The following is a 112,298-nucleotide window of genomic DNA, read 5'->3' on the forward strand; positions in this document are numbered from 1 at the left end:
TGGCCCGCGGCATCGAGGTGCAGAGTAAACGCCTGCCGCAGCGCGGCGCCGCCAACGGGTACGCCGTGAATTACCTGTTCGAACTGGAGGGCAACGTGCGCCTGGACGGCTCCACGCGCGGCCTGACGCGTTTCGTGTCGCCACGCGAGGACCACAGCGCCATCACGTACCCGAACAGCGACGCGCTGACCTGGGTTGCCGGACAGCTGCGCGGCGTCATCCAGACCTGGACCCCGCCCACATCACCCTGACGGCCCAGGCAGAGGTCGGGAGAACCTCCTGGCGCTGTTCCGACATGCGCTCTCGACGGACTGCCGCCGCGTCAGGTCAGGCCGGACCGCAGGCTGCTCAGCCAGTCCTGCGCGGCCTGCGCGTCCTGCACCGATGCGCCGCGTTCAGCAGGAAACCACGCGAGCAGGTCACCAAGCTGCTCGGGCGACACATCCGCCCCGCTGAAGATCACCTTGTGATCGCCGTCCAGCAGGTGCAGCAGACCCACCGGGCTGCCCGCAGTGCGGGTGCCGACGGGCAGCGGTGCCCCCAGCCACACGGCGTCCACCTCGGCCTGATCGGCCGGATTCAGGGTGCCCGGCAGGCAGCCGTAATTCACGGGGGCTGGCCGGTCCTCCACGCGCAGTGGGTCCAGGCCGCCGCCGCGCCACACGAACCGCTCCCGCTGCCCGGACGTCCACTCGACCACGCCCTCCCACACCCTCAAGGTTTCACCTCGTACAGTTCCACCTGCCGCAGCACGGTGCCGCCGAACGACAGGACCGCCCGGTACGAGCCGGGCGTCGCCGCCGCCAGGATGAACGTCGCGTTGCGCTGCGTGGCGTCCAGGTACACGCTGTCGGTTCCCAGGGACTCGCTGCTGTTGAACCACGCCACGCTCAGGTAACCGGGCGCGAACCGTCCCTCCACCTGGGCGCGCAGGACCAGCCGCTCGCCGTCACGGGTCAGGGTCGCGCCGGTCACGCGGGCCGGCAGGTCGGGTTCAATCTGACCTGGGATGAGCGGCACGAAATTGTACCGGCAGCCGCTCAGGGCGGGGCACAGCAGGACGAGCAGGAGTAGGGAACGCCTCACGCCCCCATGCTACCTGCCCGCAGCGCCCGGCGGATCAGCGCAGACGCATCAGCGCAGGCGCCGCGCCTCGATGAAGTCGATCACGGCCTGCCTCGTTCCCCCCAGGAACGTCAGGGGCCGCGCCATGGCCGCGATGATCGTGATGTGATTCAGTTTCGGCAGGACCGTCCGCGTGACGGGGATTCCCGCGCGCTTCAGGGCCGCTTCCATGTTCACGGCGTTCTGCGGGTACACCGTGTCGTCGTTCTCGGCGACCAGCAGCAGGTGGGGCGGCGCGTCCGGGCGGACGTGCCGGTCCGGCATGACGTCGTCCGGGGTCGAGCCGACCGGGAAGGCGTTCGCGCTGCCGAACTGCCGGAAGTCGTACGAGTACGGGCCGGCCACCCCGATCACCCCGCGGACCGCGCTGACCGGCACGCCCGCTTCCGACAGCCAGCGGACGTTGTCCACGGCCTCCACCGCATTGAACCCCCCGGCCGAGTGACCCATCACGAACAGGTTCTGCGGGTTGCCGCCCAGCGCCGTGGCCTGATCCCGCAGCACCTTCAATGCCTGCGCGGCGTCCTGCACGTACGTCGGGTAGCGGTTGACGGGCGCGAGCCGGTAACTCATGACGGCCGTGACGTACCCGGCGCGTGCCAGGGATTCCCCCACGAACTTGTGACCGTCCTTGTCACCGTTCACCCACGACCCACCGTGAATGAACAGCACGACCGGCGCGTCCTTGGCGTTCTGCGGGGCATACACGTCCATCACGTTCCGGACGTCCGGCCCGTAGCGGATGTCCGGCGTGACGGTCAGGCCAGCGGTGGAGACGACGCGGTTCAGGGTGCCCTGCGCGCCGTCACGCGAGCAGGCACTCAGGGCGCCCATCAGGGCCAGGGCCCCCACCCCCAGCAGCGCGAGACGGGACGGATGAGACCGGAGAGACAACGGAATGGGCATGCCACAGGCTAGGTCAGTAACCGGTTCACGGCAGGGGGCGCAGACACAGTCCAGGGGTGCCGCGCGCGGTCAGCGTGCCCTGCCACACATCCCGCCGCGTCCGGCGCGCTAGCCTGACGCGTGATGAGCCCCCGCCCCGACCGCCCGCTCGACGCTGTCGTGATCGGCGCCGGACCCGCCGGCCTGACCCTGGCCGCCGAACTGGCGCGAACCGGGCAGCGGGTCCAGGTGGTCGCCCCGCACGGCCCGCAGGCCTTCCCCGCCACGTACGGCGCGTGGCTGGACGACCTGCCCGACTGGGCGCAGGCCAGCGCCGCGCACGTCTGGACCGACGTCCGCGTCTACACCGGTCAGCAGCCCACTCCACTCCTGCGGCCCTACGCGCTGCTGGACAACGACCACCTGCGGCGCACGCTGATGGACCGCGCCGGACCGACCGGCTGGACGCGCGGCACCGTCATCCACGCGCAGCGCGACGGCACGCTGTGGGCCGTTCACACCCGGGAGGGCGACGTCCTGCGCGCCCCGTTCGTGGCCGACGCCGCCGGTCACTCGGGGAGCCTGACGCGCCCCCACCATCCCGGCGGCGCCGCCCTGCAGACCGCGTACGGCCTGACCGCCGAGTTCGACACGCCTCCCAGTGCGCCCGGCGCGATGGTCTGGATGGACTACCGCACGCCACACGGACCCGGAGACGACCCCACCTTCCTGTACGCCATGCACCTGGGCGGCCGCCGGTACTTCGTGGAAGAGACCAGCCTGATCGCCCGCCCCGCCCCCACCCGCGCGCAACTGAGTCAGCGCCTGCACGCCCGGCTCCGCGCCCAGGGCACCCCACCCACCCGCGTCCTGCACGAGGAATGGGTGGCCTTCCCCATGAACGCCGCCGCACCGGCCCCCGGCGGACCGCTGGCGTTCGGAGCGGCGGGCGGCCTCGTGCACCCCATCAGCGGATTTCAGGTGGCCGACGCCCTGCGCACCGCGCCGCTGGTGGCCCGGGCGGTCGCCCAGTCCCGGTCGACAGGCGCAGACCCGCATGACGCGGCGTGGGCGGCCCTCTGGACCCCGGAACGGCGCGCAGCGCGCGAGGTGCACCTGCTGGGCGTGCAGGCCCTGCTGAACCTGACCGGCGAGCAGCTCGCCCCGTTCTTCCAGGCGTTCTTCGCGCTGCCACCCGCCGCCTGGCACGCCTTCCTGGACCCCGACACGCCGTCCGGGCCACTGGCGCGCACGATGCTGCGCCTCTTCACGCGGCTGCCCACCCGGACGCGCCTGCCCCTGGCCCGCGCCGCGCTGGCCCACCCTGCCGTCAGCGCCCGCGCCCTGCGCAGCGCCCTAAACGCGTCTACAGGCTCCGCCCATCCGCCGCGGTCCTCGGCCCGTCAGGCTGACGGAATGACCGACAACCCACGCCCGGAATCCACCGACCATACCGCCGCCGACCAGACCGTGCTCGACCGCGAGGACCTGAATCAGACGCAACCCGTGACGGACGGCATGCAGGGCGCCACCGGCAGCGCCGACGCCAACGGCCTCGACCCCGACGCGGACCTCGCGGAGCGCGTGGCGGAACTGCGCGAGAACCTGCGGCCCCTGACCGAGTCCTGAACTCCGGCAGCAGCTGAACCTATACTCGCCGTATGTCCCTACTCGACATGATCGGGCCCGTGATGATCGGGCCCAGCAGCAGCCATACCGCCGGCGCCTGCCGCCTCGGTCTGGTCGCCCATCACCTGCTCGGCGAACCGGCCCGCACCGCCCAGATCGGCCTGCACGCCTCGTTCGCCAAGACGGGACGCGGACACGGCACGCACCTCGCCCTGATCGCGGGCCTGCTGGGCTTCCGGCCCGACGACCAGCGACTCCCGGAGGCATTCGAGGAAGCTCAGGCGCAGGGGCTGACCTTCGAGTTCCACGATGCCGACCTGGGCGACGTGCACCCCAACACCGCGCACATCGAGGTGAGCGGCGCCACTCAGCGGGTCACCGTGCAGGGCAGCAGCACCGGCGGCGGCGTCATCCTCGTGACGCACGTGCAGGGCCTGGGCGTGAACTTCAGCGGAGCCAGCCCCACCCTGATCGTGCGCTACACCGACGCGGTCGGCATGATCGCCCGTGTGGCGACCACCATCGCCGCGGACGGCGTGAACATCGCCACGCTGACGTGCACCCGGCAGACCCGCGGCGGTCAGGCGCTGCTCGCCGTGGAACTCGACCAGCCGCTCAGCGCCGAGGGACAGGCGTTCCTGGCCCGCTGGTCGGACGTGAACTGGCTGCGCATGCTGCCGAAACTCATGGACGGCTGACCCGCCGCGCCCGCCCCCACCCAGCGCCTGACCCCTCGACCGCCCGACGGCACAGGAGCCACCGTTGACCCACCCGGCCACGCCCCTCCCCACGCCCTCCGCCCTGGAGCTGGAACTCCTGGCGCTCGAGGGTGCCATGTACAACACGCCGGAACGCACCGACGCGCGCATCCGCGACCTGCTGCGCGCCGCCCTGGACGGCGGCGACACGCGCGCCGTGGCCACCGCGCACCTGATGCTCGGCGGCTGCGCCCTGTACACCGGACAGCTGCCCAGCGTGAAAGCCGAACTCAGCACCGCCCTGGCGCTGTCACAGGACCTGGGCGACCCCCGCCTGATCGCCCGCTGCCTGAACGGCCTGGGGTTGTACCACGACCGGGCCGGCGAGTACGACCACGCCCTGCAGTCGTTCCTGGACAGTCTGCGCTACACGCAGGCCGTCGGGGACGACGCGGGCAGCTTCCGCGCTCTGAACAACCTCGCCAGCCTGCACGCGGATACGGGGAACCTCGCGCAGGCCAGGGCGTTCCACGAGCGGTCCGTGCAGCTGGCCGAGGTGATGCAGTCCCCCATCATGCTCGCCGCCGCCATGACCCACCTGGTCGTCATCCACTCCCGGCAGGGCCACCCCCAGCGGGTCCTGGATCTGGCCGACGAACACCTGAACCTGATCGAACGGGTCGGGCCGCCCCGCTGGGTCAGCACCGTCCTGGAATGCGTGAGCCGCGCCCTGCTGCGCACCAACCGGCCCGACGAGGCCCTGCGGGTCGCGCTGACCGACCTGGACGCCGCCCGCACCCGCCACGACGACGAGGGCATCAGCCGCCTCGCTTGCGCGGCCGCGCAGGTGTACCTGACGCAGGGCCGACCGCAGGACGCCGCGCCCCTGCTCGCGCAGAGCCTGGAACTCAGCCGGCGGCTGGGCAGCCGACCCGTGCAGATCCTCGCGCTCGAGGGCCTCTCGGCCCTGCACGAGCAGACCGGCAACCACACCCAGGCGCTGCGGTACGCCCGCGAACACCACGCCCTGGAACGCGAGGTGCACGAACGGGAGGTCGACGCCCGGTCCCAGCTGCTGACCGCCGAAATCCGCCTGGAACTCCTGAACCGCGAAACCGAGATCGAGCGGCTGCGGAACGTGGAACTCGCGCAGGCGAACCAGCAGCTGCGCGTCACGCAACAGGACCTGCTGCACCGCGCCACGCACGACCCCCTGACCGGCGTCGCCAACCGCGCCCACTTCAACCACCTGACCGCCGACACCCTGAGCAGCCTGCAGCCCGGCGAACTGGCCGCCCTGATCTTCATCGACCTGGACCGGTTCAAGGCCGTCAACGACACGCTGGGCCACCCGGCCGGCGACACGCTCCTGCAACACCTCGCGCGGCGCCTGCAGCTGGCCGTGCGCACCACCGACGTCGTGGGCCGCATGGGAGGCGACGAATTCACCGTGCTGCTGCGCCGCGTCGCCGCGCGTACCGACGCCATGCTCGTCGCGGAGAAACTCGCCACCGTCGTCAACCAGCCCTTCGACCTCGGGGGCCACGAGGTCACCCTGACCGCCAGCATCGGCTGCGCCGTCGCCCCGCAGGACGGCATGGACGGCGACACCCTGCAGCAGCACGCCGACACCGCCATGTACCGCGCCAAACGCACCGGCGGCAACCGCGTCCTGCGGTTCGAGACCGACATGGGCGAGCCCGGCGAGGACCAGCTGCTGGAACGCGAACTGCGCGGCGCTCTGGACCGGGGCGAACTCTGCCTGCACTACCAGGGCTGCTACGCGCTGCGTCCCGAACGCCTCGTGGGGTTCGAGGCGCTCCTGCGCTGGGATCACCCCCGGCGCGGCCTGATTCCACCCGGCCGTTTCATTCCCATGGCGGAGGACACCCGGCTGATCCTGCCCATCGGCGAGTGGGTGCTGCGTGAGGCGTGCCGACAGGCGGCCGAGTGGTCCTTCCCGGAGCTGGACCTGTGCATCTCCGTGAACGTCTCGCCGCTGCAGTTCGACCTGCCGCACTTCGTCGACACGGTCCGCGCGGCGCTGGACGCCACCGGCCTTCCCGCCCGTCACCTGATCGTGGAACTCACCGAAAGCCTCGTGATGCGGGACCTGGAACGCGCCCAGACGCACATCCGCGAACTCAAAACCCTGGGCGTCCAGATCGCCATGGATGATTTTGGCACCGGTTACAGCAGCCTCAGCCTGCTGGAAGCCCTGCCGTTCGACCGGCTGAAGGTCGACCGGTCGTTCACGCGGCACCTGAGCACCGACCGCCAGCCGCGCGTCACGGCCCTGATGGGCGCCATCATCCAGCTGGCGCAGACCCTGGAGATGCAGGTGACCGTCGAGGGCGTCGAGGAGCAGTCGCAGAGCGATCGCCTGCGGGACCTGGGGTGCGACCACGTGCAGGGGTTCCTGTTCGCCCGCCCGGTCGGTCCCGACGAGGCTGCCAGGCTCATCCCGGGCGCCACCCCAGATCCCAGCTGACGGCGTCGGCCTCATCACGCAGCAGACGCAGCAGCGCGTCGCCCCGCAGGCGAGCTGTGGGAACACTCACCCCCAGCGCCGCCAGCACCGTTCCCTGGGCGTTCCTCACGGGCACCGCAAGGCCGGACGTGCCCACTGCCCACTCGTCGCGCGTCACCGCCGCGTCCTTCGCCCGGATGATCGCTCCTTCCGTCCCCCAGGTCTGGCCTCCCGTCAGCGTTTGGGCAGTGAAGGCCGATGCCTGCGCCGGGAGCGCGCGCCCTGCCAGGGCCAGCAGCAGCTTCCCGCTGGCGGACGCGTGCGCGGGCAGCTCGAAATCCAGCTCCCCGGCAACCGGCGGACCGTCCCGGCCCTGCACGCTCCGCGCGATGCACAGCACCCGCCCTGAACTGCCGTCCAGGACGCTCAGGAACGCCAGGGCGTGCCCGGCCCGCGCGACCCGCTCCATCGCCGCGTGCGCCGGTCCGTACCAGGGCAGGCTGCCATACAGCGCGCTGGAGAGTTTCAGCAGCCGCCAGCCCAGCCGGTACCGACCCCGACCCACCCGCACCAGCAGGCCGGTGTCGCACAGTGCGGTCAGCTGCTCGTGCAGGGTGCTCGTCGGCACGCCCAGCTGCCGCGACAGGTCCGACAGGCGCCACTCGGTGTGATCCGCGTCGAAGGCCGAGAGGACGTCCACCGCGCCCGCCAGCAGGGAAGAGGAAGCCACGGGCGCAGGATGACACGATTCCGGTCAGGCCGGAAAGGCAGCGCGGGGAATTACAACGTCAACCCCGAGATCACCTCCGCCGCCCGCGACACCCCGTCCTCCGCGCGGATGCGGGCACCCAGGGCCGCCGCCCGCTCCTTCATGGCGGGATCGGTCACGGCGCGCGTCAGGGCCTCCGCCAGCGTCCGCTCGTTCAGGGCCCGGCGCGGCACCGGGGCGGGCCCCACCCCCAACCTCTGCACGCGGTCGCCCCAGAACGGCTGATCCCCGAAGAACGGTACGACGACGTTCGGGACGCCCGCCGCGAGGCCCGCCGCCGTCGTGCCCGCTCCACCGTGATGCACCGTCGCCGCCACGCGCGGGAACAGCCAGTCGTGCGGGACGCTGTCGGTCACGAACACGGTGTCCGGCACGTCGGCGGCGCTCAGGCCACCCCAGCCGCTCAGCAGGACCGCCCGCTGCCCGCTGCGGTCCAGAGCCCGCACCACCGCGCGGGTCGTCGCCTGCGGGTTTGGGGTGGTCATGCTCCCGAACCCGATGGACACCGGGGGCGGCCCGGCGTCCAGGAACGCCTCCAGCGCGGGCGGCGGCGTCCAGGCCTCCTGCGGCAGGAACCAGTAACCGGTCAGGTGCTGCGCCGCGTCCCAGTCGGCGGGGCGGGGCAGCACCGCTGGGCTGATCCCGTGCAGGGTCGGCAGGGGCCGCAGCGGGCGCGGGCCGAGCAGCGGGGCGGGGGAGAGGCCCAGCACCTCGCGCCGCGCGCGCGAGTCCGCCGAGCGAAACATCTGCCACATCACCTGCCGCGTCAGGACGTGCGACAGGAGATTCGCCCAGCCGCCCAGCCGCGCGGTGGCCGGCGGAACGATCGCGCCCGGAAACGCCCGCGTGGGGTGGAACGGCACCACGTGCGCCTCCACGAGCGGCACACGCAACTTCTCCGACAGCGCCTGCGCGACGTTCAACCCGCCGATGCCCGCCACGAGCAGGTCGGCGCCCCGCGCGGCCACCAGGCCGTCCTCGGCCCACAGCAGCGCGCCCTTTTGCGTGGCGCGGGCGGACACCCGGTTGATCGCCAGCATGTTCCCACTGGCGAGCGCGGCGCGCATCTCGGGGCTGTTCACGACCTCCTGCACGTCCCCGCGCATCGGGGCGAACTCCAGCCCCGCGCCCGTCACGAACGCCCGGAACGTCTCGTGCGAGGCGAGCCGCACCGCGTGCCCCGCCCGGCGCAGCCCCAGTCCCAGCGCCACGTACGGCTGTACGTCCCCGCGTGACCCCAGCGCGATCAGCGTGACCCTCACGCGCGCCCCGCCGCGACCAGCGCCAGCAGCACGTCCGCCACGCGCTCCGCCGTCACCTGCGGGTCGGGGAGAGGCTCGCCCGACAGCGCGCCCTGCACGCTGTGGCCTAGCACCAGCGTCAGGCCGGTGCGCAACAGCTCGCCGGTGTCCACGCCGCGCAGTTCGGGGCGCGCCGCGAGCGCCTGCGCGCCCAGGTCCGCCGTCCCGGCCAGGCCGTCGGCGAACGCGCGGCCCAGGTCGCGGCGGATCAGGCCCTCGGACAGGATCACGCGCAGCAACCCCGCCTCGTCCTGCGCCAGCGCCGCCAGGGGCACAGCCAGAAACGCCCGCAGGAAGTCCCGCAGGTTCAGCGCCGCCAGCGCCGCCGGATCGAGCGAGTCGCGCGCCTGTTCCCCCAGGGCACCGAACAGGCCCAACAGCAGGTCGTCCTTGCCCCGGAAGTGGTGGTAGAGGGTGCCCTCGGCCAGTCCCGCCTGCCGCGCCACGGCGCGCATGGTCGTGCGGTGGAACCCGTCCTGCGCGAAGCAGGTCTGCGCTGCGCGGAGGATCGTCGCCCGCCGCTGAGGATCGTCCGCCGGGCGGGGCGAGGTCCGCTTCGCGCGTTCATCCTTATCCGAGTGAGTGTTCACTCATTCATGATGCTGGACTCCTGTACCGGTCGCAAGAGGCGCAGACTACTTTCCGGTCAGGCCGGAAAATGCGATTGCGGGAGGCGGATGGCGGATGGAAGATGGCGGCACAGAACTGGACTGTGAGTACCGAGGACATCTGCCCAAGCACACGCTTCGGCCACTGCTCGCCTCACAGCTCATAGCCGCCACTCCCCGGAGGACCCCCCATGACCCAGCCCACCACCGAACCCGCCCCCGTCATCCGCGCCCCGAGAGGCGCACAGAAAACCGCCAAGGGGTGGGTGCAGGAGGCCGCCAAGCGCATGCTAATGAACAACCTCGACCCGGACGTTGCCGAGCACCCCGACACCCTGGTCGTGTATGGCGGGCGCGGCAAGGCCGCCCGGAACTGGGAGGCCTTCCATAAGATCGTGGAGACCCTGGACCGACTGGAGGACGACGAGACGCTGCTGATCCAGTCCGGCAAACCCGTCGCCGTGCTGCGGACGCACGAGTGGGCGCCGCGCGTGCTGCTCGCCAACAGCAACCTCGTGCCGCACTGGGCGAACTGGGAGACCTTCGACAAGCTCGACCAGGCGGGCCTGATGATGTACGGCCAGATGACCGCCGGAAGCTGGATCTACATCGGCACGCAGGGCATCCTCCAGGGCACCTACGAGACCTTCGCCGGAGCGGCCCGCAAGCACTTCGGCGGCAGCCTGAAAGGCACCATCACCGTCACCGCCGGGCTGGGCGGCATGGGCGGCGCGCAACCGCTCGCCGTGAAACTCGCCGGGGGCGTCAGCATCAATATCGAGATTGACCCCACCCGCATCCAGAAACGCCTTGACACCCGCTACCTCGATGAGGTCGCCACGAGCCTGGAGGACGCCATCACCCGCGCGGAAAAATACAAGGCCGAGGGCGTCGCCCGGTCCATCGGCGTGCAGGGCAACGCCGCCGACCTCGTCCCGCAGCTTGTGGCGATGAACTGGACGCCGGACCTCATCACCGACCAGACCAGCGCACACGACCCCATGTGGGGCTACCTCCCACCGGTCAGCGCCGACGAGGACGCCAGCCGCCTCCGCACCGACCACCCCGACGAGTACAGACGGCGCGCGTACGAAGCGATGGCCGCGCACGTCCGCGCGATCCTCGAACTCCAGAAACGCGGCGCGGTCGCGTTCGACTACGGCAACAACCTCCGCCACCGCGCCCAGGAAGCGGGCGTGGAGTACGCCTTCGACTACCCCGGCTTCGTGCCCGCGTTCATCCGCGACTCCTTCTGCGAGGGACGCGGCCCCTTCCGCTGGGTGGCGCTGAGCGGCGACCCCGAGGACATCCGCGCCACCGACCGCGCGCTGCTCGACCTCTTCCCCAACGACGAACGCCTGCAATCCTGGCTGACGTACGCCGCCGACCAGATCGCCTTCCAGGGCCTCCCCGCCCGCATCTGCTGGCTCGGGTACAAAGAACGCGACCGGGCCGCGCGCCTCTTCAACGAGATGGTCGCCGACGGCCGCCTGAAAGCCCCCATCGTCATCGGCCGCGACCACCTCGACGCCGGAAGCGTCGCCAGCCCCTACCGCGAAACGGAAGCCATGCTGGACGGCAGCGACGCCGTCAGCGACTGGCCCCTCCTGAACTTCGGCCTCGGCATCGCATCTGGCGCCAGCTGGATGAGCTTCCACCACGGCGGCGGCGTCGGCCTGGGCTTTTCGCAGCACAGCGGCCTCGTCATCGTCGCCGACGGCACGGAAGCAGCCGCGCAGAAACTGTCCCGCGCTCTGACCAACGACCCCGGCATGGGCGTCATCCGCCACGCCGACGCCGGATACGACCACGCCCTGAACGTCGCGCGGGAACGCGGCCTCGACCTCCCCAGCCTCGGCATCGAAGACCATACCAAGGGCGGGCAGTGACCCAGCCCACCCACCTGCCCTACGGCGGGATTCCGACCTTCGCGCGCGCGCCGATGGTTCAACCCGAGAGTGACTGGACGGTGGACGTGGCGGTGCTCGGCATTCCCTTCGATATCGCGCTGGGCTTCCGCCCCGGCGCCCGCTTCGCGCCCCGTGCGCTGCGGGAGGCGAGCCTGCGGAGCGTGCCGCCCTTCACGGGCCTGGACGGCGTGACGAGGCTGACTGGTGTGACCTTCGCGGACGCGGGGGACGTGGTGCTGCCCAGCCTGGAGCCGGAACTGGCGCGGCAGCGGATCAGCGCGGCGGCGGGATACGTGCGGGACCGGTGCAGTCTGCCGGTCTTTCTGGGTGGCGACCACAGCGTCACGTACCCGATCCTGCGCGCGTTCGCGGCTGTGCCCGACCTGCACGTGGTGCAGCTGGACGCCCACCTGGACTTCACGGACACGCGGAACGACACCCGCTTCAGCAACAGCAGTCCGTTCCGCCGTGCATGCGAGGACCTGCCCAACCTCGTGCACATCACGACCATCGGCCTGCGTGGGCTGCGCTTCGACCCGGAAGCGGTCGCGGCGGCCCGCGCGCGTGGGCACGCCCTGATTCCCATGATGGACGTCGCGGGCGACCTGACGCGTGTGCTGGAGCGGTTGCCGCGCGGGAAGAACGTGTACCTCAGCGTGGACGTGGACGGCTTCGACCCCAGCATCATTCCCGGAACGAGCAGCCCCGAACCGGACGGCCTGACCTACGCCCAGGGGGTAGCAATCCTGGTGGAAACGGCGCGGCACAACACCATCGTCGGCCTGGACATTGTGGAACTCGCCCCGAACCTCGACCCCACCGGACGCAGCGAACTCCTGATGGCGCGGCTGATCATGGAGACGCTGTGCGCCGTGGACGAATTCAGTGCCGCGCAGCCGGGGTGGACACGATGACGGAAACTCTCTTCACGAACATCAGCCAGCTCGTGACGCCTGCGCCCGGTGTGCAGCGCGGCGCGGCCATGAGCGACCTGAAGGTCATTCCCGACGCGGCGATGCTCGTGTCGGGCGGTGTCATCCGCTGGATTGGCCCGCGCGCCGACGCTTCCGGCATGGTGCAGGAGCATGATCTGGGCGGCGTGGCAGTCGTGCCCGGATTGATCGACCCGCACACGCATGCCGTGTGGGCCGGGGATCGCCTCGCGGACTTCGAGGCGCGCGTGCAGGGTGTCCCGTACGAGGAGATCCTGGCGCGCGGCGGTGGCATCCGTAGCTCCATGCGGGCGACCGGGGCGGCTAGCGTGGACGATCTCGTGGCGCTCGCCCGTCCCCGCCTGGAGGCGCTGCGCGCCTCTGGCGCGACGACCATCGAGGTCAAGAGCGGATACGGAATGGATTTTGACGCCGAGCTGCGGATGCTCCATGCGGTCCGCGCCCTCCAGTCTGAATTCGGGCTCGTGCCGACCCTGTTGATTCACGTGCCGCCCACAGAGGGCCGCGCCGAGTACGTGCAGGCGGTCTGCCACGACCTCATCCCCGGCGTGGCGCGTGAGGGGCTGGCGACGGCGGTGGACGTGTTCACCGAGCGCGAGGCGTTCACGGTGGACGAGACCCGCGCCATCCTCCAGGCAGCCAAAGCACATGGCCTTCAGACGAAGCTGCACGCCGATCAGTTCCACGCCATCGGCGGCACGGAACTGGCCTGCGAACTCGGTGCCCTGAGCGTGGATCACCTGGAAGCGAGCGGTCCCGCGCAGATCGCCGCGCTGGCCGCATCGGACACCGTGGCGACCATCCTCCCCGGCGTGACCCTGCACCTGGGTCTGCCCGCCGCGCCGGGCCGCGCCCTCATTGACGCGGGCGCGGCGGTCGCCGTGGGGACCGACCTGAATCCCGGCTCGTCCCCCGTGTTCAGCACGCAACTCGCGCTGGCGCTGGCGGTGCGCCTGTGCCGTCTCACGCCCGCCGAGGCGCTGACCGCCAGCACCGTGAACGCCGCCGCGGCCCTGGGCCTGAGCGACCGGGGAGCTCTCGCACCCGGCCAGCGCGCCGACTTCCTCGCCCTGCACAGCCCCGACTGGCGCGACCTGCCCTACACCCTCGGCGCGAACCCCGTGCGGAACGTGTTCGTCGGCGGCTCTGCGCTATGAAATCCGGCCTCTGAGCCGTTCCCATCAACCATCCACCATCACCCATCAACCCTCCGAAGGAGCCCCCCGTGATTCTCGATCAACACCTGTCCCTGTCTGATTTTCTGTCTGTCGTGCGTGGCGGCGAGCCTGTCGAGCTGTCGGAGGCGGCGCGTGGGCGCATCCTGCGGGCGCGGGCGGTGATCGAGCGGATCGTGGATGGTGACGCGGCGGTGTACGGCGTGAACACGGGCTTCGGGAAGTTCGCGTCGGTGCAGGTGCCGCGTGAGGGGCTGGAGGAGTTGCAGCTCAACCTGATCCTGTCGCACGCGATCGGGGTGGGGGAGGCCCTACCGACGGAGGTGGTGCGCGGGATGCTGCTGCTGCGCGCGCAGTCGCTGGCGCTGGGGCATTCGGGGGTGCGGCCCGAGGTGGTGGAACTGCTGCTCTCGCTGCTGAACGTGGGGGCGCACCCGGTCATTCCGGCGCAGGGGAGCGTGGGCGCGTCGGGGGATCTGGCGCCGCTGGCGCACCTTGCTCTGGCGTTGATCGGGCACGGCGAGATCGAGTACCGGGGCGAGGTGCGTGCCAGTGCGGACGTGCTGGCCGAGCTGGACCTGACCCCGCTGGTGTTGCAGGCGAAGGAGGGACTGGCGCTCATCAACGGCACGCAGCTGATGGGCAGCCTGCTCGCGCTGGCGGTCGCGGACGCGCGGACGCTGCTGGGGACGGCGAATCTCGCGGCGGCCATGACGGTCGAGGCGATGTACGGCTCGCACCGGCCCTTCCAGCCGGACGTGGTGGGCCTGCGCCCCCACCCCGGCGCGGTCGCGGTGGCCGAGGAACTGCGGTTCTTCCTGCGGGACTCACAGATCGCCCCGTCACACTTGGTGGGAGACGGGAAGGTGCAGGACGCGTACTCGCTGCGCGCCGCCCCACAGGTGCACGGAGCGAGCCTGGACGCCCTCGCGCACGCCGAGCGGGTCCTGGCGGTCGAGTTCGCGTCCGTGACGGACAACCCCCTGATCTTTCCCGACACCGGCGACGTCGTCAGCGGTGGGAACTTCCACGGGCAGCCGCTTGCCGTGACCATCGACGCGCTGAAGGTCGCCGTGGCGGAACTGGGCAGCATCAGCGAGCGCCGCTGCGAGCAGCTTCTGAACCCGTCCCTGTCGGGCCTGCCGGGCTTCCTGGCGCCGCAGGGCGGCCTGAACAGCGGCTTCATGATCGCGCAGTACACCGCCGCCGCGCTCGTCAGCGAGAACAAGGTCCTCGCGCACCCCGCCAGCGTGGACACCATCCCCACCAGCGCCAACCAGGAGGACCACGTCAGCATGGGCGCGCACGGCGCCCGGCAGCTGCGGGCCATCCTGGAGAACGTGCAGAACGTCATCGGGATCGAACTGCTGTGCGCCGCGCAGGCCCTCGACTTCCAGACCCTCCACGCCGGACGGGGCGCGCAGGCCGCGTGGGAGCACATCCGCGCGCACATTCCCAACATGACCCGCGACCGCTACTACCGCCCGGACCTCCTGAAGATCGTGGAGATGGTCCGGGGCGGTGAACTGCTCCGCGTGGCGCGGGAGGCGTAGGGGACCCCTTACCGGTTCAGCCAGTCCAGTCCGCCCACACGGCTGTCTGCGGGCAGGTCGAGCTGGGCGGTGCCGAGGTGCGCGAGGTGGAAGGTCGGTGGCGTGTCCGTGACGGGCCAGCCGAGCGCGGCGCGGATCAGTGCTCCGGCGAAGTCGTGGTGCGTGATCAGCGCCACCCTGTCCTGACCGGGGTGCCGGGCGCGGAGGTCATTCAGGACGTGCGTGGCGCGGGCGTGGAAGTGGGGTTCCTCCCACGCTTCCGCGCCGCCGTCCCAGGGGTGCCCGGTCAGGTGCGCGGGCCAGATCAGCGCGGGGCAGTGCGTGCGGAGGCTGGCGTGGTCGCCGCCCGTGACGGGAGTGAAGCCTCCGGCGGGGCCGGTGGTCAGGCCGCCGTACTCGTACGTCCGTTCGATGCCGTGCGCAGGGAGGTTCAGGCGCGCAGCGATGGGCGCGGCGGTCTGCACGGCGCGGAGCATCAGGCTGGTGTACAGGTGCGTTATGCCGTTCAGGTAGGCGTCCTGTGCGAACTGCTGCGCAGTGGCATGCCCGTGCGCGGTCAGGGGTGGGTCGGGCTGCCGCGCCTGGGCGTAGTCCGGGCGGTCCTCGATGACGTTGTTCTCCGATTGCGCGTGGCGGATCAGCAGGAGCTTCACGGCGGCACCGTAGCGTGTCCGTGCGCTCCGGACGGCCTCACCGCGCGCTGATTCGGCTAGACAGGCCGGGGCGTACGATGGGAGCCACTTTTCCGCACCTGATTCCCCATTCACCATCCGTGCGCCGCGCACGTTTCAAGGACGCTATGACCACCCTCGACGACATCCTGAACGCCCCCCACCCCGCCTCCGAATGGATTCTCACGCAGGACTGCGCCGAGACCGGCCTGCACCCCGACGACATCCGCGCCGAGATGCTGCGCCGCATCCGCGAGATGCGCGCCAGTATCGAGCGCGGCCTGAGCAGCGACGCGAAAAGCATCACGGGAATGGTCGGCTGGAACGCCAAGGGCCTCTGGGACGCCCCGGACGTCCTCGGCGCGCCTGTCCTGAAGCGTGTGCAGGCGTACGCGATGGCCGTGAACGAGGAGAACGCCCGCATGGGCCGCATCGTCGCCGCTCCCACCGCGGGCAGCGCGGGCACCATCCCCGGCGCGCTGATCGGCGTGGCCGACCACCTCGGCATCCCGGACGAGCAACTCGTGAACCCCATGATCCTCGCCGCCGGGATCGGCAAGGCCATCTCGAAGCGCATGTTCATCAGCGGCGCGGCGGGCGGCTGTCAGGCCGAGATCGGCTCCAGCGCCGCCATGGCCGCCGCCGCCATCGTCGAACTGATGGGCGGCACCCCCCGTGCCGCCGTGCACGCCGCCAGCATGGCCCTGATGAACACCATCGGCCTCGTGTGCGACCCGGTCGGCGGGTACGTGGAGGTCCCCTGTGTGAGCCGCAACGCCTTCTACGCCGTGCACGCCGTCAGTGCCGCGCAACTGGCCCTGGCGCAACTGGAATCATTCATCCCGCCCGACGAGGTGCTGGGCGCGATGGCCAGCGTGGGGCGCATGATGCCCGCCGCGCTGCGTGAAACCGCCGACGGTGGCCTCGCCCAGACGCCCACCGGACTGGCCGTCACCGCCCGCATGGAAGGCAAGAAGGAGGGTGAGGGACCGGGAGGCATGATCGAACTGCCACTGGCGTAGGTGGACAGGAGCGGGCCGACCCCATCTGCATAGGGAGCGGCCCACTCATTTGGCTCGTCAGGCCCGGCGCAGCCTGCGTGTCATGACGGCACGACCAGCCACCGCACCCGCCAGGACCGACAGGACGACGGCTCCCCCGGCCAGCACGAAGTCGCTCGGTGGCGCGTCCCAGCCCACCGTCTTCCCGAGCGTTCCCTGCGCCCAAGCCCACGCGAGCGGGTAGGTCAGGAACGCCGCCGCGACCGTCCACACGCGGACGCGGGCGGCGCCCAGGCTCAGGCCCAGCAGCGCCAGCACCCCTGCCGTCGCGAAGTTCAGCAGGGTCAGCAATCCCCACCCCGGCTCCTGCTCCGCGACCAGCCGCAGCAGTGCCCCCGACAGTCCACTCAGCGCGAACGCCGCCACGCCCACCGTCGCCACGCTCAGCAGGACATCCACCAGCACGCTCCGGCGAGGGATGAGCCGTGCCGAAGCGAGGGTGTCCCGCGCCCAGCCCGCATCCTCCGGCCTGACCGCCTGCGCCTCGTGGTCCATGCCGTCACGCCACTCGTCGGGGGTCACGCGCGCACCAGGGTCAGGCGGTCGGTGGCGGCACGGACGCTCCCCGCTGCGCACGCCGCGATCACGGCCAGCACGGGCCCTGCCTCATCCGAAACACCGCTGATCGGCGTGAACGGAGCCGCGTTGCCCAGCACGGCCTGCAACGCCACCACCGCTAGCCACGCCCCGGGCAGGAACGCCAGCGCGCCCGCTCCGGCCTCCAGCGCCATCACGCGCCGGGCACCCAGCGCGGCGCCGACCACGCCCGACAGGATCATCACGCCCGGCCACAGGCCATCCTGCGCGTCGTGCCGCCAGAGGAACTGGGTGAGCACCACGCCCACGCCCAGAGCGGCGAACACTGCCGCCGCCACGCCCACACCACGCCACCAGAACCGTCCCGCCGCCAGTCTCGTCTGCGTGGCCCACTTCCGGTCGTTCACGCTGGAGGCTTCGTTGTGCATTCCGGTTGTCCATTCGTCGGGCGTCATGCGTGTCTCGTCCTGGGGAGTTTGATGCGAGCGAGTCCGATTCCGGCGCCGAGCGCAACCAAGTTGAGGGCCAGGGCGACCAGCACCGGGGCACTGAGGGCGTCCTGTGGGACGGGCAGGATGTCAACGGTAAAGGTTCCGACGTCCGGGAAGTTCGACTGGACGTTCAGCGTGACGAGGCGCGCCGCGACTGAGTACAGAAACATGGCGGTCAGGAGTGACATCGTTGCCTGAAGGGGCGTAAATCCCCTGCGGGTGAGCAGGTACCCCAGACCGGCGATCAGCAGCCACTGTGGATTGAACGGCCTGACGATCATGTTCATGGCCCCGGGTGGTACGGGAGCCAGGGCCCCTACCAGGGCGGCGTTGATCACGGCCATGAGTGACAGGGTGATGACCGTGAATCCCAGCGTGATGACTGCAGCGGTCAGCCATGCCCGGCGGCGCAGGTGGCGGCGGGTGTCCCGGCTCCAGCCCGTGTCCTGAACGCTGTCCGCTTCGTTGCGGATACCGTCGTTCCACTCGTCGGGGGTCACGCGAGGCTCCGGTGGTGGTGCTGTTGGCGGCGGAAGGGGAGGCCGAGGACGATGCCGAGGGCAGCGACGCCCAGCGCGACGCTCAGGGGGTAGGCGGGGAACCCGGCAAAGTCACGGAGGATCAGGTTGCCGAGGCTGGAAATGGTGATGGTGCCCAGCGCGGCGCACAGCAGCGTGATCCAGTGGGGGACGCGCAGGCGGGTGGCGACGGCGGCGAGCATGAAAACGGTCAGGATCAATCCGACGATGGGTAGTTGCGGGTCCTGGCTGCTGGTGATGGTCGTGACGGGTTGTGGGTTGCCCATCAGGTTCCATTTCAGGAACGTCAGGCTGTCCACGCCGTTGCGGGCGGCCTCGCGGGCCATGACGCTCCACTGCGTGCTCAGTGTCAGGGCGGCGGTGGCGGTCACGGTGCCGGTGGTGGCGAGCAGCGCGGTCAGGACGGTGCGGGCCAGCTGCCGGTGGCGCAGGTACGCTTGGATGTCGTGGGTCCACTGCGGGTCGGTGACGCTGTCCGCTTCGTTCTGGATGCCGGTGTTCCATTCTTCGTGGGTCATGTCAGGGCTCCTTTGGTCCGGCGGGTTGCGGGGGTGGGATCGTGTCGGTCGCGGGCCAGCTGGAGGCCGCTGTGGGTCAGGCGGTAGATGTGGCGGGGTGGTTTGCCGGTGTGGGGGGATTGTTCCCACTGAGCGTCCAGGTGGCCTTGTTCGTGCAGGCGCTGGAGGATGGGGTAGAGCGTTCCGCTTTTCAGACCGGTGCTCTTTGAGAGGTCGTAGCCGTAGGTGTGTGCGGGGTACGTTTGCTGGAGGGCGTGTAGGACGGCTTTCGTGTGCGGGCTGGAGTTGGGGGATCGCGGCATGCCCTATTAACAACATATGTAGAGTTTCAAGTCAAGCGAAAGCGAGGTGCTCCAGTGGCCTCCTCGCTTCCAGGTTCAGGTCAGAGGCGGCAATTCCAGTGCTGCCCGCAGGTCCTGGTGCGACCACAGCACCCGCGCCGCGCCGATCGCCTGCATCTGCGCCGCGCCGTCCGGGTGCACGTGCCCAGCGGCCAGCAGGGCAAAGAGTGTCGCACCCGCCCGCACGCCCGCTGTCCCCCCCGGCACGGAATCCTCGACGACCACGCAGCGCGTGACGTCCACGCCCAGCTGCGCGGCCGCGAACACGTACAGCTCGGGGTGCGGTTTGCCCCGCCCGCCCACCCACGACGGATCGTAGGCATGCTCCCCGACCAGGTCCGCCAGCCCCGATGCGCGGAGCTTCAGGTGGAGGCGATCCCGTTCACTGTTGCTCGCCACCGCGAACGGAATGCCTGCCGCGCGCAGGGCCAGCAGCGTCTCCCGCGCGCCCTCGATGGCCGCCAGCGTGTCGAACGCCGCGTTGAACCGCTCCTCCAGCACCGGCAGGAACGCGTCGGACGCCGTCCAGCCGTGCAGTTCCTCCAGGCGCAGCAGCACGTTCGGGAACGTCTGCCCGACCGCCAGATGCGAGAACTCGTTCGCCGGAAGGGGCAGCCCGAACTCCGCCAGCGTCCGCACCCACACGCCCTCCGCCAGGTGCTCGCTGTCCACCAGTACGCCATCCAGATCGAACAGCACCCCCTCGAACGGCATCAGGTGTCGCTGTCCGGGCCGTGCTCCCAGCCCGCCAGCACGTGAATGTGCGTGTGGAAGATGACCTGACCGCCCCCGGTCCCGCAGTTCACGACCAGCCGGTAATCCTCGGCGTGCATCCGCGCCACCTTCACCGCCGTCAGCCACAACTCGCCCATCTCGGCGGCGTCCGTGATCGCGTCCACGCGGGGCGTCATCCGCTTCGGGATCACCAGCAGGTGAACCGGCGCCTTCGGGGCGATATCCCGGATCGCGATGTACTTCTCATCCTCGAACACGACGTCACTGGGAATGTCCCGCGCAATGATCCGCTCGAACAGGGTGGGCTGGTCACTCATGCCGCCCACTGTAGAGCAGTTTCCAAGTTCATCCGGCAGGAGGACGCCCAAAACCAGCAGCCCGCTCGTGCTGTCTTCACGTGGCATTTACCTTCCGGTCTCCCGTGATCCAACCCCGCCCCCAGCCGCATATGGCTGGATGTCAAGAACGAACCCCGCCACCCGGCAGCGGTTCCCCCACCCCACCTCCCACCCCCCGAACCGGACGCCCCGCAAGAGGCGTTCACGGGCGACCACACCCAGGAGCACCACCATGAGCCAAGACACCGAACAGCAGATCATCACCGACGCCACCAACGAAACCGCCATGAACCGCCGCGCCGCCATGGGCTTCCTCGGCAAACTCGGCCTCGGCGCCGCCGCCATGGGCCTCGCCGCGGGCAGTACCGCCACCGCCGCCCCCGCCAAGAACATCGACGGCGACGTCCTGAACTTCGCCCTGAACCTCGAATACCTCGAAGCGGCCTTCTACCTCGCCGCCGTCGGCCGTGTCGACGAACTCCGTAAGATCGGCGGTGGCGCCGACATCCGCCTGCCCGCCGGACTCGACCAGGACCGCGGGATGCAGTTCAAGGACGGCAACGTCCAGGCCCTCGCCCGCGACATCGCCGAGGATGAACTCCAGCACGTCAAGTTCCTGTACGGAGCTCTCGGCAAGGCCGCCGCGCCCCGTCCCGTCATCGATCTGAACGGCGCCTTCCGCGCCGCCGGGCAGGCCGCCAGCGGCGGGAAGATCGACGGCTTCAACCCCTTCGCGAACGACCTGTTCTTCCTGCACGGCGCGTTCATCTTCGAGGACGTGGGCGTCACCGCGTACAACGGCGCCGCGACCCTCATCACCAATCCCGCGTACCTGCAGGCGGCCGCCGGGATCCTCGCCGTCGAGGCGTACCACGGCGGCGCCATCCGCAGCATGCTCTTCCAGCAGCGCCAGATCAGCGCCGCCGCCGGACTGTACGTCGGGCAGGTCGTGCAGGCCATCAGCAACCTGCGCGGCAAGGTCGGCGGCATGAAAGACCAGGGCCTCACCGACGCCAAGGGCATGGCCGTGTTCGCCCCCGCCGACGCGAACGGCATCGCCTTCCCCCGCAGCACCCGCGAGGTGCTGAACATCGTCTACCTCGCCCCCGGCGCGAAGAAGGGCGGCTTCTACCCCAACGGCCTGAACGGCAACATCAAGTAACCCCCATCGGTTCGCCTGAACCGTTCCCACCCGCCGGTCAGGGCCTCACCGCTCTGACCGGCGGGTGCTGTCCAGCGCCTCCCGGTACGACGCCACCGACTCGCCCGGGCAGGACAGCGGGTGCACCGGCACCAGCCGCCGCCATGACTCGACCCGCTGGTCGTCCAGCAGCACCTGCGGTTTGGGCAGGAACGCCGTGAACACGCCCTCCAGGCCCACCTCACGCGCACTGTCCCGCGCGTACGCGGCCCCGCCGGAACTCCAGCAGTACAGCTCCGCGCCCTGCGCCGCCAGTTCCCGCACATGCGCAATCGCCGCCGGAATAGGCACCCGCGACCGCCCCACGTTCCGCACCAGCGTCTCATCCACATCCACGTACACCACAAGCGGAGGAGGGGTCACGAGGTGTCCAGAGCGCTGAGGCGCTTCCTGGCCTGTTTGGCAATCCGGGCCACCCGGTCCCGTTCAAGGCGTTCCAGAATGGAGCGAGGCGTCCTGGCATTAAAGGAGAGGCGTTCCCTCACGCCTTCGTCCGGGTCCGTGCAGAGCTCCTCCATGACCGATGGTGGGCACGAGCGGCGATCAGCCACCCGCCATCTCACGCGAGGGTCAGGATCGCGGGCGAGGAGCACCAGCACCTCATCGGGAACCGTCCTGTTGTGAGCCACCCAGAAGCGCATGTCAGGATGCTCGGCAATCACCTCGAACCAGACTTCGACTGGCGCGCCACCATGCGTCGCCCTGAGCTGCACATCAGGAAAGTCACTCGTACGGAGCCGGACGAATTCCTCTGCACTTTGAATCGGGGGCACATGCCTTGTGGTACTCATGTCAGATCACTTCTCTGTAGGCGACGCTCTGGCTGCGGTTCTGGAGTTCGCTGCGCAGGTACTGCAGGCGGGGGTGTTCCAGTTTCGGGTCGTGCGCGAGGATGTGTTTGGCGAGTTCGCGGGCCTGTTCGATGATCTGCGTGTCGTTGGCGAGGTCCGCGAGGCGCAGGTCGGGGATGCCGCTCTGGCGGGTGCCGCGGATCTCGCCGGGGCCGCGGAGTTTCAGGTCGGCCTCGGCGATCACGAAGCCGTCGGTGCTGCCTTCGATGATCTTGAGTCGCTGGCGGGTTTTCTTGCTGTGTTCCCCGGCGATCAGGACGCAGTAGCTCTGGGCGCTGCCCCGGCCGACGCGGCCGCGCAGCTGGTGCAGCTGGGCGAGGCCGAAGCGTTCGGCGTTCTCGATGACCATGACGGTGGCGTTGGGGACGTCCACGCCGACCTCGATGACGGTGGTGGACACGAGGATGTCGAAGTCGTGCGCGCGGAAGCGGTCCATGACGTGGTCTTTCTCGGCGGCGCTCATCTTGCCGTGCAGCAGGTCGATGCGCGCCTCGGGGAGGATGGTCTTGAGGTCGTCGGCGAGTTGCGTGGCGGCGAGGAGTTCGAGGTTCTCGTTCTCCTCGATGAGGGCCGTGACGACGAACGCCTGCCGTCCCTCGCGGATCTGGCGCATGACGAACCCGTACGCCTGCTGCCGGGCGGTGTCCTGGATGAGTTTGGTTTCGATGGGTGTGCGGCCCGGTGGGAGTTCGTCGATGATGCTGAGTTCCAGATCGCCGTATGCGGTCAGCGCCAGCGAGCGGGGGATGGGCGTGGCGCTCATGACGAGCACGTCGGGGCGGCCCGCGAGGAGTTTGCGGCGCTGCTGCACGCCGAAGCGGTGTTCCTCGTCCACGACGGCCAGCCCGAGGTTGTCGAAGCGGACGTTCTCCTGAATGAGCGCCTGCGTGCCGACGACGACGTCCACGTCCCCTTCCGCGATGCGGGTCTGCATCTCCAGCTTCGTCTTGGGGGTCATCGCGCCGATCAGGAGGCCCACGCGGATGTCGAGTTGGCCCAGGTACCCGACGAGGTTCGCGTAGTGCTGCCGCGCGAGGATCTCGGTGGGGGCCATCAACGCGCCCTGGTACCCGTCGCGCACGGCGAGGTACAGGGCGCAGGCGGCCACGGCGGTCTTCCCGCTGCCGACGTCCCCCTGGACGAGGCGGGCCATCTGGCGGTCGCTGCGCATGTCGTCCGTGATCTCCAGCAGCACGCGCCGCTGCGCGTTCGTGAAGCGGAACGGCAGGGCACCCTCGAAGGTGTGGATGTCGTCGCCTTTCGCGTTGAAGCGTTTGCCCTGCAGCACGGCGTCCTCACCCTGGAGGAGCATGCGGAGTTCCAGGAACAGGTACTCGTCGAAGCGCAGGCGGTGGTTCGCGCGGCTCAGGTGCGCCTCGTCCGCGGGGAAGTGGATGCCCCACAGCGCGTCGCTGAGGTCCGTCACGCCGTACTGCCGCCGCCAGTGCGCGGGCAGGTAGTCGTCCAGCGGGACGGCCTGCAGGGTGCGGAACGCGGCGCGGCGCAGGAACTCCTGCGAGATGCCGTCCTTCGCGTCGTACACGCCCACGATCCGCCCGGTACTCAGGCTGTCTTGCGCGCCGTCCACCGTCTCCAGGTGCTCCACGCCCAGTTGCACGGTCCGTCCGAAGCGTTTCACGCGGCCCGTCAGGACCAGCCGCGCCCCCTCGCGCAGCTGCTTTTCCACCCACGGCTGGTTGAACCACGTCGCCTTCACGCGGCCACCGGACGGCGTTTCCAGCGTCACGTCGAGGATCTGCATGCCGGGCTTGGGACTGCGGCGGGACTTCGCGACCACGCGGCCCTCCACCGTGACCTTCTGTCCCTCCTCGACCTCGGACAGGTCCGGCAGGGCGCGGCGGTCCTCGTGCCGGTGCGGGTAGGCGTGAAGCACGTCGCGCAGCAGGTGCAGCCCCAGCGTGTGCAGCTTGCGCGCGCCGCCGGGACCACTGTCGAGCCGCTCGACCGGCGCGTCCGGCGGGAGGCGCTCACCGGGCTCGGCGGTGGGCACGGCGACCCGCTTGGCGACCGGGGCGGCGCGGGTCGCGGCCTTCTTGTTGTCCGGTTCGGTCAGCAGGTCCAGTGCCGCGCGCAGGGCCACCTCGCGCCCTGCCGCGTCCAGGGCCGCGTACCCGGCCAGGGCCTCACGCACCTTCGGGAAGGGATTCCCCAGCGGCGAGGCCAGCAGTTTCTCCACGCCGCCCGCCACCACGCGGTTCTGACAGCCGGACGCCAGCTCCGCCGCGAGGGGCCGCCGCAGTTTCTCCCGTAATTCCGCCACCGTCGCCATCGAGCACACAGCCTACCAGAGCGGAGTTGATTATGTGCGGGACAGAATGGATGTGAGTCTAAGAGTCGAGGGTCTAAGCGTCTGAGGTCGTTCCCCTTCGACTCCTGGACCCCGTCCGTCAGTTCAGCGTCTTCGCCGTCGTCGGCACCTGTCCGAGCAGGTGGTCCAGCCGGTCCAGCAGCGTCCGGGCGCGCAGGGCGTCCTCGCGCGCCTCGGGGCTCAGGGGCAGGACGCTTGCGGCGAAACTGGCGATCAGGAGGGGGTCCTCCGGGGCGGCGGCGCGCAGGGCCTCGGTGTTCTCTGGGTTCAGGCGTAGCAGTGCGGACAGGAGTTCACGCGCGGTGGCGTGGGCGGCTCCCTCGGCCTCGGCGGGGCTCAGATCGCTTTCCTCTTCCAGCGACCACAGGGCCACATCCGCGCTCAGGTACGCGTGGTCCGTGTGGAACTCCTGCACCTGGAAGCGGTCGCCACCCGCGATGATGATCGTGCTCGTGCCGTCCTCATGCGGGTCGGCGTGCCGCAGGTGCGCCAGAGTGCCCACGCGCGACACCCGGTCCTGGAACGGCAGGTCCGACTCCTTCGACGTCTGGAGGATGCGCACGATCCCGAACGGTTCCCCGCTGGCCTGCACGTCCGCCAGCAGCGTGCGGTACCGGGGTTCGAACACGTACAGCGGCAGGACCACGCCCGGAAACAGCACCAGATTCGGCAGGGGAAACAGCGGAACGTGCATACAGGAGTATGGTGGCGCGTTCCGCTGACCTGAACTTGAGCGCATCCCACAGAGAAACCGTGGGAACGCCTGTTTTCTCACGTCCCGGAGGGCGTCGCGTCCGGTTTTTTCTTCCGCTTCGGCTTCTTCGGCGGCGGCGGTGGGGGCGCGCCCCAGCCCTTCAGGTCGTCCGGGGTGGCGCCTAGGGTCAGCAGCGTGGCGCTGTCCTGCGGGGTCAGCGGGGCCGAGGTCAGCAGGTCCGGGCGGCGAGACAGCGTGCGTTTCAGAGCCTGCTCGCGCCGCCACTCCGCGATGGCCGCGTGGTTCCCGCCGCGCAGCACCTCCGGCACCTCCTGCGCCTGCCACTCCAGGGGCCGCGTGTACTCGGGGTAGTCCAGCAGGCCCGAACTGAACGAATCGGCCCGGTGCGAGTCCGCGTCGCCCAGCACGCCGGGCCGCAGGCGGGCCACGGCCTCCAGTACGCACGCGGCGGCCGCCTCGCCGCCCATCATCACGAAATCCCCGATGCTCAGCTCGCGCGTGACCAGCCCCTCCACGCGGGCGTCGAAGCCCTCGTACCGGCCACACAGGAACACGAGGTGCGCCTTCCCGGCCAGTTCCTCCGCGACCGCCTGCGTGAACGGCTGCCCGGCCGGACTGAACAGGATCACCTCGTCGGCCGGGGGGAGGCTCGCCAGGGCGCGCTCGGCGACGTCCACGCGGATCACCATGCCCGCCCCGCCCCCGTACGGTGTGTCGTCCACCTTCAGGTGTTTGTTCTGCGAGTAGTCCCGCATGTTCACGAGGTTCACGTCCACCAGCCCCCGTTCGCGCGCCTTCCCGAGGATCGCCTCGGACGCGAAGGGCGCCAGCAGCTCGGGGAACAGGGTGAGGAACGAGAAGGTCAGCGGGCCGTCCGGGGTGGGTTCAGGCGTCATCGCCGCCTGCCTCCGGCCCCTCCGGCTCCGCGGACTCCAGCAGACCAGCCGGGGCGTCCGCAGATAGCGCCAGCGACACCGGCCGCTTTCGGTCGTTCAGGTTCACCAGCACGTACGGCGCCTGCAGCGGCACGAACGACTCGCCACCCTCGTGACGCACGACCAGCAGGTCCTGATGCCCGCCGTCCTCCACGTCCACGACCTCGCCCAGCACCTCGCCGCCTGCGCCGTGCAGAGTCAGGCCGCGCAGCTCGTGGTAGTAGTACACGCCCTCCTCCGGCTCGGGCAGCTCGTCGTCCGCCGCGAACACGTTCAGGCCGCGCAGTTCCTCCGCCGCCTCGCGCGACGTCACGCCCGCCAGCTGTAACGCCACGCCCGGCGCGAGCATCTCCAGCCGCGCGACGCGCAGCCAGCCGCGCCCCTCCACGTACACGCGTTTCAGCGCGCGGAACTGCTCCTGGTCACCCAGCACGTACACCTTCACGCCACCCTTCACGCCATGCGGCCCGAGGAAATACCCGAGCCGCGTCCGGTCCTGCCCGCCCGTCACCCCGCCCGTCACGCTTTTCTGGGGGCGTCCAGGTCGACGTTCAGTCGTTCACGCGGGTCCGACGCGGCGCGCACCAGCGTGCGGATCGCCTGGATCACGCGGCCCTGACGGCCGATCAGGCGGCCCTCCTCGCCGGGACCGACGCGCACCATCACGGTCGGGCCGCGCTTCGAGACGCGCACCAGCGACGGCTGGTCCACCACGCTCTGCGCCAGGAACAGGGTCAGATCCACGGGATCACTCTTCATGCGCGGCATTCTACGCCATGCACCCCCCACGCATGAGACGCCTCTCATGCACCCGCCCCCGGCGGTGATCGGCTGGCCGCTCGTGACCCGCCCCTCACTTCCCTCTGCCTGCGTCCGCTAGAATCGCCGATTGTGACGCGCGCCGCCCCAGGGCGGACCCGGTGAGGAGCACGGGGGAGGCACCCCCAGCCGCGCGCCCCCTCCGGAGGACCCTTGAGCTACTGGCGCACGACCATCAAACCCCTGCTGGACGACGAGACCGGCACCATCCACAAACAGGCCCCCATCCGCGTGACCCTCACCTTCCCCAACCGCTACTCGGTCGGCATGGCCTCCCTCGGATTCCAGGTCATCTACCGCATGTTCAACCAGGAGGAAGGCGTCGCCTGCGAACGCGCGTTCCTGCCGGACGACGTGGATGCCTTCGAACGCACCGGTCAGGCCCTGCCCACCGTCGAGTCGGGCCGGGACGCCGGGGACTGCAACCTCTTCGCGCTGAGCGTGTCCTTCGAGCTGGACCTGACGAACATCATCCGCACGCTGGACGTCGCGGGCCTGCGCCCCCTGCGCGAGGAACGCGACGACAGCGACGCCATCGTCATGATCGGCGGGCCGTTCACGAGCAGCAACCCCTACCCCCTGACGCCATTCGCGGACATCATCGTCATCGGGGACGGCGAGCAGATCGTGCCCGTCATCAGCGAGGCCCTGCGCGAGGCGACGAGCCGCGAGGACTTCTACGACCTGATCGACGGGATGCCCGGCATCTTCCTGCCCGCGCGGCACGTCCACGAACCCAAGTGGGCCACCGCGCCCAAGGAACTGCTGCCCGCGTACAGCCAGATCGTCACGCCGCACAGCGAACTGAGCAACATGTTCCTCGTGGAAGCGCAGCGCGGCTGCCCCCGCCCCTGCACGTTCTGCCTCGCGCGGACCATGTACGGCCCGAACCGCAACAACCAGGCGCAGGAACTGCTGGACACCATCCCCGACTGGGTCGAGAAGGTCGGCCTGGTCGGCGCGGCCCTCAGCGACTTCCCGCACACCAAGTTCGTGGGCCGCACCCTGACCGACCGCGGCATCAAGCTGGGCGTCAGTTCCATCCGCGCCGACACCGTGGACGCCGAACTGGCCGAGATCCTCAAGGCGGGCGGCCTGCGCACCTTCACCGTCGCGAGCGACGCGCCCAGCGAACGCCTGCGCCGCTGGCTGAAGAAGGGCATCACCACCGAGGACCTCACCAAGACCGCGCACATCAGCCGCGACCTGGGTTTCAAGGGCGTCAAGGTGTACATGATGATCGGCCTCGGCCCCGAGAACGACGACGACATCACCGAACTGATCGAGTTCACGAAGGACCTCGCGAAGATCAACCGCATCGCGCTGGGCATCAGCCCCTTCGTGCCCAAACGCCACACGCCGCACTTCGCCGACCCCTTCGCGGGCGTGCAGACCATCGAGAAGCGCATGAAACGCATCCAGAAGGAACTGCGCACCACCGCCGAACTGCGCAACGTGTCCGCCAAGTGGGCCTGGGTGGAATCGGTCATCGCGCGCGGCGGCCCCGAGGTCGGCATGGCCGCCTACCAGATCTACCGCAACGAGAGCATCGGCGCGTGGAAGAAAGCCCTGGAGGAAGTCGGCTGGAGTGACGAATTCGAGGCCAACACCCCCGCCATCGACCTGCCGCCCGGCCAGTACGAGAGCAAGGACGTCAGCGCCCACGCCCAGGGCCTCGCCATCTGAGTTAACCCTCACGAAAAGCCCCCTCCAAGTCATTTGGAGGGGGCTTGTTCTACGCTTCGCGGTTGAGGATGTGCCGCACCTCGCCCGGCGGGACGCGCAGCAGGTCGCGGATGACCAGCGGGTAGACCGGGGTCGCCTCGATGCGGTCGAAGGGCACCCACTGGCACTGCACGTTCGGGTTGTCGTGCACGGTGAACGTGCCGTCCGGCAGGTCGGGTGGGGCGGGCAGGTGGTAGTAGAAGCCGATCTCGTGCTCGCGCCGCCCGGCCGGGCCGAAGAAGCTCTCGACGATCCCGACCAGTCGCAGCGCGCCTGCGGTGAGGCCGGTCTCCTCGTGCCATTCGCGCGCGGCGGCCTGCGCGGCATCCTCGTCCGCCCTGACCGCGCCGCCCGGCAGGAAGTGAAAGCCGCTCCCGTGTTCGCCGTGCCCGCAGTTCGTCAGGAGCGTGTCGCCGCGCGTGCAGAGGATCACGGCCCGCACGCTGAACTTCACGCCCTCCAACGGCAGGCGGATGTCCGTCACGCGCCGAGCCGCGCGGCTTCCTCGCGCACGCTCGCCTCCGGATCGGCCCGCAGCGCGTCCCGCACGCTGGGGGAGAGGTCCGCACGCCCGGCAACGGCCAGCCGCACGCCCTCGTCCGCGTCCCCGGCTAGCACCGTCAAATCCTCCGGGGCGAGGTGCGGGTGCAGGGCCGCCGCGCGGCGCACCCCGGCATTCGGGTCGCGGGCCAGTCCCGCCAGCGTCCCGCCCGATGTCGCGGGCGCGTACGCCACGGCGCGGCGCACCTCCGGGTTCGGGTCGCCCGCCAGCACCTCCAGGCGCGCCTCGCCCAGGTCCGGACGGACCGCCAGCACCGTCCGCACACTCGCGTCCGGGTCGGTCAGCAGGGCGTCCAGTACCGACGCCGGAAGCCCCTCCGCGCTCGCCACGTGCAGGCGGATGTCCGCCTCCGGCGCGCGGGCCAGGGCCAGCACCGCGTCCTCGGGCAGGTCGCTGCGGTCCAGCACGGCGCGGCGGACTGTCTCGGATTCGTCGCCCGCCAGTCGCGTCAGCACCTCCGCCGGGGTGTCCGGGCGGCGGGCCAGCGCGGCACGCACATCCGGATCGGCGTCCACCTCCGCCCGCGCCAGCCATTCCGCCGGGACCGTCCACGCCTGCAGCGCCGCCGCGCGCACGAGCGGCTGATCGTTCGTCGCCAGCCACTCCCGCACCGACCGGGGCAGATCCACCCGCCGCGCCAGCGTCGCCAGCACGTCCGGGTCGCCGTCCGCCGCGAGCTGGATCATGCAGTCCAGCGGCAGGTCCAGCCGTCGCGCCACCCCGGCCCGCACCATGCCGTGCGCGTCACCCACCAGCACCCGCAGCACGTCCCCCGGCAGGTCCGCGCGGGACGCCACGGCCTTGCGCACGTCGTAATCGTCATCCGCCGCCAGCTGCCGCACCAGCCCCTCCGGCAGCTCGTCGCGCCGCGCGACCGCCTCGCGGATCTGCCACCCGGCGTCCTGCGCCAGCGCCGCCACCCGCTCCGCACTCAGGTCCGCCCGGCCCGCCAGCGCCGTGCGCACCGCGTAATCCTCGTGCCGCAGCGCCGCGTCCACCACCCACCCCGGCACGCCCGGCGCGTTCAGCAGCGCGATCACCCCGTCCGCCGGGAACACCCCCAGCAGGTTTGGCCGCGCCAAGCGCATCAGCGGCAACCCCGGGTTCGCCAGCACGTCCGCCGGATACGCCGCCGCCAGCGACCCCAGCACCTCCACCGGCGTGTTCGGATGCCGCGCCACCCGCGCCCGCACCCGCGCGTCCGGATGCGCCGACAGACCCGACAACGTATCCGCCGTCGCCCGCGGAGCACCCGCCGCCTCCAGCGCCCCCTCCACACCCAAGATCGTCAGCGTCCGCGGGTCAAGCTCACCAGTCATCGCAGCGATGATGCCACGGGGGGAGGTGGTGGGGTGTGGGTTGTCGGTCGTGGGAAGGGCCGGCGGTCACGCGAACCCCGCGCAATACCTTCCTACAACCTACAACCCACGACCCGAATCCCTGACGGCCCCGTCGATCAGTGCCCGCGCGATGCTGAACGCGGCGGGCAGCGTGGGGAGGTCGGTGACGGGGAACCAGCGGGCGTCGTCGATCTCGCCGGGCTGCGGGGTGATGTCGCCCCCGGCGTACTCGGCGGTGAAGCCCAGCATCAGCGAGTGCGGGAACGGCCACGGCTGACTGAACTGGTACCGCAGGTCCGTGATCTGCACGCCGACTTCCTCCTGCACCTCGCGCCGGGCGGCGGCTTCCAGGGTCTCGGAGGGTTCCACGAAGCCTGCCAGCGCGGAGTACATGCCGGGCGGGAAGTGCGGACTGCGGGCGAGGAGCAGTTCGGTGTCCCGGCCCTGCCCGCGCCGGATGAGGACCATCGCGACGGGGGCGACGCGCGGGTACGCCGTCAGGCCGCAGTTCGGGCAGCGGCGCGAGCGTTCGTGCGTGGCGTCGCTCAGGGGCGTGGCGCAGCGGCCGCAGTAGCGGTGCGTGCGGGCGAACTCGATGAGCTGCGCGGCGTATCCGGCCAGTCCCATGTGGTGCTCCGGCAGGCGACCGAAGCCGGTGCGGACCGGGACCGACTGGAAGCCGCCGGGCAGGTCGCCGTCCAGACCCGCCGCCAGGTACGACGTGCCGTCCAGGGTGCCCAGCGGCGTCACGTCCACCACGGGCAGCGGGGCCTCGCCCGTCGGGAGGGTGCCGTCCGCGCGCAGGACCAGTTTCGACCCGTCGAACACGAACCACACCGACGCCGCCTCCGGTGTCAGGGTCAGGGCGACCTCGAAGCCGTCCGGGCGACTGGTCGCGATCACGTGTGTTCCTCCAGGCGCAGGACCTCACCGAACGGGAAGCCCTCGTCCTCCAGACCGCCGGGCGGCACGACCCACAGGGTGGAGACGCGCGGCGCCTGCTCGGGGAAGTCCCCGTACCCGTCGGTCAGGTAGATCAGGACGTCCGGTTCATGCTCGTCCAGCAGCCGGAAGATGGGGCGGAAGTCGGTGCCGCCGCCGCCCTGCGGTGGGGGGATCTCGCCGCCGGGCGTGAGGTCGTGCGGGCCGTACGCCTCGGTGTCCGCGTAGTACAGGGTCGCGCGGACGTGCGGGTACGCGCCCAGCACGCCCTGCACCTCGCCCACCAGGGCCCGCACCGCGTCGTCGTCCACGCTCCCGGACGTGTCCACGGCGATCAGCGCAGACAGGGACTCGTCGTCCAGCGCCTCCAGGTACAGACCGCGCCCCACGAACCGCCGGTCGAACCCCCCGAAATCCACCGGGGTGCGCGCCAGGAACCGCCACAGGTGTGCCCGCCAGTCCAGTCGCGCCGGGGCGAGGCGCTGCAACTCGCGGTGCTCGCCCAGCGGGTCGTCGCCCTTGCCGCTCATGGCCTCCACGCTGCGCGCCTGCGCCAGCGCCTGCTGCCACTGCCGCTGCGTCTGCCCGGCCTGCCCCGGCTTCTGCCCGCGCGGCGGCGCGTCACTGGGCGGCCCGTCCAGCAGGTCGTCCCCCTCGTCGTTGCCGTCCCCTTCGGCTTCGGCCTCGATGGACGTGTATACCTCCTCGACGCTCAGGCGTTCCAGGTGCTCGTCCCGGCGTGACTGCGGCGGCGTGGGCAGCCCGGCCGCCGACACCATGCCGTTCACGATCAGGTCCGCGGCCTTGTTCCAGCGTTTTTTCTCACGCGGACCGCGCCGCTCCACGTGCGACAGCGCCGCGTGCAGCACCTCGTGCAGCAGCAGCCCGTCGAGCACGTCCGGCGCCAGCGTCGCCGCGACCTCCGGGTTCACGTACACCCGCTCGCCGTCCGTACCCGCCGCCGCGACCTCCCGCGACGGCACGAACTCCGCGTGCAGCAGCAGCGTCGCGAAGAACGCCGACCGCCCCCGCAGACGCAACCGGGAGCCGGAAATCAGGCGCTGGAACTCAGGGGTGACCGGGAGGGGCGTGGTCATGGGGCTCCCGGTGTTGAACGTTGATGGTTGACAGTTGATGGTAACAGCTGTTCTCCATCAACCATCACCCATCGACCATCCCCCCCCCTCACGCGCTTTCCGTGAGGCTCAGCGTGGTCTGCACGAGCGTCGCGAGGCGTTCGTCCCGGCCCACGAGTTCGGCGAGGTCCGCGAGTTGCCCGATGGCCTGGAATTTGCTGACGAGCGTGGCGACGTACAGCTGCAGCCATTCGGGTCCGGCGCTGTCGGCGAGCCACGTGAAGGCGTGGTACGCCTCGTCGGCGGTGCTGGCGCGGGCGGCGAGGCCGACGACGGCGGCGTAGCGGACGCTGGGTTCGTCCGGCAGGCGCAGGCCCGCGCCCCGGCCCTCCAGGACGATGCCCAGGTCTGGCAGCTGCTCGTACAGGCGCACGAAGGCGCTGAATTCCGCTCCGGCGGCCTCGCCGATGGCGGGCGTGGCGTCCAGTCCGGCGCGGTGGAGGCGCGAGGCCATCTCCCAGGCGCGGGGGCTGGGCCACGCGGGCTGCTGCGGGTCGAGGCGGTGCAGGAGTTCCGGGCGGAACGTCAGGAACGCGATGACGTGCTCGTGCAGGTTGCGGCCCAGGGCGTAGCTGCGCCAGGAGTCGAAGTCCGGGCGGACCGTCAGGTGCAGGAAGCGGTTGGCGAGGGGTGCGGGCATGTCGAACACGCTGGCGCGGTCCTCCTTGCGGTTCCCGGCGGCCCACACGAACCACCCGTCCGGCAGTTCGTAGCTGCCCACCCGGCGGTCCAGGATCAGCTGCTGCGCCATGCCCTGCATGGTGGGCGGGGCCATGTTCACCTCGTCCAGGAACAGGATGCCGCGCCCGTCACGGGGCAGGAATTCCGGCGGATACCAGCGGCTCACGCCACTGCCCTGCCCGTCGCTCTCGGGGACCGGCAGGCCGCGCAGGTCCGTGGGGGCCAGCTGCGACAGGCGCACGTCCACGAAGTCCAGGCCGTGCGCGGCGGCCACCTGCGCCACGACGCTGCTCTTGCCCACGCCGGGGGGGCCCCAGATCATCGTGGCGAGTTTCAGGTCCCCGCGGACGAGGGCGTGCAGGTACGTCTGAAGTTCGGCAGCAGTCAGGCTCACGCGCTGAGGCTACCGCAACGGGGCTGCCCGGCGCGGTGAGCGCGCGTGCAGGCGGCCTTCAGGGTGCGGGGTGGGGTCGGTGGTGCTCCAGCAGGGTGGTGTTACAGGGGCACGGTGCAGGTGACCGAGGTGCTGCCGCCGCCCGCGAGGTGTTTCGTGCCCTGGATGTCCAGTTTCACGCTGGGCGCGCCCCGGCCCCAGGTGGCGTGGAAGTCCAGTTCTTTCGGTTCGGTCGCCGTCACGGAGTCGTCGATCAGCCAGATCACCTGATGCAGGTCCGGGAGGGTCTGATGCCCGAAGACGCGGATGGCCTGGGCGGTGGGCGTGAACGAGTACGTCAGGGTCGGGCTGGTGAAGGTGTACGCGCCGTCTGCCGCGACGGTCAGGGAGCATGCCGATCCGCTGAGGGTCGTTCCGGTATACGTCCCCGCGAGGCAGCTGCTCGCGGCGGGGTCCGACGAGGTGTTCACGACCGGGCACGCCGCGAGGCGCGTGGTGATCGCGTTTCCCGGTGTGGGGGTGGGCGCGGGGTTCGGTGAGGGACTGGGGGTGCCGCCACACGCGGCGAGCAGGATCGGGAGGGTCAGGACAAGCGGGAGTCGTCGGGACATCAGGTCCTCCGGTTGAAATGAAAGAGGCGTCCGCCGCGGCTGGGCAGACGCCGGCGGTGTGCGGTGATCAGGTGGCGGAACAGGTGCGCAGCATGCACGTCAGGCGGATGCCCGGGTCTGCATTCTGGGGGGCGGTGGTGCTGGCGTGGGCGGCGGTCAGTGGGCTGAACAGCAGCAGGGCTGCGAACGCGATTCGGCGCATGATTCCTCCTTGGGGTGCTTGCAGGCTAGCGTGGTGGCCGTGCGAAATCCCCCGTAGAATTCGTCACATGTCCCGCGTTATCATCGAAGATCCTGCTGTGGTCGAGGTGCTGCTGGACCACGCGAAGTTCCGGCTGTTGATGCCGTTCATGGCCGCCCCGCAGACGATCGCGGCGGCCGCCGAGGTCACGGGCACCCCTCCGACTTCATTGGGGTACTGGGTCAAACGGTTCGTGCGTCTGGGGTTGGTGCGAGAGGTCGGCTCTCAGCGCCCGGCGGTGTTCGAGGCGGTGGCCAGCGAGTTCATTGTGGATCCGTCGCGCGTGATGCCCCTGGAGGAGATGCTGGCCGAGGTGCAGCGGCCCGCCTGGAACCGGATGCTGCAGGGGTACGCCCGGGAGTACCAGCGGCTGTCGCCCGACTGGCTGCTGCACTTTCACGTGACGCCGGATGGCGTGATGACGCGGCGGGAAGTGACCCGTGAGGAACTCGAGCGGCCGGGGGCTCCGGTGGCGCCGCGCCCCTTGGGCGAGTGGGCGCTGCTGCGCCTGTCGCGGGAGGACGCGGCGGCGTTCCGGGAGCGGCTGTCGGGGGTGGTGCAGGAGTTTCTGGGCCGGTCTTCGGAGGACGAGGCGGACAGCGTGTATCTGGTGCACGTGGGGGTGACCCGGGATCCGGTGCACGGGTGATGCGCGGGTGCCGCGCTGTCCGATATACTTTGACTCAGTCTAATTTTTCGTCCGAGTACAGTTAAGCCATTCCGACCGAAGGAGTTGCCCCCTTGCTGCCCCTGATCCACAAACTGCTGTTCTTCGCATTCGCCCTGAGCGCCGGCGGCTTCGGCGCCTGGGGGTTCTACCGCCTCTACCGCCGCGTCGCGCGCGGCGCGCCCGCCAGCGAGAGCCGCACTGGCAATCCCGTCCAGCGCGTGCTGTACGCCATCCGGGTCAGCCTCACCCAGGAGCGCACCTTCCGCCGCCGCACGGTCATCAGCGTGCTGCACTCGTTCATCTTCTACGGCTTCGTGTACTACCTGCTGGTGAACGTCGTGGACGGCCTGGAAGGCTACCTGCCGTTCCACATCTACTCCAAGGACAGCCCGCTGCTCGCCGGGTACAACTTCCTGGCCGACCTGCTCAGCATGCTGGTGCTCGTGGGTGTCATCAGCCTGCTGATCCGCCGCCTGTTCCTGCCCAGCAAGCGCGACTTCCGCTTCACGGACAAGACGCTGCTGCACCCGCTGCTGAAGGCGAACTACATCCTGCGCGACAGCCTGATCGTGTCCTCGTTCATCACCTTCCACGTGGGCAGCCGCGTGCTCGGCAACGCCGCCAAGATGATCGAGGAAGCCCGCAAGCTCGGCGACTACGACGCCTTCCAGCCGTTCAGCAGCGCCCTGGGCCGCCTCCTCTTCAACGGCGCCAGCGAGCAGGCCATCGAGGGCTGGCGCATCTTCGGGTACTGGGGCGCCCTCGGCAGCGTCCTGGCGTTCCTGGCGTACTTCCCGTTCACCAAGCACATCCACATCTTCATGGCCCCGCTGAACTACGCCCTGAAGCGCCCGGTCGGCAGCGGCGTCCTCCCCCCCATGAAGGGCCTGGAGGAAGCCATGGAGGCCGAGGAACCCAAGCTGGGCGTCGAGAAACTCGAGGACCTGGAGTGGCCGCGCCTGCTCGACGCGTACTCCTGCATCCAGTGCAACCGCTGCCAGGACGTCTGCCCGGCCAACGCGACCGGCAAGGCGCTGAGCCCCGCCGCGCTGGAGATCAACAAACGCATGGAACTGAACGTGATCGCGGCGCACCCCAGCCCCTTCACGCTGAAGCCCGCGCCCTTCGAGGGCGGCGCGGCGACCGGGCACCCCCTGCTGGAATTCGCCATCAACGAGGAATCCGTCTGGGCCTGCACCACCTGCGGCGCCTGCATGCAGGTCTGCCCGGTGCAGGACGAGCAGATGCTCGACATCATCGACATCCGCCGCCATCAGGTCATGGTCGCCGGTGAGTTCCCCCCGCAGCTCCAGACCGCCTTCCGCGGCATGGAACGCGCCAGCAACCCCTGGGGCATCAGCCGCGACAAACGTCTCGAATGGGCTGAGGGCCTGAAGGTTCCCACCATCGACGAGAACCCCACCCCGGACGTCATCTACTGGGTGGGCTGCGCCGCCAGCTACGACCCCGGCGCGCAGAAGGTCGCCCGCAGCTTTGTGCAGCTGCTCGACAAGGCCGGCGTGAACTACGCCGTGCTGGGCAAGAAGGAAGCCTGCACGGGCGACAGTGCCCGCCGCGCCGGGAACGAATTCCTGTACCAGACGCTGGCCGCCGAGAACGTCGAGACGCTGAATCAGGTCGCCCCGAAACTGATCGTCGCGACCTGCCCGCACTGCATGAACGCCATCGGCAACGAGTACCGGCAGCTGGGCGGCGACTACCGCACCATTCACCACACCGAGTACCTCGAAACCCTCGTGGCTGCCGGGAAACTCCCACTGACCCAGCTCGCGGAGAACGTCACGTACCACGACCCCTGCTACCTGGGCCGCCACAACGGCGTGTACGACGCGCCCCGCAGCCTCATCACGAAGATGGCGGGCGAGGTGCTGGACCTGGAACGCAGCCGCGAGAACTCCTTCTGCTGCGGCGCCGGCGGCGCGCAGTTCTGGAAGGAAGAGGAAGAAGGCAGTGAGCGCATCAGCGACAACCGCTTCCGTGAACTCCAGGCCCGCCTGGACGACGCGAAAGTGGCCAGCGACGAGTTCGAGCAGACCGGCAAGGTCGTCGCCGTCGGATGCCCGTTCTGCAAGGCCATGATGAACTCCACGCCCGAGAAGCAGAAACGCGACGACATCATCGTCAAGGACGTCGCGGAACTCATGCTGGAAAGCGTGCAGCGCGCCGACGGCACGTGGCAGCAGGCCGCCCCCACCGGCCCCGTGGCGGACGCCACCCCGCTGGAGCAGCCCGAGGTCGTCAGCGCCCCCAACGCGCAGACGCCCATGGAGCGCACGGGCGACCGCCCCGGCGCCGGTGCCCCCGCCGCGGTGGTGGGCGAGACGAGCGCCGCCGTGATCAACGCTCAGCCCGGCAGCCCCGACGCCACCCAGGGCACCCAGCCCGAAGCGCAGGCCGCGCACCCCGAGGCGACCGCCCGCAAGAGCTGGAAACCCAAAACGGCGGGTACGGACGACGTGACGCCCGTTGCCCCGGCGGCCCCCGCTGCCGCCGCACCCACCGACGCCCCGGCCCGCAAGAGCTGGAAGCCCAAAGGCGGGGACGACGCGAGTGCCGCGCCCGTCACGCCCGCCCCTGCCGAGACCGCGGCTGCGGCGCCCACCGCCCCGGCAGCCGATGGTCCGGCCCGCAAGGCCTTGGCACCGAAGGCGAAGGCGGACGACGTGAACCCCGCCCCTGTCGCTCACATCCCAGCCGCCCAGTCGGACGTGATCGACGCGACTCCGGCTCCCAGTACGGAGGCGCCCGCCCGCAAGGCCTGGGCGCCCAAGGCGAAAGCGGAGGCGGCGCCTGCTCCGGCGACCACCGAGCCCATCGAGCCTGCCGGGCCGAGCGAGGTGGCCCCCGCTGCCGGTGAACGGAAGAAATGGGCGCCGAAGGGCCAGCCGGTCAGTGCCGCTCCCATGACCGAGGCAGCCGAGCCGACCACCCAGCCCGCGATGCCCCAGGCCGTGCCCGTTCCTGCCTTGACATCAGAAGCCGCCACGCCTTCTGCGCCCGCCTCGACCGGTGAGCGGAAGAAATGGGCACCGAAAGCCGCGACAGCTCCGACCCCTGCACCCGAAGTGCTGGTCGCCACGCCCGCATCGACCACCATGCCCGCACCCACTGCCACGCCCGCCACCGAACCGAGCACCGAACCCATCACCGAGCACGTCCACCTCGAACAGGTCGGGGAGAACCTGCTCGAGGAAGGACAGCAGGCGACCAGCGAGCCCGGCGCGGGCAGCCGCAAGAAGTGGCAGCCCAAGAAGAAGCCGGAGTAAGGACCGCCGACCGTCGGGCCGCGCTGGGAAACCAGTGCGGCCCGCGGCTGTCCGGGGCCGATGCCTGTCTACACCGAGTGCAAGGTCACGGTAGTATCAGGGAATGACCATTGCGATCGTCACGGATTCCACGTGTGACCTGACGCCTGAGCTGCTCGCGCAGATCGGCGTGACCGGCGTGCCCCTGTACGTGCTGTTCGACGGCAAGATGCACAAGGACGGCCTGGAGATCACCCCGCAGGACATCTTCACGGGCCTCAAGGCGGGCAAGAAGACGCCCAGCACCAGCCAGCCCAGCCCGGCCGAGTTCGCCACCGCGTACTACGCCGCGCTGCAGCATGCCGATCAGGTGCTCAGCATCCACATCAGCGGACAGATGTCCGGCACGGTCGGCAGCGCCCGACTGGCCGCGCAGGAGTTCGGCGACAAGGTCACGGTCGTGGACAGCCGTTCGGTCAGCATGGGCCTGGGGTTGCGGGTCCTGCGCGCGGCGGAACTGGCCCACCAGGGCCTGAGCATGACCGAGATGGTGCGGCAACTGGAAGCCGCGGCCAGCAAGGCGGACATCCGCTTCACGGTGGACACCCTGGATTTCCTGCGCATCAACGGCCGCATCGGCGGCGCGCAGGCGCTGCTGGGCAGCCTGCTGAACATCAAGCCCATCCTGGTGGTCAAGGGCGGCCGCGTTGAATCGGGCGGGCGCGTGCGGGGCCACAAGAAAGCCATGGCCGACCTCGTCGACTACGTGAAGAAGTACGTCGCGCAGCACGGCGGGGCGCGCGTGGCGGTCATGTGCACCCCAGGCGGGGAAGAGTACGTCAAGGAGGTGCGTGCGGGCCTGTCCGGCGTGGCGTTCGAGGATATGGGCGACCATCAGATCGGGGCGGTCGTGGCCACTCACGCCGGGCCGGGCACGGTGGGCGTGACGCTGGAGCCCGTCACGGTCTGAGGTGAGAACCGCGTGTTTCCGGGCCGCCTGGCTGCTCCCGGTGCTCCTGGCAGCCTGCTCGGAGCCTGCTGGGCAGCGCGAGGGCCACGTGATCCTCCGACGCGAGGATCAGTCGGCCCTCGTGCAGGTGGACCCCCTGCGGGACGCTGCGGGCTGCCTGCGGACCGCGCCGCGCGTCGGTCTGGCCCCACCGCCGCCTCATCACCTGAGCGGGCAGCTGGGCTTGTGGGTGGCTCAGGTCGACCCGGTCACCCTGCGGCCCGTCCGGGCGGTCGCCAGCCAGCCAGACCGGGTGTTCCCCCTGGCGAGCACCTACAAACAGGCCGTGCTGTGGGCGCTGCTGCGCGAACTGGACGCCGGGCGGGTCCGGGCGAACGAACGATTTGAGGTTACCCGCCAGAACCAGTCGCTGGGCAGCTACCCGTTCGACGGGTCCAGCCTGCGCACCCTGAGCGAACGCATGATCCGCAACAGTGACAACACCGCCACCGACATCCTGCACCGCCGCGCCGGGCTGGACGCCGTGCAGGACGTGGCTGACCGCCTGGGACTGTGCCGAACGCGACTGATCCTGCCGACGAAGGCCTGGTGGGTCGCGCAGTCGGGCCTGTCCGCCACGTTCAACGGCACCGCCCGCTGGAACGACGCCCGCGGCGAGGAGCAGCGGCGTCTGGCCGCCCTGATCGACCACGACGCCCAGCAGTACCGGGCGGATTACGTGCAGCGCAAGTTGGACGGGTATTTCGACACCCGCGCGGACGACTCGCTGGATTTCCAGGTGTACAACCTGAGTACCCCATACGAGTTCGGCACCCTCGTCGCGCAGGAGTTCCTGAGACCCGATCTGTCCGAGGCGTCCCGCCGCTGGCACCGCGACGTGATGGCCACCGGATTCGGGAAGTCCGCCCTGACCATCACGCATCAGAACCGCGTGGCGTACGTCGGGGCGAAGGGAGGCAACGGCTGGCAGCTGCTGACCTACAGCGGGTACGTGGAAACCACCGATGGGCGGCACCTTGTGTACGTCTTCATGCAGCACGGCGCGGACCAGCCGTACACCATGCCGAACACCCGCCGGGCCTTCGCGTGGATCAACGCGGCGCTGAAAGTGATCCTGGATGGATCGGACGGATCGTCGGCCGTGCAGTGGCTCACCCTGCCCTGACAGCCGGAGTCAGAGGTGGTGAGCGTGTGCCTCAATCCCCCTGAACCGAACGCCGCGAGGACCTGATGAAGTGGGTGGGGTCGAGGGGCGTGTGGTTAGCCCCTCTACAGACCTGAACATCCCGGGGAAATTGACAGGGATCATGTGCTTTGACACTCGATGAAGGGCGTGACCGGTCTCTGTCAAGTCACGCCCTTCAACGGGTGGGGCACCACTCACCGCGGTTTCCAGTTCCACCCCGGGGCCTACAGCACGCCTCAGGGCTCCACCTCCCACCGCTGTCCTTCTCAGGTGCTCGCTCCGCTTGATTCCAAGGCGGGGGAGAGCTGCCTCAACCCCTCTTCTGCGGTCAGGAGCTGAGCTGGTCGGCGCGCGCCAGTTCGGCGGCGATGGCGGCGTCCAGTTGCGGTTGTACCTGTGCCCATGGCTCGTTCAGGCTGGCGCCGGCCGCTGGTACGTGACCGCCGCCGCCCAGGGCCACGGCGATGTTCTGCGCGCTCAGTCCTGCGCGGGAGCGCATGGAGATCTTCACGCGGTCCCCGAAGTCCTTGACCATCACGGCCAGCTGCGAGCCTTCCACGTTCCGGAACATGCCCACGTAATTCTCGACGTCCTCCCAGACGGATCCGGTGCGGTCCAGCATGTCACCGTCCACGCGGACCAGGACCACGCGCCCTTCGTGCATGAACTGCAGGGTGCCCAGCACCTCGCGCAGCAGCGTGTAGTACGTGTGTGGGTTCTGCCCGAGGTGGTCGTTGATCCATCCCAGCCTCGCCCCGGCCGAGCGCAGTTTCGAGGCGGTCTGGAACGCGGCGGGCGTGACGGAATCGAACCGGAATGACCCGGTGTCGGTGATCAGGCCCAGCATCAGGGGCGTGGCGAGGTCCTCGCTCCACTTGGCGCCCAGCAGGTCGACCAGTTCGGCGATCATCGTGGCGGCTGCCGGCTGGGCGGGGTCGACCGCCAGGGCGTCGGCGCGGCGCTGGTTCGTGCCGTGATGATCTACGTTCACGACCGGGCCGGTGAACGTGGACAGGTCGGCGCCCGCCACTCGGGCGTGGTCGTTGTTGTCCACGTCCAGCACGGCGGCCATGGCGCCGGCGGGCCATTCGGTCAGGGCGGGGCTGAGTTCACCGTCGCGCGGCACGAACGTCAGGAAGCGGGGGACGTGCATCGGGGCGATGACCTCGCGGCCCAGCTGACGCAGCGCGCGGGTCAGGCCCAGCACGCTGCCGAGCGCGTCGCCGTCGGGGTTCTCATGGGACAGCACCACGATGGGGCCGGTGTGGTCAAGCAGGGCCCGGGCCACGGCCTGAAGGTCGCTGTGAACAGGTGCGGTGTCGGTCATTCCTGCCACTATAGGGGGTCGCTCGCCCGGTCGACCGGGCGTCACGGGACGCCCGTGTGCCGATCATGTAAGACAGGCACCTTATGCTGAGAGGCGTGTCCCGTCGTTTGAACCTGGCTGCACTCACGGACGACGAGCTTCAACGGCTGGTTGGCCAGGACCGTGCCGTGACGCTGCTGCCCGACCTCAGTCACGCCCGCCTGGAGGGTCGCGCCGTACCCGGGCCGGTGGTCATGGACGGACTCGACCCGCAGCCGCTGGATGAACGCGCCTGGGGCGCCACCCCAGAGCAGTCGCGCGCGCTCAGCGCGTTGCATCAGGACCTGCTGAATAGCGGCGCGCAGGCCCGCGGGACGTTCTACCTGCCGGGCGTGTCTGAGGTCCGCCACCTGCGCGCCTACCTGCTGGAACCCGAGGTCATGGCCGCGCTGCGCTGGAGCGAGACTCCCGAAACGGCCGGGAGTGGCTGGCCGTTCGTGCAGTTCCTGACGTGGCTGCGTGACCGGGCGAGCGGCTTTGCCTGCGTGCTGACCAGCAATGCCCGCCAGCCGTACGCTCCGGCTCTGAACGAGGAGATCGATCTGCACCTGCACCCGGACTGTCCGGTGCCGAATCTGCTGATCACGCACCGCGCGCACGTCCTGCGGCACGGGCGTGGGCAGAAGATCCCGGTGGACGGCGACTGGACTCGCCCGTGGCAGGCCATGCACGCCCTGAACCTGTCGGCGTGGGACCGGCGCGGCCTGCTGCTGCCTGAGTAGGCAGCGGTCTGACTGCACAGCGCCGCGTGAGTCGGCGGGCCGGTGCGGCACAATCGGTCGGATGACGAGCGAGCAGAAGCGGCACGTGGCCTTCGACTGGGGCGGCGTGTTCACGGTGGGAACCTTCGACGGGCGCAGCACACAGAACGTCGCGGACCGCAGCGGCGTTCCGGTGGAGCGCGTGCGGGAATCGTACTTCCGGCACGTCCGGCAGCTGGAGGTCGGCGCCTGGACCCTCCCGCAGTTCTGGACGGTGCTGCAGGAGGAGGCGGGAATTCCCATGCCGTATGGTGACTTCGAGGAGCTGTACCTGGGCAGCATTGCGGACAACGCGCCGATGTACGACACGCTGGCCGCGCTGCCCGCCTATGTGCGCGTGGGGCTGCTGAGCAACAACTACCCGGTAGTCAGTGACCACCTGCGCCGCGACCCGCGCTTCGCGCGGTTCCACCAGCCGGTATTCAGCAATGAACTGGGGCACAAGAAGCCCTCGCCGGAGTCGTTCGCGGCGCTGGAGGCGGCCATGGGCGTCCCGGCGGCGCAGGTGGCGTTCGTGGACGACGTGCAGGAGAACATCGACGCGGCGAACGCCGCTGGGTTCCACGGCATCCTTTACCACCACGATCACCACCCGGCGTTCGAGGCGACGCTGGCGGAGTGGCTGAACGGCTGAGTTTCGTCGTGTCATACGAACTCCGAGTGAATGGTTTGCAAAGCCGTTCAATCCGAGCGGAGCGAGTGGGAGAAAAACGGGTTCCGATCTGTGAGCGAAGCAGACGGAATCCGCATCAGGGGGCGTCCGGTGGTGGCCGGGCGCCTTTTTTCATTCCCCTATCACAGGGTGGTGTACCCGAACTGATGGTGTACTTCCACCTGTCATGGGTACACCACCACTTTCCGGCCAGGCCGCCCGGCACAATGCCCTTACCGAAAGGGACCGCCCACACCGGGCACGCAACACACCCGACTCCCCAGACCCACCACGCTCAGACCAGGCGCGGAGGATCGCCCCTCACACCCCACGGAGGCACCCCATGACCACCAACCCCCGCACGCCCGCCGAGATCCTCGAAAAAACCTGGCAGACCGAGGAGCGCTGGCAGGGCATCAAGCGCAACTACAGCGCCGACGAGGTCGTCAAGCTGCGCGGCAGCCTCCCCATCGAGCACACCCTCGCCAAGCACGGTTCGCAGAAACTGTGGCGCCAGATGAAGGAGATGCCCTTCGTGAACGCCCTGGGCGCCCTGACCGGCAACCAGGCCATGCAGCAGGTCAAGGCCGGCCTGAAAGCCATCTACCTGAGCGGCTGGCAGGTCGCCGGTGACGCCAACAACGCCGGGCAGATGTACCCCGACCAGAGCCTCTACCCCGCCTCCAGCGTGCCCGACGTCGTCAAGCGCATCAACAACACCCTCCGGCGCGCCGACCAGATCCAGCACAGCGAAGGCAAGACCGACATCGACTACTTCGTGCCCATCGTCGCCGACGCGGAAGCTGGCTTCGGCGGCCCCCTGAACGCCTTCGAACTGATGAAGGCCATGATCGAGGCGGGCGCCGCCGGGGTGCACTTCGAGGACCAGCTGGCCAGCGAGAAGAAATGCGGTCACCTGGGCGGCAAGGTGCTCGTGCCCACCAGCCAGTTCATCCGCACCCTGAACGCCGCGCGCCTCGCCGCCGACGTCAGCGGCGTCCCCACCGTCCTGATCGCCCGCACCGACGCCGACGCCGCGAACCTCCTGACGAGCGACATCGACGAGAACGACCGTCCCTTCTGCACCGGCGAACGCACCCCCGAAGGCTTCTACTACGTCAAGCCCGGCATCGACCAGGCCATCAGCCGCGCCCTGGCCTACGCCCCCTACGCCGACGTCATCTGGTGCGAGACCTCTGTGCCCAATCTGGAAGACGCCCGCAAGTTCGCCGAAGCCGTCCACGCGCAGTTCCCCGGCAAGCTCCTGGCGTACAACTGCAGCCCCAGCTTCAACTGGAAGAAGAACCTCGACGACGAGACCATCGCCAAGTACCAGGTCGAACTGGGCAAGATGGGCTACAAGTTCCAGTTCATCACCCTGGCCGGGTTCCACAGTCTGAACATGAGCATGTTCGACCTCGCCTACGGCTACGCCCGCAACCAGATGACCGCCTTCGTGGAACTTCAGGAACGCGAATTCGCCGCCCAGGAACGAGGCTTCACCGCCGTCAAGCACCAGCGCGAAGTCGGGACCGGGTACTTCGACCTGGTCGCCCAGGCCGCCGGGGGCGGGCAGAGCAGCACCACCGCCCTGGCCGGCAGCACGGAAGCCGAGCAGTTCGGCAGCCCCAGGGAACTCGCCGGAGCGCACGACTGAACGCCTGACCATCCACTCCAGTCCCGCAGAGGGACTGCGCCATGACCGCCGACACCGGGAGAGCCCAGACAGGGTTCTCCCGGTCGGCGTTCACCCAACAGTCACACGGGATTAAACTGAATTGATTGCAACGTGAACTCGTTCCGTTGTCCCCTCTCCCCTGTGGGACTCATAGAGCTGCGCAGCAGAGAGGGAGGGAGGAGCGAAGCGACGGACGGGTGAGGGGGCCACCGGGCAACCCTGAATGACTTGGAATCACTTTCATCCCGGATTACACGGCGCGGGTGCTGAAGACCATGACCTCGCTGTGGGCGTCAAGCGGGCCGCCCTGGAAGGACCCGGTCACGCGGGGGCTCTCGAAGCCCGCGAAGCGCAGCAGCCATTCGACCTCGTAGCGGGTGTAGTACCGCTGCGTCAGGGTGTAGTGGCGGCGTTTCAGGGTGCCGTCGGGCGCGGTGGTGTCCACGTGGTACTCGGTGGTGATGTGCTGGCGGGGTTTGTCGTGCCGCTGCACGAGGAACACGTCGGTGCGGCTGCCGTCGGGCGCGTGGAAGGTCTCGCCCTCGTGGCGCAGGGTGTGGGGTTTGCCGAAGCGGGGGACGTACAGGTCGAAGGTGAAGTGCCCGCCCTTTTTCAGGTGCGCGTGGATGTTATGCATGGCCTGCAGCTGCTCGTTGGGCGTGTAGAGGTGCATCAGGGCGTTGAACGGCGCGATGACCGTGTCGAAGCGCTGGTCGAGGCTGAAGGTGCGCGCGTCGCCCTGCACGTACTTCACGGTCAGCCCCTCGCGCTGGGCGCGGTCCTGGGCGCGTTCGATCATGCGCGCGCTGGGTTCCAGGCCCGTGATGTCCACGCCGCGCCGCGCGAGGAACGTCGTGACGCGGCCGGTGCCGGAGCCGATCTCCAGCACCGGGCCGCGCGCCTGTTCGCCCACGCGGGCGTAGTGGTGCAGGTCGTCGCGGTACACGTCGTACTGGTGGTCGTACAGGTCGGCAAACTCGTCGTAGTTCACGCGCCCCAGGGTACGGGATTCACCGCCCGCGCAGGGTGCGCCACACGTCCCGCAGCGTGCCGGGCCGCGCGCCGCGCAGGTCGCGCAGCGGGACGACCTCGAACCCGCGCGAGTGCAGGTCCTCCAGGATGCCGGGCAGGGCCGCCGGGGTGGTGCGGGCGCCGGGTCCGGCGTCGTGCAGGACGATGATCCCGCCGGGGGTCACCTGGCGTGCCACCTCGGCACGAACGGTGTCGGGGGTGGCGTCCGCGGCCCAGTCGCGGGCCTCGACCGTCCAGTGAACGCCGGTCACTCCGGTTGCGTGCTGCCCCAGGACCGTGGCGAGGCTGTACGCACCGTGCGGGGGGCGCTGGAAGCGGGGGCGGGTACCGGTGAGCTGCTCCACCTCGCGCGTGGCCTGTCCTGGATCGCGGAAGGCGACCCAGGGCAGCAGGGTCCAGGCGTGCTGGTGCCGGTGCGCGTGCGGGAGGACCTCGTGGCCCTCGTCGAGCAGACGGCGCAGCAGGTCCGGGTGCTGCCGCCCCAGCGCGGGTAGGATGAAGAACGTCGCCTGGACGCCCGCCGCGCGCAGCGTGTCCAGCACGAGGGAGGTGCTGCGCGGGTCCGGGCCGTCGTCGAAGGTCAGGGCGACCTGCCGCCGCGCCGGGTCCCCGCGCGTGACGATGCCCAGTCCGCCGCGCTGCACGAGCAGGTACGGCAGGCCGATGTACAGGGCCGCGCCCGCCGCGATGCCCGCCAGCCAGCGCCAGGGTCGGGTCACACGCGGCCCAGGCGGCGCAGCAGCACCCGCGCGACCTGCTCGGCGGCGTCCGGGCGGCTGACCTGGCGGGCGGCGCAGGACATCCGCGCCCGCTCGTCGGGGTCCAGGGCCCGCAGCACTGCCGGGCGCAGATCGGTCAACTGCCGCGCCCACAGGGCCGCGCCGTGGCGTTCCAGGTAGTCGGTGTTGTACTCCTCCTGACCGGGGATGGGCGCGTGCACGACGAGGGGCACGCCCAGGGTGGTGGCCTCCGCGACGGTCAGGCCGCCCGCCTTGCCGACCACGAGGTCGGACGCGGCAAGCAGTTCCGGGAAGCTGGTGGTGAAGCCCAGGCGGTGCAGGGTCGCGCCGCCCACCTGCACGACGCCGTGCCCGTCCGCGCCGGCCAGGACGAGCACCTGCACGCGCTGGCCCAGGTTCCCGAGTTCGCGCAGCACCTGCGGCAGCGCGCGGTAACTGCCGGTCCCGCCGCCGGAGATCAGGATCAGGGGCAGTTCGGGGTCCAGGCCGTGCTTCACGCGCAGCGCGGCCCGGTCGGCGCCGATCAGGTCGCGGTACACCCGCGCGATGGGAATGCCCGTGACCTCCACGCGCTCCGGGGGGATGCGCCAGCGGGCGAGCTGCTCGCGGGCCTCCTCGTTCGGAACCATCAGCAGGTCCGCCTCGGCCCGCGCCCAGTGCTGGTGGACGCGGTAGTCGGTGATGACCAGTCCGTTCAGGAACTCGGTGCCGGTGCGGCGGCGGACGTTGTGCGCCAGCGCGACCGGGGTGGGGTAGGAACTGACGACCACTTCGGGGCGGACGTCCAGCACGTCCCGGCGCATGGCGGGGTAGCCCAGCCACCCGAAGGCCTGCGCAGTGGGTGCGCGGTCCGTGTCGGTCAGGTGGTAGAAGGCCTTGTACAGGCCCGGTGCGTGCCGCAGCCACAGGTCGTAGGTTCCGGCAGTGATCACGCGTTCCGGGGTGCTCATGTACTTCAGCAGATCCGCGTGACGGGCGTCCAGTGGCACTCCCAGGTCGCGCAGCGCGGCGTCCAGGGCACCGTTCGCCTGGTGGTGCCCGCTGCCGAACGACGCGGACACGATCAGTGCCCGCAGCGGATCACCCATGCCAGGAGTGGTCACGCGCGCCTCAGCAGGGTCAGGCCCAGTGCCGCGAACAGTACGTTTGCCAGCCACACACCGACCTCCGGCAGGGCGGGCAGCAGCGGGGCGAGAGTCAGGCCCAGGAAGAACAGCAGGTAGTACGCGACGGCCAGCAGGAGTGCCAGCCCCAGCGCGACGCCCAGCGTGCGCCCGTAACGCAGCGCGAACGGCAGGGCGGCCAGCGCCAGCACCAGATTCGCGAAGGGCAACGCCAGCTTGCGGTTCAGGGTGACGCGCGCCGCGTCCCGCTCGGCGGCCTTCACGCCGGGCGCTGTGAGGGCCGTGATCAATTCCGGCCAGCCCTGCGCGTCGGCCCCCACCGCGTCGGCGTACTTCGCGAGGGTCTCCTCACGGCTCAGGCCGGTGTCCACCCGCAGCGTGCTCCCGGACCGAATGGCGGGGAAGGTCTGCGCCACCGTCCCCGGTAGCGTCAGCGGGTCCCGCGCGGCGCCGGGCAGGCGGGCCGCCGGACCGAAGTCCACGCGGAACACCCGGTAGCCCCTCAGGGTCAGCACGCGGTTCTCGAAGGTGGCGCGGTCCGCGAAGGTCAGCGTGCCCAGCCGGGCGTTGCCGGGCTCCCAGCGTTCCAGGCGCACGCCCTGCAACTCCCGCTTGGCGGGGTCGTAGCCGCGCATGAACAGCGTGACACCGTCTCCGAGGTCCACGGTCTTCCCGCTCAGCTGGGACAGGCCCGCGCCGGTCAGCACGTCCCAGTACAGGCCGCGCGTCTCGACGTTCAACCTCGGGGCGACCCACAGGCTCAGCCACACCGACAGCGCCGTGACGAGCAGTGCCACGACGCCCGCTGGGCGCGCCACCTGTCCCAGGCTGATCCCGCCGGACTGCACCGCCACGAGTTCCCGCTCGGTGCTCATGCGGCCGAACGCCACGACGGTCATCAGCACGACCGCCATCGGCAGGACCTTCACCAGCGTGTCGGGCACCTGATACGCGATCCACTGGCCCACCAGCGCCACCGGCACACCTTGAAGCCACTGACTGGAGATGAAGAAGTACCCGAAGCTGAGGATCGCCGTGAACAGCAGCGTCCCCGCCAGCAACGGCGGCAGCAGTTCCAGCGTCACGTAACGGGTCAGGCGGGTCAACAGGGCTCCACGGCAGGCATCGGCGCCAGGGTACCCGCTGGCGCGCCGGGCATGAGAGGATTCAGGCCTTCATTCACCCTTTGGCGATGGCGAACAGGATGGTGGCTTCCGCGGCGACCTCGCCGTCCACCAGCGCGCGGCAGGTGGTCTTGCCCAGCCCGCGGCGCAGGAACTCCAGTTTCGCGTGCAGGTGCAGCTGATCACCGGGGATGACCTTCCGCTTGAAGCGCGCGCCCTCCACGCCCGCGAGATACCCGATCGTACCGGGTTCCAGCTGGCCGTGCAGGCAGAACATGCTGGCCTGCGCCAGCGCCTCGACGATCAGCACGCCGGGCATGACGGGCTCCTGCGGGAAGTGGCCCGGGAAGAACGGTTCGTTCACCGTGACGTTCTTCAGCGCGTGCACCTCACCGTCCTGCACGGACAGCACGCGGTCCACCATCACGAACGGGAAACGGTGCGGCAGGGTCTTGAGGACGTCTTGAATCAGGATGGGTTCCATGGCGGGCCTCCGGGATGCGGCGGGACAATGGTGATGGGAGGGGCTGTGACGGCCACCTCCCATCCGGCGTGAGTGGGGTTCAGCGGCGCAGGTAGTTGTCGCTGCTGACCAGCGAGTCGCCCAGCACCGGGATCATCTCCAGCGCCATGCCCGTACCCACGGCGACGGCCTCGACGGCATTCTCGGCCACGGCGACGGGAATGCCGGTCGTCTGACGCAGCAGCTCGTCGAAGTTGCGCAGCAGGCTGCCGCCGCCGGTCATGACGATCCCGCGGTCGATGATGTCGCTCACCAGTTCCGGCGGGGTGATCTCCAGGACGCGCTTGACGCCCTCGACGATCTTCGTGACGGGTTCGGACAGCGCCTCGACGACGTCGGTGGAGTCCAGGCTGATGGTCTTGGGCAGGCCGTTGATCAGGTCGCGGCCGCGCACTTCCGCCGTGAGGTTCTCGCCGTCGTCGAGCAGCATGGCGGCGCCGACCTTGACCTTGATCTCCTCGGCGGTGCGCTCACCGATGAGCACGTTGTGCTTGCGGCGCACGTAGCGGATGATGCTCTCGTCGAACTCGTTCCCCGCGACGCGCAGCGACTCGCTGACCACGATGCCGCCCAGTGAGATGACCGCCACGTCGGTGCTGCCGCCGCCGATGTCGACGACCATGCTGCCGACCGGCTCGGCAATCTTGAGTCCGGCGCCGATCGCGGCCGCCAGCGGCTCCTCGATCAGGAACGCGCGGCGGGCGTTGCTGGCGATCGCGGCGCGCAGCACCGCGCGTTTTTCCACGTCGCTGACGTTGCTGGGCACGCCGACCATCAGCTGCGGCTTGAAGCCGAACAGGCGGCCGGCTCCGCCCTGCACCTTCTGGAGGAACATGCTGATCATCTTCTCGGTCAGGCCCTCGTCGGCGATGACCCCGTCCTTGATGGGGCGTACGGCGACGATGCCGCCGGGCGTGCGGCCGATCATGCGGTAGGCCTCTTCACCGACGGCCTTGACCTGCTTGCTGTCACGGGCCATGGCGATCACGCTGGGCTCCTGCAGCACCAGGCCGCGGCTCTTGCTGTAAATCAGGAACGTTGCCGTTCCAAGGTCAATTCCGATGTCTTCTGACAGCCTCACACTCGCCTCCGGTACAAAACTTCTTAATCCTAGCATGGCCCATGAGGACCGCCTAAACCCGTCCTCATGGTCAGGGACGCGGTTTCAGGTAGGCGGCGCCTCCCGCGACCACACTGGTGAGCACCATCATCAGCAGCGCCTGATGCAGGCCACTGAGGCTCCCCAAGCCCGCCGCACCGGTCAGGGTGGCCGCGACCACACCGACCGACTGCAGCCACAGCGGACCGTTCGAGGCAAGAGAGGCGAACAGACCGAGGGCCAACAGGGCCAGCGCGCCCGCCGTCAACAGCAGCAGGACACTCAGGAACAGCCGGGCCACCCGGGCCCAGGACACGGAACGGGGAGCGGTCGGGGGGGGCGGCGCGGACATCCGCTGAATTGTAAGGGGGCCTGGCACGGGCCCGGTGAGGGTGGGATCGCGCCGGCCACCCGGCAGGCCCGGCGGGTGGAGGTGGACGCTACACTGCGCGGCGTGAGTCTGCCCGCCCGAGTTCGCGTGACCCGCCCCCCACTGCCCCTGGCGCCTGCCCTGAAGGCCGCCGCGGCCCGCCTGTGCCCCGACGCGCCGGTCAACACCCTGACGGCGGCCGCGCTGGCCATCGCGGGCGGCAGCGTGATCGGCGCGCACCTCCGCTGGGACGGAGGAGAACACGCGAGCGTGGAGACAGGCTGGCGGGGCCGAGGCATCGAGGAAGCCCTCGCGGCCGCACTGGCCTGATCCGGGCGCCCCTCCGACCGGACGGAACCTAACGGGCGTTTGGTAGCCTGAGGCATGACCATCACCGAAGCCGACCCCGGCATGTCCTTCGCGCTCAGCAGCGACCAGCGCCTGATCGTCGATCACGTCCGCGACTACGTCCGCGCGGAGATCGCCCCGCACGCCGCCGCCTTCGACCGCAGCGGCGAGTACCCCCGCGAGCAGCTGCGCGGGCTCGCCGACCTGGGCCTGATGGGCGCCACCATCCCCGAACAGTGGGGCGGCGCGGGCCTCGACTCGGTCACGTACGCGCTGTGCCTGGAAGAGATCGCCGCTGCCGACGCCAGCGTCGCCGTGATCGTCAGCGTGCAGAACGGCCTGCCCGAACAGATGATCCTCCGCTACGGCACCGACGCGCAGCGCGAGCGCTACCTGCGGCCCCTCGCCGCGGGCCAGCACATCGGCGCGTTCTGCCTCACCGAGAGCGGCGCAGGCAGCGACGCCGCCAGCCTCCGCCTCCAGGCCACCCGCGACGGCGACGCCTGGATCCTGAACGGCACGAAGGCCTGGATCACCAGCGGCGGGCAGGCCGACACGTACCTCGTCATGGCCCGCACCGGCGGGCCCGGCGCGCGGGGCGTGTCCTGCTTCATCGTCGAGCATGACACCCCCGGCCTGAGCTTCGGCAAGCCCGAGGAGAAACTCGGCCTGCACGCCAGCCACACCACCACCGTCACCTTCGACGACGTCCGCGTGCCCCAGGACCAGATGGTCGGCGACGAGGGGCAGGGCCTGATCATCGCGCTGGCCAGCCTGGACGCCGGACGCATCGGGATCGCCATGCAGGCCCTCGGGATCGCCCGCGCCGCCATGGAGCACGCCACCCGCTACGCCGCCGAACGGGAACAGTTCGGTAAACCCCTGCGTGAATTCGAGGGCGTGTCGTTCAAGATCGCCCGCATGGCCGCCCGCATCGAGAGCGCCCGCCTGGTCGCGCTGAAAGCCGCTTGGCTCAAGGACCAGGGCCGCCCGTACGGCAAGGAAGCCAGCATCGCCAAACTTCTGGCCAGCGAGGCCGCCGTGGACGTCACGCGGGACGCCATCCAGATCTTCGGCGGCAACGGCTACAGCCGCGAGTACCCCGTCGAGCGCCTGTACCGCGACGCGAAAGTCACCGAGATCTACGAGGGCACCAGCGAGATCCAGCAACTCGTGATCAGCCGCGCGGTCTTCAACGAACTCACCTGACCAGGACAGGTGGAGGGAGGGGCTGGGTTCCACAGGTTCCCCCCTCTGCCCGTCACTGCCGGGTGTACGACCGGTCCCCCGGATACAGGTGCTTCTTCGAGCGGTCCCAGAAGAATGCGACGGTCCGGGTCACGGTCCCGGCCCAGTCCCGCAGGTCCATCGTGTAGCCATCAAAGCGGTCCGTCCCACTTCGCGTGGGGTCACCGCCCACGGCAGCACCGGTCGTCTGGGTGGCGCCCGTGTCGAAGTTGCCGTACACCGCGTTCCCCCACTCAGGACGTAGGTGCCGTCCGGCCGGAACGCGTACGTGATGCGGGTGGTGGCGGTCGCGCCGAACATCAGCGTCCCTGACGTGTACGCCGAGAAGAACTCATACGTCCCACTGAGCTTCTCGGCGACGCCGCCCGCGCGCTTCACCTTGAGCGCCGACCCCCTGCGTCGCCACTGCCCCCTCATCTTCGGTTCGCCCTTCATGGACGCCGCGACGTTCAACTCGGTCGGGTTCCAGCGCAGATTGAAGTACGCGCGCCCGGCCTTCAGGCCCTGTCCCGGCACCACGCGGTAGAGGTTGAAGATCCGCGCCTCCTCTGCCCGCGCGCGGCGCTCCGGCTCTACCGGGGATACGCCGACCGGTGAGCCCGCCGAGGTGCAGACCGTCTGTGTGGTGTCCGCCTGCGCCCCGAAAGTCTACTGACCGTACAGCATCTGGCGGCCACGGCCGTCCGCGACCGCCCGGAAGAAGTTGAACACCGTCATGTTCACGCTGAGCCGGTCGTACGATCCGGGCGCGACGATCCATGCCTCCAGCTGGTCGCTGTCCCGGTCGGCCCTGGCCCGCATTGTCCCGGTGACCCGGTCGAACGTGTAGGTCCCCGCCTGATCCTTGAGGGCGTATGCCGACCCGCTGCGGTTCCTGACCGTGGCCCGGATGGCGCGCACACCACCATCCCCGTACAGGTTCAGTGTGTAGCGGTACTCCAAGACGAGCGTGTCGTCCTCGTCGGTGTCCCGGCGACTGCACTGAAACGCGCCGGGTGTCAGGGGGCCGCCGACTCTGAATGGCGCCTGCCCACCCGCCGAACTCAGAAGGCTCAGGACGGACGGCGGAACGGTGACAAGCCCGTTCCCGTGATGAACGGCCCACCATCCCCACTCACCGGTGGTGCCGTCTGGGGTGCGGGCGCCGTCACCGGGACGCCCTGGCGCGGGCCAGACGTGCGCTGGTCATCCGCCGGGTACAGCTGAGCGAGGTTCGCGTAGGCCGTCAGGTGCGCCTGGATGGCGCGGCAGTCGTCGCGTGGGGAGGAACTGTCCGCGTCAAGGGCAGCCTCGGTCTGGGCACGGCGCGCCTCGGCCAGACCGCGCAGGTGGGGCAGCATGTCGGGCGCGGTCGCCCTGAGGTACGCCTCCAGCTGCGGGACTCCTGAAGCTGCCTGCCACGCCGCGAAGCTCCGCTCGATCACCGTTCGGTCGTCGGGCGACCGCTTCAGGCACCAGTCGCGGATCGTGCCCCCCACCAGCGCCGCACCATACAGGACCGACGCGGACTCCAGAAGGACAGGGTCAGGGATCGTGGAGGCCACCCGGGCGGGCGCTCCACCCGCCAGCGCAGCCGAGAGAAGGACAAGTTGAGCTGGACGAAACGGCATGCAGACCTCACTTGACTGCGGAACTGAACTCGCGGTCACTCGAGCAGTCCCCTGATCGTGGAGACCTCTTCACGTGCCCGCCATCCCCGGCCCGGCGCCCAGCTCGAGAATGGCCGTCATGTTCCGCACGCTGCTCTGGCTGCCCGGCACGCTGCTGGTCGTGGCCGTGCTGCTGGACCTCATCGTCACCTGTATCCAGACGGGCGAGGGGCGACTCAGCCGCGCCGTGCACCAGCCGCTCTACACCCTGCTGCGCCTGACCGCCCGCTGGACCGGACGACGTTCGCTGCTGTCCTGGTCCACGCCGGTCCTGATCACCGGCACCCTGACGGCCTGGACGCTGCTGACCTGGGTGGGCTGGACCCTGATCTTCTGGTCGCAGCCCGGCGCACTCCTCGGCGCGGAGAGCGGGCAGCCCGCCACCCTCATCGCCACGTTCTACTTCGTGGGCTACACCATCAGCACCCTGGGCCTCGGCGAGATCATCGCGCCGCAGCCCTTCTGGCGCGTCATGACGGACGTGGCGGCCATCAACGGCTTCTTCCTGCTGACCTTCGCCATCACGTTCGTCGTCCCGGTCGCGCAGGTCCGCACCGAACGGCGCGAACTGGCCCTGCTACTTCACCGCGCCGGGCCGGGCGCGCAGCAGCTCATCCTGAACGCCACGCACGACCACGACCGGGGCCTGAACAGTCTGGTCGGGGACCTGCACCCCCTCCTGAACCGACTGGACGCCGCGCACCTGAACTCCCCGTACCTGCACCGCTTCCACGACCACGACCGCCAGGACGCGCTGGACCTGCATCTGCCCGCCCTGGGGGAGGCGCTGATGATCATCCAGGGCGCCCTCGCCGGGGACTGCCCGCGCGGTCTGGGGCGCGCCCTGGCCAGCGTGGACAGCCTGAGCCGCACCTTCGAACGCACCCAGGCCCGCCATCCCGTCCTGCGGGCCGGGGAGGTCCCACCCGCGCCTGACCTGCAACCCCTCAGGGACGCCGGACTGGAGCTCCGGTCCGAGGAGGACTTCCAGAAGTACCTGCGGCCGCACGCCGCGCTGCGCGCCCGCCTGCATGCCATGGCCCGCGCCGGAGAGTGGCGCTGGGATCAGGCCGCCACGCCGGTCGCGGACGCCTGACAGGGTGCTCCAGATGCCCAGAGAGGCGAACGGCATGCCTCTCTCCTGCCCGGCTCCACACCCAGGATGTTTAAGAGGATGGCTCTAGTCGCGGGCGTGCCGGTCCACGAACGCCTGACGGGACATGACGGCCAGTTTCGGCACGTGCTGTTTCTGCGGGTCGGACACGCCGTACGCGCGGCGGATCACCCGCGACCACCACGTCAGCCGCTGCCGGTGCGCGGGCGGCAGGTCCACCACCGTGAACCCGTACAGGCCCAGCACGTCCGAGAAGATGCTGATGCTGAACACTGCCGGGAACGTGTTCAGGTCCGGGTCGTCCCGCAGCGCCCGCGCGAGGTCCCGCACGGACGCCGTCACGATGCGCCGTCCCGCCACGGGCCGCTCCGCCAGCTCGGTCAGGCGGGCGCTGTCCAGGTGGAATTCCACCAGCCGCTCCCCCCGCTGCACGCGCCCCCCGTCCCGCAGGTCCTGATCGGCCAGCGGGTACGGGGCCACGCCCGCCCGGAAGAGGCTGCTGGCCCGGTTCCCCACCCGCCGGATGCGCCCCACGCGGTCGTACCAGACGTCCACCTCCTGAAGCAGGGTGGCGGGCAGGTCCCGGAGTCGTTCCGGCCTCAGGCCCCGCAGGTCCCTGAGGGGCAGCACCTCGAACTCCCGGGCCTTCAGGTCCGCCAGGACCGACGGGAGGCGACCGGCCAGCCCGGCGTCCGTGCCCGGCAGGTGGAGCAGCGCCCCGGGCCGGACGCCGCTCAGGTCCCCGGTGACGGTCAGGCCACCCTGCCCCGCCAGGACCCGCGAGCCCGACGTGAACGCCACCAGCCAGCGCCACAGCGGGGGCCGCGCGCCGACACTCTGGCCCGCCGTCTGACCATCCCCCCGACCCGGCGCGAAGACCGCCACGTCATGCCCCCGCTGCGAGATCTCACGGGTCAGCTCCTCCGGGGAGCCGGTCTGGGCCGTCTTCAGCGCGAACGTCGCCCGGACGTCTGCCGCCGCCAGGGCGTCCAGCAGCAGTGGAGTGACCACCGGATGCGGACCGCCCTCGAAGATGAGGCCCAGGCCCGCCTGCGCGGACCGCGCCCGCCGCACCGCTCCCAGCCCCGACCAGCGCCACGCCCCCACGGCGGCAAGCAGGACGGCAGGGACCAGCATGGTTCGGCGGTTCACGCGCCCACTCTACCCGGCTGCCCGCCCGTCAGGGCATCGCGGGCAGCAGCCCGGACCAGCGGGCGAGGCGTTCCCGCTCGCCCGCATCCGTGATCGTCAGGCCATCCAGGTCCAGGCGCGTGAAGGCCGGATGGTCCGGCGTCCACGGTGTCCAAGCCGTCCCTGGACGGCCCGTGTGGATGAACTGCGCCCACGCCCCCTGCATCGCGTCTGCCAGTTGGGCGCGCGCCGTCCCCTGCCCGCCGCGGATCACGCCGGACGACAGTCCCATCGGGCGGGGCCACAGGAATAGCAGTTCCATGCCGTGCGCGGCGCCCAGGTCGAAAAACCGCGTGCCCCAGTCGAAGCGGTAGCGGAACGCCCCCGCCGGGTGCGCGGCCAGCAGCGCGTCGTTCGCCGCGTGGAAGAACAGGTCCGTCCCCAGCGCCACCAGCCCGTCCGGCTCGTCCGGGTATGCGGCCAGCACCTCACGGGCCCGCACCTCTCCGGCGTGTCCGGTCAGGACGCGGGCCAGCAGCGGGCGGTCCGTGCGGGGAAACACCCGGTCCGGCAGTTTCACGAACAGCGCGTACTCATCGCGGTTCGCTCCGGCCAGCAGCGGCACCGGCGCGGCCGGGCGGGCCAGCAGTTCAGGCACGCTGCCCGGCAGTACAGTCCCGTCCAGCGTGGGGCGCGAGTTCAGGCGCCGGGCCCGCACGCGTTCCAGCGTGTGCAGGCTCCGCACGAACGCCGAGGCCGGCAGGGACCACAGCCGGTCCCGGGTGGCGGCCGTGACGCCCAGCGCCCGCGCGTACTCCCCGGCGAGGTCCACGCTGTTCTCCCGCGTGGACAGTTGGTTTACGCCGCCACTCTGCACGACCGCTCCCGAGAGCAGCCCCCGCGTAGCCGGGTCCCGCAGGAGCAGGTTCACCGTCACCGCGCCCGCCGATTCCCCCGCGACCGTCACGCGCGCCGGGTCCCCGCCGAACACCGCGACGTTCCGCTGCACCCACGCCAGCGCGGAGCGCTGATCCAGGTACCCGGCGTTCACCGCAAAACGGTCGTCATGAAACAACCCCGCGAAATCCGCGTACCCCAGCGGTCCCAGCCGCGAGTTCACCGTCACGACCACCACGCCCCGGCGCGCCGCGTACTCCCGCCCGTCGTACAGGCGCCCGCTCCCGGCGCGGTACGCCCCCCCGTGGAACCACACGAGCACCGGATGCGGGCCCGGCGTGACTGGCGCCCAGACGTTCACGACCAGACTGCCCTCCCGCGAGGGTTGCAGCGTCACTGACGGATCAAGGGGCTGCAGCACGTCCGGCGCGAAGCGCGTGGCGTCCCGCACGCCGAACCAGCCCCCGTGCGGCCGAGGCAGAGCGAACCGCAGCGGACCAGCCGCTTCAGCCGCATACGGCACGCCCAGCCACGCCAGCGCCACGTCCGCACCGACTGATACCGCGCGTCCCCGCACGGCGCCGGACTCGGTGGTGCGAATCAGCCGGTCAGACACTGAGCTGCACGATCAGGCGTTCCAGCGCCACCCCGGCGTCCAGGCCGCGCTTCATGGCGAGGTCCGCGTCCAGGATGCGGCCCAGGTGCGTGCGGATCTTCGCCTCGTTCAGGCGCCGCGCGACCTCCAGCGCCTTCTTCGCCGGGTACGGCTTGACCCCCAGCCGCTGCGCCGCCACCTGTTCCGTGATTCGTCCGCCCTCCTGCTGCAGCGCCACGCAGCGGGCCACCAGCGAATACTGCCACACGACCGCCCCCATCAGTTTGAAGGGGTCCTCGCCGCTGGCCATCAGGCGCCGCAGCTGCGTGACGGCCTCGCCCGGACGGCCCGTGGTCGCGGCCCCCAGCATCGCGAAACTGTCCCCCGGCGGTTCCCGCCCCACGACCCGCTGCACCGCGTCACGCGTGAACGGTCCGTCCAGCAGCGCCAGCTTGTTCAGTTCACCCGCGATCCCCGCGAGGTCCGCGCCGAACACCTCCGCGAGGTACAGACTCGCGTCGCGGTCCAGGGCCAGTTTCGCCTTCTTCGCCCGACCCGCGACCCACCCGGCCACGTCCCCGGTCTTCGCGGGCGCCGGGGACGGGACGACCTCGCCCCGGGCCTCGTACACCTTCAGGCGCGTCGCGGGCGGCGACTCGTCCAGCACCGCGACCGTCACCGCCGCGCCCGCCAGCAGTTCCAGCAGCGCCTTGTCGGGTTTCACGCCCTCCAGGTCCACGATCACGCCCCCGTCCCCGAACAGACCGGGGCTGAGGTGCGGCCCCAGCGCGTCCGCCGTCACGTCCTCGTCCGCCACGCGCGCCAGCGCCCGGGCGTCCAGGCCACGGGCGCGCAGCGTGTCGCGCAGCGTCTCGTCCGCCAGGAAGCGGTTCCCGGTGAACGCGATCAGCGGCATTCGCCCGCCCAGGCCGTCAGGTCCGGCAGCGCCTCCAGGCCCATGGCCTCGCGCGCCGCGCTGACGTCCGCGTACAGCGCCGGGGCCGACGCGGGCCGCTGCGCCCGGTCGCGGGTCAGGCAGCGCGTCAGGACGTCGTGCAGCTCGGCCGGTCCGGGCAGCGGCGCGCGGCACTCGTTGAGCCCGGACAGCCACCCGAACGCGTCCTCGAAGGGAGGAGCGCCGGCCAGACAGTCGAACAGCAGCACGCCCACCGAGTACAGGTCGCTGCGTGGATCACCCCGCACCCCCAGAAACTGCTCGGGCGCCATGAAGTGCGGCGTGCCCATCCGGGTGCCCTGGTGAATGTCCAGCGGCAGCCGGGCCGAGTGGCTCATGCCGAAATCGATCACGCGCACCGCCGCGAAGGTCGCGTCTCCGCCCGCCAGGATGACGTTCTCCGGCTTGAGGTCCTGGTGGGTCACGCCGCAGGCATGCAGCGCCGCGACCGCCGCCAGTACGCCCCCTGCCACCTCGGTCGCCTCATCGGCGCCCAGGGCGCCGGTGTCCAGCCGTTCACGCAGGGTCACGCCCGGCACGAACGGATAGATCAGGGTGTCGTGAAAGCAGCGCAGCGGCGAGACCACCAGCCGGTGCCGGACGGACGCCGCCACGCGGCCCTCATGCTCGAACCGCGCGCGGGAGTCCGGCCGGTCGAACACCAGGGTCTTCGCGAACACTGGCCGCCCGGCCCACCGCGCCGATTCGCAGCGGACGCCGCCCCGCTCGCTCAGAAGCTGCCAGTCGGTCAGATCAGGCGGCGTGGAGGTGGTCAGGTCCGGCACATCAGTCACTGCCGTAAAGTGTTTCACATTCCACCCCCGCCGGTGAGCAGACCACGACAATCGGACTGCGGAGCGCTGGCCGCCCAGGTCACCGGCGGCCTTCCAGAACGCGGAAAAACACGACCACCTGCCGCGCCACGTCCGCCGTGAACCGGTTGCCGCCCAGATGCCCTCCCGTCAGGCGGACCAGCCCACCCACGTCCGGATCCGCGGCCTCCAGCCACAGGGCCTCGCCGTTGCGGGCGAACGGCACGGTCCGGTCATCCGGACTGCCGAACACCAGCAGCGGCCGCCGACCCCAGGTGCGCGCCAGCCACGCCGGGTTCAGGTCCTCCGGCGGGTCGCTCAGACCGTACGCCGACATGATCTCCTCGCGGCGCGACAGGGCCGATCCCCACGCCACGCGCAGATCCACCCACCCGTCGATGAGGGCCACGCCCTCCACCGGGTACGGCGCGCCCGGCAGCGCCGACCGCAGCGCCATCAGGCCCCCCATGCTCAGGCCCAGCGCGTAGGTCCGGCCACTCCACCCGAACAGCTCGGTCGCCCGGGCATGCACCTCCCCCAGCCCTGCCAGACCCGCCGGACTGCCCCAACTGGTCGGCCCGCCATCCCCGGACAGCAGCACCGCGAAACCCGCGTGGATCAGTGCGGCCGTCAGGACCGCCACGCTCGCGCTGTCCCGCAGGTGCGCCGCCGACTGCCCCCGCGGGTGCGACACCACCACCAGCGCGCACGACGACCCGCACGCCCGCGGCACGCGCAGCAGCGACAGCGCCTCACCAGACCCGACCGGAACCCACGTGCCCGTCGGCACGGACCGGCGCGCTGGCGCCTCCATCCCGGGAACGACCGTGACCGGCGGCACGAGCACCATCGCCTGCGCGCCGGACCACAGCAGTCCTGCCAACCATGCCACCTGCAATCCCCTCACCGCGCGGCACTGTAGCGCCCGGCGGGCCCAGGCGTCGGAGAACGCCCTCACCGCCCGAACAGCCAGGTGCTCAAGCGGGTGTTCAGCAGCGCGCGGCCCAGCAGTGCCGGCAGGCCCAGCGCCAGGAAGAAATAGCCCAGCATCGTCAGGGCCACCTGCCACGGGTCGCCGTCCGGGGCGTCCCAGCGTTCCAGCGCCTGCAGCAGCGCCGGATGGATCAGGTACACCTGCAGGCTGACGGTGCCCAGCAGCGCCACGGTCTGCCGCACCGTGGACGCGCTGCGCTGCACCCGGAACGCCAGCCCCAGCAGCGTTAGCGCCATCAGGCTGGTGTACACCCACGACAGGCCCGAGTACACGATCGGCGTGACCCGCTCGCCGCGCGCATACGCCAGTGCCTCGGGCAGGTAGAGGCTGAACGCCAGTGTCAGGACCGGCAGCAGCACCCAGCGCCTGCGCCGCCACCACGCCGGGAACTCGTCCAGGCGCGCCCCCACCGCGACGCCCAGCGTGATGGGCAGCATGTACCACAGCACCGTGCTCGCCGGGAACGGCAGGCGCAGCACCTCCCGGTTCAGCAGGTACAACCCCAGCTGCAACGCCGCGCCGAACAGCAGCGCCCCCGTGATGCTGGGCTTCCTGCGCGCCAGGGGCAGCATCAGCGGCAGCACGACGTACACCTCCAGCGCCACCAGCAGGAAGTACAGATGGTAACTGGCCTTCCCGTACAGCAGCCAGTCGCGCCAGCGGGCCGGGTCGGTCAGGGATTCCGGCACGCGCTGGTCCGTCCACACGTACCACAGGGCGTACAGCACGCTCCACAGCAGGTACGGCCACCCGCCGCGCGTCAGGCGCCGCCAGAAGTACCGCCGCGGCTCGAAGCGCTTCAGGAGGCTGCGGGTCAGCACCACGGCCGACAGGAACACGAAGGCGGGCACCGCGAAGTGCAGCGTGCGGTTCAGCATCAGCGTGTACAGGTGCGCCGTCGAGGCCGGATCGAGGTACCGCAGCATCACCCCAGTCGAGTGGTGCGCGACGACCTCGATGATCGTCAGGCCCCGGAACATGTCGATGGCCGTCAGGTTCCGGCCTGGCGCGGGCACCGGGACCGGAGCGGGTGAACCGTCCGGCACAGCTGGAGCGGGTGAAACAGGGTCAGCGTCCTTCACAATCTCTCAGGCTACCCCAGCGCCATCAAGAACTCGTGAACGTCGTTTAGCCGCGCCCACGCACCTCGAAGCCCTCGCCTTGGAGGATCGCGGCGGCACTCGCGACGTCCTCCGGAGTTTCCAGACCCAGGCGGATAGCGCCGCCGTCCTCGCGGATCGCCAGGACCTCGATGTCCTTGATGTTCACGCCCGCCGCGCCCAGCGCCTGCGTCACCGCCCCGATCTGGTTCGGCTTGTCCGGCACCGCCACGACCAGATCGTGCCGCTGCGGCAGCAGGCTCCGGCGCACGATCGGCAGGCTGTCGCGCGTGCGCTTGCCCTCGCGCGCGGCTTCCAGCAGTTCATCCGGCTCGTCCAGGTCCGCTTCCAGGCGTTCCAGCTGCCGGCGGAAGCGGGTCAGCGCCTCGCGCAGCGCGCCCTTGTTCTCCACGACCATGTCGCGGCTCATCCGGGGGTCCCCGCTCGCCACGCGCGTCAGGTCGCGGAAGCCACCCGCCGCGAGCAGGCTGAGTCGTTCGTCCCGCGCGACCATGTGCGTCAGCGCCAGACTGGCGAGGTAAGGCAGGTGACTGATCGTGGCGACCAGCGCGTCGTGCGCGTCCGGCGGCATCACGACCGGCGCCGCCCCCAGTTGCTCCACCAGCGTCCGGGCCTTGCTCAGGGCTGTCAGCGGCGTGTGGTCCGTCGGGGTCAGCACCCACACGGCGTTCTCCAGCAGCGCCGCGCGGGCGTGCGTCACGCCGCCCCGCTCACTGCCCGCCATGGGGTGCCCCGCCACGAAATGCCGCACGCCCAGCCGCTCCATCTCGGCGGCGATCCCGCCCTTCACGCTGCCCACGTCCGTCACCAGTGCCGACGGGTTCAGGAACGGCGCCAGCTCGCGCGCCAGCGGCGCCAGCGCTCGCATCGGCGCGGCCAGCACCACCAGATCCGCGCCGCGCAGCCACTCGCCGGGGGCGGCGCGGACCTCGTCCACGACGCCCAGCGCCTCGGCCTCGCGCAGCACCTCGGGGCTGGCGTCCAGGCCAATCACGCGCCGCGCCAGCAAGCGCTGTCGCAGCCCCAGCGCGACACTCCCGCCGATCAACCCCACGCCCGCCACCACGGCGGTCTCGAACAGCGGGCCAGGGGCGGACGGTGAAGCGGCACTCATGACGCGGAGGCTAGCACGCCCCCGCCAGCCCGCCGATCCGCCTGCTTAACGTCCCCGGCACACGGACGCCGCGCCGCCCACGTTCGCTACGCTGTCCCGGTGCCCGGTCCCGAAGTCCTGCTGTACGGCCTGCCCCTTGCGTTCCTCGCGGGGTTCATCGACGCGGTCGCCGGGGGCGGCGGCACCATCACCCTCCCCACCCTGTTCTTCATGGGCCTCAGCCCCGCGCAGGTCGTCGCCACGAACAAACTCCTGGCGATCTTCGGGTCCGGCAGCGCCACCGTGCAGTACTGGCGCAAGGGGCACGTCGACCGGCCCCTCGTCCTGCGGCTGATCCCTCTGGCCCTGCTGGGCAGCGCCATCGGCGCCTATCTCGTTCACTTCGTGAACCCCGACGCGTTCCGCACCCTGGTCGGCGTGGTCATCCTCGGCGTCGGTGCCCTCGTGCTGGCGAACAAATCCTTCGGGCTGGAGGACCGCTACCCTGGCCTGACCGCCCGCACGCTGGCCCTCACCCTGCCCGGCACGTTCATCATCGGGATGTACGACGGCTTCCTCGGACCCGGTACCGGCACCTTCGCCATGTTCCTGTTCGCCCTCGCCGGTTTCAACCTCGTGCGCGCTAGCGGCAACGCCCGCACCCTGAACTTCGCCACGAACCTCGGCGCGTTCCTGTTCTTCCTGATCGGCGGGCAGATGGTCTGGTGGATCGGCCTGCCCATGGGCCTCGCCAACGCCCTCGGCGCTGCCCTGGGCGCGCGCATGGCGATGCTGCGCGGCAGCGCCTTCGTGAAATGGATGTACGGCCTGATCGTCCTGCTCGTCAGCGCCCGGCTGTTCCTGCGCTGACCCCGTCCTCCCGCGCAGCTGCCTCGGCTCCCCGCGCGCGGTGCCCGTCGATCTCGCGCTGCAGGAAGAAGTTCAGCAGCGTCCGCAGCGCCGCAATGGCCGCCAGCTTCCCGATGTCGTCCCACGACGGCGCGATCGCCGTGCGCAGGATGTCCGCCGCCAGCGTGAACTCCAGCGCCACCGCCAGCCAGCGGCCCAACTCCAGCCGCAGGGACTCCTTCTGCGCGTCCGGCTGACCCGAGGGCCGCACGAACGCCACCAGCGCCCGGATCAGCGCCAGCAGCGCCGCCAGCGCGATGATCAGGGCCGCCGCGACCTCCACCCCGGTCGCCACGATCTCCGTCCAGCCCTTCACCAGCTCCAGCATTCACCCAGCGTGCCACGCGCCGCGCGACCCCGGCGGGCGAGATCAAGAATCGGTGGAGGGTTGCCCCAGCGACCGCACCGCCCGCGTGTATGCCGCCCGCTCGAACACGAACGGCCCGAACCCCTCATACGACCAGAACGGCGTCGGTGGGCGCTGCGGGTTCAGGGGATCGGCCTCTGGCTTTGCCCGGTAGGGCTGCTGGAAGTCGAGCCAGCGAACCGCCTGCCCATCCATCTCGATGCGGGCCAGCAGCGGCCAGCATCCGGGCTCGCCGCACTCACAGATCAGCACGGTGACCCGGTCACCCTCGGCCTGGAGGTTCCTCCCCTGCGGCTCACCCAGCCACGCCGTCTGAATCTCAGGTGCGCACCAGGCGGGCAGTCCGGCGTAACTGCCCGCCAGGGACCGTTCTCCGGTCGCCTGCGCAGCCACGTCCTCCCAGCGGCGCACGAGTTCCAAGAGGGGCGTGCCGTTCACGAGGACCAGCACCGTATCCTCCTCGCCGTCCCACGATTCCCACCTGAGTTCCAGCGTGTCGAAGGTCATGCGGTCAGAGGGTCAGGGCCAGCTCGACCGCTTCGCGCAGGCCGCCCTCGTCCACGTGCGCGACACGGTAGCGGCTGGCGGCGACAGCGGGCGCGTCGGCGTTCCCCATGGCGACCGGGTGCCCCACGACGCGCAGCGCGGTGACGTCGTTCTCGCCGTCGCCGACCATCATCACGCGGTCCATGGTCAGCCCGTACTGTTCCGCAACGCGCTGCACGGCGGTGCCCTTGCTGACCCCGGCGCGCGTGACGCTGATGAACATGGCGTCCGGCATGACCGGGCTGCCCGCCGGGTGCAGGTCCATGCCGGGGTGCGGTTCGGCGACGACCGTGCCTTCCTCGGCGCGGGGCACGACCCACTGCGCGCGGACGACCGTGCCGTCCAGACTGCCGGGCGTGCGCGCGTCGTACGGGACGCCCAGCAGCGCCGCGTGCCGCTCGGCGAGATCGCCGGGTTTCGTGATGGCGAATTCCAGGTCGGTGTAGACCTCCAGCAGGCGGTCCGTCTGCGCGGCGCGGTCGATCAGGAGGTTCAGGCCATCCTCGGGAATCGCCTCGGACAGGCTAGCGCCACTGCCGACGTTCACGATGCTCGCGCCGTTCTGGAAGACGTGCCAGCCGTCCGGGTCGAGCCGCTCGGCGTACGCGCGGGCGTTGCCGATGGCGGGGCGGCCGCTGCACAGCGCGATCCGCATGCCGCGCGCGCGGGCGTCGGCCAGCGCGGCCCACACGTCGTCCCGCACGAGGTTCCCGGTGCCCACCAGGGTGCCGTCCACATCCACACAGATCAGTCCAAGCATCCGGGCATCATAGGCCGCGCCTGTCAGGGGGGTGCCGGGTCGTGCAGGTTTCCTTCAGCGGGCGGCGGGCGTGGGAGGCGTCCAGACGCCCTCGCGTTCCACGGTCGCGCAGCCGCCCACGTGGACCTTCGTAACGCGCTGCCCGTCGAGTTCCAGTTCCACCTCGACCTCGCCGGGCGTGCCCAGCGCGTGCCCCTGGTACACGAGGCCGCAGGCGCGCTCGCCCCGCACCGGCAGGCGGCCCTGACTGGCCAGCAGCGCCATCAGCGCGCCGCCCGCGCTGCCAGTCACGGGGTCCTCGGGGATGCCCAGGGCAGGCGCGAAGTCCCGCGCGGCGAAGCGGTTCACGCCCATCGGCGCGTACGCGTAGATGCTGCCCACGCCCAGCGCGTCGCTCAGGGCGTGGATGCGGGTCAGGTCCGGTTCCAGTCCGTCGAGGATCACGGCGTCCAGCAGCGGCACGAACACGCTCCAGAGGCCCGTGCTCGCTGCGGCCAGTGGTAGGCCGCGGTGGATCATGCGGTGGTCGATGCCCAGCGCCTCGGCGAGGTTGGCGCGCAGCGTGGCGGGCACGTCGCGGTAGGTGGGGGAGGGTTGACGCATCCACACGCGGCGCGGCACGCCGGCCTCGGTGTGCAGGCGCAGCGGGACGCGCCCGACCAGCGTGTCGAGGTGGAGGTCCTGCCCGTCGGGCCACTGCCCGGCCTGCGCCAGTGTGAAGCCCAGGGCGATGGTGGCGTGCCCGCAGAAGTCGACCTCCTGGGTGGGCGTGAAGTACCGGACGCGCGCGATGGTGCCCTCGCGGCGGGTGATGAACACGGTCTCGGGGGCGCCCAGCATCTCGGCGAGCGCCTGCATGTCCTGCCGGGAGAGGTGCGCGGCGTCCAGCACCACGCCCGCCCGGTTGCCGTGTCCGGGCGTCTCGGTGAAGGCACTGACCTCGCTGTAGGCGATCATTCCGGCATTTTACCGCAGAAGGCGGTTGTTGAAGGGACAAAAATTTCACACGCTGGATTTATCGTGAAACTATTCACTTACGTGCGATATCCCTTGTGTGGATCGAGATCAGGAACATCACAGGCGGGCACGGAGGACACCGCGCGCCACCTTCCCCAGCGGCGTCCTCGGCAGCGGACCCAGCACCCACCGCACGGGCCGCAGGCGACGCGGCCACCGTGACAGCGCGAAGGCATGCAGAGCGGCCTCGTTCACGTCACCCTCCACGAACGCCACCGGCCGCTGCCCGTACTCCGCGCACGGTACCGGCAGGACCGCGCACGCCACCACCCCAGGCACGTCCAGCAGCGCCGCCTCCAGCTGAGCAGGCCACACGTTCTCCCCACCGATCACCATCAGGTCGTCCGCGCGCCCCCGCAGGGTCAGCCGCCCCGAGGTGTCCAGCACGCCCAGGTCACCGGTCGGGTGCCAGCCCCGACGCAGTAGCCCGCTCGCCAGCACCCGCCCGTCCGGCGCGACCCGCACGGACACGCCCGGCAGGGGCCGACCCACCGACCCAGGCGCGGCGCGCAGGTCCGCCGGGATCGCCAGGGTCAGCACGCCCAGTTCCGTGCTGCCGAACGCATTGAACAGCACGTCCCCCAGCCGCGCGCGGGTCGCGGCCGTCAGCTCCGGTGACAGCGGCGCCGACCCGCTCAGCACCACCCGCAGCCGGTGCGCATTCCCCGGTACGGCCAGCAGACGGTGCAGGACCGTGGGGACAACGGCCAGCACCTCCGCCCCCGTGGAGTCCAGCGTGGCCCAGATCGCTTCCGGTGACGCCCCGGCCCGCAGGTGCAGCGGCGCTCCCACCCCCAGCGCCAGGGCCAGGGTCGCCAGTCCGTGACCGTGCCACAGCGGCAGCGGCAACACGACCGGCGCGTCCCGGTGTGGCTGCAGCGCGTCCAGCAGCGCCCCCGCGACCCGCAGCGCCGCCACGGGCCGCACGGCCGACCGGACCAGCCGGGGCGCCCCGGAACTCCCCGACGTCAGGAGCACCGGACGTCCCGCACGCGGCGGCAACCAACCTCCCCGACCGGCCACCCGTGGGGAGGAGGGTGGTGGGGGAGACGCCAGCCCCACCCCCTCCTGACCCGGCGCGAGCGGCACGACCCGCCAGCCCAGCCGCAGGCCTGCCAGCAGGTCCACCACGAACGCCACCTGCCTGCCCGCTGCCTCCAGTCCGACGAGGGTCCCCGGCGGGTGCGCGCCCCGCCACGCCCGCGCCCGTTCCTGCACCCGCGCGTGCAGCTCGGCGTAGGTCAGGCGTTCCGTCCCGTCCGACAGGGCCAGCCGCTCCGGGCCGAGCCGGGCCTGCCACGCCACCACGCCCGCCAGGGTCGGCCCCTCGCAAGCCATGCAGCGCAGCAGGGACAGGACGGCCCACGCGGGTCGCTCGCCCAGCGCGCCCGTCGCCCGGACCGCCGCCCAGGCCTGCCTCACCGTCGGCGCTCCAAGTGGGCCTCGACCCGCTCCGCCCACGCCAGTCCGCGCGTCAGGAGACCCGGACACACGATGCCCGCGACCTCCACGCCCGGCAGCCACCACGGCGCGACCCGCACCACCCGCCGCACGAACGGCAGCGTGACCACCTCGGCCGCCTCGGCGGCACTCAGCGCGGGCAGGAACCGGTACGCGCGGGTCGGGGCGATCATCGGCGTGCGCACCAGCGGCAGGTACACCGACGCGCCCCGCACCCCCGGCCACTCCGCGACCGCCGCCTGCAGCCACAGGTCGAATGCCGCCTTGCTGCCCTGATACGCCCCCCAGCGCGGCGCGCCCACGTGCCGCGCGGACACGCTCGATACGTTCACCACCACGCATTCCGCACCCAGCGCCGGGCGCAGCGCCAGCAGCAGTCGCGCCGGACCCGTCACGTTGACCGCCAGCAGCCGCTCCAGATCCGCCCTCGGGGCGCCGTCCAGCGCCCGCCGCCGCACCGACCGTCCCGCGTTGCTCACCACGCCCGCCAGGACCGGCGCGACCGACCGCACCACCTCCGCCGCGAGGTCCACCGACGCCGGGTCGCTCAGGTCCGCCGGGATCACCACCGCCCGACCCCCCGCCGCCTCGACCCGGGCGGCCACCACGCGCAGCCGCTCCTCACGCCGCGCCAGCAGCAGCACCGTCGCCCCGGCCGTGCCCAGCCGCAGCGCCGTCGCCTCGCCCACCCCGGACGACGCACCGGTCACCAGCACCGCCCGGCCCCCCACCGCCCCGCGCAGGGCACTCAGGTCACGGCAGGCAGGCGGGGACAGCAGGGCGCGGCGCACGGGCGCATCGTCCCACACACCGCCCCGGTGCGGCGCGCAAAGTGACCGGGCTGGTCAAGTCCACCGGCCTATGCGGTCAGTTCACGGTGCCCTGAGCACTCGGGTACGAGCCGATGATCTTCGCGTAACTGGCCTTGCGTAGCACCCCGGCGAGCGCCTGGGCGACTTTCGGGTCGCGGGCGTCGCCCTCGATGTCCACGTACATCAGGTAACTCCAGGCGCGGTCGCGGCGGGGGCGGCTCTCGATGCGGGACAGGTTCAGGCCGCGCAGTTCGTTCAGCGTCTCGACGAGGAACCCCGGCGTGTGGCGCACGGCGAACACGAGGCTGGTCTTGTGCGGCGCGTCCGACGGGGCGGGCTCGTGCCGCGCGAGGATCATGAAGCGGGTGTAGTTGAACGGTTCGTCCTCGATGTTCCGCTGGAGGATGTTCAGCCCGTACAGCTGCGCGGCGCGTTCGCTGGCGATCGCGGCGAGGTCCCGTTCGCCGCTCTGCGCGAGGTTCTTCGCGCTGCCCGCCGTGTCGTGCGCGGCGACCGGCTGCCAGCCGTGCTTGCGGATCAGGTCCGTGCACTGGTCCAGCGCGGGTTGCTGGCTGGCGACCCGGCGGATGTCACCGAGGTCCACGCCGGGCAGCGCCATCAGGCAGTGTGACACCCTCACCACCACCTCGCCCACGACATGCAGGTCCGTCTCGCTCAGGAGGTCGATGCTCTGGTGGATGGCGCCCATCAGGCTGTTCTCGACCGGCAGCACGCCGTACTCGGCTTCACCCGTCTCGACGGCGCGGGCCACCTCGTGGAAGGTCGGGTACCCGCGCGTCTCGGCGTACCCGGCCACGGCGTTCAGCGCGGCGATCTCGCCGTACGAGCCGGGATTCCCCTGAAACGCCACCACGCCGGAGGTGAGGACGGGCACGGCAGCGGTCGCGGGGGCAGGATCACTCATGCGCGCCACGCTACCGCACCGCGTCCCAGTCCACGCCGCCCGGACTTAGACGTGATTACAGTGGAGGGCGTGACCCTGCAACCCGACCCGATCCTGGACCTCGACGCCGTGGCCCTGGCCGCCGCCACCCGCCGCGGCGACCTGACGTGCAGCGAGGTGACCCGCACGTACCTGAGTCGCCTGACCGCCCTGAACGGCCGCCTGCGCGCCGTGATCACCGTGAACCCCGAGGCGCAGGCCGACGCGGACCGCCTGGACGCCGTCAGTGCCGAGCGGCGCGGCCCGCTGCACGGCGTGCCCATGCTCATCAAGGACAACATCGACGTGGCGGGGCTGCCCACCACCGCCGGAAGTGCCCTGCTGGCGGGGCACGTTCCCGACGCGGACGCCCCGCTGGTCACGCGGCTGCGCAACGCTGGGGCCGTGATCCTCGGCAAGGCGAACATGACCGAATGGGCGAACTTCATGACGCTCGCCATGCCGAACGGGTACTCCAGCGCCGGCGGGCAGACCGTGAACCCCTGGGGGGACGACGTGGACACCGGCGGCAGCAGCAGCGGCAGCGGCGTGGCGGTCGCCGCGCGCCTGTGCGCCGCCGCGATCGGCACGGAAACCAGCGGCAGCATCGTCAGCCCGGCGCACCAGAACGGCGTGATCGGCGTGAAACCCACCCTGGGCCTCGTGCCCCGCACCGGGATCGTTCCCATCAGCCACAGTCAGGACACCGCCGGACCCATCACCCGCAGCGTCCGCGACGCGGCCCTGATCCTGACCGTCATCGGCGGACCGGACGACCGGGACGACGCGACCCGCCGCCTGCCCGTCCCCGACCTGAACGTCCTGCCTGACGTGCTGCGCGGCGCGCACCTCGGCATCATCCGCGACGAGACGGGCGTCACCCCGGCGGAATCCGCGGCGCTCGACCACCTGACCGCAGCGCTGCTCGACGGGGGTGGCGTCCTTCATGACGTGACCTTCCCCAGCCGCGCCGACCTGAACACGCACGGCTGGAGCCTCGAGGTGCTGGAACACGAGTTCAAGGGCGACCTGAACGCCTACCTGCGGGGCGTCACCAGCGGCCCCCGCACCCTCCAGGCGGTCATCGACGCGAACGACGCCGACCCCGAACGCCTCCTGCGGTACGGGCAGACCCTCCTCCACGCCGCGCAGGGCACCCGCGGCGACGGGACCGAGCCCGCCTACCGCGAGGCGCGCACGCGCGACCTGCGCCTGACCCGCACCCGCGGCTTCGACCCGCTGTTCGCGCAGGGCCTCGACCTGATCATCTTCCCCGGCATTCACGGCTACGGCCTGGCCGCCAAGGCTGGGTATCCGAGCCTCGCGCTTCCCGTCACCGCGCCCGGCTCGACCCGACCCGGCGGCGTGCTGCTCGTCGCGCCCGCCGGGGGAGAGGGCCGCCTGCTGTCCCTGGCCGCCGACCTGAACCGCCTGCTGGGCGGGGTGCGCTTCCCGGAACTCTAAGTGGGTACCAATGGGGACACCTGACCCGGGCCGCGTTGAGGAGCCCCTTCAGTGCGGGGCGGGCAACCGCTGCGTGTGTCGGAGGTGTCCCTCAGGGTTCCCTTTCCCCGTCCGCTGCCGCTTACTTCTGCACGTCGATGTGAATCACGCCGTCCTGCAACCTCGCAATCTCCGGGAGGGGCTGATCGTCGCGGTGGCGCATGTTGCTCAGGCTGCTGCCTTCGGGCGCGCGGGCCACGGCGTCTCCGATGCGGATCTGCGTGCTGGCGATGGGCCGCGCCCACACGATCGCGTCGGCGTGGCCGCCCAGGCCCGCGTGCGCCACGCCGCGCAGTGCGCCCACCACGATCACGTCCCCACCCGCCAGGATCTCCGCCCCCGGGTTGACGTCGCCCAGCACGATCACGCTGCCGGGGTACTCGCGGTGGAACCCGGCCCGCAGGGTGTGCGGGACGATCTCCGTCCGGGCCGGGAGTGAAGGCGCCGGCGTCGCAATCTCGGGCACGGGGGCCGGCGTGGGCACACTCACGCGCGGCGCCCGCACGCGGCCCGGCGTGCCCCCGGCGGCCCGGATCGCGTGCAGGGCCGCCTCGATCGCCTCCGGGTCGGCGTCGCCCTGCAATTCGACGGTGACGGCACTGGCCAGCAGGTCGGTGCGGACGCTCAGGGCGTCCTGCACACTGCTGCCGGTGTCGCCGGGTTCGATCAGGAGGTTCAGGCCGCCCAGGGTGCCGCGCAACTTCATGAGGATCACTCTAGCGTGACGCTCATGCTCGGGCGCGAGTGCCTCCCATGCTGGGCTGGGATGGTGTACCATGCGTCTCATGCTTTGCAAGGAGACCTCCTTTGGTGCAGCTTGATTCCGGCGCGGTCGTGGAGGGCCGCGTAACGCGCGTGACCGATTTCGGCGCGTTCATCCAGTTCGAGAACGGCGAGACGGGCCTGGTGCACATCTCGCAGATCGCGCACTCTTTCGTCCGGAACATCCACGACCACGTCCGCGAGGGCGAGAACGTGGAAGTGAAGGTTCTGGGCCGGGACGAACGCGGTCGCCTCGACCTCTCCATCAAGGAACTTCTCGAAGAACCTGAGGAAGTCCCCCGTCCCCGCGCGATCGGTCGCCAGAGCCCGCAGTTCGAGGCCAAGCTCCGTTCGTTCATGCGTGACGCCAAGGAACGCACCCACGGTGGTGGGGGCGGCGGCGGTGGCAGCGCGGCGAAGAAGCCCGCCGGGAAGCGCAAGCGCTGACCAGCACCCTCACGAGAGCGGCACCCGGATTCCAACCCCGGGTGCCGCTCCTCTTGCTGGTCAGTTCAGCCCGTCGAATCCCAGCCCGTCGAACAGGCCGCTCAGCGGGTACTGCGCCAGGGCAGTACGGGTGCCGCCGACGCTGAAACCCTCGCTGCCCAGCATGCGCCGCTCCATCGCCTCGCGTTCCTCGGGGCTCATGCGGCCCAGGATGCTCTGCTCGCCCATCTGCGTGCCGTGGGCCATCAGGGCCGCCTTCTTGTTCGCGGCGTACGCGCTGACGTCCAGGTTCACGGCCAGGGTGGTCGGGTCGACCCCATAGACCAGCGGATCGAGGTCCTGCCCCATGCGCGCCAGTCCCTGCGCGGCCTCGGTGGTCAGCGCCGTGTAGTACAGCCGCTGCGGCCCGCCATACGGGAGGTGCCCGGTGCTGAAGAACGCGGCGACAGTCGCGCGGTGCATCTGCAGGTGGTCGACGTGCCCATAGCCGCCGTGCGGGTCGAACGTGACGATCACCTGCGGCTGCACGTCCTCGATCAGCGCGCGGAGCTTGACCTCGACGTCCAGCGGGTTCACGTTCATCAACGCCTCCGGGTCGTCGTGGCGGGTGCGCTCGTAGCGGCCGGAGTCGTGGTAGTCGAGGAACACGGGTGCGCCGATCTCCAGCGCCTCGCACGCGGCGCGCAGTTCCTGTTCCCGCTGCGCGCCCAGGTCGTTCACGGTCATGCCGGGCACCGTGATCTTCCCGGCCTCGCCGCGCGTGGCGCACGCCAGGACGACCCTCACCCCCTGACGGGCGTAGTGGGTGAGGGTGCCGCCCACGCTGAACGCTTCATCGTCAGGGTGGGCAAAGACGGCCAGCAGGGTCGGGGTGCTCATGGTGGCCCACTCTACGCCCCGCGCGCCCGCGGACCGTGGCGTGCGTTCCCAACCGGCAACTTCACCGGGCAGGGCCAAGTACCGGACGGCATGTCCTCCGGGCGCACGGCCCTAGATCTCCTGCTCGGACAGCCGGTGCCCGGCGCGGACCCGGCAGCCCGGGCTCGGGCGGCGCAGCGACGGGAGCGGCTGGTCCGGGTGCGTCCGGCCACGCTGGGCTCGCTGCTCGTCACGGCGCTGCGCGAGATCTCTCTGGCGCTGCTGGGTCAGCCCTCGCCTTCCTCGGCCCGCAGGCGCAGGCCACGTCGGTAGAAGTCCCAGCAGGCGTCCGGCCAGGTGTCCAGGATCAGCGCCCGGTTCACGGCGTCTGCGGCGTGCAGCGCGTCGCCCAGCGCGCGGTAGAAGCGGCTGCCCTGCTCCTGCATGGCGCGCGCGGTCCAGTACACCTCGCTGGCGCGGAGTTCCTGTCTCTGTTCTGGCGTGATCATCGCCCTTCATCGTAGTCAGGGTGGGGCTGACGCGCGGCGGGGGCCGCGTCTGCTACGCTCCCGGGCATATGGCACGCGTGGCAGCGATCACTTCGGAGAAGGGCGGCGTGGGCAAGAGCACCCTGGCCGTGCACCTGGCGGGCGCGGCGCACGCGCAGGGCCAGAATGTCCTGCTGGTGGACGAGGACGGCCGGGTGGGCAGCAGCCTCCGCTGGGCGCAGCGGGCCGGGGCGCTGCCGTTCCCGGTCGTCGCGGCGGACGACGTGAAGCCCAAGAAACTCGCGGCGTTCGACCTCGTCGTGATCGACACCGAGGGCCGTCCGCGTCGCAAGGATCTTCGGCAGCTGGCCGAGCGGGCCGACCTGATCCTGGTGCCCAGCGGCGTGAGTCCGCTGGAGGTGGACGCCACGCGCGAACTGCTGGACTTCCTGACGGAGGAAGGTGCGGCGCGGCAGTCCCGGGTGATCCTGACGCGGGTGCCCCCCGTCGGTCACGCGGCCGAGGTGCTGCGCGAGGACCTGCGCGAGGGGGGCGTGACGGTGTGCAACACGCTGGTCCGGTCGTACCTGGCGTACCAGCGCGCTGCGGAACTGGGCGTCCTGGCGCGGGACGTGCGTGATCCTCGCGCCATGGCCGCGTGGGCGGACATCGAGACCCTGTCGCGCGAGTTGTGGTGAGCGTGGGACGATTCGACTACCTGAAGAAGGCGGACCGGGCCGCGAAGAAGGGCAACGTGCTGAAGTCGGCGCCCGCCCCGGACGAGTCCCGCACGGGCGGCACGGAGCGGCTGGAGGCGGTGTACCTCCGCAAGGAAACCGTGCGGGCGGTGTGGCGGCAGGTACGGGACGATGGCGGCGAGAGCGTCAGCGAACTGGTCGAGGACCTGCTGCTGGCGTGGCTCAGGGAGCGGCAGCGTCCTTGACGTTCACCCTGCCGACGTGGTGGCCGCGGGTGCTGGGCCTGCTGCTGACCCTGTGGGTGACGCTGCCGGGCGTGGTGCGCCCTGGCGAGCCGGGCTTCCTGGGGAATGTGAACCTGATCTTCCACGAGGCCGGGCACGTCCTGCTGATGTGGGCGGGGGAGGTCGTGATGCTGCTGGGCGGGAGCGTGTTCCAGCTGCTCGTGCCCGCCGCGTGCATCGGGGTGTTCCTGGCGCGCGGTGAGCGCTTCGCGGCGGGGCTGGTGACGCTGTGGCTGGCGCATTCCCTGTCCGGCGTGTCGGCGTACGTCGCGGACGCGCCGCTCCGTGAACTGCCGCTGATCACGGGTGACCCGGACACGCACGACTGGTGGCAACTCTTCACTATCTGGGACGCGCTGGATGCCGCGCCGGGTCTGGGCCGCTTCCTGCACGCCCTGGCCCTGGGTGCGGTGGTGGTGGGCATCTTCGTGGCCCTGTGGGACGACCTGAAGGAAAGAGAGTGACCGATGCCGTGGTGGGCCGCTTCGCGCCCAGTCCCACCGGGGCGATGCACCTGGGCAACGCCCGCACCGCGCTACTGGCGTGGCTGCACTCCCGCGCGCACGGTGGACGGCACCTGCTGCGATTCGAGGATCTGGACACCGGGCGGGTGCGCGGCTGGGCGTTCGACGTGACCCGCGCCGACCTGGAGTGGCTGGGCCTCGACTGGGACGAGGAGGTCATCCAGTCGAAGCGGCTGGATGTGTACCGCGCGGCCGCCGAGCGGTTGGACACCTACCCCTGCACCTGCACCCGCAAGGAGGTGCAGGCGGCCATTCAGGACAGCGCGGGCGCCCCGCACGGCGCGGAACCGGTGTACCCCGGTACCTGCCGCGCGGGCAGCCTGAACCCGGAGCGTCCGGCGGCGCTGCGCTGGCGCGTGCCCGACGAGGTGGTCTGCGCCCATGACGAATGGCGCGGCGAGACGCTGTGTCAGCACCTCCCGGCCGAGGTGGGCGACCTTGTGCTGCGGCGCAATGACGGGGTGTTCGCGTATCACCTCGCGGTGGTGGTGGACGACGCAGCGGCGGGCGTGACGGACGTGTTGCGCGGTGAGGACCTGTGGACAGCCACGCCCCGGCAGGTGGCACTGCAAAGGGCATTGGGTCTGTCCACGCCCCGTTACTGGCACGTGCCGCTGATGCTGGATTTCCGGGGTGAACGATTGGCGAAACGCGGCGGCGCGCCGCCCGTGCAGGTGCTCCGTGACGCCGGGGACGCGCCGGGCCGGGTGCTGTCGGAACTGGCGCGCAGCCTGGGCTGGGCCGTCCCGGACGAGGTGAGTGCCACGGAGTTGCTGCCGCTGTGGCTGGCTGAACTTGAGCGGATTGAAATTAGGGCGCGTGATCACAAACTTAGATGACTTGTCTAAGTTTGCCTAACGCCCGTTCGACACGCCGGTCCTACCCTGTCAGCATGTCCCTTCAACTCCCCACCTACCCCCAGCCGGACGAACGGGGCCGCTTCGGCCGCTTCGGTGGACGGTACGTGCCCGAAACACTCATCCCCGCCCTGGACGAACTCCAGGCCGCCTACACTGCGGCGCGCAACGATCCCGCGTTCCTGAACGAACTCGACCGCCTCCTGAAGGAATTCGTGGGTCGCCCCAGCGGCCTGTACCTCGCCCAGCGTCTCACCGAGCACGCAGGCGGCGCGAAGATCTACCTCAAGCGCGAGGACCAGAACTACACCGGTGCGCACAAGATCAACAACTGCCTCGCGCAGGCCCTGCTCGCCAGGCGCATGGGCAAGCAGCGTGTCATCGCCGAGACCGGCGCCGGGCAGCACGGCGTCGCCAGCGCCACCGCCGCCGCCCTGCTGGGCCTCGAATGCATCGTGTACATGGGCGCCGAGGACATCCGCCGTCAGGCGCTGAACGTGTTCCGCATGAAACTCCTGGGTGCCGAGGTCCGCGAGGTCACCTCCGGCACGAGCACCCTCAAGGACGCCACGAACGAGGCCATCCGCGACTGGGTCACGAACGTCCGCGACACCTTCTACATCCTCGGGAGCGTCGTCGGGCCGCACCCGTACCCCGCGATGGTCCGCGACTTCCAGTCCATCATCGGCGAGGAGGTCAAGGTGCAGCACCAGGCGCTCGAGGGCCGCGCGGTGCCCGACGCGATCGTCGCGTGCGTGGGTGGCGGCAGCAACGCCATCGGCATCTTCGCGCCCTTCGCGTACCTCCCCGAGGACCAGCGCCCCCTGATGATCGGCACCGAGGCTGCCGGCGAAGGCGTGGAATCCGGCCGGCACGCCGCGAGCGTCGCCGGGGGCCGCATCGGCGTGCTGCACGGCGCGATGATGTACCTCCTGAACGACGACGAGGGCCAGATCGTCCCCCCGCACTCCATCAGCGCGGGCCTCGACTACCCCGGCATCGGCCCCGAACACTGCCTGTACGCCGAGACGGGCGTCGCGCAGTACGTGCCCGTCACCGACGCGCAGGCGCTCGACGCCCTGCAACTGCTGACCCGTCTGGAGGGCATCATCCCCGCGCTGGAAAGCGCGCACGCCATCCACGCCGCCGTGAACGTGGCCCGCACCATGCGCCCCGACCAGACGGTCGTCGTGAACCTGTCCGGCCGCGGCGACAAGGACGTGGCCGAGGTGATGCGCCTCCTCGACCTGGGCCGCGAGCAGGACGGCATTCCCGCCGCGCCCCGCACCCCGGAGGTGCACGCATGACCGCCACCCTGACCCCCACCACCCCCGGCGCCGCCCGCATCCACGCCGCCTTCGCCCGCGCGAACGCCGAGGGCCGCGCCGCGTTCATCCCCTTCATGACCGCCGGGTACCCCACCGCGCAGGGCTTCCCCGAGGTCGCGGACGCCCTGCTGACCCAGGCGGACCTGCTTGAGGTCGGGATTCCCTACAGCGACCCCCTCGGCGACGGCCCGACCATCCAGCGGGCCAGCGAGCAGGCGCTGGGCGGCGGCACGAGCACCCGCCACACCCTCGCCCTGGTGAAGGAATTGCGTGCCCGGCACGACACGCCCATCGTGATCATGACGTACGTGAATCCCATCTACGCCGTCGGCCCGCGCGAGTTCATGCGACTGGCGCAGGAGGCTGGAGTGGACGGCCTGATCCTCCCGGACCTGCCGCCCGACCAGGACCTGGAGATCGCGAATCTGGCCGCCGAGCATGGCATGGCCGTGACGTTCCTGATCGCACCCACCAGCACCCCGGCGCGCGTGAAACTCGTCGCGGAGGCCTGCACCGGCTTCCTGTACGCCGTCAGCGTGACCGGGGTGACCGGCACCCGCGAGGGCAGCGCCCTGAACGAGGTGCCCGCCATGCTGGCCCTCGCCCGCCAGCACGCGAAGGTGCCGGTCGCGGTGGGCTTCGGCGTGAAGGACGCCGAGACTGCCGCGCAGGTCGCGCAGGTCGCCGACGGCGTCGTGGTGGGCAGCGCGTTCATCAACGCCGTGAAGGCCGGGCAGGACGTCGCCGCGCTCGCCGCGAGCATCCGCGCGGGCTGCACGCAGAACTGACCACACGTGTGAGGCCCGCCCCGCAAGCTCTGGGGCGGGCCTCACACGTGGCGTTACGCGCTGGTGTGACGACGGTTCGTCCAGGTCATCACCAGGAAGCCCAGCAGGGTCAGCACGGCGCACACCAGAAACACACTGCGGTACCCCAGGGTCTGCGCGACCGCGCCGCTCGTGATGCCGCTGAGCATTCCGCCGATGCTGCCGGTGTTCGCGAACATCGTCGTGGCGGCGCTGAATCGGCCCGGCATGAGCGTCTGGAAGTACGTCATGCCCAGGCCCGCCAGGATCGCCAGCACCACCGCGCGGATGACCTGCGCGGCGATCAGCAGCGGCAGGCTGTCCGCCACGTAGATCAGCGCGAAGTGCGCCACGAACAGCGCCATGCCCGCCGCGACCAGCGTCGGCACACCCGGCAGGCGCCTCCACGTGACCAGCGCGATCATCACCGGGATCTCCAGCAGGGCGCACAGGCCAACCAGGAAGCCGACCTCGCCGCTGGTGCCGCGCAGCGTCTCGGTGATGAACAGCGGGAACATCGCCATGCCCATCTGCATGCTCATGCCGTACAGCACGAATGCCAGGGCGCCCAGCGCGATGGCCCGGCGCGCGGCGGGGCGGGGCGTGTCGGGCAGGTCAGGCGTGATGCCCGGCGTGGGCTGCGGGCGGCGGCCTGGGACGCGCAACAGAGGGAGTGCCGCCAGCGCGAAGCAGGCAGCGGCACTCAGGAACACGGCCGTGTACCGCCCGTCCCCGAGGATCACGGCGCCCAGGCCCGGCCCGACCACCCAGGAGAGGCTGAACACGGCGCGCAGCAGCGTCATGGCGCGGTCGGCCAGATCGGCCGGGATGTCCTGCAGGCTGGCGCGGGCGAAGGAGAACACCTGTGGGAACGCGGCGGCGCCCAACGCGAGCAGCAGCGCCCCGATGACCAGCAGGCCCGCGAAATGCGGCGTCACGCCGATCAGGGCGTAGGCGACCGTTCCGGCGGCCATGGTGGCCAGCAGGATGGGTTTGCGGTTCGGCAGCCGGTCGGACCAGCGGGCCAGAACCGTCGCGAACAATACGGCGCTGATGGCGTTCACGGTCAGGAAGATGCCCAGCTGCAGGGGGCTCATTCCGGCCTGTTTCACGGCGTACAGGGCCATGTACGGCACGGCCAGCGAGAGGCCGAAGCCCAGCAGGAAGCAGCTCAGGGCCAGCGGTAGCGCGTACGGGAGGCGCAGCATGGCCCCCAGGCCGCTGCCATGCGTGGGGGGTGCGGTGGTGGTCATGAGGTCCGTCCGAACATGGGGGTCACTGTAAACCCGTGGGGTGGCCCGGAGTGTTAGCCTCCGGCATGCCAACTGAAACGATCAAGGCGCTGCCGCCCCGCAGCGAGGCCCCGCGTGAGCAGACCTGGGACATCGAGGCCCTCTACGACACGCCCGACGCCTGGTCGGCGGAAGGGGACGCCCTGGCCCGCGATCTTCCCTCGTTGTCTGCCCACGCCGGACAGCTCGGCACGCCGGGCGGCCTGCTGGCGTACCTGGGCGCCGCGAACGACCTCGAACTGCGCCTGGGCCGCTTCATGTCCTACGCGAGCATGACCGCCAGCGTGGACGGCCGCGACGCCGTGGCCGCCGCCCGCCGCGACCGCGCCGCCACCCTGGGCGCCCAGTTCGGCAGCACCACGGCGTTCTTCCGCCCGGAACTCCTCGCACTGGACGACGCTCTGGTGCGGGGCTGGCTGGACACGCCCGACTTCGCCGAGCACCGCGTCCGCCTGGAACGCATCCTGCGCGGCAAACCCCACGTCCGCAGCGCCGAGGTCGAAGAACTGCTGGGTGCCGTGCAGGCTCCCTTCGCGTCCGAGCGCGGCATTCACCCGGCGCTGGCGAACATGGACCTGCGCTTCGGCACGGCGGGCGGCGAGACCGTCACGCAGGGCAACGTGGACCGCCTGACCGCCCACCCGGACCGCGAGGTGCGCCGCGAGGCCTGGGAGGGCTACGCAGACGCGCACCTGGCCGCGCGGCACTCGCAGGCGGCGATGTACGCCACGAACGTCCGCCAGAACGTGTTCCTGGCCCGCGCCCGGAACTACCCGGACACCATCAGCGCCTCTCTCTCCCCGGACAACATTCCCACCGGGGTCGTGACCACGCTGCTCGACACGTACCGCGCGAACACGCCGGTCTGGCACCGCTACTGGCGTGTCCGCCGCGAGTGGCTGAACCTGCCCGAACTGCGCGAGTACGACGTGAAGGCCGCGCTGGTGCCCCCCCGCGCCGTGTCCTACGAGCAGGCGGTTCAGTGGCTCGCGGAGGGCATGGCCCCGCTGGGCGAGGCCTACGTGCGCGACATGGTCCCCGGCCTGACCACGGAACGCTGGGTGGACTACGCCGAGAACGACGGTAAACGCCAGGGCGCGTACAGCAACGGTGGTGGCCGCGTGAAGCCCTACATCTTCATGACCTGGAACGGCACCATGAACTCGTACTCCACCCTGGCGCACGAGATCGGGCATTCCATGCACTCCCTGCTCTCGCAGCGTGAACACGGGTACGGCGTGCCCCGCTACACCCTCTTCCACGCGGAGGTCGCCAGCAACTTCAACCAGGCGATGGTCCGCTCACACCTCCTGGCGCAGGCCCGCGCCGCCGGGGACACCGAGTTCGAGGTGCAGATCATTGAGGAGGCCCTGTCGAACTTCCACCGGTACTTCTTCATCATGCCGACCCTCGCCGCCTTCGAACTGGAAGCGTACCGCCGCATCGAGGCGGGCGGCACCCTCAGCGCACCGGACCTGATCGACCTGACCGCCGACCTGCTGTCCGAGGGTTACGGGGACGGCGTCACGCTGGATCGCGAGCGCAGCGGGATCATGTGGGCGCAGTTCAGCACGCACCTGTACGCGAACTTCTACGCGTACCAGTACTCGACTGGGATCAGCGCCGCGCACCAGATCCTCGAGCAGTTCAGCGCCGACCCGGACGTCGCCCGTGAGTCGTATCTGCGCTTCCTACGCTCGGGAGGGAGCCTGGACCCCATTGACGCCCTGCGCGAGGCGGGTGTGGACATGCTCAGTCCCGCGCCGGTCGAGGCGACGTTCCGCACGCTGGAAGGCTACGTGGCGCGCCTGGAGGAATTGCTGGCCGCGCGCCGCTGAGATGAGACCCGGCACGGGGAGGGGGCAGGGTTGCTGGACACCTTGCCCCCTCTTCTTTTCGCGAATAACAGAGAGGGCAAAAATTTCACGTCCTGGCAAAGTCGTGAAAGTATTCACTTATTACGACCAAGAGAAGGCGGGGCCTGAACCCCGCCCATCTCACCCGTCGGCTTACGCCTGGGGCTGCTGGACCTGCATCTGGGGCACAAAGCCTTCCAGCGCGGCGTAGTCGTCCTGGAAGTGCATCAGCACGCCGCCGAACAGCGTGTCGAAGGTCTCCTGGGGCATCTCGGCCAGGGTGGGGTAGAAGCCCACGTACTCCAGCCACACGTTGCCGTCCGCGTCGATGCTGCGGGCGAAGGCACGCTCGCGGTTGCGGTCGTTGAGCATGTTCACGACCTCCACGCGGCGGTCACCGTACTGCTTCTGGGTCACGCAGGTGACTTCCAGGCGGCTGGTGTTGTTCGGGCCGTCGTTCACGCTGACCAGCACGGCCGCGTCGCCCATCTCGAAACGCCAGCCCATGCGGATGAAGCGCTGGCCGTTGTTCTCTTCCATGTCCAGCTGGACTTCCTTTTCCTTCAGGTACTTGGCCAGGGTGTCCAGAGTCAGCAGTGCCGTTTCCATCGTCATTGAAACCATCCTCCTCGGTGGGTGAAGCACATCAACAGTCCGTGTGTGGTTGAAACCCGAACGATTCTACACCGCGCGGGTCCCCCCGCGCGCTTCAGGGGCGACTCAGGATGCTCAGCGTCACGGGCGCGACGCCCTCTGAGATGATCCCGAGTGCCCGCGCAGCTTCCGTCGACAGGTCGATCACGCGCGACTGGATCCCGAACGGACCGCGGTCGTTGATCATCACGTCCACGCTGCGACCCGTGCGGGTGTGCGTGACCCGCACCCACGTCCCGAAGGGCAGGGTCAGGTGAGCGGCGGTCAGGTTGGTCTGTGGCGTGAAGCGGCCCCCGTAGTACACCGCCTGCCCCTGCTGGAAGACCCGGTCCGTGTCCTGCGGAGGCGTGAACGCCGCGGCCCGCACGGTCGGTGTGTTCCGGTCCGGTACGCGCAGCGTGTCGCCAGGGCGGATCGTGGCGCTGCGGCCACGGTTCAGGTCCAGCAGGGCCGTCACGCTGATGCTGTGCGCCCGGGCGATGCCCCACAGGGTATCCCCAGCCTGGACGCGGTACGTTCCGGCCTGCGCGCTTCCCAGCAACCCGCTCAGCAGCAGCGCAGCCACCAGAGCCGCCCGGCTCACAGGGTCTCCTTCGGGGACTGGCTGAGCACCTCGAAGCCGTCCTCGGTGACGAGAACCAGATCCTCGATGCGCACGCCGCCCACGCCCGGCAGGTACGCGCCGGGCTCGATGGTGATGATCATGCCGGGCTGCAGCACGTCGTCGCTCGTGCCGCGCAGGCTGGGTCCCTCATGCACCTCGAGCCCCACGCCGTGCCCCAGGGAGTGCGCGAACGCCTCGCCCAGCCCGTGGCCGGTCAGGATGTCGCGGGCCAGCCGGTCCAGGTCAGCAGTGCGCACGCCGGGCTTCACGGCCCGCACGGCCGCTTCCTCGGCCTCCAGGACCGCGCGGTACACGCGGGCCATCTCGGCGTCCGGCGTGCCCACCGCGACCGTGCGGGTCATGTCGCTGTGGTACCCGCGCAGCTGCGCGCCCATGTCCACCGTCACGAGGTCCCTGTCCTGAATGACGCGGTCACTGGCGACGCCGTGCGGCATGGCGCCGCGCGGGCCGCTGGCGACGATCAGGTCGAAGGCACTCTGCGCTCCGGCGCGGCGCAGGCGCAGCTCGATCTCCGTGGCGATGTCCAGTTCACGGGCGCCCGCCACAATCAGCGGGCGGACCTCGGCGTACACCCGGTCGGCGAGCGCCTGAGCGTCGCGGACGGCCTGCACCTCGACCTCGGATTTCACGACGCGCAGGCTCTGCACGAGGCCCTGCACGGCGACCAGCGTCGCCTGCGGCCAGTGGTCTCGCAGGTCTTCCAGCGCGGCGACGGTCAGGTGATCGGCCTCGAACCCCACGCGCAGCCCGGACAGGCCCGGCGCGGCGTGTTCGACCGTGGCCGGAGGGCGCGCGATGAAGGTCGGCAGCGGGGACTCCTCGGCCGCCTGCACGGTGTAGCGGGCGTCGGTGTACAGGGTCGCGGCGTCGTGCGTGACCAGCACCTTGCCGTCCTTGCCGCTGCTGAAGCCGCTCATGGCGCGGACGTTGGCGGGATCGCTGATCCACATGGCGTCCAGTCCAGCGCGGCGCATCGCGTGGCGCAACTGTTGAAGTTGAGTCATGACAGGCAACGTAACACGCCGCCCCTCACCGCAACCTCACCCGGAGACCCGGCTTGCACCGTGCCTGTTCCCCCACCGGAGACAGCGAGACCGGGTTTTTCAAATGTGCGCTTATACTCGTTGATCGGGACAAATGAAAGCGGCCAATGCCGGTCACTCACCCCAAGGAGGGAACAGTCGTGAAACTTCACGAATACCAGGGTAAGGAAATTCTGCGCCAGTTCGGCGTGAACGTTCAGGACGGCAAGGTCGCCCGCACGCCCGACGAGGTGCGCCAGATCGCCCGCGAGTACGGTCAGCCTGTCGTCGTCAAGGCTCAGGTGCACGTCGGCGGCCGCGGCAAGGCGGGCGGCGTGAAGTTCAGCCCCACCGAGGACAAGGCCTTCGAGAACGGCGAGAAGATCCTGGGCATGGACATCAAGGGCCTGACCGTGAATAAGGTCCTGGTCACCAAGGCCGTGGACATCGACGCGGGTGTCGAGTACTACGTCGGCATGATCGTCGACCGCAACGTGCAGAGCTACACCCTGATGGCCAGCGCGGAAGGCGGCATGGAGATCGAGGAAGTGGCCGCCGCCACCCCCGAGAAGATCATCAAGCACCGCGTGGACCCCGTCACGGGCCTGCGTCCCTACGAGGCGCGCGAGGTGGCCATCAAGGCCGGGTTCAAGGGCAACCTGAACAAGATCGCCGACATGATGGTCAAGATGAGCGAGGCCGCGCTGAAGCGTGACGCCGTGCTCGTCGAGATCAACCCCCTGTTCGTGGACGCCAGCGGCACGCCCCTGGCCCTGGACACCAAGTTCGAGATCGACGACAACGCCATGTACCGCCACAAGGACCTGGCCGACTGGCGCGAACTGGAAGCCGAGCACCCCCTCGAGATCGAGGCCAGCAAGTACGGCTTCGCGTATGTGAAACTCGAAGGCAACGTGGGCGTGCTGGGCAACGGCGCAGGCATCGTGATGACCAGTCTCGACGTGGTCAACCGCGCCGGTGCCAAGCCCGCGAACTTCCTCGACATCGGCGGCGGCGCCAAGGCCGAAGTCGTGTACAACGCCGTGAAGCTTGTCAGCAAGGACAGCGACGTCAAGGCGATCTTCATCAACATCTTCGGCGGCATCACCCGCGCCGACGAGGTCGCCAAGGGCGTCATCCAGGCGCTGAACGAGGGCATCCTCACCAAGCCCGTGCGCATGCGCATCGCGGGCACCGCCGAGGACGAGGCCAAGGCCCTCCTGGCGGACGTGAACAGCCCCCTGATCCAGATGTACCCCACCATGTTTGAGGCCGCCGACGAGGCCGCCAAGGAGGCGAACAAGTAATGGGTATCCTCGTAGGCAAGGACAGTAAGGTCATCGTGCAGGGCATGACCGGCCGTGAAGGTGCGAGCCACAGCCGCGCCATGAAGGAATTCGGCACGCAGGTCGTCGCGGGCGTCACCCCCGGCAAGGGCGGCACCGACTTCGAAGGCTGGCCCGTGTTCAACAGCGTCGCCGAGGCCAAGGCCGCGACCGGCGCGAACGTCAGCATCATCTTCGTGCCCCCCGCGGGCGCCGCGGACGCCGTGCTGGAAGCGGCGCACGCCGGGATGCCCCTGATCGTCCTGATCACGGAAGGCGTGCCCACCGTGGACATGATGCGCGCCGTGCAGGAAGTCAAGGCGCTCGACGCACAGAGCCGCGCCCAGGGTGGCGAGGGCATCCGCCTGATCGGCGGGAACTGCCCCGGCCTGGTCACGAACGGGGAAGCCAAGATCGGCATCATGCCGAACAAGATCTACGCCAACCCAGGCCGCATCGGCCTGATCAGCCGCAGCGGCACCCTGACGTACGAAGCCGCCAAGCTGCTGAACGACGCGGGCATGGGCACCAGCACCACCGTCGGCATCGGCGGGGACCCCGTGATCGGCACGACCTTCGCGGACGTGCTCCCCCTGTTCGAAGCCGACCCCGACACCGACGCGGTCATCGTGATCGGTGAGATCGGCGGCGCGGACGAGGAAGCCGCCGCCGAGTACATCGCGCAGAACATGAAGAAGCCCGTCGTGGCCTTCATCAGCGGCCGCAGCGCCCCCAAGGGCAAGCGCATGGGTCACGCCGGCGCGATCATCATGGGCGACGTCGGCACCCCCGAGAGCAAGCTCGCGGCCTTCGCGGCAGCGAACGTGCCCGTGGCGGACACCATGCCCGAGATCATCGATCTCGTGAAGCAGGCGCTGAACAAGTAAGCGAGCGCTGCTGGTGTGCGGAGGAGCCCGTCACGGCTCCTCCGTTTCCCGTTCCACGGTGACGGCAGTGCATGAGGCGAGGGTGACGGTTCCCACCGGATGCGGGTCACCTGGCCGTCAGACTGCGGCGTAGACTGGACGCATGAAGACGTTCTCGTTCGCCGTGTCACTTCTCCTGCTGGCTGCCGGGGCCGCGGACGCCCTGACGGTGCGGGGCTCGGTCGCTGGAGGGAATCTGCCGCCGGACCTCCGCGTGGCGGGCGTGGTGGTGACGCCGTTCGGGCAGGTGGTGCAGGAGATCAGCAGCGTGCCCGTGACGGGGGGACAGTTCGCTCTGGAGCTACCGGGAACGGCGCCGACAGCGCGGGCGCAGGTGGTCCTGACGCCCCAGAACGTGAACTGGCCCGGCGTGATCGACCCCGTGCAGGTCAGCGGTCAGGCGCAGGTGGCGGAACTGAAGTTCTTTACGTACCGCGACCAGAACAACAATGGGCGCCGCGACGAGAACGAGCCGCTGCGTGAAGTGATCGCGGACGTGCGCGGTGCGAACCTGTTCGTGGTCTGGGTCAACACGGACGTGAGCGTAACGGCAAGTAAGGGCTTTCAGGCCGCATTGAAACGTGGTTGGAACGCGTTCCTGGTGGACGTCGGCAAGGCGGTGAACGTGCAGCCCTTCGCGGACAGCACGGTGGTGACGGTCCGGATCGGACGCTGAGTCGTGTGGGGGTGGGGGAGACTCCACCCTTGACTACAGACCTGCCTGTAAGTAAATTGGTGACATGTTGGTGGAGGTGAACGCATGAACAGTCAGTACGCCGTGGCGGTGCATGTGCTGAGCATCATCAGCCAGTTCCCCGAGCACTCCAGTTCCGCCGATATCGCCGTCAGCGTCGGCACCAACCCGGTCGTGATCCGCACCGTGACGGGCCTGCTGCGCCGCGCGGACCTGCTCTCGACCCAGCAGGGCGTCAGCGGCGCCCGCCTGACCCGCGACCCGCGCGACATCACCCTGCTGGACGTCTACCGCGCTGTGAACGGCGAAGGCAGCGTGTTCCGCCTCCATGAGCATCCGCACCCGGCCTGCCCCGTCGGGGCGAACATCCAGGCGACCCTGGAAGACCGCTTCGGGCGCGCGCACGCAGCGCTGGAGGCCGAACTGGCCCGCACGACCCTCGCGGACGTGCTGGGGGACCTGGCAGCCCGCGCGGGCTGACGTTCCTCTGCCCAACATGTAAGGAAAACGGTTACGAGTCTGTTCGCCTCTCACCCCACAGGAGCCCCACCATGACCACCCCAGCCAGCAGCACCACCATCGCCGTCACCGGAGCCACCGGCCACCTCGGCCACCTCACCCTGCAGGCCCTCCTGAAGCGCGGCGTGCCCGCCGGGAACCTCGTCGCCCTCGTCCGCGACCCCGCGAAGGCCACCGACCTCGCCGCGCAGGGCATTCAGGTCCGCCAGGCCGACTACAAGCAACCCGAGACCCTCCGCGACGCCCTGCAGGGCGTCAACCGCCTGCTGCTCGTGTCCAGCAACGACTTCGACGACCGCGTCGGACAGCACCGCCACGTCATCGACGCCGCCCGCGCCGCCGGCGTGGACCTGATCGCGTACACCAGCATCCTGAACGCCGACCGCAGCGGCATGATGCTCGCTGGGGACCACCAGGCCACCGAGGCCCTTCTGCGCGACTCCGGCGTGCCCTTCACGCTGCTGCGCAACGGCTGGTACACCGAGAACTACGACCTGAAGGGCGCCGTGAAGAATGGGGCCATCCTCGGCGCCGCCGGGACCCACGCGCTGAACCCCGCGCCCCGCCAGGACTACGCCGAGGCCGCCGCCGCCGTCCTGAGCACCGACGGGCACGCCGGACAGACCTACGAACTCGCCGGGGACGAGGCCGTCACCCTGGCCGATCTCGCCGCCGAGGTGGCCCGCCAGAGCGGCCAGCCTGTCGCGTACCACGACCTCAGCGCCGAGGAGTACGCCCGGACCCTCGCCGGATTCGGCGTTCCGGAAGGCTTTGCGCACGTCCTGGCCGACAGCGACACCGGCATTACGCGCGGCGAACTGACTACCGACCGCCGCGACCTGAGCCGCCTGATCGGCCGCCCCACCACGCCCATCACGCGGGCGGTGACGGACGCCCTGAACGCCTGATCCCCCGCAGTCCAGAGTCGGGTGCGCCCGGTACAGTTGGGCGCATGCGACTCTGGATCATCCGGCACGGCGAGACGAAAGGCAATCAGGCGGGCATCCTGCGCGGCCCCAGCAGCGCCGGGGACGAGATCACCGACACCGGTCACGAGCAGGCGCGGGCGATGGCCGGGCGGATCAGTGGGGGAGAGCCGCGCCCGCAGGCGGTGTACGCCAGCCGGTACCGCCGCGCGCAGCAGACGGCGCGGCCCCTGGCGGAACAGCTGGGCGTGCCGGTCACGGTCCTTCCCGGTGTTCACGAGGTGGACTGCGGCGAGTGGGCCGGAGAGCCGTACTCAGCGCTGCGGCAGCACCCGGAGCGGCTGGAACTGGGCGGTGGCGAGCTGGGGTTCCGGGGGGGCGAGTCCTTTCGGGAGATCGCGGCGCGGTTCCGCGCGGACGTGGATGGACTGCCGGAACAGGACTCGGCGCTGGTGTCGCATGGTGGGATCATCCGGATTGCCCTGGCGGACCTGCTGGGCCTGGAGGTCCGTGAGGTCTGGCGTGGTGGTGAATTCATGCTGGGGAACACGGAATCGGTGGTGCTGGAGCGCCTGGATGGAGTGTGGCGTCTCGTTTGAAGGAGTGTTTCTATGTGAGGGAAACAATAATGTCACGATCGGGATTAATCGTGAATACTTTCACTTACTGGTTCTAGGAGAGAGGAGGGCTCCGAACGAACGTGCTCAGCAGATCTCCTCCACCGTCCCGCGTTGCCGGGCGCGTTCTGCCGCGAAGGCCATGCGGTGGGAGTCCAGGGATTCTGACAGGGGAGTGGGTGGGGGTGTTTCGCCGCGCAGGCTGGAGAGCCACGCCTGGATGAGGCCGTCGTCGCCGCCGCCATGGTTTCCACTCGCCTCGACGGTCCAGCGCTGGCTGTGGCCGGTGCGGAAGTCGTGGAGTTCGAGTTCGTGGCGGTCCATGTGGCCGCGCAGTTCGCCGTGCGTCCCGAGGAGTTTCAGGGTGCGGGTGTTGTTGTGCGTGAACGCGCTGACGGTGAGTTGCGCGGTGACGCCATTCTGGAAGTGGATGGTGACGGCCTGGTGGTCCACGACGTCGTTTTTCCCGAGGTATACGCATTCGCCGTACGGGCCTTGTTCGAGGGCGTCCTGGAGGCTGATGCCCCCGGCGGTGAGGACCGTGACGGGCCACGCGTGCGGGTCGCGGGTGAGGTAGATGAGCCGGGCGTCGGACGGGCAGCCTTGGACGGGGCAGGTGACGCAGCGGTCGGTCGCGCCGGGTGGGGCGTGTTCGGGTCGGAAGTGGTGCAGGGCGCCCTCGCTGGTCACGCGTTCGGGCGGACTTCCGGCGAAGGCGCGCAGCAGGTCGAGGTCGTGGCAGCTCTTGGCGAGCAGGAACGGCGCGGCGGGCGGGGACGCGCGCCAGTTGCCGCGCACGTAGGAGTGCGCGTAGTGCCAGTGGGCGACGTTCTCCGCATGCTGAATGCCGATCAGGGTGCCCAGGGCGCCGCTGTCCAGCACGCGCCGCACCTCCCGGAAGAAGGGCGCGGCGCGCAGGACGTGGCAGACCGTGACCCGCCCGCTGCTGGTGGCCTCGGCCGCCTGGAGGAGGTCGAGTTCGGGTTCGGTCAGGCAGACTGGTTTTTCCAGCAGCACGTCGTAGCCCAGCGCGAGCGCCTGCAGGCACGGCGTGACGTGCTGATCGTCGGGCGTGGCGATCACGACGGCGTCTGCCACGCGGCCCAGCGCGAAGAACGCGTCCGGGTCGCGGTACTGCCGTTCGGGTGGGACGGCGTGGCGGGTGGCGACCTCCTGCAGGCGGGCCGCGCGGGGGTCCACGACGTGCGTGACCTGCGCGCCGTGCCCCGTGAGGAGGCGGGCGTACACGTCCCCGCCGCGGTTGCCCGCCCCGACGATCGCCACGCGGAGGGTCATGGGGTGCGCCGCTCCACGCCCCAGCCGCTGCCCGCTGGCCGCGCGAGGTGCCCGGCCTGCCAGTCCAGGCCGGTGAACGGGTCGTCCGCGAGGAGCAGCGCGCCGTCCAGGTCGGCCCAGTCGCACGCGCCCGCGAGGTGCGCGGCGGCAGCGATGCCGAGGCTGCTCTCGATCATGCAGCCCATCATGACGGACATCCCGTGCGCGCGCGCCAGCCGCAGCGCCCGTAGCGCCTGGAGGGGTCCGCCGAGCTTGGCGAGCTTCAGGTTCACGCCGTCGAACGCGCGGGCCAGGGCGATGACGTCGCCGACATGGTGCAGGCTCTCGTCCGCGACGATGGGCACGCCGGAGACGGCGCGCAGCGCGGCGTGCCCGTCCAGGTCCCCGGCGGCGAGGGGCTGCTCGACAAACTCCACGTCGGCGGCGTCCAGCACGCCCAGCATGCGGCGGGCCTGGGTGCGGGTCCAGGCGGCGTTGGCGTCCACGCGCAGGCGGACGTGCGGGGCTTCCTCGCGCAGCGCGGTGAGAATCGCCTCGTCGCGGTCGGTGCCCAGCTTCACCTTCAGCACGCCGTGCCCGCGTGCGGCGGCCTCGCGTGCCTGGCGGCGCATGTCGTCCAGGTCGGCGATGCTGACGGTGTAGCTGCTCTCGGGGAGGGGCGCGGGGCTCAGGCCGAGCAGCTGCCACACGGGCACCCCGGCCCGCGCGGCGCACCACTCGACGGCCGCCATCTCCAGCGCGCACTTCACGCTGGGGTGGTCGTACGGCATGCGGGCCGAGAGGCGGGCGTGCAGTCCGTCCCAGTCCCAGGGGTCCTGCACCGCGTCGGCCAGGATGGGCAGGACGGCCTCGACGGTGCCGCGCGTCTCGCCATAGAAGGCGTTCGGGGCGGCCTCGCCGCGTCCGGTCACGCCATCGTAGGTCAGGGTGACGAGGGTGCGCGGGTAGACGCTGTGCGTCCAGCGGGCGATACCGAAGGGTTGCGCGGTGTGCAGGTCCAGTGTCTCCCAGGTGATCGAGGGTCCGGTCACTGGGGCCACCGTCCGAAGCCGCTGAGGTCCGCCTGGAGGCGCGTGCCGTACTCGCCCTCGCCGAGCGTCTCGATGGTCACGCGCATGTGGGTGGCGTTGGCGTGCAGCATCCGCTGTTCGCCGAGCATCAGGCCGACGTGACCGGGGAAGAACGCGAGGTCGCCCGGCTGCGCGTCGGTCACGGGGGTCAGGGCGCCCTGCTGCTGGTCGGCGTCCCGTGGGAGGTCTCGGCCGAACGCGCCGTACACGATCTGCGTCAGCCCGGAGCAGTCCAGCCCCCAGGCGCTGCGTCCTCCCCACACGTAGGGCGTGTCGAGAAAGCCCACGGCGAAGGTGAGAAGGTCGTCCTGTGGCGGCGTGAGGATTGTTTCCTGCACCCAGGCGTCGGTGCCGTCGGGGAGGTGCACGGGTACCCAGCGGCGGTGGTGCTCGGTGACGGCGTCGCCGGGCGCGCGGATGATTCGCGCGCCGAAGGCCAGTTCCGCCTGGATGGGGCAGCTGATCTTCGGCCCGGCGTACGCGTGGGCGCGGCGGGCGGTGACGGTCAGGTCGGGCGACCAGGGGCGGATCTGCACGCCGTCGGCGCGGGTCCAGCCGAGGTACTGGTCGTGGGTGGTGCGGACGTAGGCCCAGCCGTCGGCGTTCTCCCACAGGAGTTCCAGGGGCTCGCCGGGCAGCGCCTCGGTGACCTGGGCGGTGTGGGCGTCCGGTTCGGCGCGCAGGCTCAGGCGGCGGGCAGCGTGGGCGGCGGTGGGGGCGACGAATCGCCAGCCGGGTTCGGTGAGGTGGCCTCGCAGGGCGTCCTCAGCGATCCGCATGCGGGGGTCGTGGGCGTGCGTGCGGGGGTCGGGGGTGGTCGTCACGGGCCACAGCCTACGTCAGTGACGCCCCCGGCGGGGGTGAGGGTGGTGCACGCCACTGGGCGCGCGCCATAATGGCCGTCTAGTTCACTTTGTTCGATGCGGAACTGCCGCTGAAATGGAACCAATTCCACATCGGGATCCGTTCTCTGTGTCCTGCCTGCAGGACGCCGCCCCCCCGTGTCTCCAGGAGTTCACATGAACCGACGTCTCCGACTGATCGCCCTTGTCCTCACCCTCACCGGCAGTGCCCAGGCCGCCACGCTGACCGTCTGGACCCACTTCAACGACGCCGCCGAGACCAAATGGCTCAAAGGGCAGATCAACACCTACAGCAAACTCAGCGGCAACACGGTCAACCTCGTCAACGTTCCCCTCGACAAAATCGTCGACCAGCTCCTGAAAACCGCCAAGCAGGGCAAGGGACCGGACGTGATCGTCACGCTCCCGCAGGACCGCATCGGGCAGCTCGCCCAGGCTGGTGTCATCGAACCCCTGACCACCACCTCACGCCGCAGCGAATTCGACCAGACCACCGTCCGCGCCCTGACCGTCAGCGGCAAACTGTACGGCCTGCCCATGTTCGCCGAGTCCGTGGCGCTGGTCTACAACAAGAAACTCGTGCCGACCGCCCCCACCACCTGGGCAGACTTCCTGCGCGTCGCGAAGAGGAACACCGACGCCAGCGCCGGTCGCTACGGGTTCCTGACCGACCTGAGCAACGCCTACATGAACTACGGTTTCTTCAGCGCGTACGGCTCGTACGTGTTCGGCGGCACCAGCACCCTCGACGTGCGTGACATCGGCCTGAACAACAGCGGCGGCAGCAAGGCCCTGGCGTTCATGAACGACCTGCGCTTCAAGGACAAACTCGTCCCGGCCGGCATGACGGGCGACAAGATCAAGTCCGCCTTCCTGAAAGGTCAGGCGGCCATGATCGTCACCGGACCCTGGGACATGGGGGACATCAAGAAGGCCGGGATCAACTACGGCATCGCCGCGTTCCCCACTCCTCCCGGTGCGACCGGCAAATGGAGCCCGTTCGTGGGCGTGCAGGGCGTCGTGCTGAACGCCTACGGCACCCAGAAACCCGAGGCGCTGGCCTTCGCCGAGGGGCTCGTCACGAGCGTCGCGCAGCTGTCCTTCAATCAGGCCGGTGGGCGCATTCCCGTCAACCTGGGCGTCCGCATCCGGCTGTCCAGCAACCCCATCGTGGCCGGGTTCGGCCGCGTGATCAGCAGCGGCACCCCCATGCCCAACGTGCCCGAGATGGGTCAGGTGTGGGGCCCGTGGAGCAGCGCCGTGGACGCCAGCGTGCAGAAACCCGCCCAGAACTACGCGTCCCTGCTCGACACCGCCGTGAAAACCATGCAGAAAACCATCAAGTGACCCACGGGAGGACAGGCGCGGTCAGATCGGCTGACTGCGCCTGTCCTCCCATGCGCGGCTGAACGCACCATGCGCCCGAACCTCTTTCACCTGCTGAACGCCGCCGGGCAGTGTCCGCCCGACCTCGCCCTGCAGATCGAGGAGGGTGGACGCCGCACTGTACGTCAGCCCCTGGACGATTCCCGAGACAGGCCTGGTCGGGAACGCCCCGGACGGCTTCAGCGTTCACGTTGCCCTGACGCCTGGCAGTCCGCACTTCCTGACGGGGTGGCAGCGCGAACTGCCCGCGACCCTCGCGCACGAACTGCACCACGCCCGGCGCTGGCGGCACGCGGGCCTGGACGCTTGACACGCTGGGCTCCGAGGTCAGGGTCTGCACCGGAGGCACGCTTTTCAAAGTTTGCCTCTCAAGGTGCGCGAGCACGCAAGCGAGGAGCAAGCCAACTCCAGATCCTCAGGAGCATAAGGAGGACGACACCAGTCAATCCCAGGTAATTTTGGAGATCGTCTGCAACCCAGTACAGGAGTGGCTTCCAGCTGGGGATAAGTTCAGGGAGGATCAGGAAGACGGCGAGAAAAGCAGACGTCATTGCAGCTTCATGGCCTATCTTTCGCCAGGAGAGACGTCTATACGCCCTCCTATAGACCAGAAAGTAGGCCGTGAGACTGACTACGCCAATTAACAGATCCTGCACTGAAAGCCCAGGCATGATTCCAGACTACGTCATTCAGAAGCGAGGTAGGACCGTAGATGACGGCAGATAAGGGCGCTGATTAAGCGGTGTGGCACAACCGGTGGATCCGAGTGGGTGCGGGGAGGGGTGAGGCGGCTTACAGGCGGTGCGTGAGCCAGCGCGCCCAGTTCCCCCACGCCACGCCCTCCCGGGCCTCCTGGGGCAGTTCGTCCAGAAAGGCAGGCACCTCGGCGTAGCGGTCCACGCCCGCCGGGGTCTTCTCCGCGCCGAAGCCACCGTCCAGGTCCGTGCCGAGGGCCACGTGCTCCCAGCCGACCAGCGCCGCGTAGTGCCGGGCGTGCGCGGCCAGTTCCGAGAGGGGCACCCGGTCCAGGCTGCCCTCGGGCAGCGGGCGGATGAAGCGGTTCAGGAACACCAGCCCGATCATCCCGCCGGACTGCGCCACCGCGCGGGCCATGTCGTCGGTCAGGTGGCGGTTGCCGGGCACCAACGTGCGGCTGTTCGCGTGGGTGGCGATCACCTGCGGCGCGACCTCCATCGCCTCCCAGAACGACGCGTCATCCAGGTGAGAGGCATCCAGCGTCACGTTCAGGTCCCGCATGGCCTGCACCAGCTCGTGCCCCTGCGGCGTCAGGGGTCCCGGTGCGTCCGTCCCTCCGGCGTAGCGGGTGCGTCCCCAGGCCGGGCCGATGACGCGCACGCCCCGGTCGACCCAGAACGGCAGGTCCGCCGCGTCCCGCACCGGATCGGCGCCCTCCATGAGCAGCACGACCCCCGTCGGCGCGCCGTGATCCTGAAGGTGCGCGCTGACCGCCTCCCGGGTCCGCAGCAGCCGGATCAGGCCGGCGTCCTCCCAGCGGTGGTAAACATCCAGCTGCGCCAGCGCCTGCGCCCGCGCGCCCGCGTGGTCGCCGTACCCGCCTGGACTGCCCGCCCCGTGAGGCAGGGCGAACAGCGTCCCGAAGCAGACGCGCACACCCGCCGCCCGCAGTTCCGGGAGGGTCACGGTGGCCGTCTCGCCTGCGACGGGATCGGCGGCACGCAGGGCCTCCAGCTGAAGGGTCAGGTCCCGGCCGTTCAGTGCGTTGAACGCCAGGTCGAGGTGCCCGTCGATCAGCATGCGGCGACCAGTCCGTCCACCACGCCCAGCACCTGCGCCAGATCATGAATCGCGTCCGGGTGCTCACCCTGCAGGTCGATCAGCAGGGCGTGCATGCCGAGCGCGCGGGCCGCCTCGACATTCTCGATCTTGTCGTCCACGAACAGTACCCCGGTCGGCGGCACGCCCAGTGCCTCGGCCGCGTGCCAGTACGCCCCGGCATCCGGTTTGTGCACCCCGACCGAGCACGAGGCGACCGCGGCGTCCACCAGATCGTCCAGACCCACGGCGCGGAGCGTCCGGTCGATGCTGGGCAGCGTATTGCTGAGCACGCCCACCTTCAGGCCGCGGGCCCGCAGGGCACTGATGACGTCACGCGCGTTCGGGACGGCTTTCATGTACGCCTCGTACGGCCAGCGGGCCATCAGCTGCGCCGTCTGCTCCTGAGTGAGGTTCAGGATGCCCGCGAGTTCGTCCCCGTACGCCTGCCAGAAGGCGTCTTCCTGCGCCTGGGTGCGCAGGTCCCACCAGTCCAGCGCGCGGCGGTTCCACTGCTCGCGCAGCGCGCCGCCGAAGGTGCGGGCGTCGATGCCGAAAGTCTCCTGCCCCCACAGGGCCGCCTCGCGGTACACGCCGGGATCGGTGAAGGCGATGGTGTCATCCCGGTCGAACAGGACGGCGCGCAGGGGAGAGTGACTGGACATGCCGGACACTCTACGGCGCGCCGAACGCCCCCGATTGTGGATCGCCGTGGCCTGACCCCTGCTCGGCGTCCCAAATTCGCGCAATGAGCGCAATATTGCGACTATGCATCTTATTTTTGAGCAATAAATTGAGATCTAAACAAGATATTTTGAGATGATTGGCAATCCTGTTGCTAAATCATCCATTCACGCGCTACGCTGACCCCATGCTGGACGCCACCCCCGAGCACACCCTGCTGACCCCCGGACCCACCCCCATCCACCCCCGGGCCATGCAGGCCCTCACCCGCCCGATGCTCGGCCACATGGACCCCGAAGTCTTCGCGCTGAACCGCGAGATCCAGGCCGACCTGCGCGTCATGTACGGCACCGAGGAAAGCACCTTCACCGCTCTGCTGGCCGGCACCGGCAGCCTGGGCATGGAAGCCGGATTCGCGAACCTCGTCGAGGCCGGAGACGACATCCTGGTGTGCGCCAACGGCTCGTTCGGCCGCCGCATGGCCGAGATGGCCGCCCGCTACGGCGCCCGCGTCCGCCTCGTCACCGCACCCCTCGGCGAGGCCATCAACCCCGACGACGTCGCCGCGCACCTCGACGGCGCGAAGATGGTCGCCGTCGTCCACGGCGAGACCAGCACCGGCGTCCTCAACCCCGTCCCGGAGATCGCCCGCCTCGTCCGACAGAGCGGCGCGCTCCTGACCGTGGACGCCGTCACCACCGCCGGAATGGAACCCTTCCACATGGCGCAGTGGGGCGTGGACTACGCCTACACCGGCGCGCAGAAATGCCTCAGCGCCCCCCCCGGCCTCGCCCCGGTCGCCATCAGCGAACGCGCCTTCGCCCGCTTCGCCGCGCGCCGCACCCCCACACCCCTCTGGTACTGCGACTTCGAAGGCCTGCGCGACTACTGGGAGGATCACTCCTACCACCACACCGTGCCCGTCAACCTGCACTACGCGCTGCACGCCGCCCTGCGCGCGGCTCTCGACGAGGGCCTCGAGAACCGCCAGCGGCGCGTCCAGCAGGTCGGGGCGGCCATCCAGGTGGCGCTCGCGCCGCTGGGCTTCACGCCGTACGTCCGCCGACCCGAGGACCGCCTGCCCACCGTCCTCGCCCTGCGCCTCCCCGAGGGTTTCGACGATGCCGGCGTCCGCAAGGCCCTGCGCGACCGGCACATCAGCGTCACCGGCGGCCTGGGCCCCACGGCCGGCCTGATCTGGCGTCTGGGTCTGATGGGCGAAACCGCCCGCCCCGGACCGTACCTCACGCTGATGCACGCCCTGGAAGACCTGCTCGGAGAACGCGGCCTCGCCGACCGCTTCCAGGCGGCCCTTGAACCCGTTCCAGCCTGATGACCCACGCACAGTTAGGGCCGCCCTCGGCATGGGCGGCCCTTCCCGTGACGGCGTGCCTAGCCCATGCGGCCCGTGCGGATCACGTCCGCGATCACCGGCGGCAGGTTCCACGCCATGATGTCGAACGCACTCGACGCGAAATCGTACGTGACCTTATGTAGCGTCACCTTCGGCTTGCGGCCCACGCAATCGACCAGCACCACATCCGCACCCGGCTCGTGATTCAGCGTCAGGCCCACGCTGCCCGGATCCACGAACGTCGTATCTCCAATCACCCGGATGAACGGCACGTGCGTCCCACCCACCAGCACCACCCGCGCTCCCAGCGAATCCGCCAGCGTCTCCAGTTCCCGCTCGGGCGCCATCAGGTCCATGCGCTGCTCCGGGTCATGCGGACTGCCATGGAAGAACCGCACGCGCCCCACCGGCGTCATGATCCGCCCGCCCGGCGGCAGCCGACGCAGGAAATCCACCTGATCCGGCGTCAGCATCTTCTTCGTCCAGTTCAGCACCTGATCCGCCACGCCCTTCCGGTCCGCCCGTTCGCCCATGTCCATGGCGACACGCATGTCACTGGACCCCAGGCCCACAACCCAGCCTTCCCGCTTCACGAAATCGATGACCGGACCCGGGCTGGCCCCATACCCCACCAGATCCCCGACGACGATCACCTGATTCACGATGTTCTCCGACAGGAACCGCTTCACGGCCGTCAGTGCGTGAATGTTCCCGTGAATGTCACTGATAAACGCCAGTCTCAAGGTGCGTTCATCCTAGACCAAAACACGCCGACCCACCCACCCAACCCACCCGACAGGCCCCTATAGTGGCGGCGATGCCCACCCCCGCCACCGGCCTCCTCCTCGGACTGCTGCTCGCCGCCTGCGGCCTCCCGCTCCCCTGGAGCGCCCTGAGCTTCATCCCGCTGACCCTGATCCTCGTCTTCACCGCCCGTGCCGACACGCCCCGCCACGCCGCCGGACGAGCCTTCTGGGTGGGCTTCGGGTACTTCGGCCTGCACCTGTGGTGGCTGGGCGCGTTCCTCGTGAATCTCCTCGGATTCCCACCCCTCGGCGCGGCCGCCGCTCTCCTGTTTGCCCTGGAAGGCGCGTTCCTGGTCATCACGGCCTTCCTGGCCACCAGCGTCGCCCGCACCAGAACCGGTCGCATCTGGACCCTCGCGGGCGCGTGGGTCATCCTGGAATGGCTGCGGTTCCTCGGCCCGCTCGCATTCCCCTGGCCGACCCTCGGGTATACGCTGCTGCCCACCCCCGCCATCCAGATCGCGGACCTGGGCGGCGTCCTCCTGGGCAGCGTGCTGATCTCCTTTACCGCCGCCAGCCTCGCCCACGCCTGGACCGAACGCGGACAGTGGGGGAGACGTCCCCTCGCACCCGCCTTGCTGGCGGCCATCGCCTGGGCCGCTGCCCTCGGCTACGGCCTCACCCGCACCCCCGGCACCGGACCCGAACAACCCATGCGCGTCATGCGCGTCACCTTCGACGTGTTCGCGCGGGCCAGTAACTCCTCCGACGCCATCGCGGAATTCGAGGCGCAACGAGCCGCCAGTCTCAACCGGCCCCAAGGCAGCGTCGTCGTCTGGAGTGAAAGTGCCACCCGTAACCAGTCCACACCTGCTCAGCCACGCACCGCCATCCCTGGCTTCCCAGGACCTGGAATCACCGGGTACAGCGGCGCGCAGTTCACGCCACTCCCGAACAACCAGTACCGCACCGAGGAATTCAACACCGTCACCACCCTCGACACCGCAGGCCGCATCCAGAGCGTCAATGCCAAGGCTCAACCCGTCCCCTTCGGCGAACTGTTCCCTCTGCGCCCCATCCTGAACCCCATCTATGGCCTGCTCGAACGCAACCTCGGCTTCACGCTCGGCAGCATGCCCCGCAACCTCACTCCCACGCCCCTCAGCCTGAATGGCGTGCTGTACGGCGCGTACATCTGCTACGACAGCGTGTTCCCGCGGGTGGCCCGCGCTCTGGCCGCGCAGGGCGCGCAGGTTCTCGTGAACCCCAGCAACGACGGCTGGTACCAGGGCTGGGGCGTGCAGCAGCACTTCAGCATGGGCCGAGTCCGCGCCATCGAAACGCGCCGCTGGCTGGTGCGCAGCGTCAACAACGGTGTCGCCGGGGCGGTGAACGATCTCGGCCAGCCCGTGCAGATTGTCGAGAGCGGTGACGAGTTGCAGGTGCTTGATGTCCGCCCCAGGCTCCTGACGGGAACCACGCTGTACGTCCGCCTGGGCGACTGGCCCGCGCTGGTGCTGGCATTGAGCATGGTCGTGTACGGGATGACGCGGCGCGAGCGGATGCTCTGACCTCTGGTGAGATGCTGTCTGAGGCGTGAGGGAGGTGTGGCCGGATCGTGTCTCGATCCTTCCCCAGATACCCCTCCGTTGATAATGCATGTTATCATCGGATCACATGTCAGAGATCACGCCCTACCTCGGCGACCGGCTGGCCCAGGCCCGTGCCCTTGCCGGACTGTCCGACGAGGCCCTGCGCGTCCGCGCCATCACCGCCGCCCGCGACAAGTCCTTCGAGGACCTGTGGTCCCTGACACTCGCGTACCTGAGCAGCGACACCAGCGCCGGCGTGAAACTCAGCCCGCACACCCTGCGCGCCTACCGCAAGGGCGTCGAGGTGCTGCTGGAGCACGCGTCGTCGAACGCCTGGAACCTGCTGCACCCGGGTCGCCGTGAGCCTGGGCTGTACGTGGCCGCGCTGACGGCGTCCGGCCTGAAGCCCGCGACGGTCATGGCCCGCGTGGCAGCCGCCGGGGCGCTGTACCGGGCGCTGCGCTGGGCCGGTGCCACGGATGCCGATCCGTTCGCGGACGTGAAGCGCCCCAAGGACCGCACGAAGGGCGTGGTGAAGAATCCACCGTACCGGGAGGATTTCGTGCAGGCCATGCTGGTCGAGGCGGACCCGCACGAGGCGGCGCTGCTGCTGCTGCTCACGCATGCGGGCCTGCGGATCGCGGAGGCCCTTGCGGTGGAGTGGGTGCATGTGAACCTGTCCGGGCGTCGCCTGCTGGTCGCGCACGGCAAGGGGGACAAGGCGCGGATGGTCCCCATGAGTGCCCGCCTGCGCGAGGCGCTGGAGGTGCTGCGGGGTGCGGCGCCTTCCCAGGGGTTCGTGCTGCCCTGGCGGGCGTATTCCACGGCGTATGAGCGGTTGCAGCGGGTGGCCCTCCGGTGCGGGCGGGAACATGAGTTCCGGGGCTTTCACGCGGGCCGGAAGTACGCCGGGACCCAGCTGTACGCGGCGGTCAAGGATTTCACGCGGGTGGCGGGTTTCCTTGGGCACGAACAGGTCGACACGACGCGCCGGTACGTGGAGGTTCCGGAGGACGACCTGGCGGAGGCCATCGAGGCATTCCGGTAGGTCCGTTACCCTTCGGCGCGGTTTGCCGGGGTGTTCCTGACCTTCCTGTGCGCCTGATGATTTTACGTCGTCCTGGACGGCATTTCTGGGGACATGTTAACTGACCGCCTAGGCAGAAGCTCTGGCGGTCAGTCGGGGTCTTGCGTTCAGGTTTCGATGTCGTCGCGTTTCGCGGCGGTCAGGAAGCGGATCGCGCCGGGCAGGATCTGCGCGGTGAACGGTGTCGTCTCGACGTGCAGTTCACCGTCGTACTGCAGCGGGAAGGGGTCGTCCGCGTCGATCTCGATGTGCCTCGCCTCGATCGTTTCCAGGTTGCCGCTGAAGATGGGGTCACCCAGGTTGAGTTTCACGCGGACCGAGTCGATCAGGTTCGGGATGAGCCGCATGATGTTCCCGGCTTTCAGCAGGATCACGGTGAAGCGGCCGTCGCTGGGGCTGATATCACTGGTGATCGGCAGGCGGTAGTTCGCCATGCCGAAGTTCGCGACCATCACGCCGATCCCCTCGAAGTCGCGCACCTCACCGTCGATCTTCAGGTGGAAGACGGTCTTCTTGGGGTTGAGTTGCTTCATGGCGCTCATGACGTACGCCATGACGCCGAAGCGTTCCTTGAGTTCCTCACTGTCGCGGATCATGCTGGCGTCCGCGCCTGCACCGGCCAGCATGCAGAAGCCGCTCTTCTCGTCCTTGACAGTAATTTCACCCATGTCCACCCGCAGGGCGTGGCCCTCGATCATGATCTCCGCGAGGGACTTCGCGTCCTGCGGGAGGTCGAGGTTCTGCGCGATGAGGTTCGCGGTGCCGGCCGGGAACGCCAGCATCGGGACGTTCTTGTACCGCGAGGCGTAGGCGAGGCTGCTGACGGTGCCGTCCCCGCCCGCTCCGACGAGGTACGTGAACTGCTCGATGTCCGTCACGTAGTCGGCCATGGGGGTATCGGGTTGAAGTTCGCGTTCGGTCACGTCTGCGCCGGCTTCCTTGAGCAGGCGGATGAATTCGGGCAGTTCGCTGTCGCCGCTGCCGCTTTTGGGATTGAAGACCACGAGGATTCGTTTCCCGTTGAGGGTCCCGGTGGAGGTAGGAGCGTTGCCTGTCATCTCATGCATTAGACTGCCTTCACGGAGGAAAGGACATGCTGCGTTTCTTTGTTGCTTCTTTACTGATGGCTGGCGGTCTGGTGGCGTGCGCCCCAGCTCAGCAGGGCGCGTCCCAGATGGTGACGGTCACGCCCATGCTGATCAAGGTGTCCGAGGGGGCCGCGCGGAGCGGCACGGTGACCATTCAGGGTCGTTACCTGGGCGGACCCAGCGCCGGCAAGGTGCGGCTCGGGGCGACCGAGCAGGGTGAGGGCGGGTACGTGTTCCCGGCGGCGGCCGTGCAGTCGTGGACGGACACGCAGATCGTGCTGACCGTCCCGGCCGACGCGCCGGTCGGCGGCAGCTGGCTGTTCGTCGAGGTCGGCGGGATGCGGTCCACGGGCCTGCCGTTCAGCGTCAGGCAGTAAGTGACCGCTCAGGGGGCGGCTCCGGGGGTCCGGGGTCGCCCTCTCCCCTGCCGCGGTGCGTGAGCCGTCCGGCGGATGGGGGTTTTGCCGTGCAGGCGCTATGCTGCTCGGGTTATGGCGATCAACCGCCCCAAGGGCACAGAAGATCACCTCCCGGCCCTGAGTCCGAAACTCACGCTTGACGTTTCGGCTCAGGCGCACGGCTGGCTGGTGGAGAAGGCAAGGCGCGTCCTGGAACGCGCAGGCGCGCAGCGCATCGACACGCCCCTGTTCGAGGAGGCGGACCTCGTCAAACGCGGCGTGGGGGGCAGCACGGACATCGTCCGTAAGGAGATGTTCACCGTGTACTACTTCGGGGATCACGGCGGGTACATCCTGCGGCCCGAGGGCACGGCGGCGATCGTGCGCGCGTACCTGCAGAACGGACTGAAGCAGCTGCCCGCACCACTGAAGTTGTGGACGCATGGACCGATGTTCCGCGCGGAGCGGCAGCAGCGCGGGCGCCTGCGGCAGTTCCATCAGGTGGATTACGAGGTGCTGGGCAGCACGGACGCGCTCGTGGACGCTGAGGCGATTGCGCTGATGGTCGGCGTGGTACGCGAACTGGGCCTGACGGGCGTGCGCGTGAAGCTGGGCAGCATCGGCGACCCGGAGGACCGTGAGCGGTACAACACGTACCTGCGTGAGCTGTTCACGCCGCAGTTGGAGCGCCTGTCGGACGACTCGAAGGACCGCCTGACCCGCAACCCGATGCGCATCCTGGACAGCAAGAGCGCCGGCGATCAGGAACTCCTCGCGGAACTCGGCGTGCGGCCCATGCTGGACTTCCTGGGTGAGGAGGCGGGCGCGCACTTCCGCACCGTGCAGGCCTACCTGACCGAGTGGGGCGTCGAGTACGACATCGACCCGAGCATCGTGCGCGGCCTGGACTACTACCGCCTCACCGCGTGGGAACTCCACCACGAGGGCGTCGGCGCGAAGTCCGCGCTGGGCGGCGGGGGCCGCTACGACGGCCTCGCGCAGGAACTCGGCAGCAAGGAGACCATCCCCGGGATCGGCTGGGCGTTCGGCGTCGAACGGCTCCTGCTAGCGCTGGAAGCCGAGGGCATGGCCCTCCCGGAGATCGCCGGGCCGCTGCTGTACGTCGCCGCGCTGGACGAGGTGAACGTCCCGCACGCCGCGCGGACCGCCATGAGCGCCCGCGCGCACGCCCGCGCGGAATTCGCATACCGCGCGATGAAACCCGCCGCCGCCTTCCGCGATGCTGAACGGCGTGGCGCGCACTGGGTGGCCCTTCTCGGGACCGACGAGGTCACGCAGGGCACCCTCAGCCTCAAGAACATCAGGACCGGTGAGCAGCGCAGCCTCGCCGCCGCCGACCTCGCCACCTTCCTTCAGGAGCACGTATGAAACGCACCGCCATGATCGGCCACCTCACGCCCGCGCACGCCGGGCAGACCGTCACCCTGCAGGGCTGGGTGAACCGCCGCCGCGACCTGGGCGGCCTGATCTTCCTGGAACTGCGCGACCGCAGCGGGCTGGTGCAGGTGCAGGTCGAACCGGACTCCGCCGCGTTCGCCGACGCGGACCGCCTGCGCGCCGAGTACGTCGCGGAGATCGAGGGCACGTACCAGGCCCGCCCCGAGAGCCAGCGCAAGGGGGGCCTCGCGGACTATGAGGTCATCGCCACGCGCGTGAAGGTGCTGAACACCGCGAAGACCACGCCCTTCGAACTGGAGAAGGGGGACAGCGTCGCCGAGGACATCCGCCTGAAGTTCCGGTACCTCGACCTGCGCCGCCCGGAGATGCAGCGCAACCTCGTCCTGCGCAGCAAGGCCGTCGCCGCCGTCACCGAGTACCTCGACCGCGAGGGTTTCGTGCAGGTCGAGACGCCCATGCTCACCAAGTCCACGCCCGAGGGCGCCCGTGACTTCCTGGTGCCCAGCCGTCAGAACCCCGGCGAGTTCTACGCGTTGCCGCAGAGTCCGCAGCTGTTCAAGCAGATGCTGATGATCGCCGGGTACGACCGGTACTACCAGCTGGCCCGCTGCTTCCGCGACGAGGATCTGCGCGCCGACCGTCAGCCGGACTTCACGCAGCTCGACATGGAGATGAGCTTCGTGGAACTCGACGACGTCCTGAGCACCCAGGAGGGCCTGATGGCCCACGTGTTCCGCGAGACGATGGGCGTCGACCTGCCCGTGCCGTTCCCGCGTATGGCGTACATGGACGCCATGAACCTCTACGGCTCGGACAAGCCGGACCTGCGCTTCGACCTGAAGTTCACGGACGTCACCGACCTGTTCCAGGGCGGCGAGTTCAAGGCCTTCGCCACCGCGCAGGCCGTCAAGGTGATCGCCGCGCCCGAACTGACCCGCAAGCAGATCGACGAACTCGAACGCATCGCCAAGCAGAACGGCGCCGGGGGGCTCGCGTGGCTCAAACGCGACGGCGACGGCTTCACCGGCGGCATCAGCAAGTTCGTGACTGCGCAGGCGGCCGAACTGATCGCCCGCACTGGCGTCGAACAGGGCGGCACGCTGCTGTTCACCGCCGGGGAGTGGAAGAAGGCCGTCGGGGCACTCGGCGCGGTCCGCCTCGCCCTGCGCGACCTGTTCGACCTCGCCGCCGCCGGGCCGCAGTTCCACGTCTCCTGGGTCACGGAGTTCCCCCAGCTGGAATTCGACGACGACAGCGGCACCTGGACGTACATGCACCACCCCTTCACCGCCCCCCACCCCGACGACCTGAACCTGTTCGGCACCGACCGCCAGGGGGAAATCCGCGCGCAGGCGTACGACCTCGTCCTGAACGGCTTCGAGGTCGGCGGCGGCAGCATCCGCATCCACGACCCCGCCGTCCAGGCGCAGATGTTCCAGGCGATCGGTTTCAGCGCCGAGCAGGCCCGCGAGAAATTCGGGTTCTTCATGGACGCCCTGGAGTACGGCACGCCCCCCCACGGCGGCATCGCCTGGGGTTTCGACCGCCTGATCATGGTCATGAGCGGCGCGACCAGCATCCGCGAGGTCATCGCCTTCCCGAAGAACAACCGCGGCGTGGACCTCATGGCCCTGGCACCCTCCCCCGTCGAGCCGGGCCAGCTGGCCGACGTCGGCCTGAGCGTGGCGGCTTCCGATATCTGAAACTGGCGAGAACTGATCTGAACGGGGAGGGCAACCTCCCTCAGTTCCTCTACCTTCAAGTGAAACTATTCACGATTAATCCAGGTCGTGAATAGTCTGTCTATTTTGTTGATAGCTTTCAGACTCCGACCATTCGAAGAAATTCCAGCGTCAGCTGAGCCACGGCCCGTGGGTGGGTATCCGTGAGGCCATGCGGCGCACCTGGAATCTGCCACACGATGGCCCCCTCGATGTCCGAGGAAATCCGTTCGACCGTCCAGGTCTGGATCACCGGATCGGCCGCCCCGTCAATGAGCAGCGTCGGTACCCTCACCTGCGGCAGTAACGGTCCCGTCATGTGGGCTTCCTGATCACGCGCCAGCAGGAGCATCCGGCGTCCCCCGCACCGCCGGTAGGCCCGCAACCCCGGCCACAACAGACCCGGCCGTTCTCTCGGCAGGTCGCGCAGCAGGCGCAACAACTGCAGCCGAACGCTGGGGTTCTCCGGAATACCAGTCGGAGCACACGCAATAAGGGCCGGGCTCAGGCTGGGGTGCCGGGCCGCGAGATCAAACATCACCTCTCCCCCCAGGGAGTGCCCGAAGACCGGGCTTCCAGACAACCCTGCCGCCTGTAACCACTGCGCCAGGTGGTCCGTGAGGTGCTCGATGCACACCGGGTAGTCGGAGCGGCCCTCACTGTCCCCATGACCGGGGGGGTCGTACACGAAGACGGTGCGTTCACGCGCGAGTTCGCGGGCCAGTCGGGCGTACATCCAGGAGGCGCAGCCCAGTCCGGGCACGATGACGAGCGGCGCGCCACGCCCACGCTTCCACGCGTGAGTGCGCAGTCCGTTGACGGTGAGGTACGTCGGCTGTCCCCTCAAATGGATGGCCTGACCTCTCCCCTGTTCAGGAAGTCGAGCACCAGCGAGTTGAATTGTTCGGGCGCGTCCACCATCGCCACGTGACCAGCGCGGGGAATCACCTCGAACCTGGAGCCGGGCAGCGCCGCGTGCAGCAACTCGCCCACCGGGAGAGGCACGAGGATATCCCGTTCTCCCCAGATGATGAGAGTCGGCACGCGGATGAGCGGCAGGATGTCCTGCACGCTGTCGCGCAGCAGATCGGTCGCGTTGCGCCACAGGTTGAGCGGCCCAGCGCGCAGGCCGTCCAGGACGATGCGGCCGATGAAGCGGCGGTCACCCAGCCAGGCGGCGCGCGGCAGGTGCAGCGCCGTTCTGGCCGGGTTGGCGCGCAGCAGTCCACTGGCACACACGAGCACGAGGCGCGTCACGCGGTCTGGTCGTTGCGCGGCGACATGCAAGCTGATCTGCCCTCCCATGGAGTGACCGATCAGGGTGACGTCGCGCAGGTCTCGGTCATCCAGCCACGCGGCGATCAGCGCGGCCGCCTCGCGCACGGTGCGCGATGGGCGCCCCCGGGACAGGCCGTACCCGCTGAGATCCAGACTGTAAACCGAGTGATCCTGTTTCAGTGCGGGGACGTTGAGTCTCCACCAGCGGGTGGAGCCACTCAGGCCGTGAACCAGCACGATGGGCGGGCCACCACCGGTGCGTCGGACGCTCAGGTGCGCGCCGTCATGTGTGAAGGACTCGGTGGCCACGTCCCGCAGGATAGAGGGTGTGGGGCAGAGGCGTCCTGCATGGAAAACTCACGCTTGAACCTACATGATGATCACCCAACCATGTGATTAATTTCACGATTGATCGTGTTCGTGAATGATTTGCCCGTTAGAACTCCTCCGCTTCGCACTTCTCGTCACGGAACAGCATTCCGTCCTCCACTATGCTTCGTAGCGTGCGCCCCGACGACCTGCCCGTGCTGCCCGCCACGCCCGGCGTGTACATCTTCCGCAAGGGCGGGACGCCCATCTACATCGGCAAGGCCAAGAACCTTCGCTCCCGCGTCAACCAGCACTTCAAGGCGGGCGGCAAGAGCGGGAAGTTCACCGCGCTGGCCGACACCCTGGAATTCATCACCGCGCGGAACGAAGTCGAGGCGCTGGTCCTTGAAGCGAACCTCATCAAGCAGCACCGGCCGCACTACAACGTCACGTTGAAGGACGACAAGCACTACCCGTTCCTGAAACTGACGAACGAGGCCTTCCCCATGCTGGTCGTCACGCGGCGCGTCCTGAAGGACGGGGGGCGTTACTACGGCCCGTACCCGGACTCGTCCGCGGTGCGGCGCGTGAAGAACCTGATCGACACGATGTTCCCCCTGCGGAAGAACAGTGGGCTGCCCATGCAGCACAAGCCGCGCCCCTGCCTGAACTTCCACATGGGCCGCTGCCTGGGCCCCTGCGTGAACCGCGCCGACGCGGGCGAGTACGCGCGGGTGGTGGACGACGTGACCAGCCTGCTGGAAGGCCGCGCCGCGCCCGTGATCGCCCGGCTGCGCGAGGACATGAAGGTCGCCGCGAAGGGGCAGGATTTCGAGCAGGCGGCCCGCGTACGCGACCGGGTGCAGGCCGTCGAGAAGCTGTTCGGGACCGAGCAGCACGCCTTCGTCAGCGAGGAGACCGACCTGGACTTCCTGGGCGCCGCGCAGGCCGGGGAGTACGCGATGGTGCAGCTGTTCCGCATGCGCGGCGGGCGCGTCGTGGGCCGCGACAAGCGGTTCCTGAGCGGCACGGAGGACGCCCCGCTGGGCGAGATCGTCGAGGCGTTCGTGCAGGACTACTACACCCAGGCGACGCACGTGCCCCCGCTGATCCTGCTACCTGCCGACTTCGAGGACGCGCCTACCTGGAGTGACTTCCTGTCGGAGAAGGCCGGGCGGAAGGTCGAGATGCGCACCCCGAAACGCGGGGACAAGGTGGACCTGATCGACATGGCGCAGCGCAACGCGCAGAACGGCCTGGATTCCGAGATGGCGCTGCTGGAACGCCGGGGCGACCATCCGGGCCTGGACGCGCTGCGCGAGGTGCTGGCCCTCCCAGACAGGCCGTGGCGGATCGAGGGGTACGACAACAGCAACCTCTTCGGCACGAACATCGTGTCCGGGATGGTCGTGTTCGAGGGGGGCCGCTCGCGACGCGGGGAGCACCGGCGCTTCAAGGTGCGCGGCCTGGACCACCCGGACGATTACACCAGCATGCGGCAGACGATCACGCGGCGCTTCACGGGGAGCCTCAGTGACAAGCTACCCCTGCCGGACCTGCTGCTGATCGACGGGGGGCGCGGACAGGTGAATGCCGCGCTGGACGCGCTGAAGGAAGCGAACCTGCACATTCCGGTCGTGGGCCTCGCCAAGCGGGAGGAACGCCTGATCCTTCCCGGTCGCTACGGGGCGCAGTGGTGGCTGGAGACCGGCACGGAGGTCGGCGTGGAGCGGGAACTGCTGCTGCCGCACACGCACCCGGCGCTGCGGATGCTGATCGGCGTGCGGGACGAGGTGCACAACTACGCCGTGACCTACCACCGCAAGCTGCGTGGCGAGGCGATGCTGCGCAGCGTGTTCGACGACCTGCCAGGCATCGGGCAGAAACGGCGCGACGCGCTGCTGGAGCACTTCACCAGCCTGGAGGACCTCGCCAGCGCCCCGCTGGAGCAGATCGCGGCGGTGCCCGGCATGACCATGCGCGCCGCGCAGAGCGTGAAGACGTTCCTCGCGGAGCGGGACGCCCGCGCCGCCCCGATCAGCAGCTGACCCTCGCCGATCAGGCGTCTCCTGGGCAAAAGGGCGCCGCTCCTCTTCACGGGGAAGGGAGCGGCGCGGGGAGGGTGCTCGGGAGCGTCACGCGAGACGCAGGCGGTGCAGGAGGGCGCGCAGGGCACCGGGCTTGACGGGAACTCGCTGGGCGGCCTGGGCCTGACGGACGAGGCGGGCGTGCTGGGCTTCCTGCAGGAGGTCCTGCGCGTGAAGCTGGAGAAGATCATGTTGCATTCTGGGCTCCTGAGGTCGCGTCGCCGCCCGGGTGGCGGCCCTTGATGAACGCGGTCCTTCTGTCTCCTATGGTGCGCTCCGGGCGGGGACGGCCGCATGCACCGGGTGGCGCATGCCCCGTTAAGCCAAAGGGCGCAGGAGCGTTAAGCAAGGCGCAAGCGGGCCGGGGTGCGTCGTGCGGACGTGTCGGGCTGTAATGACAGGATGTTTCCCCGGTCCCGCCGTGAATTCGTGCCGTACGTGAAGACGCACTGGCGGTCCCTCCTGAAGCTGCTGCTGGGCGTGATGATTCCATTCGTCCTGTTCACGCACCTGACCCACGAGATCTTCCGCGAGGGGGGCTTCGCGTGGGATCAGGCGATCCTGAACTGGTACGCGCAGCGGCGCACCCCCGGCCTGACGCACTTCGCGGAGGTGCTCGCCCTGCTGGGTGGCGTGTCGGTCCTGCCGTTCGTGACACTCGTCATCGCGTGGCTGATGGGCCGCGCCAGCGGCAAGGCGCACGGGTGGTTCCTGGTCAGCAGCGTCGCCGGAGCCACGCTGCTGAACGTCGTGGCGAAGGTCGTGTTCCAGCGCCCCCGCCCGGACGAACTGGTCGCGGTCCTGACGGAGCCGGGCTTCAGCTTCCCCAGCGGGCACGCCATGGCGAACGCCGCGTTCGGGCTGGCCCTGGCCCTGGCCTTCTGGCGGTCACGGGCAGGGTGGCCCGTCGCGGTGTTCGGGGCGGTGTGGGCTCTGGCCATCGGCGTCAGCCGCAACTACCTAGGCGTGCACTATCCGTCGGACGTGCTGGCGGGGTTCACGGCGAGCGTCACCTGGGTCGCCGGGCTCTACATCCTGATGGCGCGCCGCTGGCCGCAACTGCGCAAGAGCCCGGGCGGGGAGCGGGATACCCGGCCCGGCGCACCGAGAAACGAGTCTCAGCCGTCACCATCGGAAACAGTTGTCGTTACGGATCAGGAATGAAGTCAACGTGATCCGCTCCGCATGACGAGAGGGCCCCCGGCACACGCCGCGAGGCCCTCATTCTCATTCTGGACGGGTCAGGCGGTGGCGGGCGTTCCCAGGTCGAAGGCGCGGTGCACGGCGAGGGTCGCGCCGTCCACCTGCTCGGCCTCGACCGCGACGGACACGTTCAGTTCGCTGCTGCCCTGCGAGATCATGAGCACGTTCACGTCCTGATCGGCCAGCGCTGTGAACATCCGCGCGGACACGCCCTTCTGGCCGCGCATGCCGCTGCCCACGATGGCCAGGACGGCCACGCCGGGCTGCACCTCGACCTTCAGTTCCAGGCTGACCCCGGCGCGCAGGGCGCTGAGGGTGCGTTCGGCATCCACGGTCTGCACGGCCAGCGACACGTTGCTCATGCTGGACGACTGCGACACCATCAGCAGCGTGACGTTCTCGCGGGCGATCGCGTCGAACACGCTGGCGATCACCTCTGGAATGCCGAGCACCCCGGCGCCGCTCACGTTGATGATGCTCACATTGCGGATGGCGGTGACGGCCTTGACCGGGTGGCCCGCCTCGTCGCGCGGGTCGGCCTGCACGAGCGTGCCGGGGAAGTCCGGATCGGCGGCGCTCTTGACGCGCAGGGGAATGCCGCTCTCCTGCAGGGGCGTGACGGCGAGGGGGTGCAGGACCTTCGCGCCGAAGTACGCGAGTTCCATCACCTCGCCGTACGACAGGACCTCGATATTGCGGGCGTCCTTGACGACGCGGGGGTCGGCGCTCATGACGCCGTCCACGTCCTTCCAGGCCCACACCTCGTCCGCGCCGAGCGCCTTGCCGATGATGGTGGCGCTGAAGTCCGTGCCGCCGCGCCCCAGCGTCGTGATCGCGCCCTTCTCGGTCTCGCCCATGAATCCCGCCACGACGGGCGTCACCCCGGCGGACAGCAGGCCGCTCAGGCGGTCCTTGACGCGTTCGTACGTGTTCACGAGGGGCTTGGCGTTCCCGAAGTGACTGTCCGTGAGGATGCCTGCCTCGCCGCCCGAGAGGTGGTGGGCGCGCAGTCCGTCCTGCTCGAGCGCGAGGCTCATCAGGGGCGCGGAGAGGCGCTCGCCGAACGCGACGATCAGGTCGCGGCTGCGGGGCGTCAGTTCGCGCAGCAGGTACACGCCGTACACGGCCTGGCGGAGCGTCTCGTGCATCTCGCGGATCTCGCGGACGGTGGTGCTGTCGGGCGCCGCCCCGAGTTCCTGCGCGGCCGTGAAGTGCCGGGTGCGCATCAGGGCGATCTCGTCGTTGGCGCTGGCGATGTCGCCCGACTGCGCGGCGTCCGCGAGCTTCAGCAGCTGGTTCGTGACGCCCGCCATGGCCGAGACGACCACCACGACCTTCACGCTGTCGCGGATGGAGCGGGCGGCCAGCGACGCGCTGTGGCGGATGGCACGGGAGTCCTGCATGTTCGTGCCGCCGAACTTCATGACGAGAAGGTCGTAACTCATGGCGAGCAGTATGACCCGAACGCCCACCACACGGGCCGGGGCGTCTGGGCAGCCGTCAAGGGCACCCGGGTGCGGTTGCCGTGCCGTCAGTAGAAGTCGATCTGGGTGGTTCCCTCGCTGCCGGGCACCAGATGGTACGTGTTCAGGGTGCCGCCGCCGGGGGCCGGTTGACTGCCCTGCAGGAGCCACTGTCCGGCGGGAAGGCGCCCGGCGAGTTCCGGGAGGGTGCGGGGATCGGCAGGATGGTGGTCGCGGGTGCAGTGCAGGATGAGGGTCGTGGGACCGGCGTGCGCCACCTCGCAGACGGCGGTCACGGTGATCCGCAGCGGCACGGCCACCTGGCTG

The 112,298-nt window shown here is 70.0% G+C and carries 120 protein-coding genes (2 of these 120 running past the window's edge); 48 read left to right on the forward strand and 72 right to left on the reverse strand.

What is annotated here, in order from left to right; genetic code table 11:
- Window positions 1-251: the final stretch of a lipase family protein gene (locus IEY69_RS03845; RefSeq protein WP_189071786.1), read on the forward strand. The gene continues 628 nt to the left of window position 1, outside the view; the window shows 251 of its 879 coding nt (coding positions 629-879); its start codon lies off the left edge, out of view; its stop codon occupies window positions 249-251.
- 71 nt (window positions 252-322) lie between these two features.
- On the opposite strand, the gene IEY69_RS03850 is transcribed toward IEY69_RS03845, so the two are convergent.
- The 3 genes from IEY69_RS03850 to IEY69_RS03860 are packed head-to-tail and all read right to left on the reverse strand — an operon-like array spanning window position 323 to window position 2,031.
- Window positions 323-712: an inorganic diphosphatase gene (locus tag IEY69_RS03850; protein ID WP_308425446.1), complete on the reverse strand. Its 390-nt coding sequence runs from the start codon at window positions 710-712 to the stop codon at window positions 323-325.
- Between the two features lie 2 nt (window positions 713-714).
- Entirely contained in the window at window positions 715-1,086 is a 372-nt protein-coding gene (locus IEY69_RS03855; RefSeq protein ID WP_189071788.1) for a hypothetical protein, read from the reverse strand.
- A gap of 48 nt (window positions 1,087-1,134) precedes the next feature.
- Complete coding sequence (locus IEY69_RS03860) at window positions 1,135-2,031, reverse strand: alpha/beta hydrolase (protein WP_189071789.1); 897 nt, start codon at window positions 2,029-2,031, stop codon at window positions 1,135-1,137.
- A gap of 123 nt (window positions 2,032-2,154) precedes the next feature.
- Between IEY69_RS03860 and IEY69_RS03865 the strand changes: the two genes are divergently transcribed.
- The 3 genes from IEY69_RS03865 to IEY69_RS03875 all read left to right on the forward strand — a co-directional run bounded on the left by IEY69_RS03865 (window position 2,155) and on the right by IEY69_RS03875 (window position 6,828).
- Complete coding sequence (locus tag IEY69_RS03865; RefSeq protein ID WP_189071790.1) at window positions 2,155-3,639, forward strand: lycopene cyclase family protein; 1,485 nt, start codon at window positions 2,155-2,157, stop codon at window positions 3,637-3,639.
- Window positions 3,640-3,671: 32 nt separating this feature from the next.
- The gene (gene sdaAB, locus IEY69_RS03870) at window positions 3,672-4,337 is read left to right on the forward strand and encodes an L-serine ammonia-lyase, iron-sulfur-dependent subunit beta (RefSeq protein WP_189071791.1); all 666 of its coding nucleotides are present in this window, start codon (window positions 3,672-3,674) and stop codon (window positions 4,335-4,337) included.
- Window positions 4,338-4,401: 64 nt separating this feature from the next.
- The gene (locus IEY69_RS03875; RefSeq protein ID WP_189071792.1) at window positions 4,402-6,828 is read left to right on the forward strand and encodes a putative bifunctional diguanylate cyclase/phosphodiesterase; all 2,427 of its coding nucleotides are present in this window, start codon (window positions 4,402-4,404) and stop codon (window positions 6,826-6,828) included.
- Here the strand turns inward: IEY69_RS03875 and IEY69_RS03880 are convergent.
- Genes IEY69_RS03880 through IEY69_RS03890 form a run of 3 tightly spaced genes read right to left on the reverse strand, consistent with a single transcriptional unit; the run spans window position 6,797 to window position 9,467 of the window.
- Window positions 6,797-7,537: an IclR family transcriptional regulator gene (locus IEY69_RS03880; RefSeq protein ID WP_189071793.1), complete on the reverse strand. Its 741-nt coding sequence runs from the start codon at window positions 7,535-7,537 to the stop codon at window positions 6,797-6,799. The two genes, IEY69_RS03875 and IEY69_RS03880, sit on opposite strands and share 32 nt — an antisense overlap.
- Window positions 7,538-7,587: 50 nt before the next feature.
- Window positions 7,588-8,838 carry a glycosyltransferase gene (locus tag IEY69_RS03885; RefSeq protein ID WP_189071794.1) on the reverse strand — a complete coding sequence of 417 codons (1,251 nt, stop codon included), beginning with the start codon at window positions 8,836-8,838 and terminating at the stop codon, window positions 7,588-7,590.
- On the reverse strand, window positions 8,835-9,467 hold the full coding sequence (locus IEY69_RS03890; protein WP_189071795.1) for a TetR/AcrR family transcriptional regulator: 633 nt from the start codon (window positions 9,465-9,467) through the stop codon (window positions 8,835-8,837). Before IEY69_RS03890 ends, IEY69_RS03885 begins: the two co-directional genes overlap by 4 nt.
- Window positions 9,468-9,676: 209 nt before the next feature.
- Here IEY69_RS03890 and hutU point away from each other — a divergent pair, with 209 nt between their 5' ends.
- The 4 genes from hutU (at window position 9,677) to hutH (ending at window position 15,076) form a co-directional block, all read left to right on the forward strand.
- Window positions 9,677-11,374 (forward strand): urocanate hydratase, encoded by a 1,698-nt coding sequence (gene hutU, locus IEY69_RS03895; protein WP_189071796.1) that lies wholly within the window; start codon window positions 9,677-9,679, stop codon window positions 11,372-11,374.
- Complete coding sequence (locus IEY69_RS03900; RefSeq protein ID WP_189071797.1) at window positions 11,371-12,309, forward strand: arginase family protein; 939 nt, start codon at window positions 11,371-11,373, stop codon at window positions 12,307-12,309. The genes hutU and IEY69_RS03900 overlap by 4 nt, the downstream gene beginning before the upstream one ends.
- Window positions 12,306-13,505 (forward strand): imidazolonepropionase, encoded by a 1,200-nt coding sequence (gene hutI, locus IEY69_RS03905; protein WP_189071798.1) that lies wholly within the window; start codon window positions 12,306-12,308, stop codon window positions 13,503-13,505. The genes IEY69_RS03900 and hutI overlap by 4 nt, the downstream gene beginning before the upstream one ends.
- 68 nt (window positions 13,506-13,573) lie before the next feature.
- On the forward strand, window positions 13,574-15,076 hold the full coding sequence (hutH, locus tag IEY69_RS03910; protein WP_189071799.1) for a histidine ammonia-lyase: 1,503 nt from the start codon (window positions 13,574-13,576) through the stop codon (window positions 15,074-15,076).
- Between the two features lie 8 nt (window positions 15,077-15,084).
- Here the strand turns inward: hutH and IEY69_RS03915 are convergent, their stop codons facing one another.
- Entirely contained in the window at window positions 15,085-15,729 is a 645-nt protein-coding gene (locus IEY69_RS03915) for a histidine phosphatase family protein (RefSeq protein WP_189071800.1), read from the reverse strand.
- 146 nt (window positions 15,730-15,875) lie between these two features.
- On the opposite strand from IEY69_RS03915, the gene sdaAA reads away from it, so the two are divergent.
- Window positions 15,876-16,769 carry an L-serine ammonia-lyase, iron-sulfur-dependent, subunit alpha gene (gene sdaAA / locus IEY69_RS03920; protein ID WP_189071801.1) on the forward strand — a complete coding sequence of 298 codons (894 nt, stop codon included), beginning with the start codon at window positions 15,876-15,878 and terminating at the stop codon, window positions 16,767-16,769.
- Window positions 16,770-16,826: 57 nt separating this feature from the next.
- On the opposite strand, the gene IEY69_RS03925 is transcribed toward sdaAA, so the two are convergent.
- The 7 genes from IEY69_RS03925 to IEY69_RS03955 form a co-directional block, all read right to left on the reverse strand.
- Complete coding sequence (locus tag IEY69_RS03925; protein ID WP_189071802.1) at window positions 16,827-17,330, reverse strand: hypothetical protein; 504 nt, start codon at window positions 17,328-17,330, stop codon at window positions 16,827-16,829.
- The gene (locus tag IEY69_RS03930) at window positions 17,327-17,800 is read right to left on the reverse strand and encodes a hypothetical protein (RefSeq protein ID WP_189071803.1); all 474 of its coding nucleotides are present in this window, start codon (window positions 17,798-17,800) and stop codon (window positions 17,327-17,329) included. Before IEY69_RS03930 ends, IEY69_RS03925 begins: the two co-directional genes overlap by 4 nt.
- On the reverse strand, window positions 17,797-18,336 hold the full coding sequence (locus tag IEY69_RS03935; protein WP_189071804.1) for a hypothetical protein: 540 nt from the start codon (window positions 18,334-18,336) through the stop codon (window positions 17,797-17,799). The genes IEY69_RS03930 and IEY69_RS03935 overlap by 4 nt, the downstream gene beginning before the upstream one ends.
- Complete coding sequence (locus IEY69_RS03940; protein ID WP_189071805.1) at window positions 18,333-18,893, reverse strand: hypothetical protein; 561 nt, start codon at window positions 18,891-18,893, stop codon at window positions 18,333-18,335. Before IEY69_RS03940 ends, IEY69_RS03935 begins: the two co-directional genes overlap by 4 nt.
- Window positions 18,890-19,195: a PadR family transcriptional regulator gene (locus IEY69_RS03945; RefSeq protein WP_189071806.1), complete on the reverse strand. Its 306-nt coding sequence runs from the start codon at window positions 19,193-19,195 to the stop codon at window positions 18,890-18,892. The genes IEY69_RS03940 and IEY69_RS03945 overlap by 4 nt, the downstream gene beginning before the upstream one ends.
- Before the next feature lie 75 nt (window positions 19,196-19,270).
- Window positions 19,271-19,948, reverse strand: coding sequence for an HAD family hydrolase (locus IEY69_RS03950; RefSeq protein ID WP_189071807.1), 678 nt, complete (start codon window positions 19,946-19,948; stop codon window positions 19,271-19,273).
- Complete coding sequence (locus tag IEY69_RS03955; RefSeq protein WP_189071808.1) at window positions 19,948-20,286, reverse strand: histidine triad nucleotide-binding protein; 339 nt, start codon at window positions 20,284-20,286, stop codon at window positions 19,948-19,950. Before IEY69_RS03955 ends, IEY69_RS03950 begins: the two co-directional genes overlap by 1 nt.
- A gap of 253 nt (window positions 20,287-20,539) precedes the next feature.
- Between IEY69_RS03955 and IEY69_RS03960 the strand changes: the two genes are divergently transcribed.
- The gene (locus IEY69_RS03960; RefSeq protein ID WP_189071809.1) at window positions 20,540-21,469 is read left to right on the forward strand and encodes a ferritin-like domain-containing protein; all 930 of its coding nucleotides are present in this window, start codon (window positions 20,540-20,542) and stop codon (window positions 21,467-21,469) included.
- 45 nt (window positions 21,470-21,514) lie between these two features.
- Here IEY69_RS03960 and IEY69_RS03965 read toward each other — a convergent pair whose 3' ends face one another.
- From IEY69_RS03965 to IEY69_RS03995, 7 genes are all read right to left on the reverse strand, one after another.
- Entirely contained in the window at window positions 21,515-21,871 is a 357-nt protein-coding gene (locus IEY69_RS03965; protein WP_189071810.1) for a DUF705 domain-containing protein, read from the reverse strand.
- Window positions 21,868-22,281 (reverse strand): HEAT repeat domain-containing protein, encoded by a 414-nt coding sequence (locus tag IEY69_RS03970; protein WP_189071811.1) that lies wholly within the window; start codon window positions 22,279-22,281, stop codon window positions 21,868-21,870. Before IEY69_RS03970 ends, IEY69_RS03965 begins: the two co-directional genes overlap by 4 nt.
- A gap of 19 nt (window positions 22,282-22,300) precedes the next feature.
- Window positions 22,301-24,649 carry an ATP-dependent DNA helicase RecG gene (gene recG, locus IEY69_RS03975; protein ID WP_189071812.1) on the reverse strand — a complete coding sequence of 783 codons (2,349 nt, stop codon included), beginning with the start codon at window positions 24,647-24,649 and terminating at the stop codon, window positions 22,301-22,303.
- A 118-nt stretch (window positions 24,650-24,767) separates the two neighbouring features.
- A complete protein-coding gene (locus IEY69_RS03980; protein ID WP_189071813.1) occupies window positions 24,768-25,382 on the reverse strand; it encodes an LON peptidase substrate-binding domain-containing protein in 615 nt (204 codons plus the stop codon).
- 77 nt (window positions 25,383-25,459) lie between these two features.
- Window positions 25,460-26,299, reverse strand: coding sequence for a tRNA (guanosine(37)-N1)-methyltransferase TrmD (gene trmD / locus IEY69_RS03985; RefSeq protein WP_189071814.1), 840 nt, complete (start codon window positions 26,297-26,299; stop codon window positions 25,460-25,462).
- The gene (gene rimM, locus IEY69_RS03990; protein WP_373290977.1) at window positions 26,289-26,861 is read right to left on the reverse strand and encodes a ribosome maturation factor RimM; all 573 of its coding nucleotides are present in this window, start codon (window positions 26,859-26,861) and stop codon (window positions 26,289-26,291) included. The genes trmD and rimM overlap by 11 nt, the downstream gene beginning before the upstream one ends.
- Window positions 26,858-27,097: a KH domain-containing protein gene (locus tag IEY69_RS03995; RefSeq protein WP_058976649.1), complete on the reverse strand. Its 240-nt coding sequence runs from the start codon at window positions 27,095-27,097 to the stop codon at window positions 26,858-26,860. Before IEY69_RS03995 ends, rimM begins: the two co-directional genes overlap by 4 nt.
- Before the next feature lie 213 nt (window positions 27,098-27,310).
- Between IEY69_RS03995 and IEY69_RS04000 the strand changes: the two genes are divergently transcribed.
- Entirely contained in the window at window positions 27,311-28,843 is a 1,533-nt protein-coding gene (locus IEY69_RS04000; RefSeq protein WP_189071815.1) for a B12-binding domain-containing radical SAM protein, read from the forward strand.
- Window positions 28,844-28,892: 49 nt separating this feature from the next.
- Here the strand turns inward: IEY69_RS04000 and IEY69_RS04005 are convergent, their stop codons facing one another.
- The 7 genes from IEY69_RS04005 to IEY69_RS21915 form a co-directional block, all read right to left on the reverse strand.
- Window positions 28,893-29,366, reverse strand: coding sequence for an NUDIX domain-containing protein (locus IEY69_RS04005; RefSeq protein ID WP_189071816.1), 474 nt, complete (start codon window positions 29,364-29,366; stop codon window positions 28,893-28,895).
- Entirely contained in the window at window positions 29,363-30,763 is a 1,401-nt protein-coding gene (locus IEY69_RS04010) for a hypothetical protein (RefSeq protein ID WP_189071817.1), read from the reverse strand. The genes IEY69_RS04005 and IEY69_RS04010 overlap by 4 nt, the downstream gene beginning before the upstream one ends.
- A gap of 99 nt (window positions 30,764-30,862) precedes the next feature.
- The gene (gene nudC, locus IEY69_RS04015) at window positions 30,863-31,687 is read right to left on the reverse strand and encodes an NAD(+) diphosphatase (RefSeq protein WP_229783618.1); all 825 of its coding nucleotides are present in this window, start codon (window positions 31,685-31,687) and stop codon (window positions 30,863-30,865) included.
- On the reverse strand, window positions 31,684-32,823 hold the full coding sequence (locus tag IEY69_RS04020; protein WP_189071818.1) for a vWA domain-containing protein: 1,140 nt from the start codon (window positions 32,821-32,823) through the stop codon (window positions 31,684-31,686). The genes nudC and IEY69_RS04020 overlap by 4 nt, the downstream gene beginning before the upstream one ends.
- An 88-nt stretch (window positions 32,824-32,911) precedes the next feature.
- A complete protein-coding gene (locus IEY69_RS04025) occupies window positions 32,912-33,937 on the reverse strand; it encodes an ATP-binding protein (RefSeq protein ID WP_188843013.1) in 1,026 nt (341 codons plus the stop codon).
- A gap of 101 nt (window positions 33,938-34,038) precedes the next feature.
- The gene (locus tag IEY69_RS04030; protein WP_189071819.1) at window positions 34,039-34,548 is read right to left on the reverse strand and encodes a hypothetical protein; all 510 of its coding nucleotides are present in this window, start codon (window positions 34,546-34,548) and stop codon (window positions 34,039-34,041) included.
- A 67-nt stretch (window positions 34,549-34,615) separates the two neighbouring features.
- Complete coding sequence (locus IEY69_RS21915; RefSeq protein ID WP_268243844.1) at window positions 34,616-34,750, reverse strand: hypothetical protein; 135 nt, start codon at window positions 34,748-34,750, stop codon at window positions 34,616-34,618.
- A 67-nt stretch (window positions 34,751-34,817) separates the two neighbouring features.
- On the opposite strand from IEY69_RS21915, the gene IEY69_RS04035 reads away from it, so the two are divergent.
- The 4 genes from IEY69_RS04035 (at window position 34,818) to IEY69_RS04050 (ending at window position 40,860) form a co-directional block, all read left to right on the forward strand.
- Window positions 34,818-35,438 (forward strand): hypothetical protein, encoded by a 621-nt coding sequence (locus IEY69_RS04035; RefSeq protein WP_189071820.1) that lies wholly within the window; start codon window positions 34,818-34,820, stop codon window positions 35,436-35,438.
- Window positions 35,439-35,530: 92 nt separating this feature from the next.
- Window positions 35,531-38,746, forward strand: a complete 3,216-nt coding sequence (locus IEY69_RS04040; RefSeq protein ID WP_189071821.1) for a heterodisulfide reductase-related iron-sulfur binding cluster — start codon at window positions 35,531-35,533, stop codon at window positions 38,744-38,746.
- 103 nt (window positions 38,747-38,849) lie between these two features.
- Window positions 38,850-39,695, forward strand: a complete 846-nt coding sequence (locus IEY69_RS04045; protein ID WP_189071822.1) for a DegV family protein — start codon at window positions 38,850-38,852, stop codon at window positions 39,693-39,695.
- An 88-nt stretch (window positions 39,696-39,783) separates the two neighbouring features.
- Window positions 39,784-40,860: a serine hydrolase gene (locus IEY69_RS04050; protein WP_373290978.1), complete on the forward strand. Its 1,077-nt coding sequence runs from the start codon at window positions 39,784-39,786 to the stop codon at window positions 40,858-40,860.
- 349 nt (window positions 40,861-41,209) lie between these two features.
- Here the strand turns inward: IEY69_RS04050 and IEY69_RS04055 are convergent, their stop codons facing one another.
- On the reverse strand, window positions 41,210-42,208 hold the full coding sequence (locus tag IEY69_RS04055; RefSeq protein WP_189071824.1) for a DHH family phosphoesterase: 999 nt from the start codon (window positions 42,206-42,208) through the stop codon (window positions 41,210-41,212).
- 95 nt (window positions 42,209-42,303) lie between these two features.
- Between IEY69_RS04055 and IEY69_RS04060 the strand changes: the two genes are divergently transcribed.
- From IEY69_RS04060 to aceA, 3 genes are all read left to right on the forward strand, one after another.
- Complete coding sequence (locus IEY69_RS04060) at window positions 42,304-42,969, forward strand: hypothetical protein (protein WP_229783620.1); 666 nt, start codon at window positions 42,304-42,306, stop codon at window positions 42,967-42,969.
- Between the two features lie 61 nt (window positions 42,970-43,030).
- Window positions 43,031-43,642 carry an HAD family hydrolase gene (locus IEY69_RS04065; protein WP_189071826.1) on the forward strand — a complete coding sequence of 204 codons (612 nt, stop codon included), beginning with the start codon at window positions 43,031-43,033 and terminating at the stop codon, window positions 43,640-43,642.
- Window positions 43,643-44,003: 361 nt separating this feature from the next.
- The gene (aceA, locus tag IEY69_RS04070; protein WP_189071827.1) at window positions 44,004-45,317 is read left to right on the forward strand and encodes an isocitrate lyase; all 1,314 of its coding nucleotides are present in this window, start codon (window positions 44,004-44,006) and stop codon (window positions 45,315-45,317) included.
- A gap of 271 nt (window positions 45,318-45,588) precedes the next feature.
- Here aceA and IEY69_RS04075 read toward each other — a convergent pair whose 3' ends face one another.
- The 7 genes from IEY69_RS04075 to IEY69_RS04105 all read right to left on the reverse strand — a co-directional run bounded on the left by IEY69_RS04075 (window position 45,589) and on the right by IEY69_RS04105 (window position 51,332).
- Window positions 45,589-46,329 carry a class I SAM-dependent methyltransferase gene (locus IEY69_RS04075; protein ID WP_189071828.1) on the reverse strand — a complete coding sequence of 247 codons (741 nt, stop codon included), beginning with the start codon at window positions 46,327-46,329 and terminating at the stop codon, window positions 45,589-45,591.
- Window positions 46,330-46,348: 19 nt separating this feature from the next.
- The gene (locus IEY69_RS04080) at window positions 46,349-47,089 is read right to left on the reverse strand and encodes a polysaccharide deacetylase family protein (protein ID WP_189071829.1); all 741 of its coding nucleotides are present in this window, start codon (window positions 47,087-47,089) and stop codon (window positions 46,349-46,351) included.
- Window positions 47,086-48,213 (reverse strand): MGDG synthase family glycosyltransferase, encoded by a 1,128-nt coding sequence (locus tag IEY69_RS04085; RefSeq protein WP_308425437.1) that lies wholly within the window; start codon window positions 48,211-48,213, stop codon window positions 47,086-47,088. Before IEY69_RS04085 ends, IEY69_RS04080 begins: the two co-directional genes overlap by 4 nt.
- Entirely contained in the window at window positions 48,210-49,340 is a 1,131-nt protein-coding gene (locus tag IEY69_RS04090; RefSeq protein WP_189071830.1) for an LptF/LptG family permease, read from the reverse strand. Before IEY69_RS04090 ends, IEY69_RS04085 begins: the two co-directional genes overlap by 4 nt.
- Window positions 49,341-49,413: 73 nt before the next feature.
- The gene (fabZ, locus tag IEY69_RS04095; RefSeq protein WP_189071831.1) at window positions 49,414-49,842 is read right to left on the reverse strand and encodes a 3-hydroxyacyl-ACP dehydratase FabZ; all 429 of its coding nucleotides are present in this window, start codon (window positions 49,840-49,842) and stop codon (window positions 49,414-49,416) included.
- A 79-nt stretch (window positions 49,843-49,921) separates the two neighbouring features.
- Window positions 49,922-50,962: a rod shape-determining protein gene (locus IEY69_RS04100; RefSeq protein WP_444542395.1), complete on the reverse strand. Its 1,041-nt coding sequence runs from the start codon at window positions 50,960-50,962 to the stop codon at window positions 49,922-49,924.
- Between the two features lie 70 nt (window positions 50,963-51,032).
- Window positions 51,033-51,332 carry a hypothetical protein gene (locus tag IEY69_RS04105; protein WP_189071833.1) on the reverse strand — a complete coding sequence of 100 codons (300 nt, stop codon included), beginning with the start codon at window positions 51,330-51,332 and terminating at the stop codon, window positions 51,033-51,035.
- A gap of 102 nt (window positions 51,333-51,434) precedes the next feature.
- Here IEY69_RS04105 and IEY69_RS04110 point away from each other — a divergent pair, with 102 nt between their 5' ends.
- On the forward strand, window positions 51,435-51,680 hold the full coding sequence (locus IEY69_RS04110) for a hypothetical protein (RefSeq protein WP_189071834.1): 246 nt from the start codon (window positions 51,435-51,437) through the stop codon (window positions 51,678-51,680).
- A 54-nt stretch (window positions 51,681-51,734) separates the two neighbouring features.
- Window positions 51,735-52,907, forward strand: a complete 1,173-nt coding sequence (locus tag IEY69_RS04115; RefSeq protein WP_308425438.1) for an acyl-CoA dehydrogenase — start codon at window positions 51,735-51,737, stop codon at window positions 52,905-52,907.
- Window positions 52,908-52,959: 52 nt separating this feature from the next.
- Here the strand turns inward: IEY69_RS04115 and IEY69_RS04120 are convergent, their stop codons facing one another.
- On the reverse strand, window positions 52,960-53,166 hold the full coding sequence (locus tag IEY69_RS04120) for a hypothetical protein (RefSeq protein WP_189071835.1): 207 nt from the start codon (window positions 53,164-53,166) through the stop codon (window positions 52,960-52,962).
- A 24-nt stretch (window positions 53,167-53,190) separates the two neighbouring features.
- Here IEY69_RS04120 and IEY69_RS04125 point away from each other — a divergent pair, with 24 nt between their 5' ends.
- Window positions 53,191-53,472, forward strand: coding sequence for a hypothetical protein (locus IEY69_RS04125; protein ID WP_189071836.1), 282 nt, complete (start codon window positions 53,191-53,193; stop codon window positions 53,470-53,472).
- A gap of 122 nt (window positions 53,473-53,594) precedes the next feature.
- On the opposite strand, the gene IEY69_RS04130 is transcribed toward IEY69_RS04125, so the two are convergent.
- Window positions 53,595-53,888, reverse strand: a complete 294-nt coding sequence (locus tag IEY69_RS04130) for a hypothetical protein (protein ID WP_189071837.1) — start codon at window positions 53,886-53,888, stop codon at window positions 53,595-53,597.
- A 110-nt stretch (window positions 53,889-53,998) separates the two neighbouring features.
- The gene (locus IEY69_RS04135; protein WP_189071838.1) at window positions 53,999-54,424 is read right to left on the reverse strand and encodes a hypothetical protein; all 426 of its coding nucleotides are present in this window, start codon (window positions 54,422-54,424) and stop codon (window positions 53,999-54,001) included.
- A 250-nt stretch (window positions 54,425-54,674) separates the two neighbouring features.
- Between IEY69_RS04135 and IEY69_RS04140 the strand changes: the two genes are divergently transcribed.
- On the forward strand, window positions 54,675-55,691 hold the full coding sequence (locus IEY69_RS04140) for a potassium channel family protein (RefSeq protein ID WP_189071839.1): 1,017 nt from the start codon (window positions 54,675-54,677) through the stop codon (window positions 55,689-55,691).
- 84 nt (window positions 55,692-55,775) lie between these two features.
- Here the strand turns inward: IEY69_RS04140 and IEY69_RS04145 are convergent, their stop codons facing one another.
- The 7 genes from IEY69_RS04145 to IEY69_RS04175 form a co-directional block, all read right to left on the reverse strand.
- The gene (locus IEY69_RS04145; RefSeq protein ID WP_189071840.1) at window positions 55,776-56,861 is read right to left on the reverse strand and encodes a YkoP family protein; all 1,086 of its coding nucleotides are present in this window, start codon (window positions 56,859-56,861) and stop codon (window positions 55,776-55,778) included.
- Window positions 56,862-56,889: 28 nt separating this feature from the next.
- Entirely contained in the window at window positions 56,890-58,353 is a 1,464-nt protein-coding gene (locus IEY69_RS04150; RefSeq protein WP_189071841.1) for a carboxylesterase/lipase family protein, read from the reverse strand.
- Complete coding sequence (holA, locus tag IEY69_RS04155) at window positions 58,346-59,248, reverse strand: DNA polymerase III subunit delta (RefSeq protein WP_189071842.1); 903 nt, start codon at window positions 59,246-59,248, stop codon at window positions 58,346-58,348. Before holA ends, IEY69_RS04150 begins: the two co-directional genes overlap by 8 nt.
- A complete protein-coding gene (locus tag IEY69_RS04160) occupies window positions 59,239-60,081 on the reverse strand; it encodes a serine/threonine-protein kinase (RefSeq protein WP_229783621.1) in 843 nt (280 codons plus the stop codon). The genes holA and IEY69_RS04160 overlap by 10 nt, the downstream gene beginning before the upstream one ends.
- 79 nt (window positions 60,082-60,160) lie before the next feature.
- Entirely contained in the window at window positions 60,161-60,982 is an 822-nt protein-coding gene (locus tag IEY69_RS04165) for an alpha/beta hydrolase family protein (RefSeq protein ID WP_229783622.1), read from the reverse strand.
- 71 nt (window positions 60,983-61,053) lie between these two features.
- Complete coding sequence (locus tag IEY69_RS04170) at window positions 61,054-62,073, reverse strand: acyltransferase (RefSeq protein ID WP_189072364.1); 1,020 nt, start codon at window positions 62,071-62,073, stop codon at window positions 61,054-61,056.
- A gap of 148 nt (window positions 62,074-62,221) precedes the next feature.
- Window positions 62,222-63,328 (reverse strand): prephenate dehydrogenase, encoded by a 1,107-nt coding sequence (locus IEY69_RS04175; RefSeq protein ID WP_189071843.1) that lies wholly within the window; start codon window positions 63,326-63,328, stop codon window positions 62,222-62,224.
- Window positions 63,329-63,427: 99 nt separating this feature from the next.
- Between IEY69_RS04175 and IEY69_RS04180 the strand changes: the two genes are divergently transcribed.
- Window positions 63,428-64,177, forward strand: coding sequence for a TSUP family transporter (locus IEY69_RS04180; RefSeq protein ID WP_189071844.1), 750 nt, complete (start codon window positions 63,428-63,430; stop codon window positions 64,175-64,177).
- Here the strand turns inward: IEY69_RS04180 and IEY69_RS04185 are convergent.
- The 7 genes from IEY69_RS04185 to IEY69_RS04215 form a co-directional block, all read right to left on the reverse strand.
- Window positions 64,152-64,544 carry a DUF1622 domain-containing protein gene (locus tag IEY69_RS04185; protein WP_189071845.1) on the reverse strand — a complete coding sequence of 131 codons (393 nt, stop codon included), beginning with the start codon at window positions 64,542-64,544 and terminating at the stop codon, window positions 64,152-64,154. The two genes, IEY69_RS04180 and IEY69_RS04185, sit on opposite strands and share 26 nt — an antisense overlap.
- Window positions 64,545-64,586: 42 nt before the next feature.
- Window positions 64,587-65,090 carry a hypothetical protein gene (locus tag IEY69_RS04190; protein WP_189071846.1) on the reverse strand — a complete coding sequence of 168 codons (504 nt, stop codon included), beginning with the start codon at window positions 65,088-65,090 and terminating at the stop codon, window positions 64,587-64,589.
- Window positions 65,091-65,094: 4 nt separating this feature from the next.
- Window positions 65,095-65,889 (reverse strand): Cof-type HAD-IIB family hydrolase, encoded by a 795-nt coding sequence (locus tag IEY69_RS04195; RefSeq protein WP_189071847.1) that lies wholly within the window; start codon window positions 65,887-65,889, stop codon window positions 65,095-65,097.
- A gap of 54 nt (window positions 65,890-65,943) precedes the next feature.
- A complete protein-coding gene (locus IEY69_RS04200; protein WP_189071848.1) occupies window positions 65,944-66,846 on the reverse strand; it encodes a PhzF family phenazine biosynthesis isomerase in 903 nt (300 codons plus the stop codon).
- A gap of 117 nt (window positions 66,847-66,963) precedes the next feature.
- On the reverse strand, window positions 66,964-68,328 hold the full coding sequence (locus tag IEY69_RS04205; protein ID WP_189071849.1) for a class I adenylate-forming enzyme family protein: 1,365 nt from the start codon (window positions 68,326-68,328) through the stop codon (window positions 66,964-66,966).
- Window positions 68,325-69,158 carry an SDR family NAD(P)-dependent oxidoreductase gene (locus tag IEY69_RS04210; RefSeq protein WP_229783624.1) on the reverse strand — a complete coding sequence of 278 codons (834 nt, stop codon included), beginning with the start codon at window positions 69,156-69,158 and terminating at the stop codon, window positions 68,325-68,327. The genes IEY69_RS04205 and IEY69_RS04210 overlap by 4 nt, the downstream gene beginning before the upstream one ends.
- 76 nt (window positions 69,159-69,234) lie before the next feature.
- Window positions 69,235-70,104 carry a prephenate dehydratase gene (locus IEY69_RS04215; protein ID WP_189071851.1) on the reverse strand — a complete coding sequence of 290 codons (870 nt, stop codon included), beginning with the start codon at window positions 70,102-70,104 and terminating at the stop codon, window positions 69,235-69,237.
- Between the two features lie 69 nt (window positions 70,105-70,173).
- Here IEY69_RS04215 and IEY69_RS04220 point away from each other — a divergent pair, with 69 nt between their 5' ends.
- Complete coding sequence (locus IEY69_RS04220; RefSeq protein ID WP_189071852.1) at window positions 70,174-71,586, forward strand: amidase family protein; 1,413 nt, start codon at window positions 70,174-70,176, stop codon at window positions 71,584-71,586.
- 121 nt (window positions 71,587-71,707) lie between these two features.
- On the opposite strand, the gene IEY69_RS04225 is transcribed toward IEY69_RS04220, so the two are convergent.
- Entirely contained in the window at window positions 71,708-72,331 is a 624-nt protein-coding gene (locus IEY69_RS04225) for a septum site-determining protein MinC (RefSeq protein WP_189071853.1), read from the reverse strand.
- Between the two features lie 101 nt (window positions 72,332-72,432).
- On the opposite strand from IEY69_RS04225, the gene IEY69_RS04230 reads away from it, so the two are divergent.
- The gene (locus tag IEY69_RS04230; protein ID WP_189071854.1) at window positions 72,433-72,834 is read left to right on the forward strand and encodes a S1 RNA-binding domain-containing protein; all 402 of its coding nucleotides are present in this window, start codon (window positions 72,433-72,435) and stop codon (window positions 72,832-72,834) included.
- 60 nt (window positions 72,835-72,894) lie between these two features.
- On the opposite strand, the gene IEY69_RS04235 is transcribed toward IEY69_RS04230, so the two are convergent.
- Both IEY69_RS04235 and IEY69_RS04240 read right to left on the reverse strand, forming a co-directional pair.
- A complete protein-coding gene (locus IEY69_RS04235; protein ID WP_189071855.1) occupies window positions 72,895-73,713 on the reverse strand; it encodes a PIG-L deacetylase family protein in 819 nt (272 codons plus the stop codon).
- A gap of 266 nt (window positions 73,714-73,979) precedes the next feature.
- Window positions 73,980-74,201, reverse strand: a complete 222-nt coding sequence (locus IEY69_RS04240) for a hypothetical protein (protein ID WP_189071856.1) — start codon at window positions 74,199-74,201, stop codon at window positions 73,980-73,982.
- 68 nt (window positions 74,202-74,269) lie between these two features.
- Here IEY69_RS04240 and IEY69_RS04245 point away from each other — a divergent pair, with 68 nt between their 5' ends.
- Genes IEY69_RS04245 through trpA form a run of 6 tightly spaced genes read left to right on the forward strand, consistent with a single transcriptional unit; the run spans window position 74,270 to window position 78,659 of the window.
- Complete coding sequence (locus tag IEY69_RS04245) at window positions 74,270-74,878, forward strand: division plane positioning ATPase MipZ (RefSeq protein ID WP_189071857.1); 609 nt, start codon at window positions 74,270-74,272, stop codon at window positions 74,876-74,878.
- Window positions 74,879-74,880: 2 nt separating this feature from the next.
- Complete coding sequence (locus IEY69_RS04250) at window positions 74,881-75,123, forward strand: hypothetical protein (RefSeq protein WP_189071858.1); 243 nt, start codon at window positions 74,881-74,883, stop codon at window positions 75,121-75,123.
- A complete protein-coding gene (locus tag IEY69_RS04255) occupies window positions 75,120-75,626 on the forward strand; it encodes a hypothetical protein (RefSeq protein ID WP_189071859.1) in 507 nt (168 codons plus the stop codon). The genes IEY69_RS04250 and IEY69_RS04255 overlap by 4 nt, the downstream gene beginning before the upstream one ends.
- A complete protein-coding gene (gluQRS, locus tag IEY69_RS04260; RefSeq protein ID WP_268243845.1) occupies window positions 75,623-76,525 on the forward strand; it encodes a tRNA glutamyl-Q(34) synthetase GluQRS in 903 nt (300 codons plus the stop codon). The genes IEY69_RS04255 and gluQRS overlap by 4 nt, the downstream gene beginning before the upstream one ends.
- Before the next feature lie 53 nt (window positions 76,526-76,578).
- Window positions 76,579-77,850, forward strand: coding sequence for a tryptophan synthase subunit beta (gene trpB / locus IEY69_RS04265; protein ID WP_189071860.1), 1,272 nt, complete (start codon window positions 76,579-76,581; stop codon window positions 77,848-77,850).
- Complete coding sequence (gene trpA, locus IEY69_RS04270; RefSeq protein ID WP_189071861.1) at window positions 77,847-78,659, forward strand: tryptophan synthase subunit alpha; 813 nt, start codon at window positions 77,847-77,849, stop codon at window positions 78,657-78,659. The genes trpB and trpA overlap by 4 nt, the downstream gene beginning before the upstream one ends.
- Window positions 78,660-78,712: 53 nt before the next feature.
- Here trpA and IEY69_RS04275 read toward each other — a convergent pair whose 3' ends face one another.
- A complete protein-coding gene (locus IEY69_RS04275; protein WP_189071862.1) occupies window positions 78,713-79,930 on the reverse strand; it encodes a sugar efflux transporter in 1,218 nt (405 codons plus the stop codon).
- Window positions 79,931-79,995: 65 nt separating this feature from the next.
- Here IEY69_RS04275 and pepF point away from each other — a divergent pair, with 65 nt between their 5' ends.
- Entirely contained in the window at window positions 79,996-81,807 is a 1,812-nt protein-coding gene (pepF, locus tag IEY69_RS04280; RefSeq protein WP_189071863.1) for an oligoendopeptidase F, read from the forward strand.
- A 171-nt stretch (window positions 81,808-81,978) separates the two neighbouring features.
- Here the strand turns inward: pepF and IEY69_RS04285 are convergent, their stop codons facing one another.
- The 3 genes from IEY69_RS04285 to IEY69_RS04295 all read right to left on the reverse strand — a co-directional run bounded on the left by IEY69_RS04285 (window position 81,979) and on the right by IEY69_RS04295 (window position 84,108).
- Window positions 81,979-82,440 (reverse strand): type III secretion system chaperone family protein, encoded by a 462-nt coding sequence (locus tag IEY69_RS04285; protein ID WP_189071864.1) that lies wholly within the window; start codon window positions 82,438-82,440, stop codon window positions 81,979-81,981.
- A gap of 94 nt (window positions 82,441-82,534) precedes the next feature.
- Window positions 82,535-83,062, reverse strand: coding sequence for a septal ring lytic transglycosylase RlpA family protein (locus IEY69_RS04290; RefSeq protein ID WP_229783625.1), 528 nt, complete (start codon window positions 83,060-83,062; stop codon window positions 82,535-82,537).
- Window positions 83,059-84,108 (reverse strand): M24 family metallopeptidase, encoded by a 1,050-nt coding sequence (locus IEY69_RS04295; protein ID WP_189071865.1) that lies wholly within the window; start codon window positions 84,106-84,108, stop codon window positions 83,059-83,061. The genes IEY69_RS04290 and IEY69_RS04295 overlap by 4 nt, the downstream gene beginning before the upstream one ends.
- A 179-nt stretch (window positions 84,109-84,287) precedes the next feature.
- On the opposite strand from IEY69_RS04295, the gene sucC reads away from it, so the two are divergent.
- The 6 genes from sucC (at window position 84,288) to IEY69_RS04325 (ending at window position 89,115) form a co-directional block, all read left to right on the forward strand.
- A complete protein-coding gene (gene sucC / locus IEY69_RS04300; RefSeq protein ID WP_189071866.1) occupies window positions 84,288-85,433 on the forward strand; it encodes an ADP-forming succinate--CoA ligase subunit beta in 1,146 nt (381 codons plus the stop codon).
- On the forward strand, window positions 85,433-86,338 hold the full coding sequence (gene sucD / locus IEY69_RS04305) for a succinate--CoA ligase subunit alpha (RefSeq protein WP_189071867.1): 906 nt from the start codon (window positions 85,433-85,435) through the stop codon (window positions 86,336-86,338). Before sucC ends, sucD begins: the two co-directional genes overlap by 1 nt.
- 142 nt (window positions 86,339-86,480) lie before the next feature.
- On the forward strand, window positions 86,481-87,053 hold the full coding sequence (locus tag IEY69_RS04310) for a hypothetical protein (RefSeq protein WP_189071868.1): 573 nt from the start codon (window positions 86,481-86,483) through the stop codon (window positions 87,051-87,053).
- A gap of 84 nt (window positions 87,054-87,137) precedes the next feature.
- On the forward strand, window positions 87,138-87,551 hold the full coding sequence (locus IEY69_RS04315; RefSeq protein WP_189071869.1) for an Rrf2 family transcriptional regulator: 414 nt from the start codon (window positions 87,138-87,140) through the stop codon (window positions 87,549-87,551).
- A gap of 71 nt (window positions 87,552-87,622) precedes the next feature.
- Complete coding sequence (locus IEY69_RS04320) at window positions 87,623-88,498, forward strand: SDR family oxidoreductase (protein ID WP_189071870.1); 876 nt, start codon at window positions 87,623-87,625, stop codon at window positions 88,496-88,498.
- Window positions 88,499-88,542: 44 nt separating this feature from the next.
- Window positions 88,543-89,115 (forward strand): histidine phosphatase family protein, encoded by a 573-nt coding sequence (locus IEY69_RS04325; protein WP_189071871.1) that lies wholly within the window; start codon window positions 88,543-88,545, stop codon window positions 89,113-89,115.
- A gap of 105 nt (window positions 89,116-89,220) precedes the next feature.
- Here the strand turns inward: IEY69_RS04325 and IEY69_RS04330 are convergent, their stop codons facing one another.
- From IEY69_RS04330 to IEY69_RS04340, 3 genes are read right to left on the reverse strand one after another with little or no spacing between them, the layout of a single operon-like run.
- Window positions 89,221-90,429, reverse strand: a complete 1,209-nt coding sequence (locus IEY69_RS04330; protein WP_189071872.1) for a Gfo/Idh/MocA family protein — start codon at window positions 90,427-90,429, stop codon at window positions 89,221-89,223.
- Complete coding sequence (locus IEY69_RS04335; RefSeq protein WP_189071873.1) at window positions 90,426-91,460, reverse strand: dipeptide epimerase; 1,035 nt, start codon at window positions 91,458-91,460, stop codon at window positions 90,426-90,428. The genes IEY69_RS04330 and IEY69_RS04335 overlap by 4 nt, the downstream gene beginning before the upstream one ends.
- Entirely contained in the window at window positions 91,457-92,323 is an 867-nt protein-coding gene (locus IEY69_RS04340) for a C40 family peptidase (protein WP_308425439.1), read from the reverse strand. The genes IEY69_RS04335 and IEY69_RS04340 overlap by 4 nt, the downstream gene beginning before the upstream one ends.
- Before the next feature lie 195 nt (window positions 92,324-92,518).
- Between IEY69_RS04340 and IEY69_RS04345 the strand changes: the two genes are divergently transcribed.
- Complete coding sequence (locus IEY69_RS04345; protein WP_189071874.1) at window positions 92,519-93,709, forward strand: sugar ABC transporter substrate-binding protein; 1,191 nt, start codon at window positions 92,519-92,521, stop codon at window positions 93,707-93,709.
- 145 nt (window positions 93,710-93,854) lie between these two features.
- Window positions 93,855-94,058 (forward strand): hypothetical protein, encoded by a 204-nt coding sequence (locus IEY69_RS04350; protein WP_189071875.1) that lies wholly within the window; start codon window positions 93,855-93,857, stop codon window positions 94,056-94,058.
- A 482-nt stretch (window positions 94,059-94,540) separates the two neighbouring features.
- Here the strand turns inward: IEY69_RS04350 and IEY69_RS04355 are convergent, their stop codons facing one another.
- Together IEY69_RS04355 and IEY69_RS04360 are read right to left on the reverse strand one after the other, a co-directional pair.
- Window positions 94,541-95,524 (reverse strand): dipeptidase, encoded by a 984-nt coding sequence (locus IEY69_RS04355; RefSeq protein ID WP_189071876.1) that lies wholly within the window; start codon window positions 95,522-95,524, stop codon window positions 94,541-94,543.
- Window positions 95,518-96,207, reverse strand: a complete 690-nt coding sequence (locus IEY69_RS04360) for an HAD family hydrolase (protein ID WP_189071877.1) — start codon at window positions 96,205-96,207, stop codon at window positions 95,518-95,520. The genes IEY69_RS04355 and IEY69_RS04360 overlap by 7 nt, the downstream gene beginning before the upstream one ends.
- A 206-nt stretch (window positions 96,208-96,413) precedes the next feature.
- Here IEY69_RS04360 and IEY69_RS04365 point away from each other — a divergent pair, with 206 nt between their 5' ends.
- Entirely contained in the window at window positions 96,414-97,559 is a 1,146-nt protein-coding gene (locus IEY69_RS04365; protein WP_189071878.1) for an alanine--glyoxylate aminotransferase family protein, read from the forward strand.
- Window positions 97,560-97,618: 59 nt separating this feature from the next.
- Here the strand turns inward: IEY69_RS04365 and IEY69_RS04370 are convergent, their stop codons facing one another.
- On the reverse strand, window positions 97,619-98,323 hold the full coding sequence (locus tag IEY69_RS04370) for a metallophosphoesterase family protein (RefSeq protein WP_189071879.1): 705 nt from the start codon (window positions 98,321-98,323) through the stop codon (window positions 97,619-97,621).
- 74 nt (window positions 98,324-98,397) lie between these two features.
- Here IEY69_RS04370 and lnt point away from each other — a divergent pair, with 74 nt between their 5' ends.
- On the forward strand, window positions 98,398-99,897 hold the full coding sequence (lnt, locus tag IEY69_RS04375; protein WP_189071880.1) for an apolipoprotein N-acyltransferase: 1,500 nt from the start codon (window positions 98,398-98,400) through the stop codon (window positions 99,895-99,897).
- 106 nt (window positions 99,898-100,003) lie between these two features.
- On the forward strand, window positions 100,004-100,966 hold the full coding sequence (locus tag IEY69_RS04380; protein ID WP_189071881.1) for a tyrosine-type recombinase/integrase: 963 nt from the start codon (window positions 100,004-100,006) through the stop codon (window positions 100,964-100,966).
- A gap of 146 nt (window positions 100,967-101,112) precedes the next feature.
- On the opposite strand, the gene IEY69_RS04385 is transcribed toward IEY69_RS04380, so the two are convergent.
- Window positions 101,113-102,063 carry a diacylglycerol/lipid kinase family protein gene (locus IEY69_RS04385; RefSeq protein WP_189071882.1) on the reverse strand — a complete coding sequence of 317 codons (951 nt, stop codon included), beginning with the start codon at window positions 102,061-102,063 and terminating at the stop codon, window positions 101,113-101,115.
- 35 nt (window positions 102,064-102,098) lie between these two features.
- On the opposite strand from IEY69_RS04385, the gene IEY69_RS04390 reads away from it, so the two are divergent.
- From IEY69_RS04390 to aspS, 3 genes are all read left to right on the forward strand, one after another.
- Entirely contained in the window at window positions 102,099-102,470 is a 372-nt protein-coding gene (locus IEY69_RS04390; RefSeq protein WP_189071883.1) for an IPT/TIG domain-containing protein, read from the forward strand.
- Window positions 102,471-102,584: 114 nt separating this feature from the next.
- Entirely contained in the window at window positions 102,585-103,880 is a 1,296-nt protein-coding gene (hisS, locus tag IEY69_RS04395) for a histidine--tRNA ligase (RefSeq protein WP_189071884.1), read from the forward strand.
- Window positions 103,877-105,613 carry an aspartate--tRNA ligase gene (gene aspS, locus IEY69_RS04400; protein WP_189071885.1) on the forward strand — a complete coding sequence of 579 codons (1,737 nt, stop codon included), beginning with the start codon at window positions 103,877-103,879 and terminating at the stop codon, window positions 105,611-105,613. The genes hisS and aspS overlap by 4 nt, the downstream gene beginning before the upstream one ends.
- A gap of 118 nt (window positions 105,614-105,731) precedes the next feature.
- Here aspS and IEY69_RS04405 read toward each other — a convergent pair whose 3' ends face one another.
- Window positions 105,732-106,478 carry an alpha/beta fold hydrolase gene (locus tag IEY69_RS04405; RefSeq protein WP_229783626.1) on the reverse strand — a complete coding sequence of 249 codons (747 nt, stop codon included), beginning with the start codon at window positions 106,476-106,478 and terminating at the stop codon, window positions 105,732-105,734.
- On the reverse strand, window positions 106,475-107,218 hold the full coding sequence (locus IEY69_RS04410; RefSeq protein ID WP_189071886.1) for an alpha/beta fold hydrolase: 744 nt from the start codon (window positions 107,216-107,218) through the stop codon (window positions 106,475-106,477). Before IEY69_RS04410 ends, IEY69_RS04405 begins: the two co-directional genes overlap by 4 nt.
- 194 nt (window positions 107,219-107,412) lie before the next feature.
- Between IEY69_RS04410 and uvrC the strand changes: the two genes are divergently transcribed.
- Window positions 107,413-109,266 (forward strand): excinuclease ABC subunit UvrC, encoded by a 1,854-nt coding sequence (gene uvrC / locus IEY69_RS04415; RefSeq protein ID WP_189071887.1) that lies wholly within the window; start codon window positions 107,413-107,415, stop codon window positions 109,264-109,266.
- Window positions 109,267-109,353: 87 nt separating this feature from the next.
- Here uvrC and IEY69_RS04420 read toward each other — a convergent pair whose 3' ends face one another.
- A complete protein-coding gene (locus IEY69_RS04420) occupies window positions 109,354-109,503 on the reverse strand; it encodes a hypothetical protein (protein ID WP_189071888.1) in 150 nt (49 codons plus the stop codon).
- Between the two features lie 204 nt (window positions 109,504-109,707).
- Between IEY69_RS04420 and IEY69_RS04425 the strand changes: the two genes are divergently transcribed.
- The gene (locus tag IEY69_RS04425) at window positions 109,708-110,469 is read left to right on the forward strand and encodes a phosphatase PAP2 family protein (RefSeq protein WP_189071889.1); all 762 of its coding nucleotides are present in this window, start codon (window positions 109,708-109,710) and stop codon (window positions 110,467-110,469) included.
- Window positions 110,470-110,546: 77 nt separating this feature from the next.
- On the opposite strand, the gene IEY69_RS04430 is transcribed toward IEY69_RS04425, so the two are convergent.
- Both IEY69_RS04430 and IEY69_RS04435 read right to left on the reverse strand, forming a co-directional pair.
- A complete protein-coding gene (locus IEY69_RS04430) occupies window positions 110,547-111,953 on the reverse strand; it encodes an aspartate kinase (protein ID WP_189071890.1) in 1,407 nt (468 codons plus the stop codon).
- 86 nt (window positions 111,954-112,039) lie between these two features.
- Window positions 112,040-112,298, reverse strand: the 3' portion of a protein-coding gene (locus IEY69_RS04435) for a hypothetical protein (RefSeq protein ID WP_189071891.1). The gene runs 56 nt beyond the window's last position; 259 of the gene's 315 nt are visible here — the last part of the coding sequence; its start codon lies off the right edge, out of view; it ends in the stop codon at window positions 112,040-112,042.

The organism is Deinococcus sedimenti (assembly GCF_014648135.1).
GTDB lineage: Bacteria > Deinococcota > Deinococci > Deinococcales > Deinococcaceae > Deinococcus > Deinococcus sedimenti.

Coding starts and splice junctions, on each gene's coding strand:
- trpA (WP_189071861.1), top strand. CDS start 77,847: ATGACCGCCACCCTGACCCCCACCACCCCCGGCGCCGCCCGCATCCAC.
- fabZ (WP_189071831.1), bottom strand. CDS start 49,842: ATGGAACCCATCCTGATTCAAGACGTCCTCAAGACCCTGCCGCACCGT.
- IEY69_RS04355 (WP_189071876.1), bottom strand. CDS start 95,524: ATGCTGATCGACGGGCACCTCGACCTGGCGTTCAACGCACTGAACGGC.
- IEY69_RS04420 (WP_189071888.1), bottom strand. CDS start 109,503: ATGCAACATGATCTTCTCCAGCTTCACGCGCAGGACCTCCTGCAGGAA.
- holA (WP_189071842.1), bottom strand. CDS start 59,248: ATGCCGCTGATCGCGTTCACCGGGAACCGCTTCCTGGCGGACGAGACG.
- IEY69_RS03865 (WP_189071790.1), top strand. CDS start 2,155: ATGAGCCCCCGCCCCGACCGCCCGCTCGACGCTGTCGTGATCGGCGCC.
- IEY69_RS04055 (WP_189071824.1), bottom strand. CDS start 42,208: ATGACCGACACCGCACCTGTTCACAGCGACCTTCAGGCCGTGGCCCGG.
- IEY69_RS04195 (WP_189071847.1), bottom strand. CDS start 65,889: ATGCTTGGACTGATCTGTGTGGATGTGGACGGCACCCTGGTGGGCACC.
- hisS (WP_189071884.1), top strand. CDS start 102,585: ATGGCGATCAACCGCCCCAAGGGCACAGAAGATCACCTCCCGGCCCTG.
- IEY69_RS04045 (WP_189071822.1), top strand. CDS start 38,850: ATGACCATTGCGATCGTCACGGATTCCACGTGTGACCTGACGCCTGAG.
- IEY69_RS03940 (WP_189071805.1), bottom strand. CDS start 18,893: ATGACCCACGAAGAATGGAACACCGGCATCCAGAACGAAGCGGACAGC.
- IEY69_RS04235 (WP_189071855.1), bottom strand. CDS start 73,713: ATGAGCACCCCGACCCTGCTGGCCGTCTTTGCCCACCCTGACGATGAA.
- hutI (WP_189071798.1), top strand. CDS start 12,306: ATGACGGAAACTCTCTTCACGAACATCAGCCAGCTCGTGACGCCTGCG.
- IEY69_RS04345 (WP_189071874.1), top strand. CDS start 92,519: ATGAACCGACGTCTCCGACTGATCGCCCTTGTCCTCACCCTCACCGGC.
- IEY69_RS04185 (WP_189071845.1), bottom strand. CDS start 64,544: ATGCTGGAGCTGGTGAAGGGCTGGACGGAGATCGTGGCGACCGGGGTG.
- IEY69_RS04380 (WP_189071881.1), top strand. CDS start 100,004: ATGTCAGAGATCACGCCCTACCTCGGCGACCGGCTGGCCCAGGCCCGT.
- IEY69_RS04020 (WP_189071818.1), bottom strand. CDS start 32,823: ATGACCACGCCCCTCCCGGTCACCCCTGAGTTCCAGCGCCTGATTTCC.
- sdaAB (WP_189071791.1), top strand. CDS start 3,672: ATGTCCCTACTCGACATGATCGGGCCCGTGATGATCGGGCCCAGCAGC.
- IEY69_RS04010 (WP_189071817.1), bottom strand. CDS start 30,763: ATGACTGGTGAGCTTGACCCGCGGACGCTGACGATCTTGGGTGTGGAG.
- IEY69_RS04105 (WP_189071833.1), bottom strand. CDS start 51,332: ATGTCCGCGCCGCCCCCCCCGACCGCTCCCCGTTCCGTGTCCTGGGCC.
- IEY69_RS04240 (WP_189071856.1), bottom strand. CDS start 74,201: ATGATCACGCCAGAACAGAGACAGGAACTCCGCGCCAGCGAGGTGTAC.
- recG (WP_189071812.1), bottom strand. CDS start 24,649: ATGGCGACGGTGGCGGAATTACGGGAGAAACTGCGGCGGCCCCTCGCG.
- aceA (WP_189071827.1), top strand. CDS start 44,004: ATGACCACCAACCCCCGCACGCCCGCCGAGATCCTCGAAAAAACCTGG.
- IEY69_RS04175 (WP_189071843.1), bottom strand. CDS start 63,328: ATGAGTGCCGCTTCACCGTCCGCCCCTGGCCCGCTGTTCGAGACCGCC.
- trpB (WP_189071860.1), top strand. CDS start 76,579: ATGTCCCTTCAACTCCCCACCTACCCCCAGCCGGACGAACGGGGCCGC.
- IEY69_RS21915 (WP_268243844.1), bottom strand. CDS start 34,750: ATGCGCCGAATCGCGTTCGCAGCCCTGCTGCTGTTCAGCCCACTGACC.
- IEY69_RS03860 (WP_189071789.1), bottom strand. CDS start 2,031: ATGCCCATTCCGTTGTCTCTCCGGTCTCATCCGTCCCGTCTCGCGCTG.
- IEY69_RS03950 (WP_189071807.1), bottom strand. CDS start 19,948: ATGCCGTTCGAGGGGGTGCTGTTCGATCTGGATGGCGTACTGGTGGAC.
- IEY69_RS03960 (WP_189071809.1), top strand. CDS start 20,540: ATGAGCCAAGACACCGAACAGCAGATCATCACCGACGCCACCAACGAA.
- aspS (WP_189071885.1), top strand. CDS start 103,877: ATGAAACGCACCGCCATGATCGGCCACCTCACGCCCGCGCACGCCGGG.
- sdaAA (WP_189071801.1), top strand. CDS start 15,876: ATGACCACCCTCGACGACATCCTGAACGCCCCCCACCCCGCCTCCGAA.
- IEY69_RS04115 (WP_308425438.1), top strand. CDS start 51,735: ATGACCATCACCGAAGCCGACCCCGGCATGTCCTTCGCGCTCAGCAGC.
- IEY69_RS03930 (WP_189071803.1), bottom strand. CDS start 17,800: ATGACGCCCGACGAATGGACAACCGGAATGCACAACGAAGCCTCCAGC.
- IEY69_RS04170 (WP_189072364.1), bottom strand. CDS start 62,073: ATGTTCCGGGGCCTGACGATCATCGAGGTCGTCGCGCACCACTCGACT.
- lnt (WP_189071880.1), top strand. CDS start 98,398: ATGCCCACCCCCGCCACCGGCCTCCTCCTCGGACTGCTGCTCGCCGCC.
- IEY69_RS04310 (WP_189071868.1), top strand. CDS start 86,481: ATGAAGACGTTCTCGTTCGCCGTGTCACTTCTCCTGCTGGCTGCCGGG.
- IEY69_RS04275 (WP_189071862.1), bottom strand. CDS start 79,930: ATGACCACCACCGCACCCCCCACGCATGGCAGCGGCCTGGGGGCCATG.
- IEY69_RS04200 (WP_189071848.1), bottom strand. CDS start 66,846: ATGATCGCCTACAGCGAGGTCAGTGCCTTCACCGAGACGCCCGGACAC.
- IEY69_RS04245 (WP_189071857.1), top strand. CDS start 74,270: ATGGCACGCGTGGCAGCGATCACTTCGGAGAAGGGCGGCGTGGGCAAG.
- IEY69_RS04065 (WP_189071826.1), top strand. CDS start 43,031: ATGACGAGCGAGCAGAAGCGGCACGTGGCCTTCGACTGGGGCGGCGTG.
- IEY69_RS04035 (WP_189071820.1), top strand. CDS start 34,818: ATGTCCCGCGTTATCATCGAAGATCCTGCTGTGGTCGAGGTGCTGCTG.
- IEY69_RS04225 (WP_189071853.1), bottom strand. CDS start 72,331: ATGAAGTTGCGCGGCACCCTGGGCGGCCTGAACCTCCTGATCGAACCC.
- IEY69_RS04330 (WP_189071872.1), bottom strand. CDS start 90,429: ATGACCCTCCGCGTGGCGATCGTCGGGGCGGGCAACCGCGGCGGGGAC.
- pepF (WP_189071863.1), top strand. CDS start 79,996: ATGCCAACTGAAACGATCAAGGCGCTGCCGCCCCGCAGCGAGGCCCCG.
- IEY69_RS04140 (WP_189071839.1), top strand. CDS start 54,675: ATGTTCCGCACGCTGCTCTGGCTGCCCGGCACGCTGCTGGTCGTGGCC.
- IEY69_RS04425 (WP_189071889.1), top strand. CDS start 109,708: ATGTTTCCCCGGTCCCGCCGTGAATTCGTGCCGTACGTGAAGACGCAC.
- IEY69_RS04390 (WP_189071883.1), top strand. CDS start 102,099: ATGCTGCGTTTCTTTGTTGCTTCTTTACTGATGGCTGGCGGTCTGGTG.
- IEY69_RS04325 (WP_189071871.1), top strand. CDS start 88,543: ATGCGACTCTGGATCATCCGGCACGGCGAGACGAAAGGCAATCAGGCG.
- IEY69_RS04430 (WP_189071890.1), bottom strand. CDS start 111,953: ATGAGTTACGACCTTCTCGTCATGAAGTTCGGCGGCACGAACATGCAG.
- IEY69_RS04215 (WP_189071851.1), bottom strand. CDS start 70,104: ATGAGTGATCCTGCCCCCGCGACCGCTGCCGTGCCCGTCCTCACCTCC.
- IEY69_RS04360 (WP_189071877.1), bottom strand. CDS start 96,207: ATGTCCAGTCACTCTCCCCTGCGCGCCGTCCTGTTCGACCGGGATGAC.
- IEY69_RS04320 (WP_189071870.1), top strand. CDS start 87,623: ATGACCACCCCAGCCAGCAGCACCACCATCGCCGTCACCGGAGCCACC.
- IEY69_RS04385 (WP_189071882.1), bottom strand. CDS start 102,063: ATGACAGGCAACGCTCCTACCTCCACCGGGACCCTCAACGGGAAACGA.
- IEY69_RS04190 (WP_189071846.1), bottom strand. CDS start 65,090: ATGACCTTCGACACGCTGGAACTCAGGTGGGAATCGTGGGACGGCGAG.
- trmD (WP_189071814.1), bottom strand. CDS start 26,299: ATGACGCCTGAACCCACCCCGGACGGCCCGCTGACCTTCTCGTTCCTC.
- sucD (WP_189071867.1), top strand. CDS start 85,433: ATGGGTATCCTCGTAGGCAAGGACAGTAAGGTCATCGTGCAGGGCATG.
- IEY69_RS04365 (WP_189071878.1), top strand. CDS start 96,414: ATGCTGGACGCCACCCCCGAGCACACCCTGCTGACCCCCGGACCCACC.
- IEY69_RS03945 (WP_189071806.1), bottom strand. CDS start 19,195: ATGCCGCGATCCCCCAACTCCAGCCCGCACACGAAAGCCGTCCTACAC.
- IEY69_RS03980 (WP_189071813.1), bottom strand. CDS start 25,382: ATGCACGTTCCGCTGTTTCCCCTGCCGAATCTGGTGCTGTTTCCGGGC.
- IEY69_RS04295 (WP_189071865.1), bottom strand. CDS start 84,108: ATGACTCAACTTCAACAGTTGCGCCACGCGATGCGCCGCGCTGGACTG.
- IEY69_RS03995 (WP_058976649.1), bottom strand. CDS start 27,097: ATGAAGAGTGATCCCGTGGATCTGACCCTGTTCCTGGCGCAGAGCGTG.
- IEY69_RS04315 (WP_189071869.1), top strand. CDS start 87,138: ATGAACAGTCAGTACGCCGTGGCGGTGCATGTGCTGAGCATCATCAGC.
- IEY69_RS04285 (WP_189071864.1), bottom strand. CDS start 82,440: ATGACGATGGAAACGGCACTGCTGACTCTGGACACCCTGGCCAAGTAC.
- IEY69_RS03955 (WP_189071808.1), bottom strand. CDS start 20,286: ATGAGTGACCAGCCCACCCTGTTCGAGCGGATCATTGCGCGGGACATT.
- IEY69_RS04030 (WP_189071819.1), bottom strand. CDS start 34,548: ATGTCCCGACGACTCCCGCTTGTCCTGACCCTCCCGATCCTGCTCGCC.
- hutU (WP_189071796.1), top strand. CDS start 9,677: ATGACCCAGCCCACCACCGAACCCGCCCCCGTCATCCGCGCCCCGAGA.